The organism is Achromobacter mucicolens, from assembly GCF_029866465.1.
Lineage (GTDB): Bacteria > Pseudomonadota > Gammaproteobacteria > Burkholderiales > Burkholderiaceae_B > Achromobacter > Achromobacter mucicolens.
The window spans coordinates 451,275-565,911 of record NZ_CP123364.1 but is presented as its reverse complement, the minus strand read 5'-3'; the positions used below and the strand labels follow the sequence as shown (position 1 = coordinate 565,911).

General features: G+C 67.0%; 96 protein-coding genes and 4 pseudogenes (2 of these 100 only partly in view). 39 read left to right on the top strand and 61 right to left on the bottom strand.

Annotated features, from left to right (window positions below):
- The 4 genes from QEP15_RS02565 to QEP15_RS02550 all read right to left on the bottom strand — a co-directional run.
- Window positions 1-285: the 5' end (the start) of an aspartate carbamoyltransferase gene (locus QEP15_RS02565; RefSeq protein WP_217619069.1), read on the bottom strand. It extends 636 nt beyond the left edge of the window; the window shows 285 of its 921 coding nt (coding positions 1-285); it begins with the start codon at window positions 283-285; the stop codon falls past the left edge of the window.
- A 21-nt stretch (window positions 286-306) separates the two neighbouring features.
- Window positions 307-708 carry a Holliday junction resolvase RuvX gene (gene ruvX / locus QEP15_RS02560; protein WP_076518713.1) on the bottom strand — a complete coding sequence of 134 codons (402 nt, stop codon included), beginning with the start codon at window positions 706-708 and terminating at the stop codon, window positions 307-309.
- Window positions 701-1,288 carry a YqgE/AlgH family protein gene (locus tag QEP15_RS02555; protein WP_056327419.1) on the bottom strand — a complete coding sequence of 196 codons (588 nt, stop codon included), beginning with the start codon at window positions 1,286-1,288 and terminating at the stop codon, window positions 701-703. The genes ruvX and QEP15_RS02555 overlap by 8 nt, the downstream gene beginning before the upstream one ends.
- Before the next feature lie 146 nt (window positions 1,289-1,434).
- Window positions 1,435-1,599, bottom strand: coding sequence for a rubredoxin (locus tag QEP15_RS02550; protein WP_003814980.1), 165 nt, complete (start codon window positions 1,597-1,599; stop codon window positions 1,435-1,437).
- 155 nt (window positions 1,600-1,754) lie between these two features.
- On the opposite strand from QEP15_RS02550, the gene QEP15_RS02545 reads away from it, so the two are divergent.
- The 3 genes from QEP15_RS02545 to hemL are packed head-to-tail and all read left to right on the top strand — an operon-like array spanning window position 1,755 to window position 4,509.
- On the top strand, window positions 1,755-2,564 hold the full coding sequence (locus QEP15_RS02545; RefSeq protein WP_174245394.1) for a hydroxymethylpyrimidine/phosphomethylpyrimidine kinase: 810 nt from the start codon (window positions 1,755-1,757) through the stop codon (window positions 2,562-2,564).
- The gene (gene thiE / locus QEP15_RS02540) at window positions 2,561-3,226 is read left to right on the top strand and encodes a thiamine phosphate synthase (protein ID WP_217619068.1); all 666 of its coding nucleotides are present in this window, start codon (window positions 2,561-2,563) and stop codon (window positions 3,224-3,226) included. Before QEP15_RS02545 ends, thiE begins: the two co-directional genes overlap by 4 nt.
- A 5-nt stretch (window positions 3,227-3,231) precedes the next feature.
- Window positions 3,232-4,509: a glutamate-1-semialdehyde 2,1-aminomutase gene (hemL, locus tag QEP15_RS02535; RefSeq protein WP_056327425.1), complete on the top strand. Its 1,278-nt coding sequence runs from the start codon at window positions 3,232-3,234 to the stop codon at window positions 4,507-4,509.
- A 33-nt stretch (window positions 4,510-4,542) separates the two neighbouring features.
- Here the strand turns inward: hemL and QEP15_RS02530 are convergent, their stop codons facing one another.
- A complete protein-coding gene (locus QEP15_RS02530) occupies window positions 4,543-5,286 on the bottom strand; it encodes a lytic transglycosylase domain-containing protein (protein ID WP_152383315.1) in 744 nt (247 codons plus the stop codon).
- A gap of 272 nt (window positions 5,287-5,558) precedes the next feature.
- Here QEP15_RS02530 and QEP15_RS02525 point away from each other — a divergent pair, with 272 nt between their 5' ends.
- Window positions 5,559-7,307 carry a flagellar assembly protein A gene (locus tag QEP15_RS02525; protein ID WP_217619067.1) on the top strand — a complete coding sequence of 583 codons (1,749 nt, stop codon included), beginning with the start codon at window positions 5,559-5,561 and terminating at the stop codon, window positions 7,305-7,307.
- On the opposite strand, the gene QEP15_RS02520 is transcribed toward QEP15_RS02525, so the two are convergent.
- Genes QEP15_RS02520 through QEP15_RS02495 form a run of 6 tightly spaced genes read right to left on the bottom strand, consistent with a single transcriptional unit; the run spans window position 7,304 to window position 13,092 of the window.
- The gene (locus QEP15_RS02520) at window positions 7,304-8,122 is read right to left on the bottom strand and encodes an SDR family oxidoreductase (RefSeq protein WP_152383314.1); all 819 of its coding nucleotides are present in this window, start codon (window positions 8,120-8,122) and stop codon (window positions 7,304-7,306) included. The genes QEP15_RS02525 and QEP15_RS02520 overlap by 4 nt on opposite strands.
- A 12-nt stretch (window positions 8,123-8,134) precedes the next feature.
- A complete protein-coding gene (locus QEP15_RS02515) occupies window positions 8,135-8,743 on the bottom strand; it encodes a cysteine hydrolase family protein (RefSeq protein WP_217619066.1) in 609 nt (202 codons plus the stop codon).
- Window positions 8,743-9,276: an aromatic-ring-hydroxylating dioxygenase subunit beta gene (locus QEP15_RS02510; protein WP_128829871.1), complete on the bottom strand. Its 534-nt coding sequence runs from the start codon at window positions 9,274-9,276 to the stop codon at window positions 8,743-8,745. The genes QEP15_RS02515 and QEP15_RS02510 overlap by 1 nt, the downstream gene beginning before the upstream one ends.
- Window positions 9,267-10,616 (bottom strand): aromatic ring-hydroxylating dioxygenase subunit alpha, encoded by a 1,350-nt coding sequence (locus tag QEP15_RS02505; RefSeq protein ID WP_217619065.1) that lies wholly within the window; start codon window positions 10,614-10,616, stop codon window positions 9,267-9,269. The genes QEP15_RS02510 and QEP15_RS02505 overlap by 10 nt, the downstream gene beginning before the upstream one ends.
- Before the next feature lie 9 nt (window positions 10,617-10,625).
- A complete protein-coding gene (locus tag QEP15_RS02500; protein WP_056327439.1) occupies window positions 10,626-11,870 on the bottom strand; it encodes a dienelactone hydrolase family protein in 1,245 nt (414 codons plus the stop codon).
- Window positions 11,871-11,901: 31 nt separating this feature from the next.
- On the bottom strand, window positions 11,902-13,092 hold the full coding sequence (locus QEP15_RS02495; protein WP_152383311.1) for an ABC transporter substrate-binding protein: 1,191 nt from the start codon (window positions 13,090-13,092) through the stop codon (window positions 11,902-11,904).
- 291 nt (window positions 13,093-13,383) lie between these two features.
- Here QEP15_RS02495 and QEP15_RS02490 point away from each other — a divergent pair, with 291 nt between their 5' ends.
- Window positions 13,384-14,370, top strand: a complete 987-nt coding sequence (locus QEP15_RS02490; RefSeq protein WP_152383310.1) for an AraC family transcriptional regulator — start codon at window positions 13,384-13,386, stop codon at window positions 14,368-14,370.
- Between the two features lie 542 nt (window positions 14,371-14,912).
- Here the strand turns inward: QEP15_RS02490 and QEP15_RS02485 are convergent.
- The 7 genes from QEP15_RS02485 to QEP15_RS02455 form a co-directional block, all read right to left on the bottom strand.
- Window positions 14,913-15,320 (bottom strand): RidA family protein, encoded by a 408-nt coding sequence (locus QEP15_RS02485; RefSeq protein ID WP_175236276.1) that lies wholly within the window; start codon window positions 15,318-15,320, stop codon window positions 14,913-14,915.
- Window positions 15,321-15,369: 49 nt separating this feature from the next.
- The gene (locus tag QEP15_RS02480) at window positions 15,370-15,795 is read right to left on the bottom strand and encodes an acyl-CoA thioesterase (RefSeq protein ID WP_062841615.1); all 426 of its coding nucleotides are present in this window, start codon (window positions 15,793-15,795) and stop codon (window positions 15,370-15,372) included.
- Between the two features lie 27 nt (window positions 15,796-15,822).
- The gene (locus QEP15_RS02475; RefSeq protein ID WP_280148402.1) at window positions 15,823-17,463 is read right to left on the bottom strand and encodes an AMP-binding protein; all 1,641 of its coding nucleotides are present in this window, start codon (window positions 17,461-17,463) and stop codon (window positions 15,823-15,825) included.
- A gap of 64 nt (window positions 17,464-17,527) precedes the next feature.
- Entirely contained in the window at window positions 17,528-18,697 is a 1,170-nt protein-coding gene (locus QEP15_RS02470; RefSeq protein WP_056327452.1) for an acyl-CoA dehydrogenase family protein, read from the bottom strand.
- A 2-nt stretch (window positions 18,698-18,699) separates the two neighbouring features.
- The gene (locus QEP15_RS02465) at window positions 18,700-19,557 is read right to left on the bottom strand and encodes an enoyl-CoA hydratase family protein (RefSeq protein ID WP_062841618.1); all 858 of its coding nucleotides are present in this window, start codon (window positions 19,555-19,557) and stop codon (window positions 18,700-18,702) included.
- Between the two features lie 42 nt (window positions 19,558-19,599).
- Complete coding sequence (locus QEP15_RS02460; RefSeq protein WP_062841619.1) at window positions 19,600-20,391, bottom strand: SDR family NAD(P)-dependent oxidoreductase; 792 nt, start codon at window positions 20,389-20,391, stop codon at window positions 19,600-19,602.
- Window positions 20,388-22,739 carry a bifunctional salicylyl-CoA 5-hydroxylase/oxidoreductase gene (locus QEP15_RS02455; RefSeq protein ID WP_152383306.1) on the bottom strand — a complete coding sequence of 784 codons (2,352 nt, stop codon included), beginning with the start codon at window positions 22,737-22,739 and terminating at the stop codon, window positions 20,388-20,390. Before QEP15_RS02455 ends, QEP15_RS02460 begins: the two co-directional genes overlap by 4 nt.
- 449 nt (window positions 22,740-23,188) lie before the next feature.
- On the opposite strand from QEP15_RS02455, the gene QEP15_RS02450 reads away from it, so the two are divergent.
- On the top strand, window positions 23,189-24,163 hold the full coding sequence (locus tag QEP15_RS02450; RefSeq protein WP_142051405.1) for an IS110 family RNA-guided transposase: 975 nt from the start codon (window positions 23,189-23,191) through the stop codon (window positions 24,161-24,163).
- Window positions 24,164-24,572: 409 nt separating this feature from the next.
- On the opposite strand, the gene QEP15_RS02445 is transcribed toward QEP15_RS02450, so the two are convergent.
- From QEP15_RS02445 to QEP15_RS02400, 10 genes are all read right to left on the bottom strand, one after another.
- The gene (locus QEP15_RS02445; protein ID WP_254607284.1) at window positions 24,573-27,149 is read right to left on the bottom strand and encodes a sensor domain-containing protein; all 2,577 of its coding nucleotides are present in this window, start codon (window positions 27,147-27,149) and stop codon (window positions 24,573-24,575) included.
- Window positions 27,150-27,188: 39 nt separating this feature from the next.
- The gene (gene siaD, locus QEP15_RS02440; RefSeq protein ID WP_062840217.1) at window positions 27,189-27,986 is read right to left on the bottom strand and encodes a biofilm regulation diguanylate cyclase SiaD; all 798 of its coding nucleotides are present in this window, start codon (window positions 27,984-27,986) and stop codon (window positions 27,189-27,191) included.
- Window positions 27,983-28,360, bottom strand: coding sequence for a biofilm regulation phosphoprotein SiaC (siaC, locus tag QEP15_RS02435; RefSeq protein WP_152383305.1), 378 nt, complete (start codon window positions 28,358-28,360; stop codon window positions 27,983-27,985). Before siaC ends, siaD begins: the two co-directional genes overlap by 4 nt.
- 36 nt (window positions 28,361-28,396) lie before the next feature.
- The gene (siaB, locus tag QEP15_RS02430) at window positions 28,397-28,936 is read right to left on the bottom strand and encodes a biofilm regulation protein kinase SiaB (protein ID WP_056327466.1); all 540 of its coding nucleotides are present in this window, start codon (window positions 28,934-28,936) and stop codon (window positions 28,397-28,399) included.
- Between the two features lie 22 nt (window positions 28,937-28,958).
- Window positions 28,959-30,944: a biofilm regulation protein phosphatase SiaA gene (gene siaA / locus QEP15_RS02425; RefSeq protein WP_280148401.1), complete on the bottom strand. Its 1,986-nt coding sequence runs from the start codon at window positions 30,942-30,944 to the stop codon at window positions 28,959-28,961.
- A 322-nt stretch (window positions 30,945-31,266) separates the two neighbouring features.
- Entirely contained in the window at window positions 31,267-31,971 is a 705-nt protein-coding gene (locus QEP15_RS02420) for an ABC transporter ATP-binding protein (protein ID WP_152383302.1), read from the bottom strand.
- Window positions 31,971-32,762 carry an ABC transporter ATP-binding protein gene (locus QEP15_RS02415; protein WP_369818591.1) on the bottom strand — a complete coding sequence of 264 codons (792 nt, stop codon included), beginning with the start codon at window positions 32,760-32,762 and terminating at the stop codon, window positions 31,971-31,973. Before QEP15_RS02415 ends, QEP15_RS02420 begins: the two co-directional genes overlap by 1 nt.
- Complete coding sequence (locus QEP15_RS02410; RefSeq protein WP_056327473.1) at window positions 32,759-33,721, bottom strand: branched-chain amino acid ABC transporter permease; 963 nt, start codon at window positions 33,719-33,721, stop codon at window positions 32,759-32,761. The genes QEP15_RS02415 and QEP15_RS02410 overlap by 4 nt, the downstream gene beginning before the upstream one ends.
- A gap of 2 nt (window positions 33,722-33,723) precedes the next feature.
- Entirely contained in the window at window positions 33,724-34,644 is a 921-nt protein-coding gene (locus tag QEP15_RS02405; RefSeq protein ID WP_056327617.1) for a branched-chain amino acid ABC transporter permease, read from the bottom strand.
- Window positions 34,645-34,842: 198 nt separating this feature from the next.
- On the bottom strand, window positions 34,843-36,009 hold the full coding sequence (locus tag QEP15_RS02400) for an ABC transporter substrate-binding protein (RefSeq protein WP_217619012.1): 1,167 nt from the start codon (window positions 36,007-36,009) through the stop codon (window positions 34,843-34,845).
- Window positions 36,010-36,245: 236 nt separating this feature from the next.
- Between QEP15_RS02400 and QEP15_RS02395 the strand changes: the two genes are divergently transcribed.
- The 7 genes from QEP15_RS02395 (at window position 36,246) to QEP15_RS02365 (ending at window position 43,552) form a co-directional block, all read left to right on the top strand.
- Window positions 36,246-37,148, top strand: coding sequence for an alpha/beta hydrolase (locus QEP15_RS02395; RefSeq protein ID WP_142051414.1), 903 nt, complete (start codon window positions 36,246-36,248; stop codon window positions 37,146-37,148).
- An 11-nt stretch (window positions 37,149-37,159) separates the two neighbouring features.
- Entirely contained in the window at window positions 37,160-37,654 is a 495-nt protein-coding gene (locus QEP15_RS02390; protein ID WP_280148400.1) for a MarR family winged helix-turn-helix transcriptional regulator, read from the top strand.
- A 50-nt stretch (window positions 37,655-37,704) separates the two neighbouring features.
- Entirely contained in the window at window positions 37,705-38,745 is a 1,041-nt protein-coding gene (locus QEP15_RS02385) for a hypothetical protein (RefSeq protein ID WP_152383301.1), read from the top strand.
- Window positions 38,746-38,879: 134 nt separating this feature from the next.
- Window positions 38,880-40,106 (top strand): bifunctional glutamate N-acetyltransferase/amino-acid acetyltransferase ArgJ, encoded by a 1,227-nt coding sequence (gene argJ / locus QEP15_RS02380; protein ID WP_280148399.1) that lies wholly within the window; start codon window positions 38,880-38,882, stop codon window positions 40,104-40,106.
- A gap of 6 nt (window positions 40,107-40,112) precedes the next feature.
- Window positions 40,113-40,979 (top strand): ATP-binding protein, encoded by an 867-nt coding sequence (locus tag QEP15_RS02375; RefSeq protein ID WP_175157446.1) that lies wholly within the window; start codon window positions 40,113-40,115, stop codon window positions 40,977-40,979.
- Entirely contained in the window at window positions 40,972-41,934 is a 963-nt protein-coding gene (locus QEP15_RS02370) for a Nudix family hydrolase (protein WP_063953926.1), read from the top strand. Before QEP15_RS02375 ends, QEP15_RS02370 begins: the two co-directional genes overlap by 8 nt.
- Window positions 41,935-42,133: 199 nt before the next feature.
- Window positions 42,134-43,552, top strand: a complete 1,419-nt coding sequence (locus tag QEP15_RS02365; protein ID WP_280148398.1) for an amidase — start codon at window positions 42,134-42,136, stop codon at window positions 43,550-43,552.
- 11 nt (window positions 43,553-43,563) lie between these two features.
- On the opposite strand, the gene QEP15_RS02360 is transcribed toward QEP15_RS02365, so the two are convergent.
- From QEP15_RS02360 to QEP15_RS02330, 7 genes and pseudogenes are all read right to left on the bottom strand, one after another.
- Entirely contained in the window at window positions 43,564-45,150 is a 1,587-nt protein-coding gene (locus tag QEP15_RS02360) for an efflux transporter outer membrane subunit (protein ID WP_217619015.1), read from the bottom strand.
- Entirely contained in the window at window positions 45,147-48,260 is a 3,114-nt protein-coding gene (locus QEP15_RS02355) for a multidrug efflux RND transporter permease subunit (protein ID WP_217619016.1), read from the bottom strand. The genes QEP15_RS02360 and QEP15_RS02355 overlap by 4 nt, the downstream gene beginning before the upstream one ends.
- Entirely contained in the window at window positions 48,257-51,355 is a 3,099-nt protein-coding gene (locus QEP15_RS02350; RefSeq protein WP_217619017.1) for an MdtB/MuxB family multidrug efflux RND transporter permease subunit, read from the bottom strand. The genes QEP15_RS02355 and QEP15_RS02350 overlap by 4 nt, the downstream gene beginning before the upstream one ends.
- Window positions 51,356-51,367: 12 nt before the next feature.
- Complete coding sequence (locus QEP15_RS02345; RefSeq protein WP_280148397.1) at window positions 51,368-52,633, bottom strand: MdtA/MuxA family multidrug efflux RND transporter periplasmic adaptor subunit; 1,266 nt, start codon at window positions 52,631-52,633, stop codon at window positions 51,368-51,370.
- 133 nt (window positions 52,634-52,766) lie between these two features.
- Window positions 52,767-53,519 carry a cell division protein ZapD gene (gene zapD, locus QEP15_RS02340; protein WP_128829849.1) on the bottom strand — a complete coding sequence of 251 codons (753 nt, stop codon included), beginning with the start codon at window positions 53,517-53,519 and terminating at the stop codon, window positions 52,767-52,769.
- A 46-nt stretch (window positions 53,520-53,565) separates the two neighbouring features.
- A pseudogene (gene coaE / locus QEP15_RS02335) lies at window positions 53,566-54,208 on the bottom strand (dephospho-CoA kinase); the annotation flags it as partial.
- A 10-nt stretch (window positions 54,209-54,218) separates the two neighbouring features.
- Complete coding sequence (locus QEP15_RS02330) at window positions 54,219-55,070, bottom strand: prepilin peptidase (RefSeq protein WP_152383296.1); 852 nt, start codon at window positions 55,068-55,070, stop codon at window positions 54,219-54,221.
- Between the two features lie 203 nt (window positions 55,071-55,273).
- On the opposite strand from QEP15_RS02330, the gene QEP15_RS02325 reads away from it, so the two are divergent.
- Window positions 55,274-56,056 carry a copper resistance protein NlpE N-terminal domain-containing protein gene (locus tag QEP15_RS02325; RefSeq protein WP_280148396.1) on the top strand — a complete coding sequence of 261 codons (783 nt, stop codon included), beginning with the start codon at window positions 55,274-55,276 and terminating at the stop codon, window positions 56,054-56,056.
- Between the two features lie 206 nt (window positions 56,057-56,262).
- Here the strand turns inward: QEP15_RS02325 and QEP15_RS02320 are convergent, their stop codons facing one another.
- From QEP15_RS02320 to QEP15_RS02305, 4 genes are all read right to left on the bottom strand, one after another.
- Entirely contained in the window at window positions 56,263-56,625 is a 363-nt protein-coding gene (locus QEP15_RS02320; RefSeq protein WP_152383294.1) for a response regulator transcription factor, read from the bottom strand.
- A gap of 136 nt (window positions 56,626-56,761) precedes the next feature.
- A complete protein-coding gene (gene panC / locus QEP15_RS02315; RefSeq protein ID WP_056327503.1) occupies window positions 56,762-57,616 on the bottom strand; it encodes a pantoate--beta-alanine ligase in 855 nt (284 codons plus the stop codon).
- Between the two features lie 34 nt (window positions 57,617-57,650).
- On the bottom strand, window positions 57,651-58,541 hold the full coding sequence (locus tag QEP15_RS02310; protein ID WP_056327505.1) for a segregation and condensation protein A: 891 nt from the start codon (window positions 58,539-58,541) through the stop codon (window positions 57,651-57,653).
- A 16-nt stretch (window positions 58,542-58,557) separates the two neighbouring features.
- On the bottom strand, window positions 58,558-58,746 hold the full coding sequence (locus QEP15_RS02305; RefSeq protein WP_056327507.1) for a DUF3460 family protein: 189 nt from the start codon (window positions 58,744-58,746) through the stop codon (window positions 58,558-58,560).
- Between the two features lie 98 nt (window positions 58,747-58,844).
- Between QEP15_RS02305 and QEP15_RS02300 the strand changes: the two genes are divergently transcribed.
- Together QEP15_RS02300 and glpK are read left to right on the top strand one after the other, a co-directional pair.
- Window positions 58,845-60,299 carry a DHA2 family efflux MFS transporter permease subunit gene (locus tag QEP15_RS02300; RefSeq protein ID WP_175157453.1) on the top strand — a complete coding sequence of 485 codons (1,455 nt, stop codon included), beginning with the start codon at window positions 58,845-58,847 and terminating at the stop codon, window positions 60,297-60,299.
- The gene (glpK, locus tag QEP15_RS02295; protein WP_063956901.1) at window positions 60,286-61,812 is read left to right on the top strand and encodes a glycerol kinase GlpK; all 1,527 of its coding nucleotides are present in this window, start codon (window positions 60,286-60,288) and stop codon (window positions 61,810-61,812) included. Before QEP15_RS02300 ends, glpK begins: the two co-directional genes overlap by 14 nt.
- Before the next feature lie 99 nt (window positions 61,813-61,911).
- Here glpK and QEP15_RS02290 read toward each other — a convergent pair.
- The 5 genes and pseudogenes from QEP15_RS02290 to QEP15_RS02270 form a co-directional block, all read right to left on the bottom strand.
- Window positions 61,912-62,130: pseudogene (locus tag QEP15_RS02290) on the bottom strand (transposase); the annotation flags it as partial.
- 75 nt (window positions 62,131-62,205) lie between these two features.
- Window positions 62,206-63,456 carry an IS256 family transposase gene (locus tag QEP15_RS02285; RefSeq protein ID WP_280148210.1) on the bottom strand — a complete coding sequence of 417 codons (1,251 nt, stop codon included), beginning with the start codon at window positions 63,454-63,456 and terminating at the stop codon, window positions 62,206-62,208.
- Between the two features lie 55 nt (window positions 63,457-63,511).
- A pseudogene (locus tag QEP15_RS02280) lies at window positions 63,512-64,549 on the bottom strand (IS256 family transposase); the annotation flags it as partial.
- A 55-nt stretch (window positions 64,550-64,604) separates the two neighbouring features.
- A pseudogene (locus tag QEP15_RS02275) lies at window positions 64,605-65,642 on the bottom strand (IS256 family transposase); the annotation flags it as partial.
- A 579-nt stretch (window positions 65,643-66,221) separates the two neighbouring features.
- On the bottom strand, window positions 66,222-69,836 hold the full coding sequence (locus tag QEP15_RS02270; protein WP_280148395.1) for an indolepyruvate ferredoxin oxidoreductase family protein: 3,615 nt from the start codon (window positions 69,834-69,836) through the stop codon (window positions 66,222-66,224).
- 226 nt (window positions 69,837-70,062) lie between these two features.
- Here QEP15_RS02270 and mutY point away from each other — a divergent pair, with 226 nt between their 5' ends.
- Window positions 70,063-71,145 carry an A/G-specific adenine glycosylase gene (mutY, locus tag QEP15_RS02265; protein WP_280148394.1) on the top strand — a complete coding sequence of 361 codons (1,083 nt, stop codon included), beginning with the start codon at window positions 70,063-70,065 and terminating at the stop codon, window positions 71,143-71,145.
- A 37-nt stretch (window positions 71,146-71,182) separates the two neighbouring features.
- Here the strand turns inward: mutY and QEP15_RS02260 are convergent, their stop codons facing one another.
- Window positions 71,183-72,007, bottom strand: a complete 825-nt coding sequence (locus QEP15_RS02260) for a helix-turn-helix transcriptional regulator (RefSeq protein WP_062840236.1) — start codon at window positions 72,005-72,007, stop codon at window positions 71,183-71,185.
- A gap of 125 nt (window positions 72,008-72,132) precedes the next feature.
- Here QEP15_RS02260 and QEP15_RS02255 point away from each other — a divergent pair, with 125 nt between their 5' ends.
- Window positions 72,133-72,903: a class I SAM-dependent methyltransferase gene (locus QEP15_RS02255; RefSeq protein WP_280020762.1), complete on the top strand. Its 771-nt coding sequence runs from the start codon at window positions 72,133-72,135 to the stop codon at window positions 72,901-72,903.
- Window positions 72,904-72,939: 36 nt separating this feature from the next.
- On the opposite strand, the gene QEP15_RS02250 is transcribed toward QEP15_RS02255, so the two are convergent.
- From QEP15_RS02250 to QEP15_RS02235, 4 genes are read right to left on the bottom strand one after another with little or no spacing between them, the layout of a single operon-like run.
- On the bottom strand, window positions 72,940-74,490 hold the full coding sequence (locus QEP15_RS02250) for a mannitol dehydrogenase family protein (protein WP_280148393.1): 1,551 nt from the start codon (window positions 74,488-74,490) through the stop codon (window positions 72,940-72,942).
- A complete protein-coding gene (gene manD, locus QEP15_RS02245; RefSeq protein WP_062840238.1) occupies window positions 74,478-75,689 on the bottom strand; it encodes a D-mannonate dehydratase ManD in 1,212 nt (403 codons plus the stop codon). Before manD ends, QEP15_RS02250 begins: the two co-directional genes overlap by 13 nt.
- 52 nt (window positions 75,690-75,741) lie before the next feature.
- Window positions 75,742-76,779: an L-idonate 5-dehydrogenase gene (locus tag QEP15_RS02240; RefSeq protein ID WP_280148392.1), complete on the bottom strand. Its 1,038-nt coding sequence runs from the start codon at window positions 76,777-76,779 to the stop codon at window positions 75,742-75,744.
- Window positions 76,779-77,501, bottom strand: a complete 723-nt coding sequence (locus QEP15_RS02235; RefSeq protein ID WP_280148391.1) for a FadR/GntR family transcriptional regulator — start codon at window positions 77,499-77,501, stop codon at window positions 76,779-76,781. Before QEP15_RS02235 ends, QEP15_RS02240 begins: the two co-directional genes overlap by 1 nt.
- A gap of 151 nt (window positions 77,502-77,652) precedes the next feature.
- On the opposite strand from QEP15_RS02235, the gene iaaH reads away from it, so the two are divergent.
- Entirely contained in the window at window positions 77,653-79,107 is a 1,455-nt protein-coding gene (gene iaaH / locus QEP15_RS02230; RefSeq protein ID WP_280148390.1) for an indoleacetamide hydrolase, read from the top strand.
- Window positions 79,108-79,150: 43 nt separating this feature from the next.
- Here iaaH and metH read toward each other — a convergent pair whose 3' ends face one another.
- Window positions 79,151-82,924, bottom strand: coding sequence for a methionine synthase (gene metH, locus QEP15_RS02225; protein ID WP_280148389.1), 3,774 nt, complete (start codon window positions 82,922-82,924; stop codon window positions 79,151-79,153).
- Window positions 82,925-83,377: 453 nt separating this feature from the next.
- On the opposite strand from metH, the gene QEP15_RS02220 reads away from it, so the two are divergent.
- From QEP15_RS02220 to QEP15_RS02195, 6 genes are all read left to right on the top strand, one after another.
- The gene (locus tag QEP15_RS02220; protein ID WP_280148388.1) at window positions 83,378-85,423 is read left to right on the top strand and encodes a TonB-dependent receptor; all 2,046 of its coding nucleotides are present in this window, start codon (window positions 83,378-83,380) and stop codon (window positions 85,421-85,423) included.
- Between the two features lie 202 nt (window positions 85,424-85,625).
- On the top strand, window positions 85,626-86,489 hold the full coding sequence (locus tag QEP15_RS02215) for a cobalamin-binding protein (RefSeq protein ID WP_280148882.1): 864 nt from the start codon (window positions 85,626-85,628) through the stop codon (window positions 86,487-86,489).
- 139 nt (window positions 86,490-86,628) lie between these two features.
- The gene (locus QEP15_RS02210) at window positions 86,629-87,432 is read left to right on the top strand and encodes a thiazole synthase (protein WP_152383278.1); all 804 of its coding nucleotides are present in this window, start codon (window positions 86,629-86,631) and stop codon (window positions 87,430-87,432) included.
- Window positions 87,429-88,271 carry a bifunctional hydroxymethylpyrimidine kinase/phosphomethylpyrimidine kinase gene (gene thiD / locus QEP15_RS02205; RefSeq protein ID WP_152383277.1) on the top strand — a complete coding sequence of 281 codons (843 nt, stop codon included), beginning with the start codon at window positions 87,429-87,431 and terminating at the stop codon, window positions 88,269-88,271. The genes QEP15_RS02210 and thiD overlap by 4 nt, the downstream gene beginning before the upstream one ends.
- 157 nt (window positions 88,272-88,428) lie before the next feature.
- Window positions 88,429-89,109: a protein-L-isoaspartate O-methyltransferase family protein gene (locus tag QEP15_RS02200; protein ID WP_056327622.1), complete on the top strand. Its 681-nt coding sequence runs from the start codon at window positions 88,429-88,431 to the stop codon at window positions 89,107-89,109.
- 80 nt (window positions 89,110-89,189) lie between these two features.
- Window positions 89,190-90,521 (top strand): TolC family outer membrane protein, encoded by a 1,332-nt coding sequence (locus QEP15_RS02195; RefSeq protein WP_056327531.1) that lies wholly within the window; start codon window positions 89,190-89,192, stop codon window positions 90,519-90,521.
- Between the two features lie 660 nt (window positions 90,522-91,181).
- Here QEP15_RS02195 and QEP15_RS02190 read toward each other — a convergent pair.
- From QEP15_RS02190 to ubiE, 6 genes are all read right to left on the bottom strand, one after another.
- A complete protein-coding gene (locus tag QEP15_RS02190) occupies window positions 91,182-91,670 on the bottom strand; it encodes an adenylyltransferase/cytidyltransferase family protein (RefSeq protein WP_280148387.1) in 489 nt (162 codons plus the stop codon).
- 19 nt (window positions 91,671-91,689) lie between these two features.
- Window positions 91,690-92,568, bottom strand: a complete 879-nt coding sequence (locus tag QEP15_RS02185) for a ferritin-like domain-containing protein (RefSeq protein WP_056327535.1) — start codon at window positions 92,566-92,568, stop codon at window positions 91,690-91,692.
- A 182-nt stretch (window positions 92,569-92,750) separates the two neighbouring features.
- Window positions 92,751-94,304 carry a ubiquinone biosynthesis regulatory protein kinase UbiB gene (ubiB, locus tag QEP15_RS02180; protein WP_056327537.1) on the bottom strand — a complete coding sequence of 518 codons (1,554 nt, stop codon included), beginning with the start codon at window positions 94,302-94,304 and terminating at the stop codon, window positions 92,751-92,753.
- 3 nt (window positions 94,305-94,307) lie between these two features.
- On the bottom strand, window positions 94,308-94,946 hold the full coding sequence (locus QEP15_RS02175) for a ubiquinone biosynthesis accessory factor UbiJ (protein WP_056327539.1): 639 nt from the start codon (window positions 94,944-94,946) through the stop codon (window positions 94,308-94,310).
- A gap of 181 nt (window positions 94,947-95,127) precedes the next feature.
- Window positions 95,128-96,129, bottom strand: coding sequence for a Tim44 domain-containing protein (locus QEP15_RS02170; RefSeq protein WP_280148386.1), 1,002 nt, complete (start codon window positions 96,127-96,129; stop codon window positions 95,128-95,130).
- A gap of 177 nt (window positions 96,130-96,306) precedes the next feature.
- Window positions 96,307-97,083, bottom strand: coding sequence for a bifunctional demethylmenaquinone methyltransferase/2-methoxy-6-polyprenyl-1,4-benzoquinol methylase UbiE (gene ubiE / locus QEP15_RS02165; RefSeq protein WP_056327543.1), 777 nt, complete (start codon window positions 97,081-97,083; stop codon window positions 96,307-96,309).
- Window positions 97,084-97,244: 161 nt separating this feature from the next.
- Here ubiE and phoB point away from each other — a divergent pair, with 161 nt between their 5' ends.
- The 9 genes from phoB (at window position 97,245) to serA (ending at window position 106,477) form a co-directional block, all read left to right on the top strand.
- On the top strand, window positions 97,245-97,943 hold the full coding sequence (phoB, locus tag QEP15_RS02160; RefSeq protein WP_006227196.1) for a phosphate regulon transcriptional regulator PhoB: 699 nt from the start codon (window positions 97,245-97,247) through the stop codon (window positions 97,941-97,943).
- A 12-nt stretch (window positions 97,944-97,955) separates the two neighbouring features.
- Entirely contained in the window at window positions 97,956-99,263 is a 1,308-nt protein-coding gene (gene phoR, locus QEP15_RS02155) for a phosphate regulon sensor histidine kinase PhoR (RefSeq protein WP_180100457.1), read from the top strand.
- Between the two features lie 52 nt (window positions 99,264-99,315).
- Window positions 99,316-100,050: a heavy metal response regulator transcription factor gene (locus tag QEP15_RS02150; protein ID WP_280148385.1), complete on the top strand. Its 735-nt coding sequence runs from the start codon at window positions 99,316-99,318 to the stop codon at window positions 100,048-100,050.
- Entirely contained in the window at window positions 100,047-101,438 is a 1,392-nt protein-coding gene (locus QEP15_RS02145) for a heavy metal sensor histidine kinase (protein ID WP_280148384.1), read from the top strand. The genes QEP15_RS02150 and QEP15_RS02145 overlap by 4 nt, the downstream gene beginning before the upstream one ends.
- 73 nt (window positions 101,439-101,511) lie before the next feature.
- The gene (locus tag QEP15_RS02140; protein WP_425285974.1) at window positions 101,512-101,997 is read left to right on the top strand and encodes a cupredoxin family protein; all 486 of its coding nucleotides are present in this window, start codon (window positions 101,512-101,514) and stop codon (window positions 101,995-101,997) included.
- A gap of 1 nt (window position 101,998) precedes the next feature.
- Window positions 101,999-103,720: a copper resistance system multicopper oxidase gene (locus QEP15_RS02135; RefSeq protein ID WP_280148383.1), complete on the top strand. Its 1,722-nt coding sequence runs from the start codon at window positions 101,999-102,001 to the stop codon at window positions 103,718-103,720.
- A 12-nt stretch (window positions 103,721-103,732) separates the two neighbouring features.
- The gene (locus QEP15_RS02130; RefSeq protein WP_280148880.1) at window positions 103,733-104,668 is read left to right on the top strand and encodes a copper resistance protein B; all 936 of its coding nucleotides are present in this window, start codon (window positions 103,733-103,735) and stop codon (window positions 104,666-104,668) included.
- Between the two features lie 42 nt (window positions 104,669-104,710).
- Window positions 104,711-105,169 carry a DUF411 domain-containing protein gene (locus QEP15_RS02125; RefSeq protein WP_142051494.1) on the top strand — a complete coding sequence of 153 codons (459 nt, stop codon included), beginning with the start codon at window positions 104,711-104,713 and terminating at the stop codon, window positions 105,167-105,169.
- Between the two features lie 108 nt (window positions 105,170-105,277).
- Window positions 105,278-106,477: a phosphoglycerate dehydrogenase gene (gene serA, locus QEP15_RS02120; protein WP_062840253.1), complete on the top strand. Its 1,200-nt coding sequence runs from the start codon at window positions 105,278-105,280 to the stop codon at window positions 106,475-106,477.
- A 97-nt stretch (window positions 106,478-106,574) separates the two neighbouring features.
- Here serA and QEP15_RS02115 read toward each other — a convergent pair whose 3' ends face one another.
- On the bottom strand, window positions 106,575-107,450 hold the full coding sequence (locus tag QEP15_RS02115; protein WP_128827135.1) for a LysR family transcriptional regulator: 876 nt from the start codon (window positions 107,448-107,450) through the stop codon (window positions 106,575-106,577).
- A gap of 145 nt (window positions 107,451-107,595) precedes the next feature.
- Between QEP15_RS02115 and QEP15_RS02110 the strand changes: the two genes are divergently transcribed.
- Genes QEP15_RS02110 through QEP15_RS02095 form a run of 4 tightly spaced genes read left to right on the top strand, consistent with a single transcriptional unit; the run spans window position 107,596 to window position 110,556 of the window.
- On the top strand, window positions 107,596-108,027 hold the full coding sequence (locus tag QEP15_RS02110) for a VOC family protein (RefSeq protein ID WP_056327555.1): 432 nt from the start codon (window positions 107,596-107,598) through the stop codon (window positions 108,025-108,027).
- 24 nt (window positions 108,028-108,051) lie between these two features.
- Window positions 108,052-108,786 (top strand): 5-oxoprolinase subunit PxpB, encoded by a 735-nt coding sequence (gene pxpB, locus QEP15_RS02105; protein ID WP_152383270.1) that lies wholly within the window; start codon window positions 108,052-108,054, stop codon window positions 108,784-108,786.
- Complete coding sequence (locus QEP15_RS02100; RefSeq protein WP_152383269.1) at window positions 108,783-109,775, top strand: 5-oxoprolinase subunit C family protein; 993 nt, start codon at window positions 108,783-108,785, stop codon at window positions 109,773-109,775. Before pxpB ends, QEP15_RS02100 begins: the two co-directional genes overlap by 4 nt.
- A gap of 13 nt (window positions 109,776-109,788) precedes the next feature.
- A complete protein-coding gene (locus QEP15_RS02095; RefSeq protein ID WP_280148382.1) occupies window positions 109,789-110,556 on the top strand; it encodes a LamB/YcsF family protein in 768 nt (255 codons plus the stop codon).
- A gap of 22 nt (window positions 110,557-110,578) precedes the next feature.
- Here the strand turns inward: QEP15_RS02095 and QEP15_RS02090 are convergent, their stop codons facing one another.
- Both QEP15_RS02090 and QEP15_RS02085 read right to left on the bottom strand, forming a co-directional pair.
- The gene (locus tag QEP15_RS02090) at window positions 110,579-111,250 is read right to left on the bottom strand and encodes a GntR family transcriptional regulator (protein WP_056327559.1); all 672 of its coding nucleotides are present in this window, start codon (window positions 111,248-111,250) and stop codon (window positions 110,579-110,581) included.
- Between the two features lie 150 nt (window positions 111,251-111,400).
- A complete protein-coding gene (locus QEP15_RS02085) occupies window positions 111,401-112,039 on the bottom strand; it encodes a trimeric intracellular cation channel family protein (RefSeq protein WP_056327560.1) in 639 nt (212 codons plus the stop codon).
- A gap of 223 nt (window positions 112,040-112,262) precedes the next feature.
- Here QEP15_RS02085 and QEP15_RS02080 point away from each other — a divergent pair, with 223 nt between their 5' ends.
- Complete coding sequence (locus tag QEP15_RS02080) at window positions 112,263-113,126, top strand: universal stress protein (protein ID WP_152383267.1); 864 nt, start codon at window positions 112,263-112,265, stop codon at window positions 113,124-113,126.
- Window positions 113,127-113,190: 64 nt separating this feature from the next.
- On the opposite strand, the gene QEP15_RS02075 is transcribed toward QEP15_RS02080, so the two are convergent.
- Window positions 113,191-114,393, bottom strand: a complete 1,203-nt coding sequence (locus QEP15_RS02075) for a muropeptide transporter (protein WP_254636832.1) — start codon at window positions 114,391-114,393, stop codon at window positions 113,191-113,193.
- Window positions 114,394-114,545: 152 nt separating this feature from the next.
- A protein-coding gene (metW, locus tag QEP15_RS02070) for a methionine biosynthesis protein MetW (RefSeq protein WP_056327562.1) crosses the window boundary here: on the bottom strand, window positions 114,546-114,637 show its final stretch. The gene runs 523 nt beyond the window's last position; only the last 92 of its 615 coding nucleotides appear in the window; the start codon falls outside the window, past its right edge; it ends in the stop codon at window positions 114,546-114,548.

The following is a 114,637-nucleotide window of genomic DNA, read 5'->3' as shown; positions in this document are numbered from 1 at the left end:
GCCCGCCACGGTTTCGGCCAGCGCCTGCCCGGCTTGCGCGTCCAGCGGCACCGGCAGCATGGACAGGCTGGCCGCGGCCACGGCGTAGGCTTCGCGGTCGGCGGCATCCGTGTCGGGCAGGCAAAGAAACACCGGCATTTCCGGCGCGGCCGATGGCGGCGCATCGCCGGCGGCCGCGTGTCCGCGCGCCATCTCGAGCAGCCGCACGACGTGACGGCGGGGCAACCCTTCCGTGGTCAGCAGATGCGCGAGTTCGCCGCGGCGATCGAGTTGCGGATTGAGCATGGGCAAGACAAGCCGCGGCCGTCAGGCCGCGGGCAAGGCATCAAGGTAGCGTTGCAGGATAACAGCCGCGGCCATTGCGTCGTCCGCGGCATGCGTGCCGAGCAGGCGCTGAGCCTCCATGCTGGAACCGCGTTCGTCGACCAGTTCGACGGCGACGCCGAAGCGGCCGTGCAACTGGTTGGCAAAGCGGCGGCAGCGCGCCGTGGCAGGTTGCTCGCCGCCCTCGGCGTCCAGCGCCAGTCCGACGACAACGCGGTGCGGCTGCCATTCCTGCAAAAGCGCCGCGATGCGGCCAAAGCGCGCGTCGCGGACCTCGCTGAAAATGATTTCAAGCGGACGCGCCTGGCGCGTCAACGTATTGCCGATGGCAATGCCGATCTTCTTTTCGCCGAAATCGAAGGCAAGCAGGGTTTCTTCAGGCATGTCCAGCGTCGCCGGCCAGCATCACGGGATCGATGCCCAGCAGCTTGAGCGCGGCGGGATAGCGTTCCTCGGGCGGCACGTCGAAGATGATGTGCGCGTCCGCGCCCACGCTCAACCAGGCATTCTGGCCCATCTCGCTTTCCAGCTGGCCCGCGCCCCAACCGGCGTAGCCCAGCGTCACAAGCATGCGCGCGGGGCCGTTGCCGTCGGCCACGGCCTGCAGCACGTCGCGCGACGTAGTCAGCGCCATGTCGCCCAGCTTGATGCTGGAACTGTAATCGCCGGCCGGCGCGTGCAGCACGAAGCCGCGATCGGTCTGGACCGGTCCGCCAAAAAAGACGAACGTGTCCTTGACCGGTCCGATCTCGAGCGTCAGGTCGATGCGCTCGAACAGCGTGCCCAGCGTCAGGTCGGTGGGGCGGTTGATGACCAGCCCCAGCGCGCCGCGGTCCGTGTGTTCGCACACGTAGATGACGGAACCCGCCAAGCTGCCCTCGACCATGCCCGGCATGGCGATCAGGAACTGGTTGGCGAAATTGGCCGCCTGCGCCGCAGCGCTTTCGGTATGTTTTTCCGTCATGGCAACCCCTTCATGGGTAGTCTGTGAAAACCGTTCGGAGTGACTGCGCAGACGCAAACATCATGCCTGGCGGCCCTGCGGCGGTTACTAGGGATGGGGTATGCCCCATCTTACGAGCCTTGGCGGAATATGTGGGCGTGACGGCTTCAGATTTCCATCAGTTCGAAGTCTTCTTTGCGGGCGCCGCATTCGGGACAGACCCAGTTGGGCGGCACGTCTTCCCAGCGGGTGCCGGGAGCGATGCCTTCGTCGGGCAGGCCGGCCTCTTCGTCATAGACCCAGCCGCAAATCAAACACATCCAAGTACGCATAGTTCTCTCTTACATCAATTCCCCACCCGGCATCCCCGCGGTGGGGCAAAGGTGAGGGGCTTCCATTAGAATGGGGACAATCTTACCGAAACCCAATAGGGGTTCCCCTGATTCATGCCAAATGAGCCGGGGCGCCCTCAATCAAGCGTTGTCACGTGGCCTCCGTAACTCCCCCTCTCGTTTTGGTCTTCGGCCCGTTCGATCCCTCCGGCTCGGACGGGTTGCCCGCGGACGCCGTCACCTGCGCCCGCCTGGGCTGTCATGGCCTGGCGGCCGTGACCGCGCTGACCGTGCAGGACACCGCCGGCATCGAAGAAATCCACCCCGTTTCGCCCGACCTGCTGGACGACCAGGCGCGTTGCCTGCTCGAAGACATGCCGGTGCAGGCCATCAAGGTGGGCGGACTATACACCGCGGAAACGGCCAGCGTGGCGGCGCAGGTTGCCGCCGACTATAGCCAGGTGCCGCTCGTTCTGCACCTGGGCCAGCGCGCGCAGGTGCCCGCAAGCGCCGCCGACGAGGACGAAGCCGACGACCTCCTGGCCGCGACGCTGGAACTGGTGCTGCCGCAGACGGACCTGCTGGTCATTGAACACCTGCGCCTTGCGCAGTGGCACGCCGACGGCGATATCGATATCGGGGACGCACCCACGCCCATGCACGCCCTGGTGGCGGCCGGCGCGGCGTGGGTCCTGGTGCTGGGCAGCCCCCAGCGTCCCGGTCACTTCGCCAACGTGCTGCTCGGCCCCGGCGGCCAGACGCACACCTGGCCCTGGCAGGCGCCGCCCGACCGCAACGGCGACGCCGGCGGCGTGGCTGCCACCGCCATCACCGCCATGCTGGCGCAGGGCCTGGAAATGCCCGAGGCCGTGCGCCAGGGTCTGGTCCACGCGGACGCGGCCGTGGCCGCCAGCTTCCTGCCGGGCATGGGCCGGCGCATTCCCAACCGGATCCTGCCCCAATGAAATCCTTGCGCTTCCCCACCGGCCTGTATGGCGTGACGCCTGAATGGGACGACACCGACCGCCTGTTGCAGGCCGTGCGCGATGCGGCCGCAGGCGGCATGCGCTCGCTGCAGTTGCGCCGCAAGAACGTGCCGGACGCGGTGCGCGCGGCGCAGGCCCGCGCCCTGGCGCCGCTGTGCCGTGAACTGGGCGTGGTGTTCCTCATCAATGACGACTGGCGGCTTGCGCTGGATGTCGGCGCCGACGGCGCCCACGTGGGCCGCGACGACGAAAGCCTGGTGCACATCCGCCGCGAGGCCGGCCCCGACCTGATCCTGGGTGGCTCCAGCTACGATGACCTGACGCGGGCACGTGAATTGCTCGACGCCGGCGCCGACTACATCGCCTTCGGCGCCATGTTCGCCTCCATGGTCAAACCCGACACGGTGCGCGCGCCGCTGTCCGTCCTGACCGAGGCCCGCCGCCTGGCCGATGAGCGCGATGCGCCCCGTCCCGCGGTGGTGGCCATCGGCGGCATCACCCCCGCCAACGCCCCGCTCGTGGCGCAGGCCGGCGCTGACACCATCGCCGTCATCACGAGCCTGTTCGAGGCGCCCAGCATCCGGGCCGCGGCCGTGGCCTGCTCGGCGCCCTATTCCGCCAACTTCAACCGCAAGTCTTGATACCCATGTCCAGTAACGCTCAGCTTTTCGACCGCGCCTGCCGCAGCATCCCCGGCGGCGTCAATTCGCCGGTGCGCGCCTTCCGCTCCGTGGGCGGCACGCCGCGCTTCATCAAGCGCGCGCAGGGTCCGTACGTGTGGGACGCGGAAGACAAGCAGTACATCGATTACGTGGGCTCCTGGGGCCCGGCCATCCTGGGCCACTCGCACCCGGAAGTGGTGCGCGCTGTACAGGAAGCCGCCGTCAACGGCCTGTCGTTCGGCGCGCCGACCGAAGCGGAAATCGAACTGGCCGAAGTGCTGATCTCGCGCCTGCCGTCGCTGGAACAGGTGCGCCTGGTCAGCTCGGGCACCGAAGCCACCATGACGGCCATCCGTCTGGCACGGGGCGCCACCGGCCGCGCCAAGATCGTCAAGTTCGAAGGCTGCTATCACGGCCATTCGGACAGCCTGCTGGTCAAGGCAGGATCGGGGCTGCTGACCTTCGGCAATCCCAGCTCGGCCGGCGTGCCGCCTGAGTTCGTCTCGCACACGCTGACCCTGGAATACAACAACCTGGATGCCGTGCGCGAAGCCTTCGCGCAGCACGGCGCCGACATCGCCTGCATCATCGTGGAGCCGGTCGCCGGAAACATGAACCTCATCAAGCCGGCGCCCGGCTTCCTGGAAGGTCTGCGCGAAGTCTGCTCGCAGCACGGCGCGCTGTTGATCTTCGACGAAGTCATGACGGGCTTTCGCGTCGGACCGCAAGGAGTGCAGGGCCTGACCGGCGTCAAGCCCGACATCACCACGCTGGCCAAGGTGATCGGCGGCGGCATGCCGGTGGGGGCCTTTGGCGGCAGCGCCGAAGTCATGAAGCACATCGCGCCGCTGGGCGGCGTCTACCAGGCCGGCACGCTGTCGGGCAACCCGGTGGCCGTGGCCGCGGGTCTGGCCACGCTGCGCCTGATCGGCGCCCCGGGCTTCTACGAAAACCTGTCGGCCCAGACCGCCAAGCTGGCGCAGGGCCTGCAAGAACGCGCGCGCAAGGCCGGCCTGCCGTTCTCGGCGGATTCGGTGGGCGGCATGTTCGGCATCTATTTCAGCGACAGCATCCCGGCCTCGTTCGCGCAGGTCTCCGCATGCGACACGGCGGCATTCAACCGCTTCTTCCATGCCATGCTGGACCACGGCGTGCATTTTGCGCCGTCCGCCTTCGAAGCGGGCTTCGTGTCGGCCACCCACGACGACGCCGTGATCCAGGCCACGCTGGATATCGCGGAAAAGGTTTTCGCGGGGCTGTAAACGTCTTCGGAGCGGGCCTGGCGCCCGCTCCCTTCAAGGCGCCTTGTACTGCTCGTACAAGGCCGTCACATTCTTCACATAAGCCTGGGTTTCGGCGTAGGGCGGCACGGCGTCGTACTTGCGCACGGCGCCCTCGCCCGCGTTGTACGCGGCCAGCGCCAGATCCAGACGGCCCGGATACCGGTCGATCAGCCGGCGCAAATGGCGCGATCCGGCCTGCACGTTGGTCGCTGGATCCACCAGCGCGCGTTCCACGTCGTCCACCGACAGCAACGGCGCGGCCGTCGCCGGCATCAACTGCATCAGTCCCAGCGCGCCCTTGGGCGAGCGGGCATCGCTGCGAAACCCCGATTCGATGGCAATGACCGCAGTCAGCAACGCCTGGTCGACGCCGGAATCCAGCGCGGCGCGGGCGATCAGGTTGTCGTGCTTGGTCGTGGGCTTGACCGTGCTCCAGCGCAAGGGCGGTTCGGCCGCGGCCCGGGTCACCCGGCGCGCGCCGTCGCCCGCCTCGGGCTCACAGGTCAGGCACAGGGCTTCGACGCTGGCGCGTCCCGCCGTCCGTGCCTGCGCCCGCTTGTAGTATTTACCGGTGCCGGTGGGCACTTTCATCGTGCGCCATACCCCGAACGGGTCCTTGTAGCGGTAGGTATCGGCGGCCTGGACCGGCGCTGCGGCCGCCAGCGCCAGAGCACCCGTCGCCAGCGCCGCCATCCCGCCGGCGCGCGCCAGGATGGCGCGCGTGGCCGAAAGAATGGAAGTGGGCGGTTGGGACATGGGACGGGGCTCCGGCGGCGTCCTGAGACGCGTTGGCGAGCCCTAATGCTGCTTGCACCATCCCGGTCCTGTCTTTCCTGCCGATGATCTACATCGCGGCAAGCCGCTGGTTTCCCAGGGAAAATCGGGGACATGACTAGGCCATGCGGACGATAAATTTTGCGTGTTTCAGGCCGGTAAAGATCGTCCTTGCAATGAATATGACGTAATATTTCGTTCAATTACCAAATGATTGAACCGGCCGTTCGTGCCGGAACCGGAGAGAGGGTGAAATGGGCGCAGAAAACATGCTCCAGCTGGTGCTGGATGCCGACACCAACGTCCTGACGGCGGTCTACACGCCGCCACCCCGTCCGGAACCCTCCGAGGCCGCGCCCGCGCCTGCCGCGGCGCCCACCTCTCAAGAGGGCGGCGAACAGCCGGACGACCAGGACACCAGCGTCGCCCTCGCCGATGACGCCGACGCCCCGCTCATCAACCCGGACCTGCCGACCTGGGACGCCCTGGTCGCCGCCGCTGCCGCGCAGGGTTGGGGCGCCGAGGCGCTCGACAACCACGCCATCCTCGCCTTCATCGACCTGTGCCGCACGGCCGCCGAACCCGTGCAGAGCCCCGTCGGCCAAGTGGTTGACGGCAGCTTCGACATCGAACTGAACGCGACCCGCATGGCGGCAACCCTGACGCTGCACCCGCCCAAGGGCGGCAAGCCCGTCACGCTGGAAGCGGTCCGCCAGGCGCTCGCCGACCAGGGCATCGTGCACGGCGTGCTGGACAGCGCGCTGGCCGAGGCCGTGGCGCTTGGGCGTGCCGAGACCATCCTGGCCGCGCAAGGCACGCCGCCTACGCGCGGCACACCCACCCGCTTCGAGAGCCTGCTCGACCGCCTGAAGCCGCGCGCCGAAGACATCGACGAACTGGCCCAGGTGGATTACCGGGACCTGGGCAGCCTCTTGCTCGTGTCGCCGGGCACGCCGCTCATGCGCCGCATTCCGCCGCTGCCCGGCGTGGACGGCACCAACGTGCTCGGCGAGCCGGTGATGCCCGAAGAGCTGCCCGACACGCCGTTCTCCAAGGAGTTGTCCGGCGTCGAAGTCGATCCCGAGAATCCTCTGCTGCTGCGCGCGGCCATCGCCGGCACGCCGACAATCATCACCCATGGCGTGCAGGTCAATCCGATGGTGGAGGTGGACGCCGTCAACCTGTCCACCGGCAACATCAACTTCGAAGGCTCCCTGCAAGTGCGCGGCGACATTGCCGCCACGATGGAAGTGCGCGTCACCGGCGACGTGGTCGTCAACGGCACCATCGAGGCCGCGCTGGTCGAGGCCGGCGGCAGCGTCACCGTCAAGGGCGGCATCATCGGCATGGCCGAAACCGTGCACGACGCCACGGCCGCGGCGCGCACCGCGCACATCGTCTGCGGCGGCACACTGCGCGCCAAATTCATCGAGAACGCCGTCATCAGCGCGGGCCAGGACATCGACGTCGAGCGCGAGATCCGTCAATGCAGCATTGCCGCCGGCGGCAGCGTGAATGTCGGGCCGCCCAACACGCAGCAAAGCGCCATCACGGGCGGCGAAACCCGCGCCCTGCTGGCGGTGCGCGCCGGCACCATCGGCTCGCCGGCAGGCATTCCGACGCTGGTGCAGGCAGGCCTGGATCCGCACGCGGACATCAAGCGTTCGGCGCTGACCCGCAAGCGCCTGAAGATGAACGAGGAAAAGGCCAAGCTGGAGCAGCTGCTGATGTTCCTGCAGGCCAATCCGCAACGGGCCACGGGCGACGTGGTCGAGCGCGCGCGCAACACGCACACCAAGCTCATCGGCGATCTGGCCGGCCTGGAAACCGAAGAGGCCCAGCTGGCGCGCGACCTGCTGCCCCAACAGAACGCCACCATCGCCGCCACGCGCCGCTTCTGTAGCGGCACGAAGATCCAGCTGGGCAACAAGATGCAGGAGTTCCTGGAAGACCAGGTGGGCGGCAAGGCCGGGCTGGAAGAAGGCGAGATCGTTATTCGCTAGGCGCCGTCGTCCGGCATCAGTTCCTTGAACCACACGCGCGGCGAGATGCCGCGGTCCGGGCCCAGGACCGAGAAGCCGCCGTCCACCGGAATGTCGACGCCGGTCATCCACGATGCCGCGTCCGAACACGCAAAACACACCGCCGCGGCGATCTCTTCGCCGGAGCCCACGCGGCCCAGCGGGTGAAAATGCGCGCCCACGGCATCGGCCGCCTGGCGGGATCCGCCTGACAACTGTTCCACCGACGGGGACCACGTCCAGGCCGGCGACACCGCCAGCACGCGCACGCCCGACGGCGCCAGTTCCACCGCGAAATTCTTGGTGATCTGCAGCAGCGCGGCTTTGGAGGCCGGGTACAGCGCCCGCCCGGCCGCACCGAATTTTCCGCCCGTGCTGCCCAGGTTCACCACCACGCCGCCGCGCGGCAGATGCGCCGCCGCCATCTGCGTGAAGATGGCCGCCGACACCAGATTCGTATCCAGCGTGCGATGCCACTCCTCGCGGGTCGACGCCAGCCCGCGGTCCGCATACTGGCAGGCATTGTTGACCAGGAAATCGAGCCGGCCAAAGCGCGCCAGCGCGGCATCGATGCAAGCCTGGATCTGCGCATCCTGGCCGATATCGGTTTCGCAGAACAGCGCGCGTTCGCCCAGCGCCCGCGCCAGCGCCTCGCCGGCCTCGGCATTGCGGCCGACCAGCACGACGTTGGCGCCCGCCGCGGCAAAGCCGCGCGCGATGTCCGCGCCCAGCCCCTGGGTGCTGCCGGTGACGATGGCGGTCTTGCCCGCCAGGCCCGGGAAACCTGAAAAGTCCATGTGTGTTCCTTGTCAGTTGGGCGCGGCGGCCCAGCGCACCGCGTCGGCCACCGGCGCCGTCTGCGCGATCAGCCGCATGCTGGCCAGCGACGCCGCGTGCACCGCCGGGTCGGCTGACGCGCAAGCATCTTCGGCCACCATGACCGAAAAGCCGATATCGGCGGCATGACGCACCGTGCCTTCCACCACCGAATGCGTCGCCACGCCGGCCACCACCAGCCGGCGCGTGCCCAGCAGCCGCAGGGTTTCCTCCAGCGGCGTGCCATAGAACGCGCTGATGCGCGTGTGCTTGACCACGAACTCGCGCGTGCTGCCCGCCAGCGGCTGCAGCCCGTCATAGAACGCGCTGCCCCACTGCCCTTCCGGCACCGCCCCGATCCTGGCCACGTTGCGGAAGATATCGCAGTTGGGCAGCAGGTCCGCGTAGTCCGGCCGGAACGCGATGCGCACGTGCACGATGGGCAGCGCATGCGAGCGCGCGCCTTCCAGCAAGGCGGCGGCGTTGTCCAGCAGGCGCTGGCGCGCCCCGCTGTCGGCATCCAGCCCGACGCGGATCTTGCCATCCGGATGCAGCACATCGTTCTGATAGTGCAGCGCCAGCACCGCCACGTCCGCGCTCATCACACGAACACCTCGAACGCATCATGCGCATCGTCGCAATTGACGAGGTCCACGCGCTTCATGCGGATGCGCCAGCCATCGCCCTCGGCGGCCAGCTTGTGGGTGTAGCGGCCTGCCAGCTGCCGCGGCTGGCGCTTGCGCCATTCGGTCATCTGAAAAACGGAATGCACGACCAGGTTGCCGCCGGCATCCACCCCCTCGACCTGCACGCCGCCCACCAGCCGCACAGTGCGCGTGGGCGGCTGCTGGGACCAGTTGCGCGGATGTTCCAGGCGCCGGATGCGCACATCGCGCAGCATGCGGTCCTCCCAGAACAACGAGATGTAGTCGTACGGGCTTTCCTGGCCCGGCTTGCGCGGCATCCAGTACATGCCGTCTTCGGTCCACAGCGCCTGCCAGTCGTCATAGCGCCGTTCGTCCAGCAGCCGCGCCTCGCGGTACAGGAACTGGGCGATGCGGTGATAGGCATCGGCGGGCACGTCGGCGGGCGCAAGGTTCGCGGTGCCGACATCGAAATCCAGATCTAGCAGCATGCGCCGTCTCCCTTGGCCGCGGCAGCGGCGCCATTGCCTGCGCCAGCCTCCATGTAGGCTTTCCATGCGCGGAACTGGTTGCGCATGGGCAATTCGCTGGTGCCGTTCACGGACACCATGCCGTCGGCGTCGACGCGGTCGGTGCCGTGATAGCGGTGCATGCTGACCCAGTCGCCGCCCCGCGTCGCGTTGCCTTCCTGGCAGCGGTTGTAGAGCTCGATGTCGTCCGGCATGACGTTGGACGACGGCGAATTGATCACGTTGGCATACAGCATCGCGCGCTTGAACACGCCGTCCGGCGCGCCCTTGCAGCGGAACGTCTGGATCTCGATCAGCGTGCGGTCCACGGCCACTGGCCGGATCACGCGGAACTGCTGGAACACCGTGTGAGGCGAGCCGCTGCCGTAGATCACCGTGTTGTGGCGGTTCATGCCCAGGATCTCGCGGGCGCGCTGTTCGCCATAGGCGGCGGTCAGCGACTCGAAGTGCGCGCGCGACACGGGATCGCGCTCGGCCGCGCCCGGATTGAAGATGCCCTCCATGTAGCCGTGGCCGTTGTCGTAGGCGCGCAGCTCCAGCTTTTCCCAGAACTCGTAGGGCTCGCCGTTGCCGTCCATGATGTGCAGTTCCAGCGGCATCTCGCCGATTTCCTTGGCCTCGTCGCGCGCCGCCGCATACGACGACTCATGCGTGACCCGCGCGTGCATCGTGTCGTGCAGGTTCTCGTAGAAGACCTTCCAGTTCGACCGCTGCATCACGCGGAAGACGCCGCCTGCCACTTCCACTTCGCCCACGGGCGAACGGTCGCACAGGTTGTCGATCGACGAGCGCACGCCCCCCAGGAAGTCCACCAGCGCCTGCCCGTCGGCCGCCTGGCTGGCGAACACGAAGCCGCGGTAGCTCTCCACCCGCGGCAGGCGGCGCATCGAGAACGACGGATCCGCCGGGTCGTACGAGGTGCCTTCCAGGCCCTGCTTGAGCGGCACGCCCAGATGGCTGCCGTCCAGCTTAAACGTCCAGGCGTGATACGGACAGCGGAAGAACTTGCCGGCACAGCCTTCGCCGTCGGCCACCACCTTCGCGCCCTTGTGCGGGCAGCGGTTGTACAGCACATGCACGCGGCCGTCGGCGGCGCGCACCATCAGCACGTCCTGATCGCCCAGCCGCGTGGTGTGATAGTCGCCCGTCTTGGGCACCTGGCTTTCGTGGCCCACGTAGATCCAGGCACGGCCGTAGATGCGCTGCATCTCCAGATCGAAGATGGCCGGATCCGTGTACAGGTCCCGATGCACGCTGTCGCCGCGCACCAGGGCCGCAAGTTGTTCGTCGGTATAAGGCATGTCGTCTCCCTACTTGTTCTCGCTGTCCTTCCAGCGCGCCATCAGCGTGTTGGAAGGCAGCGTCTCGTCCAGCAGCTTGGCCGCCGTCTCGCGCCCGGCCGTCGGCAGGCCCTTGGGGTCCAGAAGGCCCACCTGAACCAGCACGCTGGCCTGATCCCAATAGATGTGCTCGTGATAGAGCTTGTCGCCGCGGAACTTCACGATGGCCACCAGCGGGATCTCCACGTACTTGCCCGTGGGTGCGACGCCCGGCAGCATCCAGTCGATCTCGGTCGTGTGGGTAAAGCAGAACAGCAGTTCATCCACGATCTGCGTGGCGCCCACCGTGCGCGACAGCGGCACCAGCCGCGTGTCCGGCGGGTTGCTGTTCACGAAATGATGCTGGTAGAAGCGCGACAGCTCCTTGTGGCCCACGCCGCCTGTCATCGTCGGAATGTGGTTCACGTAGGGTTCGGCCACCATCGTCGCCATCGTTGCGGCCACGTCGCGCGTGCCGAATTCATATTCGCAATGCTTGTCCCACAGATACGAATAATCAAATTCCGGCCCGATCGTGCGCTGCAGCGCCGCCATGCTGCGCTGGTGCGCCATCAACGCCGACGGCTTGTCGTAGTGATCGCCGCCCGTGCGCGCAAACGCGTGGTCCACGCCCGGGTACACGTACAGCTCCACGCCCGGCTTGCCGCCCAGTGCTTCCAGGATGCGCGCGCGCGCCTCGGGCGGACAGAAGCCGTCCTGCTCCGCAATGTGCAGCACCAGACGGCCACGCAGATTGGCGGCCTCTTCCAGGCTGTCCTCGATGCCCACGCCGTAGTACCCCACCGCCACATCCGCGTCCGTGCGGCAGGCGGCAAGATAGGCCAGCTTGCCGCCCAGGCAATAGCCCAGCACGCCCGCCCCGCCCTCCTGCTCGGGCAAATCGCGCAGCGCCGCGAGCGTCGACGCGATGTCCTTGATGCCCTCATCCACGTCAAAGCCCTTGTACAGCTCGAACGCGCGCGGCATGTCGGCCGGGCCGTCCGTCAACTGGATGCCGGGCTGCTGCCGCCAGAACAGATCCGGCACCAGCACCACATACCCTTCCTCGGCCAGCAGCTGCGCGCTGCGCCGCATGAAATCGTTGACCCCGAAAATCTCCTGGCACAACACCAGGCCCGGCCCGCGGCCCGAAGCCGGCACCGCCAGATAGGCGCCAAAGGACTTGCCATCGTGCGAGGCGATCGTCACCTCGCGCGTCGAAATGCGTTCTGTCATGCGTATCTCCTGTGTTGCGATGCCCGGCGGCCTACTTCATCTGGCACGCGGCGGCAAAGGGATCCTGGTATTGGGTCAGCACCGTGCCCGACAGCTTGTTCGACAGCTTGCCGCTGGCGTCCGCCTCGACCACGCGCAGGTAATAGTTCTGCACCGGATACTGGTTGCGGTTGAACTTGAAATCGCCCCGCACCGACTTGAAGTCCGCGCGGCGCAGCGCCGGCCGCAGCGACTCGGCATCCAGCTTGCCGCCCGTCTGGCGCACCGCGCTGTCCAGCAGCATTGCCGCGTCATAGCCCTGCGATGCATACAGCGACGGGCTGCGGTTGTATGTCTTCTTGAAATCCTCGACGAACTTGCGGTTGGCGGGGTTGTCGAGTTCTGCCGCCCATTGCGCCGTGTTGCGCAGGCCCTTGATCGGCGCGCCCACCGCCGCGATCGTGTCCTCGTCACCCGAAAAGCCCGGCGCCAGCAACGCGATGTCCTTGGACAGACCCGCCCCATTGAACTGCTTGATGAAATTCACGCCCATGCCGCCCGGCAAAAAGAAGAACACCGCATCGGGCTTGCTGGCGCGCAGCTGCGTGATCTCCACGCCATAGTCCAGCTGACCGAGCTGCGTATAGATTTCCTCTGCCACGCCGCCCTTGTACAGCCGCTTGAACCCGTTCAGCGACTCGCGTCCGCCCGGATAGTCCGGCGCGATCAGCGCCACGCGCTTGTAGCCCTGGTCGGCCGCGTACTTGCCCATCGCCGCCGGGATGTCCTCGTTCTGCCAGGCCACCGCGAAGAAATTCGGATTACAGCCCGCGCCCGCGTAATTCTCGGGCCCCGTGTTCGTGCTCAGATAGATCGTGTCCGACTGCAGGATCGCCGGCATCACCGGCAGCAGCACATTCGAGAACACGATGCCCGTCATCACGTTCACCCGGTCGCGCTTGAGCAGCCGTTCCACCGCCTGACGCCCCGTATCCGCCTTCTGCTGGTCATCGGCCACCACCACTTCCGCCGTCAGCCCGCCCAGCTTGCCGCCCGTATGCTGCAGCGCCAGATTGAAGCCGTCCCGGATCTCGTTGCCCAACGCCGCGCCCGGCCCCGACAGCGTGGTCAGCAGCCCCACCTTCACCTTGTCCGCTGCCGACGCCGCACCCGCCGCGCCCGCCACCGCCCCCACGCAAACCAGCGCCGCCAGCGCGCGCCGGCTCCATCGATTTCGATTCATGTGCCACCCCGTATTCGCCGCCAGCCGCGCTGGCGGAAAGCTGACAGAACCCGTCTGCCGTCGGTACACGCATGCCGCCGATCCAAGTCGCCCAGCTTACGCGCCGCGGCGTCTGCATTCCAACAGGCGCCAACCACCCTGCACGGCGCCTCCCGGCAAGATTAGGGCCGCGTCCACCCCAGCTCTATCCGAATACCGCCACCCTTATCCGGGATTCACTTAATTCCCAATGCGGCCCGATTACATTACGCTGCCTCCAGATACGGGATCGGTCCCGTCCCGGAGGCTTCCATGCACGGCTGGTCCCGAATCGAGCTGGCGCCCTTGTTGCAACGGCGCGTCTTCAGCTCCACGCAACAGGATGAGACCCGCGCGCGCGTGTCCGAAGCCCTGAAGGACCACCGCCTCACCTGGAAAGGCGGACGCGTCGATGCGGAGCTGAACCGGGGCCGATTCGGCTCGCTGACCGTCTGTACGTTGCGCTACGGCGCCGAAGTCCACATCGAACCCGACCGCCTGCAGGACTTCATGCTGGTCCAGGTGCCGCTGCGCGGCCGCGCCCGCATCGAATGCGGCGACGAAGGCGTCAACGCCGACCCCGACTGCGCCGCCGTCATCGCCCCCAACCGCCGCCTGCGCCTGCACTGGGAGGCCGGCTGCGAACAACTGCTGCTCAAGATCCCAAGAGGCAAACTGGAAGCCATGGGCCAACGCGCCTTCGGCGACGCCGCCGCAGGCCCCCTGGACTTCACCCCCGCTCTGCGCCTGGACACCCCCATCGGCGCCGCCTGGCGCAGCATGATGACCAGCCTCATCCACCTGCTTCCCACCCTGGACGACGGCGCCCGCCGCCCACCCGCCGCGTGGCTGGAGCACCTGGAAGACACCCTGGTCCTGCACCTGCTCTACAACCAGCCCAACACCTGGCAAACCCACGCAGGCCAGCCCAACACCGTCCCGCGCCGCCTCAGCATCGCCGAGACCTACATGCGCGAACGCCTGGGCGCCCCCCTGACCCTGAACGCCATCGCCCGCCACGCCGGCGCCAGCGCCACCGCGCTCACGCGGCTGTTCCAGGAACACCGGAACACCACGCCGATGAATGCGCTGCGCGCCTTCCGGCTGGACGCGGCGAGAACACGGCTGAAGACCCAGCCGGACGCGAGCGTCACGGAGGTGGCGCTAAGCGTGGGGTTTGGGCACTTGGGCAGGTTTTCGGAGTATTACCGGGAGCGATTTGGAGAACTGCCGAGAGAAACGCGGCGCGCGGCGGGATGAGGTGGACCGCTGAAGCAACGCAAGCCGCGAGCGCGCAGCGCACCCGCCAGCCGCAAGACACCGCGTAAGCCCCACCAGGCCGCCCGCGCGGCCGCAGTGGGGCGGGCAACGCAAGATGCTTCATACCGAAGCCACCGCAGGCAATAACCTCAAGAACGCCGCCCTCCCCAGCGCCCGCCAAGCTGAATTCACCCGAGCCCGGCGTGGCGGCGGCCTGGGGTGCGCGGGGCGTGTAGATGCGCCCGAGGGAATCTGAAGGGAAGGCCGAAGGCCTGGACGAAGATGACGAAGGGGGAGTCCGGAGCGAAGGCTCCGGACCGCAATCGTAGCCCCGCGCGCCCCAGGCCGACGACGCGCCGGGCGTCTTAAGAACGGCACCGAGGCATCATGAAGGTGTCAGACACCGGCCCCAGCAAAACCCCGCCAAAAGACCAAATAAAACCGCAGCCAAAAGCACCAAAGGCCCGCCGCTCCAGCCCCCCGGTGCCGGCCGGGCAGCAAAAGCGGCGAACCTTCGGTACACCGTCAAGCCGATTAACGAGTTACTGCGCAGGCACCACCGCAGTCACTTCAATCTCGACCTTCGCGCGATCCTCCACCAGATCGGCAACCTCCACCGCCGTCATCGCCGGGAAATGCCGGCCGATCAACTCCCGGTAGTGCTTGCCGATGCCCGGATAAGCCGCCACGTATTCCTTCTTGTCGGTCACATACCACGTCATCCGCACGATATGTTCCGGCTTCGCCCCGCCCTCGGCCAGGATCTGCACGATGTTCAGCAGCGCCTGACGCACCTGGTCCGCGAAGTCATCGGACTCGAACTGCTGCTGCCCGTTCCAGCCCACCTGTCCGCCTACGAACACCAGCTTGCTGCCCACCTGCATCTCGGTCAGCACACCATTCGAATAGCCCCGGGGCGCCATCCAATCCGGCGGTTGCAGAATCTTCATAACGTCTCATCCTATTGATCAAATAAACAAACCACAGGGTGGCGCCCGCTTATGCCGCGGTTGCCAGATAATCCTGCATGCGTTCCCGCAGATCCGCGGGCAGCGGCATCGACTTCATCGTCCGCAGATCCACCGTCACGATCGTCAGCGTCGCCGACAACCGCAACTGCCCGTCAGGCCCTTCAAAACGCACCAGCGCCTTGAACGACGCCCCGCCGATACGTTGCACCGAAAGCGTCTGACGAAGCTTTTCGTGCCAGCGGCTTGGCGCGCTGAAATCGCACGTCACCGACGCCATCGGCGTGCCGATGTGCCGCTCCACGTGCAGCGCATGAAATGGCAGCCCCATTCCCTTGTCGAACCACTCCTCGACGAAATCATTGATCATCTCGAAATAGCGCGGATAGAACACGATGCCCGCCGGGTCGCAATGCCGGAAGCGGACTTCTACCTGACTCACGAAGGGTGCTGCCATGATGTTTCCTTGTTGCCGATTGCCTGCTTATGCCATCTTGCGCAGCGCAAAGCGCTGCAGCTTGCCGGTTTCCGTGCGCGGCAACGCATCCACGAACTCGATCGCGCGCGGGTACTTGTAGGGTGCAATGTTCGCCTTCACGAACGTCTGCATCGCCGTCACCAGTTCCGCGCTGGGCGCAAAGCCCGGCTTGAGCACCACGAACGCCTTCACCACCTGCCCGCGCTCGTCATCCATCGCGCCCACCACCCCGCATTCCGCCACCGCCTCATGGCGCAGCAGCGCGTCCTCGACTTCCGGGCCCGCGATGTTGTAGCCCGCCGACACGATCATGTCGTCGTTGCGCGCCTGATAGAACAGATAGCCGTCGTCGTCCTGCACGAACGTATCGCCCGGCAGATTCCAGCCGTTCTGCACAAAGCGGCGCTGGCGATCATCCGCCAGATAACGGCAGCCTGTCGGCCCCTTGATCGCCAGGCGGCCCACCGTGCCATTGGGCACCGGCTTCATCTCGTCGTCCACGATCTGCGCCACATAGCCCGGCACCACGCGGCCGATTGCGCCGCGGCGCACCGACTCCGGCGGGCTCGACACGAACACGTGGATCATCTCCGTGCCCCCGATGCCGTCGATCATCTCGATCCCCGTCGCATCCTTCCAGAGCTGGCGCGTCGCATCCGGCAGCGCCTCGCCCGCCGACACGCTCTTCTTCAGCGAAGACAGATCGAATTTTCCCACCAGCGCCGCCATCTGCCGGTAGAAGGTCGGCGCCGTGAACACGATCGTCGCGCGGAATTCCTGGATCAGTTCCAGAAGGCTTTCCGGCGACAGCTTTTCGGCCAGCACCGTGCTGGCGCCCACCCGCAGCGGAAAGCACAGCAGCCCGCCCAGGCCGAACGTGAACGCCAGCGGCGGCGTGCCGCAGAAAATGTCGTCCGGCCCCGGCTTGATCACATGCTTGGGGAACAGATCGCACATCGCCAGCACGTCGCGATGAAAATGCATGCAGCCCTTGGGCGCGCCCGTCGTGCCGCTGGTGAACGCAATCAGGCACACATCGTCCGCCGCCGTATCGCAGGCCTCGAACGCATCCGGTTTGCCGGCGGCCAGCGAATCCAGCGCATCGGCTGCCGTGTCATTGAAATACATGACCTGCGCCAGGCCCGGGCAATGGTTCTCGTGGTCCGGCTGCGCGCAGAACTGCGCCTCGTCCTTCAGGCGCACGTCGCACAGCACTGCCTGGATCTGCGCCTTCTCGATGATCTGCTTCAGTTCCTTGGAACGCAGCAGCGGCATCGTCGGCACCGTCACCAGGCCCGCCTTGATCGCGGCCAGCCACGACGCCGCCATCATCGGATTGTTCGGCCCGCGCAACAGCAGGCGATTGCCCGGCACCAGCTTCATGTCCTCGGTCAGCACATGCGCGATGCGGTTGGTCAGCGCCGCCAGTTCGCGATAGGTCATCGACGCCGGCTTGCCGTCCTGGCGCCAGCGCAAGGCCACGCGGTCGGCGTGGCCGCGCCCGACCATGGCGTCCACCAATTCCACCGCGCAATTGAAACGCTTCGGATAGGCCACGTCGGGGCCGTCCAGCAGGAACTCAGGCCATTGTTCGCCCGGGGGCAGGTTGTCCCGGGCGAAGGTGTCGATGTGGGCGGATACTTCCATGAAAATTCCCCTTGGCTAGTGCGATGCGGTTTACGTTGCAAAAGGCAGGCGCTCGATGGCCCCTTTACGCCTTCAGCAGTTCACGGGCGATGATCAACTTTTGAACTTCCGTGGCGCCTTCGTAGATACGCAGCGCTCTGATTTCCCTGTAAAGCTTCTCCACCGGCATCCCCGACACCACGCCCGCGCCGCCGAACATCTGCAAGGCCCGGTCGATCACGGTCTGCGCCGACTCGGTGGCCGTCATCTTGGCCATCGCGGCTTCGCGCGTGGTGCGCAGCTTCTGCACGTCGCGCATCCACGCGGCGCGGTACGTCAGCAGCGCCGAGGCATCGATGGCGGTCGCCATGTCGCCCAGCGCGGCTTGCGTCAGTTGCAGGTCGGCCAGCGTCTGGCCGAACATGCGGCGCGTCTTGGCGCGCGCCAATCCTTCATCCAGCGCCCGGCGCGCAAACCCCAGCGCCGCCGCCGCCACCGATGCGCGGAAGATATCCAGCGTCATCATGGCCAGCTTGAATCCCTGCCCCGCGTCGCCCAGCCGGTGCGTGGCCGGCACGCGGCAGTTGTCGAACGTGATCGTCGCCAGCGGGTGCGGCGCAATCAGGTCGATGCGCTCCGACACCTCGAACCCCGGCGTATCCGCATCCACCACGAACGCGCTGATGCCGCGCGCCCCCGGCGCTTCGCCCGTGCGCGCAAAAACGCAGTAGAAATCCGCAATGCCGCCGTTGGAGATCCACGTCTTGGCGCCGTTCAGCACGTAATGGTCGCCGTCCAGCTTGGCCTCGCACGCCAGCGCCGCCACGTCCGAGCCCGCGTCGGGTTCGGACAGCGCGAAGGCCGCAATCGCCTCGCCGCGCGCCACGCGCGGCAAATAATGCTGACGCAGCGCATCCGAACCCATCAGCGAAATCGCGCCGCTGCCCAGCCCCTGCATCGCAAACGCAAAGTCCGCCAGCCCTTCATGGCGGGCAAAGGTCTCGCGCAGGATGCACACCGCGCGCGAATCGACCTCGGGCAGCGCGCCGCCCCAGGCCCCGCCCGGGCCGCCCGCCACCGCATACCGCAGCCAGCCGGCCTGGCCCATGGCCTTGACCAGCTTCCGGCACGCTGCGTCCGCATCGTGATGGTCCACGTCGCCCAACGATTGCTCGCACCAGGCGTCGACCTCATGCGCCAGCTTGCGATGCGCGTCGTCGAAAAAGGGCCAGTCCAGCCAGCTTGCGTCGCGCATCGTCAATTCCCCTCGAAGACAGGCTTTTGCTTGGCCACGAAGGCCTCGTAGGCGCGATGGAAATCGCGCGTCTGCATGCAGATGGCCTGCGCCTCTGCTTCGGCCTCGATGGCTTCGTCCACGCCCATGTTCCATTCCTGATGCAGCAGCTTCTTGGTCACGCCGTGCGCGAAGGTCGGACCCGCGGCCAGCTGCGCGGCCAGCGTCTGCGCCGCTTCCAGCAGCTTGCCGGACTCGTGCAGCGCATTGAAAAAGCCCCAGCTTGCGCCCTCGTCCGCCGTCATCGCGCGGCCCGTGTAAAGGAGCTCGGAAGCGCGGCCCTGGCCGATCATGCGCGGCAGCAGCGTGCACGCGCCCATGTCGGCGCCCGCCAGACCCACACGGGTGAAGAGGAACGCGGTGCGCGCCGCCGGCGTGCCCAACCGCATGTCCGAGGCCAGCGCCACCATCGCGCCCGCGCCGGCGCACACGCCGTCCACCGCCGCCACGATCGGCTGCGGGCACGCCCGCATCGCCTTGACCAGATCACCCGTCATGCGCGTGAAGTCCAGGAGTTCCGGCATGCTCATCTTCGTGAGCGGGCCGATGATCTCGTGCACGTCGCCGCCCGAGCAGAAATTGCCGCCCGCGCCCGTCACCACCACCACCTTGACGTCGGTGGCATACACCAGAGACCGGAAGAAATCGCGCAGTTCCGCGTACGAATCGAACGTCAGCGGGTTCTTGCGCTCGGGACGGTTCAGCGTGATGGTGCCGACCTTGCCGTCGTCCGACACCTGCCACAGGAACGTCTTCGCCTGGTAACCGGCGATGGGACGCTTGTGATGCTTCATGGTGTGTTCTTCGGGCTGGGTGCTCATGGTGTCTCCGTTCGTGAATGCTGGATGGTTGGGGCGCCGGACTCAGCCGGTCATCACTTCGCCGCCGTCGACGGCGATCGCCTGGCCGTTGATGGAGGCGGAGGCCGGCAGGGCCAGCCACGCGACCGTTTCGGCCACTTCCTCGGGCTGCACCAGGCGGCCCTGCGGGTTGCGCTCGGCCAGCTTCAGGCGAGCGGCGTCCGGCGTCATGCCGGTCTTTTCAACGATGTTGGCGACCGCACCGCGCACGATGTCGGTCTCGGTGTAGCCGGGGCACACAGCATTGACCGTCACGCCCTTTTGCGCCGTTTCCAGCGCCAGCGACCGGGTCAGCCCGATCACACCGTGCTTGGCGGCGCAGTAGGCACTTACATACCCATAGCCGATCAGGCCTGCCGTGCTGGCCACGTTAATGACGCGGCCCCACTTTTCCTGCAGCATGCCCGGCAGCGCGGCCTGGATGCAGTGGAACGTGCCGGTCAGGTTGACAGCCAGCATCTGGTTCCACAGCGCCGCGTCCGTGCGGTCAAACCGCTGGCTGACCGCCTGGCCCGCGTTGTTCACCAGCACCAGCACCGGCCCGAACTCGGTCTCGGCCTGCGCGAAGGCCGCGCGCACCGACGCCTCGTCGGCGATGTCGGCGCTGACCGCCTGCACCTGACCCAGCCGGGCCAGTTCGTCGGTCGCGGCATCCAGCGCGCCGCCGTCGCGGCCCAGCAGCGTGACGCGCGCGCCGCGCTGCAGCAGCGACCGTGCGCTGGCCAGGCCGATACCGCGCGCGCCGCCCGTCACCAGGGCGTGACGCCCGGCAAGCGGTAACGGTTGTGCGTTCATTTGATGTCCAGTTGCGCCATGGCGGCGGCGCGTTCGAAGTTGGTTTCCAGCTGGCGCTTGCCCGCGAAATACTGGCTTGGCCACGCCACATCAACATAGCCCACCCGCGCCGCTTCGCGCAGCGTCCAGGAGGCGTCAGCCAAATGGGGACGTGCCAGCGCGCACAGGTCCGCGCGGCCCGAGGCGATGATGCCGTTGGCGTGGTCGGCCTCGAAGATGGCGCCCACGGCAATCGTGGGGATGCCCGCTTCGTTGCGGACGCGGTCGGCAAACGGCGTCTGGAACATGCGGCCGTACACCGGCTTTTCTTCCTTGCTGACCTGACCGGACGAGCAATCTATCATGTCGGCGCCCGCCGCCTTGAAGTGACGCGCGATCTCGACCGCGTCGTCCGCGGTAATGCCGCCTTCCACCCAGTCGCTGGCCGAGATCCGCACCGACATCGGCTTATCTTCCGGCCACACCGCGCGCACCGCATGGAAAACCTCCAGCGGGAAGCGCAGGCGGTTTTCCAGGCTGCCGCCGTATTCGTCTTCGCGCTGGTTCGTCAGCGGCGAAATGAAGCTGGACAACAGGTAACCGTGCGCGCAGTGCAGCTCCAGCCAGTCGAACCCGGCCGCCGCCGCGCGGCGCGCGGCCGCCACGAAGTTGTCGCGCACCTGATCCATGTCCTCGCGCGTCATGGCGCGCGGCGTCTGCGACACGCCTTCGATGTACGGCAGCGCCGACGCCGAGACCAGCGGCCAGTTGCCTTCGGCCAGCGGATGATCGATCTTCTGCCAGCCCAGCTGCGTCGACCCCTTGCGGCCCGCGTGACCCAGCTGCATGCCGATACGCGCATCGCTGTTGCTGTGCACGAAATTCACGATGCGGGCAAACGCCTGCTGCTGCTCGTCGTTCCACAGGCCCGGGCACCCCGGGGTGATGCGGCCGTCCGGCGACACGCAGGTCATCTCCACCATCACCAGCCCCGCCCCGCCCATGGCGCGCGCGCCCAGGTGAACCAGGTGGAAATCGCCCGGCACCCCGTCCGTGCACGAGTACATGGCCATCGGCGACACCAGGATCCGGTTCTTCAGCCGCACGCCGCGCACCTGATACGGCGTCAACATCGGAATGGCCGGACGCCGGCCCTCGGGCGTGGCGGCGCCGGCGCGTTCGGCGATCCAGCGTTCAAATCCTTCCAGCCAGGCCGGGTCGCGCAGACGCAGGTTCTCGTGCGAGATGCGCTGCGAACGGGTCAGCAGCGAATAGGCGAATTGCTCCGGTTCCAGTTCGGCGTAACGCTCGACGTTTTCAAACCATTCAGTGGAATTGCGCGCCGCGTTCTGGATCTTCAACACCTCGACGCTGCGCACTTCCTCGTAGTGATGCAGGCCCGCCTCCACGCTGCCTTCCGCGCCGCTCAGGCAGCGCGCCAGCTCAATCGCGTCTTCCAGCGCCAGCTTGGTGCCCGAGCCGATGGAAAAATGCGCGGTGTGCGCCGCATCGCCCATCAGCACAACCGGCACCCGGCGCGTGCCGCGCGCGGTTTCCAGATCGTTCCAATGGACCCACGTATTGCAGATGACCCGCGGGAAGCGGATCCAGATCGCCGAGCCGCGCAGGTGCGAGGCGTTGCTGATGAGCTTGTTGCCATCCAGCCAGGGCGCGAACAACTTTTCGCAATACGCAATGCCCTCTTCCTGGCTCATCTGCTCGATGCCGGCGGCTTGCCAGGTTTCCTCGGGCGTTTCCACGATGAACGTGGACATGCCATCTTCGTAGCGGTAAGCGTGCGCCTGGAACCAGCCGTGCTCGGTCTGCACGAAGGCAAAGGTGAACGCGTCGAACACCTTTTTCGTGCCCAGCCACACGAAGCGGCAGCGGCGCTGATCGATATCGGGATGGAACGTGTCCGCGTAGCGGGTGCGGATCTGACTGTTGATGCCGTCCGAGGCAATGACGAGGTCGGCATCGTACTCGCGGGCGATGGCCTGATCATCCTGAACGAAGTTCTCGAACACAAGCTTGACGCCAACATCCTCGCAACGCGCCTGCAGGATGTTCAGAAGCTTCTTGCGGCCAATGCCGATGAAGCCGTGACCGCTGGTGCGGATGCTGCGTCCCTTGAAATGGATGTCGATGTCATCCCAATGGTTGAATGCATCGCCAATGGTTTGCGCCGAGACCGGGTCGGCCTCACGCAGGTTCTGCATGGTGGCGTCGGAGAACACCACGCCCCAGCCAAAAGTGTCATACGGACGGTTGCGTTCGATGACGGTGACTTCGTTGGCGGGATTCTGCAGTTTCATGAGCAGACCGAAATACAGGCCGGCGGGACCGCCGCCGATGCAGACTATCTTCATTGCCGTATACGCTCCAAGTACGCGACAGTCGCTCTTGGTGCCGGAGCGGAAGCCGCAGATATTTAGGTCTGGATAGTTTAGGCTTGAAATATATATCGGAAGTGGTGGGTGTGCAAATGAGGGAAAGTATTTAGGGATGCTGGATGGGGAGGGAAATGGGGACGGCTGGAGGGGGTGTGGCGATGGGGAGTTGAGCTGGGTTTGACGTTGGCTCTGGTTTGACGGTAGGCCTTGTATCTTGGCCACTGTAGTGATTAGCTATCGCTACAAGCGGACCGATGAGCGTGTTCAGACACCTAGAGCCTGGACTTTGTGGTTCAGATTACGCCTCGGTTCCGCACCTCTGAGCCGGCTGGACACTGGACGGTAGCCTAGGGCATTGGACCCTGTATGTACAAGGCAAGTGGGCGCAGCGGGCTTCTTTGGTATTGGCAAGGGAGCTTAGGTTTATGTTTTTTCTCGGAATTGACGTTTCTAAGGCGAAGCTGGATTGCGCGCTGCTTGGCAGCGATGCCAACAAACGCAAGACCAAGGTCGTACCCAACTCGATAGCGGGCGTGCAGACGCTGCTGCAGTGGTGCGCCAAGCAGGGAGCCGAGCCGGCGCAGTTGCATGCCGTGCTCGAGCCCACAGGGCAATATCACGAGCAGGCCGCCACGGCCCTGCATGACGCTTCAGTCAGTGTCTCGTTGGTCAACCCTGCCCAGGTGCGCGACTTCGCCGGGGCGCTGGCGGTGCGCTCCAAAACCGATGGGATCGATAGCTACGTGCTGGCCCGCTACGGTCAGGCGCTCAAGCCTGGGCTGTGGCGCCCCGCGCCGCTGCATGCCCGTCAACTACGGGCCTTGTTGGCTCGGCGCGACGCGCTGGCCAAGGATCTGCAGCGCGAACTCAATCGCCAGGAGAAGACGCAGTTCAGTGATCCACCCGTGCTGGTCGAGGGATCCATCGCCAAAACGATCGCGTTCCTGCGCGAAGAGATCAAACGCCTGGATCATGCGATCAATGACCACATCGACCGCCACCCGGACCTGAAGGAGGATCGGGAACTGCTGACCAGCATCCCCGGCATCGGGGATCGAGCGGGGAACTCGATCCTGTCGATCATGCATAACCGGCCCATCGAGTCAGCCGAGGGCTTGGCCTCCTACTTGGGGGTGGTGCCGGTGCAACGCCAGTCCGGCACCAGTCTGAACAGCCGGCCGCGGCTATCTAAAACGGGTCCCAGCACAGTACGTGCCACCCTCTACATGGCCGCTATCGTCAGCAAGCGCTTCAACCCACACGTTGGTGCGCTTTACGCGCGACTCTTAGCAGCTGGAAAGAGCAAAATGGCCGCGCTAGGCGCGGCCATGAGAAAGCTGGTACATCTATGCTTCGGCGTGCTTAAAACTCGGACACCGTATCGGCCCGACTACGCCTGAGCGCTTGACGGTCAAGACGGTATCTGGTGAGACGCGCACACCTACGCGCGAAGCGTCATCATCCAAACGCACGACACTGTGTAAGTCTCCGGAGGCCGCCCGCGCGGCCGAACGGAGACGGGCACCGCAAGATGCTTCTAGCCCGGCAAAGACGGCAACAGAATGCCAAGCACACCGACCGCCCCGCCGCCCATCAGATTTCTATTGCCAGAGTCCGGTGCGGTGGCGGCCCGGGGTGCGCGGGGCGTCGATAAGCCCGAGGGAATCTGAAGGGAGCCGAAGGCGGACGAAGATGACGACGGGGCAGTCCGGAGCGAAGGCTCCGGACCGCAATCGTGGCCCCGCGCGCCCCGGGTCGCCGCCGTGCCGGACGCCTCAAGAACTCAACCCGACAACCAAAGCAAACTGATCACCCCCGAGCCCGCAACCACTCCTCAAGATCCCCCGCAGGCAACGGCGGTGAAAACAGAAACCCCTGCCCCGCCGCACACCCCTGCTCGATCAGGAAGCGCCGCTGTTCCTCGTTTTCAACGCCCTCGGCCACCACCGGCAGGCTCAGGCTCTCCCCGATCCGGATCACCGCGCTGGTCAGCGCCCGCGCTGCATCGTCGCTCTCCAGACCCTGAACGAAACTGCGGTCCAGCTTCAGTTCGTCGACGATCAGCCGGCGCAAGTGGCCCAAGCTGGAATACCCCGTCCCGAAGTCGTCCATCGAAAGCCGCACGCCCAGGCGATGCAGTTCGGCGATCGTGCGCAGCGTGCCTGCCGTCGCGTCCAGCACCACGCCTTCCGTGATCTCCAGCATCAGATCCGCCGGCGCCAGCCCGAATTCGGCCAACGTCGCCGCGATCATGCGCGGCAGGTTCAGGTTGTGGAAATTGGTTGCCGACAGGTTCACCGACACCGACGGCACGCGCAGGCCGTTGTGGCGCCAGATCGACAGTTGTGAGCAGGCTTCTCGGAGCGCCCAGTCGCCCAGGTCACCGATCAGCCCGCACTCCTCGGCCAGCGGCACAAAGCGTGCCGGAGAGATGTCGCCCAGCGTCGGGTGACGCCAGCGGGCCAGCGCCTCCACCCCGTACAGGCTGCCGTTCTTCAAGCCCACCTGCGGCTGGTAATGCAAGCGCAATGCCTTGGCTTCCAGCGCGTCTCGCAACGCCGCCTCCAGCGCCAGCCTTTCCTGCGCCTGGCGGTTCATTTCCGCGCTGAAGAATGAAATGCGGTTGCGGCCCGCCGTCTTGGCCTGGTACATCGCCATGTCCGCATGGCGCAGCAGCGTATCCATGTCGCGGCCGTTTTCCGGGAACACGCTGATGCCGATGCTCACCGACGGGTTCAGCGTGATGCCGCCCACCGAGAACGGCTGCGCCAGCGCCACCAGGATGTGCTCCGCGGCGGCGGTCAGGCGGCCGTGTTCGAACTCCGGCATCAGCATCACGAACTCGTCGCCCGACAGCCGGCCCACGATGTCCGTCGCGCGCGCCAGGCGGCGCAGGCGCTGCGCCACGTCGCGCAGCAGCGCGTCGCCGATCGGATGGCCCAGCGTATCGTTCACCTGCTTGAAGCGGTCCAGGTCCAAGAACAGCACCGCCACCCGCTTGCGTTCCGGTTCGGCGCGCGCGATCGCCTGTTCGGCCTGGGCCAGCAGCAGATTGCGGTTCGGCAGGCCCGTCAGCTCGTCGTAGAACGCCAGTTGGCGGATGCGCGCGCGGGCTTCCTCGCGTTCCAGCGCCAGCGCGCACAGGTACACGCACACGTCCACCAGACGATGATGGAAATCGTCCGGCAGGCGGCGTTCGCGGAAATAGAAGCCGAACGTGCCAATCACCCGGCCGTCACTCGACTTGATCGGCGACGACCAGCAGGCCTTGTATTCCTCGGGCAGCGGCAGATGGCGGTAATCGTCCCACAGCGGGTCCGTTGCGATGTCCGGCACGATGACCGGCCGGCCCAGAAACGCCGCCGTGCCGCAGGCGCCCACCTGGGGACCTATCGGCACGCCTTCCAGCGCGTCCGAATAGCCCTGCGGCAGGCTCGGCGCGGCCAGCGGGCGCAACAGGCCCGCATCGTCCACCCGCAACACCGAGGCCGCCACTTCCGGCGCCAGGCGCTCGACCTCGCGGCACACCATGTTCATGACCTCGACCACCGAGGCCTCGTTCACCATCGCCTGCAGCACCCGACGCTGTAGCACCTCGTGCACCTTCGTCGGCGTGATGTCCGTCAGCACGTCCACGATGTTGACCAGCGTCCCGCGCTCGTCGAACACCGAATTGGCCATCACCGACACCCACAACGGCTTGCCGCCGCGGTCATACACCAGCACGTCCTTGTGATAGCCCTCGCGGCAGGCGATGCGGCGATGCAGTTCCTCGCGCGTGCCGCCGTCGGCACGGCCGCCGGACAGCAGTTCGCCCAGGTCCTGGTTGACCGCGTCGCCGCGCGAGAAGCCCAGCATGCGCTGAAAGCCGTCGTTCACGTAGACGATGCGCCCATCACAGCCCGACACCGCCACCGCATTGCCGGTCTCGTTGATGCCCAGCATCAGGAGGCGGATTTCCTCCTGGCGTTCGGCGTCCGCGATCGACTTGCGCGAAATGACCGACACGCGGCCGACCTCCCCCGCTTCGTTCAGCTGCGGCAGGTAGGTCGCTTCGATCCACAGCGACGCGCCTGCCTTGGTGCGATAGCGGCAGGTGCCCGAAAAGTGCTGACCGCGGCGCAGCCGGGCCCACACCTGCTCACCGCTGCCGGTGCCCTTGCCTTCGTCCATGCTGTCGCACAGCACGTCGTGGCGCAGCGTCAGGGCCTCTTCGCGGGTGTAACCCACCGCGGCCAGGAAATTGGGATTGCCGTTCAACAAGGAGCCGCTGGCGTCGAAATCGAACAGCAGCAAAGCGCGGTCCATCGACGTCAGATAAGTGCCCACATGCCAAGCGGCGCCTTGGGGGTTCGTCTCCGAACCGCCAAGATGAGAATCAAGCATAAGGGGCTCCAACCCGGATAACAGCTGTTCCGGTTTCATTCAGCGCCTCGGAAAACCAAGGGCGACGCGATCGCGTCCGTCCTGCTTGGCCAGATACAACGCCTGATCCGCCCGGCTGAGCGTCTCTGAGAACGTTTCGCCCAACTGGTGATGCGCCATGCCGATACTGACCGTCAGCCGCAGGACTTCGTCCCCGGCCGGCATCGCCATCGCCCGCACGTCGCTCACCAGGCGGTCCATGACCACCTGCGCGGCTTCCGGCTGCGTCTGCGGCAGCAGCACGAGGAATTCTTCCCCGCCCCAGCGGCCGCAGAGATCGTATTCGCGCAGGCTTTCGCCCAGCACGGCGGCCAGCTCCACCAGGGCGCGGTCGCCGGTTTCGTGGCCGAAACGGTCGTTCACGGCCTTGAAGTGATCCACGTCCAGCATCGCCACGACGAAGCTGTCGCCCGTGCGCGCGGCGCGCTGGACTTCCTGCTTGATCGTCTCCATCAGCGCGCGGCGGTTCAAGAGGCCGGTCAGGGGATCGCGGCTGGACGTTTCCTCGAGCGCGCGGTTCAGGTCGCGCATCATGTTCTGGTAGTGATCCGAGATCCGCGCAATGCGGGTCAACCGGCGCAACTGCCGATCGAACTGGTCGCACAGGCCCAGTTCACGTTCGTGCGCCATGCTTTGGTAGGCGTCCGAAAGCTGGGTCACGCGCTGGATGCGCGTCATCTGTTCCTCGGTGTGCCGCCAAAGCGCTTCCAGCGCGTCGCGCAGCGGATGGCCGGCATGGGCCGGATCCGCCAGCAGAGCGGCGATGCGCTTGTCCAGTTCGGCGGCGCCCGGCTTCATTGGCGGCCGACCACCGAGAACGGGAACGTGCAGTCTTCCTTGAACTCTTCGGCCAGTTCGCCCACGCGCTCGTTGCGCATGTCGTAGAACCAGGTCACGCCGACCTCGCGGCCCTTGCGGTGCGCGGCCTCGAGCACATCGAAGATGTCCATCACGGACTTGATGCTGCTGGTGTTCAGGTACAGCAGTTCCAGCTCAAGCTTGAGCGGCGTGTCGCGGTCCTGCAGGTACGTCTCGACCCACTCAATGACCGGGCCGAACAGTTCGAAGGAATTCTCGGGATAGGAGTCGCCGCGCATCGCCAGCACGCCGGCGGCAGCGTCGGCGGCGATGGCGGGCGTGGACTGGGTCCCGGGAATGTTCAGGTCTTTCATCAAATACTCCGAAAATAATCCTTTGAACGCGCGTTCTCAGACCACCACGCTCAGGCTGAAGAAGGCCTTGCCCGGCTGTGCGGCGGGGGTCAGACTGGCTTCCAGCGGAGCGCCGGCGCGGCGCGCGATGTCGATGAGGCCCAGGCCTGCGCCCGACGCCACGCCCTGCGTGCGCGGCTTGTGCAGTTGTGCCTTGTATTCGGCCTTCAGGGCCGCCTTGTCCAGCGCGGCCAGTTCCTGGATGCGGGCGACCAGGCTGTGGCCGTCCTCTGCGTTGACCAGATTGCCCGCCGACACCACGTAGCGGCTTTCGTCGCGGCGGCCGATGACCACCGTGGCCGAGGCGTCCGCGTCGCCGTTCTGCGCGGCGTACTGGCGGATGTTCTGGATCATTTCGATGTAGACCGAGAACACATCCATCGCTTCGGCGGGGCGGACGTGCTCGGCGTTCAGGTAGTTCTTCAGCGCATTGCCGATTTCCTCGATCAGGCTGCGCGAGATCGGCCCGTTAAAGCACAGCAGCGTGCGGTTCTGGTCGAAGCGCGCGCCCAACGCGTATAGATCGGAGGCATTCATGAGGGTACCGCCTTGATAACGATTATTCGAAACGGAAAGACAGCAAGGTAATGTCGTCGCGCTGGGGCCGGCCACCTTGGTATTCGGCAAGCGCCTGGCTGAAAGCCGCCGCCTGTTCGGTTAACGGCCTGCGGGCGTGCGTCTTGAGCATTTCTGCGAACCGCGTGTTGCCAAAGCCGAAACCATGCTCGCCGCCCGCCTGGTCCAGGAACCCGTCGGTAGCCAGGTAGTACGTCAAGCCCGGCTCCATCTGCAGCACGATGTTCTCGTAAACCCCCATACGCTTGTCACCCAGTGCGCGCCGGGCGCCGGGCACTTCGCGCAGGGTTTCACCATCGCTTGCGTACAGGCTGATCTTGGCGCCTGCGTACAGCAACCTGCCGGATTGCCGGTCAATATATACCAGCCCCGCATCGGTGTTGGTGGCCAGGGCCCGCGGCAATTGCGCGTCGGCCAGCATCGCCCGGATGGCGTTGTCGGTGCGCGTCAGAATGCCGGCGGGATCGCCCGGGCCGACTTCGGTGATCGCCAGATCGATGGCGGCGCGCGCCAGCATCGTCATCAGCGCGCCGGGCACGCCGTGGCCCGCGCAGTCCATGATGCCCAGCAGGCAGTTGGCGCCGTCCGAGCGGAACACGTAGAAATCGCCGCCGACCACGTCGCGCGGCTTCCACAGCACGAAATGGTGCGCGCCGAGCGACTGGGTCAGCTGGCGGTCCGGCAGGATCGCGCGCTGGATCAGGCTGGCGTAATCGATCGAGTCGCCGATCTTCTTGTGCGCCGCGGCCATGGCGCGGTTGGCGTCTTCCAGTTCCGAGGTGCGTTCGCGCACCTTGGTTTCCAGTTCGGCCGTGTGCTTGCGCACCTTGTCGGCCATCACGCCGAAGGCCCGGCTCAGGTCGCCGATCTCGTCCTGGCCGCCCGGCGGCAGGCGCACGTCGTAGCTGCCGTCGGCGATTGCCCGGGCGGACTGCTGCAGGCGGCGCAAGGGGCGCAGCATCAGGCGTTCGATGGCATAGCCAAAGCACAGCAGCATCGCCGCAAACAGCACCACCAGGCCGATCGCGGCCGGCCACAGCCAGCCCGTGTCCAGCACCCGGGCGGCGCCCAGGTCGACCACGGTCAGCACGTGCCAGTGCAGCTCCGGCATGTACGCCACCGACACCAGCTGGCGCACGCCGTCCATCTTGACCCAGGCCGATTGCACCGACTGCGGGTCCGCCTGGGCCGCGTGCATGGCGGACAGCAGCTCGGCGCGGCCCTCGCCGTCGTCCAGCAGGCTGAAAACCATGCCTTCGCCGCTGGCCCCGCCCGCGCCCGAGTTGTAGGCGATCAGCGCGGGGTTCATGTGCGCCTGGATCGCGCCTTCCTCGTCCACGATGATGGGCGTGACGCCCGGCTGGCCGCTGTTCACGAATTCCTTCAGGAACCCGCCCACATCCAGCCCGGCGCCCGTCAGGCCCATGACCTTCTCGCCGTCGCGGATCTGCACGTTGATCCAGACCTTGGTCGTCTGCAGCTTCAGGTCCGGATTGACGTTGATGTTGTAGCGGGCGGAAGACTTGATCGTGGCGTAGAACCAGCCGTCGTCGGCCGCGCTGGGGCTGAGCGTGTAGCGCGGCGTCTCGGACAGCGGCTTGTCGTCGTTGAAGTAGTAATTGCCCGAGGCGGCGCTGGCGATGAAATAGGCGCCGCCCAGCAGGTCGCGGCGGTAGCCGTCGGCCTCGCGGAAGAACAGCTCGCGCGCGGCGGGATCGTTTTCATTGCGAAGCCAGCGGCGCGTGACCTCGCTGTCGGCCAGGCGCTGCGACAGCGCGAGTTCGCGCGACACCGGGGCCAGGATCCGCTGGCGATTCAATTGCGTGAAATTGTCGGCAAAGGCGCGGCCGAAGTGCTCGCGCACGCCGTCCAGCACCTGCCAGCCGATCAGCGCGGCCGGCGCTAACGCGACCAGACACGCCAACAGCAGCGCCATTAGTGATTTCCTGCGCAATCCCCATTTCGCCATGCGAAGTCTTCCTGACAGCCTGATGCGATGTCACGCGCGAAAACGGGGGATGCAGGTCGGGTGCTTAGGCCGTACGAGGCGCCCTGCCATGCTGATGCCCCGCCTTTTGAGCCATGAGCCTGAACGCCGGCGCCCCATGCGGGCGATCCGGCGCGGCTAGTGTAGATGGCGGTGGGGTTTATTGATACAGGTGCAAACGTCTGGATGCGTTCGAGACACCCTAAGTTTCACGCGAGCAATATATATCTTGATTTATTGCGTTTTATATCAGTGGTTGTTACCACTCGCCGTCCCGATTTGCAGCTTTATTGCGACACGCCGGCTACACGCCGAGGTAGCGTTCCCAGAGGCTGCGGTCCGAATCCAGGGCTTGGGAATCGCCCGTCCAGACCACTTTGCCGCGTTCCAGGATGACATGCCGGTCGGCAAGGCTAAGTAACCTTTCGACATACTTGTCGATCACCAGAATGGTCTGCCCGGCTTGCCGCAGGCGCGCCAGGCAGTTCCAGATTTCTTCCCGGATCTTTGGCGCCAGCCCCTCGGTGGCTTCGTCCAGGATCAGGAGCCGCGGGTTCGTGACCAGTGCGCGGCCGATGGCCAGCATCTGCTGCTCGCCGCCCGACAGCTGGTTGCCCATGTTGCGGGCACGCTCGGCCAGCCGGGGAAACAGTTCGAACACGCGATCGGGCGTCCAGGGCTCGCCGATGTCCGGGTTGCGGCCCGCGACGAATGCCGTCAGATGCTCGCGCACGGTCAGGTTGGGAAAGCACTGGCGGCCTTCCGGGACAATTGCCACGCCGGCCCGCGCGATGCGGTCCGGACTCCAGCCGCTGATGTCCTGCCCCGCGAAATGGATCTTGCCGCCGCGCAGCGGCAGCTGCCCGAACAGGGTGCGCAGCAGCGTGGTCTTGCCCATGCCGTTGCGGCCCAGCAGGGTCACGACCTGACCCGCGCCGATTTCCAGGTCCACGCCGAACAGCACCTGGCTGGCGCCGTAGCCGCTCTTTACCGATTCGATGGCCAGCATCACACGGTCTCCTCGTCGCCCAGGTAGGCCTGGCGCACTTCCGGGTTGGCGCGGATCTCGTCCGGCGTGCCCGAGGCGATGACCCGGCCGTAGACCAGCACGGACAGGCGGTCGGCAAGACGGAAGACCGCCTGCATGTCATGTTCAACCAGCAGCATCGCGGCGCGTCCCCGCATGGATTCGATCAGTTCGGTCAGCCGGACGGTCTCGTCCGGCCCCATGCCCGCCATGGGCTCGTCCAGCAGCAGCACCTTGGGCCGGGCGGCCAGCGCCAGCGCAAATTCCACCTTGCGCTGTTCGCCGTGCGGCAGCGTGCCCGCGGCGCGGCCAAGCAGGCTGGCGTCGATGGCGCACTCGCGCGCCAGTTCCCGCGCCTGTTCATACAGCGCCGACTCCGCGGCGCGCGGCTTCCAGAAGCGGAAGCTGCTGCCCGCGTGGGCCTGCACGGCCAGCACCAGGTTATCCAGCACGCTGGACTGCTTGAAGATGTTGGTGATCTGGTAGGACCGCGACAGCCCCGCCGCCACGCGCTGGTGCGCGTTCATCGCGGTGACGTCGCGGCCGTCCACCTCCAGCGTGCCGGCATCGGCGGACAGCGTGCCCGACAGCAAGTGGATCAGCGTGGACTTGCCGGCGCCGTTGGGGCCGATCAGGGCGTGGATCTCGCCCGGCTCCAGCGACAGCGACACGTTGTCGGTGGCCACCAGGGCGCCAAAGCGGCGGACCAGTCCGCGCGCCTGCAAGGCGTGCGTGCCGGTCGCGCGGGTCGTGGGATTCATCGGAGTGCTCATGAGCCCACCTTGCCGGATTGCGGGGCAGCGCGCCCGCTGAACAGCGGCCCGAACAGGCCGACCAGGCCGCGCGGCGCACCAAACACCACGCAGAGCAGCAGCACGCCCAGGGGCAGGTGCCAGTATTCGGTCCACAGACGCAGCACTTCTTCCAGCGTCAGCATCACGACCGCGCCGGCCACGCCGCCGTAGCGCAGGCCGATGCCGCCCACCAGGACCATGATCAGCAGGTTGGCCGATTGGGTCCAGTGCATGAGGCTGGGCGAAATGAACAGGTTGTGGTTGGCGAGCAGCGCGCCCGCCAGCCCGGCGGCCGCGCCGCTCAGCGTGAAGGCCACGAGCTTGATGCGGTAGACGGGGTAACCCATGGATTCCATGCGCGATTCGTTCTCGCGGATGCCCTGCAGCGCCATGCCGAAGCGCGAGGCGACCACGCGGCCGAAGGCCCACATCAGCAGCGCGAACAGCACCAGCACCAGGTAATAGAAACTGACGTCGTGGGCGAGATCGATGCCCGGCAAGGTGGAATAGCCCGGCAGGTTCAACCCGTCTTCACCGCCGTACTGGCGCAGCGAGATGAAGATATAGAACAGCATCTGCGCGAACGCGAGCGTGATCATGATGAAGTACACGCCGCGCGTGCGCAGCGAGATCGCGCCCGTGATGCAGGCCAGCACGCCCGCCAGCAGCATCGCCACCGGCCAGGACACCAGCGCGGACGTGACGCCCGACATCGCCAGGATGCCCACCGCGTAGGCGCCCGCGCCAAAGAACGCCGCGTGGCCCAGCGCCACCATCCCGCCGTACCCCAGGATGAGGTTCAGGCTGGTTGCCGCCAACGCGTAGATCAGCACGCGCCGCACGAACGAAATGTAGAAGTCCAGGCCCAGCATGGGCGCCACCAGCGGAAACACCGCCAGCGCAGCCAGAAGGACCACGGTCCAGATCTTGGTTTTCATGGTCAGCCCCGCGCCGGAAAGAGGCCAGAGGGCCGGAACACCAGCACTGCCGCCATCAATACATAAATGGCGATGGCCGCGAGCGTCGGACCGACACTGGAGGCCACGGCCGGAGAAAACACCTGGCGCAACAGCATCGGCAGAAACGCCCGGCCGGCGGTGTCGACCATGCCGACCAGCAGCGCGCCCACGAAGGCGCCCCGGATCGAGCCAATGCCGCCGATGACGATGCACACCAGCACCAGGATCAGGATCTCTTCACCCATGCCCACCTGCACCGAGGTGATCGGGCCCAGCAGCGCGCCGGCCACCGCGGCCAGCATGGCGCCCAGCACAAACACGCCCAGGAACAGCAGCGGCACGCGCACGCCCATCAGGGTGGCCATCTGGCGGTTGGAGGCGCCGGCCCGGACCAGCACGCCGGCGCGGGTCCGCGTCACGAACCAGTACAGCCCGGCAGCCGCCGCCACGCCGAAGACGATGATCATCAGGCGGTAGGCGGGGTACAGCAGGTCAGGCAAGAGGCGCACGGGACCGGACAGCATCGCGGGCATGTTCAGCATGACCGGCGCCGGGCCCCAGATCATCTTGACCAGGTCATTGGCGATGAGGATGACGGCGTAGGTGCCCAGCACCTGCGCAAGGTGGTCGCGCAGCGCCAGGCGGCGGATGAGCGACAGTTCCAGCACGATGCCGACGATGCCCGTGGCGACCGCCGCCACGAGAACCGCGGCGGTGAACGAGCCGGTGCGTTGCATGGTTTCGGCGGCGACATAGGCGCCAGCCATGTAGAGCGAGCCGTGAGCCAGATTCATGATGTCCATGATCCCGAACACCAGGGTCAGCCCGGCCGCAATCAGAAACAACATCAACCCAAACTGCAGACCGTTCAGCAATTGCTCGACGATCAGCGTAAACGTCATGAAAACTTCCCCCTTGCCGCGCGCCGCCGAAGGGCCTCGCGATCAATTCATCAAAGCTATCCCACCTGCATCCCGCAACGAATATCGCAGCGCTTGAATCATGACTCGACCGCCCCCAAGCGGGGTCGCGCGGAGCCGGCTTTGCCGGTCCGCTGCGACGCCCCCTGGGGGGGAAGCGCGCAGCGCTTCGGGGGGGGGTCACATCTTTTTGCAGTCGCCGACGTAGACGTCCTGGTACTTGTCGAACACCTTGCCCACCAGCTTGTTGGTGATGCGGCCGCTGCCGTCCTTGTCGACGACGCGCAGGTAGTACGCCTGGATCGGGTAGTGGTTCTTGCCGTAGGTGAAGCTGCCGCGCACCGAGGGGTAGTCGGCCTTTTCCAGCGCCTTCACGATGGCTTCCCGGTCGGTGGCCTTGCCGCCGGCCTGCTTGACGGCGGCGTCCATGGCCATGATGACGTCATACGCCTGGGCGGCGTAGACCGAGGGGTAGCGGCCGTTGTATTCCTTGCGGAAGGCGTCGACGAAGGCCTTGTTCTGCGGCACGTCCAGGTCATGCGCCCATTGCGCCGTGTTGTACATGCCCAGCATGGGGTCGCCCACCGCCTGGATCACGTCCTCGTCGGCCGAAAAGCCGGGGCCGATCAGCTTGACGTTCTGGGACAGGCCGGCCGAGACGAACTGCTTGACGAAGTTGATGCCCATGCCGCCCGGCAGAAAGATGTAGACGGCGTCCGGCTTGGCGGCGCGGATCTGCGCGATCTCGGCGGCGTAGTCGATCTGGCCGAGCTTGGTGTAGACCTCGTCGCCCGGAGCGGTCTTGTAGCCGCGCTTGAAGCCGGTCAGCGCATCCTTGCCGGCCGGGTAGTCCGGGGCCATGATGAACATCTTCTTGAAGCCGCGGTCCGCCGCGACCTTGCCGGCCGCCTCGTGGAACGCGTCGTTCTGGTACGACGTGCCGAACCAGTAGTTGTTGCACTGCGCGCCGGCGAACTGGCTGGGGCCGGGGTTGTTGGACAGGTAGGGGATCTTGGCGGCGAACAGCGCGGGGCCGACGGCCAGCGCCACGTTCGAGCCGATGGGACCAGTGAAGAAGTCGACCTTTTCGCGCTGGATGTAGCGCGTGACGAGCTGGCGGGCCTGGTCCGGATTGCCGCCCATGTCGGTTTGCAGGAATTCCGCGGGCTGTCCGCCCAACTTGCCGCCCAGTTGCTTGATGGCCAGATTGAAGCCATCGCGGGCCTCGGCGCCCAGCGCCGAGAACGGGCCCGAGATGTCGTTGGCAATGCCGACCTTGACGGTGTCGGCGTAGGCCATGGCGGGGACCAGGGCGGCGGCAGCCAGGAAGGAAGTGATCAAACGCATGGTGGTGTGCTCCGTGCGCGAGCCCGCGCAGAGGGTGTTCTTTTTGAAGGTGCGATGCGAAAGACTTCTGTGCCCGGCCCGCCGGCGCGATGGTCGCCGCCGTCAGGCCGTGCCGGCAGGCGGTATGCCTGCCACGCCGCAATCCCCTCAAGCAGCACAGGGAAAACTGGCGTGGTTCATAGTTTAGGTTTAAAGTATTCGGCAAAACAAGTCTAGGGTTTTTACCACCTGCCGCCATGGACACCCTCTACCGCAACTACGATCGCGCTCAGCTGGACGTCCAGTACAACGCTCGCGCGACAGTACCCGACATCCAGCCGATACTCAAGAAATACGCCGAGGACAGCGCCACTGCCCGGCGCACGCTGGATTGCGCGCTGGACGTGCCTTTTGGCGATCATCCCGACGAATTGCTGGACATATTTCCAGCCGCCGGCGCCGCGCCCGGCAAACCCGGCGCGCCCGTCTTCGTGTTCATCCACGGCGGCTACTGGCGCCTGTTGTCCAAGAACGAGTCCAGCAACATGGCGCCCGCGTTCACCCGGGCGGGCGCGGTGGTCGTGGCCGTGAACTATTCGCTGGCCCCGGCCGTGACGCTGGACCGCATCGTCGACCAGAACCGGCGCGCGCTGGCCTGGATCCATCGCCATATCGCCCAATACGGCGGCGACCCGGCGCGCATTCACATCTGCGGCAGCTCGGCCGGCGGCCACCTGGTCGGCGCGTTGCTGGCCAGCGGCTGGCACGCCAGTTACGACGTGCCGCCCAGTGTGGTCCGGGGCGCTGCGCCGCTGTCGGGCCTGTTCGACCTGCGCCCGCTGGTGCACACGCACATCAACGAATGGATGCGCATGAGCGAGGCCGACGCCATCCGCAACAGCCCCGCGCTGCAACTGCCGCAGACGGGCTGCCCGCTGGTGGTCAGCTACGGCGAATCCGAAACCGACGAATTCAAGCGCCAGAGCAATGATTACCTGGCCGCCTGGCGCGAACGCGGGTTTCCCGGCAGGTATGTCCCGATGCCGGGCACCAATCACTTTGATATCGTCCTGACGCTCAACGATCCGAACAGCCCGCTGACCCAAGCCATCTTCGAACAGATGGGTCTGGCGCCCTCATCACCACCGCATTCCCGGTAATCTTCCGAGCCATGACCGACACTCCCGACCTGGAATCCCGCGCCGCGCCCGACGACCATCACGCGCTGCGCCTGTGGCTGCGCATGCTGACCTGCGCCAATCTCATCGAAGGAGAGATCCGCAGCCGCCTGCGCAACGAATTCGACACCACCCTGCCCCGCTTCGACCTGATGGCGCAATTGCAGCGCGCGCCCAAGGGCATGAAGATGGGCGAGCTCTCGCGTCACATGATGGTGACCAACGGCAATATCACGGGCATCACCGACCAGCTCGAAAAGGAAGGCCTGGTGGTGCGGACCAAGGTTGAATCGGACCGCCGCAGCTCGCTCATCAAGCTGACCCCGCAAGGCAAGAAAAGCTTCTCGCGCATGGCGCGGGCCCACGAAAACTGGGTCAAATCCATGTTCGCCGACCTGCCCGAATCCAGCCGCAACGCGTTGTTCCAGGCGCTGGGCGAACTGAAGCTGCAGGTGGTGGCCACCCGCTCGGCGGCCCACCGCGATTAAGCGTTCTTGCGCGCCGGATCCGGGGGCCGGATTGGCGCATAATTGCCGCCATGATTCCGGTATCTCTTCCTGGCGGTAATTTCTACGTGTTGATGGCGGCCTCGCTGGCCTGCCTGTCCACGTTGCTGACCTGGCTCGCCGTCCTGGCCACCTCGCGCGGCGCGCGCGAATGGCTGGCCGTCCACCGGCGCGCCGGCACCGTGCTCATGACCTTGCTGGCGGTCGTCGGCGCCATCTTTCCGTACCAGCAGTTCAGCCAGTGGTTCGTGGCCCAGCGCGATGCGCAGGCCGACGACGCGCGCAAGACCGTGCTGGCCCAGCCCACGCAGCTGGCCGGGGTGCAGATGCCCGCCGGCACCACCCTGCGGCTGGCCACGCCGGGCGATCTGGCCTCGTTTGACCGCGCCACCTTTCCCGAAGCCCATCCCGCCGAGATCCTGGGCGTCGCGGCGACCCAGCTGTTCCGCTACCCCGCGACCAGCAAGCAACCCGAAACGCTGTCCGCCGAAATCGCGCGCGACCAGGCGCTGGAAGGCTGGCTGTGCGCCCACGGCCACCGCATCGAATTCGTCGTGCATGGCGGGCATCCGCAGTTCTCCAGCTGCCACCTGGCCATCGGCAATACGCTGGACCAGCAGCCCGTGCCTGCGGGCGCCTGGCTCAAGGTCGACCCCGCCCTGCGCGGCACGCCGCTGGACAAGAGCGGGTCCGGCCCGCGCTGGCTGCTGCGCACCGAGGGCAGCGATTCCCTGACCGTGGCCAGGATTCCCTTGCTGAAGGTGGATCTGCAACTGGACGCGCAGCGCCGGATGCTGGGCTTCGAAGGCCTGGCGGCGCGCGACACCGTGCTGGGCGACATGACTTACCCGCCCGGCACGCGCGTGCTGGCCGCCAACCCGCGCCTGCAGGGCGCGCAGCCGGGCGACCTGCTGTTCTCGCCCTCGCGCGGGCGCTCGGCGCGCCGGGCCGGCGGCGAAGACGTCCCCGCGGGCAAGTCGGTGCTGCAGGCGCCCGACGGCACCGTGCGCAGCGTGCTGAGCAACCGCGAGGCCGGCGTGCTGGACGTGGCCGCCATGCGCATCGGTCCCTGACGCGGACGCCCCGCCCTTCGGGTTGCCGAGGGGGCCGGACACCGCCCCCGGATCCGGTGGGATAATACGAAGCTTTCCCGCACGCCGCCGTGCCTGGCGGCGGTTCCGTCCCGCTCACTCCAAGAGACGAAGTCATGGCCGTTAATCTGCAGATCCCCTCCGAGTCCGAAATTTTCCCTGTTGCCGGCGTAGAAATCGGCGTCACCGAGGCCGGCATCCGCAAGGCCAACCGGCGCGACCTGACGGTGTTCCGCCTGGCCGAAGGCACCAGCGTGGCGGGCGTCTTCACCCGCAACCGCTTTTGCGCCGCCCCGGTGCAGGTCTGCCAGGCCCACCTGGCCGCCGGCGGCCCGATCAGCGCCCTGGTCATCAATACGGGCAACGCCAACGCCGGCACCGGCGAAGAAGGCCTGAAAAAAGCCAAGGACACCTGCGACGCGCTGGGCAAGCTGCTGGGCGTGCCCGCCTCGCAGATCCTGCCGTTCTCCACCGGCGTCATCCTGGAGCCCCTGCCCCTGGACCGCCTGGTCGCCGGTCTGCCCGCCGCCATCGCCGACCTGGCCGCCGACCACTGGTCCAGCGCCGCCCACGGCATCATGACCACGGACACCCTGCCCAAGATTTCATCCGCCAAGGTGCAGATCGACGGCAAGACGGTCACCTTCACCGGCATCAGCAAGGGCGCCGGCATGATCCGTCCCAACATGGCCACCATGCTCAGCTTCCTGGCCACCGACGCCGGCATCGCCCAGCCGCTCCTGCGCAAGCTGGCCGAGGAAATCGCCGACGCCTCGTTCAACCGCATCACGGTCGACGGCGACACCTCCACCAATGACTCCTTCATCATCGCCGCCACCGGCAAGTCGGGCGTCAACGTCAACAGCGAGTCCGACGCCGCCTACGCCGCCGTGCGCGAGGCCCTGACCGCCGCCGCCCTTGATCTGGCCACCAAGATCGTGCGCGACGCCGAAGGCGCCACCAAGTTCATGACGATCCGCGTCGAAGAAGCCGGCACCACCGAGGAAGCCCTGAAGGTCGCCTACGCCGTGGCGCATTCGCCGCTGGTCAAGACCGCGTTCTTCGCGTCGGACCCCAACCTGGGCCGCATCCTGGCCGCCGTCGGCTATGCCGGCATCGATGACCTGGATGTCTCCAACATCCGCCTGTGGCTGGACGACGTGCTGGTTGCCAAGAACGGCGGCCGCAATCCCGACTACCAGGAAGCCGACGGCCAGCGCGTCATGAAGCAGGCCGAAATCTCGGTGCGCATCGCGCTGGGCCGAGGCCAGGTCAGCGACACCGTCTACACCTGCGACTTCTCGCACGAGTACGTGTCGATCAACGCCGACTACCGCTCCTGATCGACCATGACGGCAAACGAGTTCACCACCCTGATCCAGCGCGCCGAACGCGTGCTGGCGCAGCTGGAGGCCTTCCTGCCTCCGGCCCCGCCCGAGATCGACTGGTCGGCCCACGCGTTCCGCTGGCGCAAGCGCGGCGCGCGCGGCTGGCTGGACGCCGTGCGCCACGTGGCGCGCATCGACCTGCAGGACCTGCAGCACATCGAGCGCCAGAAGGCCACCATCGACCGCAACACGCTGCAGTTCCTTGAAAAGAAGCCCGCCAACAACGTGCTCATGACCGGCGCGCGCGGCACCGGCAAGAGCTCGCTGGTCAAGGCCATGCTGGCCGCCTACGGCGACCGCGGCCTGCGGCTGATCGAAGTCGACAAGTCCGACCTCGGCGACCTGGCCGATATCGTCGAACTGGTGGCGGCGCGGCCCGAACGCTTCATCGTGTTCTGCGACGACCTGTCCTTCGAGGAAGGCGAAGCCGGCTACAAGGCGCTGAAATCGGTGCTGGACGGGTCGGTGTCGGCCTCGGGCGACAACGTCCTGATCTACGCCACGTCCAACCGGCGCCACCTGATGCCGGAATACATGAGCGAGAACCTGCAGGCCAAGCACCAGCCCGACGGCGAAATCCACCCCGGCGAAACCGTCGAGGAAAAGATTTCGCTGTCCGAGCGCTTCGGGCTGTGGCTGTCGTTCTACCCGTTCAAGCAGGACGACTACCTGGACATCGTGTACCACTGGCTGCGCGAACTGGGCTGCCCCGAACAGCACATCGAACCGTCGCGCACCGAGGCCCTGCAATGGACCATCGAGCGCGGCTCGCGTTCGGGCCGCGTGGCCTATCAGTTCGCGCGCGACTGGGCGGCCCGCCATGTCTGAAAAGATCGTCGACGTCGCCGCCGGCCTGATCCTGCGTCCGGACGGCAAGCTGCTTCTGGGCCAGCGCCCCGAGGGCAAGCCGTGGTCGGGCTGGTGGGAACTGCCTGGCGGCAAGCTCGAACCCGGCGAGACCGTGCTGCAGGCGCTGGCGCGCGAACTGCAAGAAGAAATCGGCATCCGTGTCACGCAGTCGCGCCCGTGGGTCACCTATGTGCACGCCTATCCCCACACCACGGTGCGCCTGGCGTTCTGCCACGTCACCGGCTGGGAAGGCGAACCGCAAAGCCTTGAAAACCAGCGCCTGGAATGGGTGGATCCGGCCAACGCGGCCGCGGTGGGCGACTTGCTGCCCGCCACCCTGCCGCCGCTGCGCTGGCTGCAGCTGCCCACCACCTATGGCATCAGCGGCATCGGCTCGCGCGCGGGCATCGCGCCGTTCCTCGGCCGGCTGGACGCGGCGCTGGCGCGCGGCGTGAAGCTGGTGCAGTTCCGTGAACCGCAATGGCCCGACGGCGTGGGCGCCAGTTCGCTGCACGAGGTGCTGCAACAGGTGGTCAAGCGTTGCCGCGCCGCCGGCGCGCGCGTGCTGGTCAACAGCATCCATCCCGTTGCCTGGTGGAAGGAAGCCGACGGCGTGCACCTGCGCACGGCGGATGCGCTGCGTCTGACCGCTCGTCCGGAATTGCCGCGCAACGCGCTGGTCGGCGTTTCCGCGCATGACAACGCGCAGGTGGTCCATGCCCGCGAACTGGGCGCGGACTTTGCCGTGCTGGGTCCCGTGCTGGACACGCCCAGCCATCCCGGCGCGCAGACGCTGGGCTGGGAAGGCTTCGTGCAAGGCAACCGCGACGCGGGCATTCCGGTGTTTGCGCTGGGGGGACAATCCACCCAGACGGTCTCGCAAGCCTTGCGGCACGGCGCGCATGGCATCGCCGGCATTCGCGGCATTCTCTGACCGCCTGAGTTGCTCGCGCTTCGCCCTGCCGCGCCGCGCGCGCAATCCAACGGCCCATGCCTTGCGCATGGGCCGTTTTGCATTCCGCCCGGGCGGGAAAGCGCGCATAGACCAAACGTGCGCGCCGTTGCACGCTACATCCCGAGGCCTGGCCGCCACGCGCGGCCCGGCAGGCAATCGGCATTCCATCGAGGAACGCATGTCTGAAATCGCATTTGCCACGATGAGCGATCTGGCGGACGGCCTGGCGAAGGGCCGCTACAGTTCGGTGGAAGTGACGCGCCACTTCCTGGACCGCATCGACCGGGCCAATCCGGCGCTGGGCGCCTTCGTCAGCGTGGACAGCGCAGGCGCGCTACGGCTTGCCGAGGCCTCCGACGCACGCAGGCGCGCCGGCTATGGGATGCTTAGCGCCCTGGACGGCATCCCCGTGGCGATCAAGGACCTGTGCGACATCCAGGGGCAGATCACCACGGCGGGCTCCGAGGCCTGGCGCGAACGGCGCGGCGGCGTCACCGCCACCGCGGTGACACGGCTGCTGAACGCGGGCATGGTGGTGCTGGGCAAGACGCACATGGTCGAATTTGCCTTTGGCGGCTGGGGCACCAACCCGGTGATGGGCACGCCCCGCAATCCTTGGGACCTGAAGCGCGCACGGGTGCCCGGCGGCTCGTCCAGCGGGTCCGGCGTCGCCGTCGCGGCCGGGCTGGCGCCCGCGGCGCTTGGGTCGGACACGGGCGGCTCGGTCCGGATTCCGGCGGCGCTCAATGGCATCACCGGCCTGAAGACCACGCGCGGACTGATCAGCCTGCACGGCGCGGTGGCGCTGTCGCCCACGCTGGACACCCTGGGCCCGCTGACCCGCGACACGCGCGACGCAATGCTGCTGACCGCGCTGATGGCCGGATCCGACACCCATGATCCCCTGACGTTCGGCATTCCCGCCTTCAACTACCACGAGCCCTACTCCGGGCCGCAACCGCTGCGCGGCAAGCGGATCGCGCTGATGCCGGTTGCACAGCACCCCATTGCCGTGGAAGCCGATGCGCTGTCAGCCCTGGACGACGCGCGCCGCGTGCTGGCCGCGCTGGGCGCCGACGTGCAGGAAACGCCCCTGCCCTTCGATTTTCACGAGATGATGCAACGCAACGGCCAGATCATCGCCGCGGAAGCGTATGCGCTGCACCGCGGCCACATCGAGGACACGGCGCAGCCCATCGGCCAGTACGTGCGCGCCCGCGTGCTGTCGGGCAAGGGAATCTCGGCGGCCGACTACATCGGCGCATTGCAGGCGCATGCGCAGGCGCGCCGCGACTGGCTGGACTGGATGCAGGAGTTCGACGCGGTGCTGACGCCTTGCGTGCCGTTCGGCGCGCGGCAGCTGGCCGACGTCGATGAAACTGCCACGCCGCTTGCGTCGTTTACTCGCGCCGGCAACTACGTCAACGCCGCAGGACTGGCGCTGCCCGCGGGCTTCACCAGCGACGGCCTGCCGCTGGGCGTGCAGTTGCTGGGAAAGCCGAACGCGGAGGCCGTGCTGGGCCGGATTGGCATCGCGTTCCAGGCGGTCACCGACTGGCATCGCCAGCGGCCGGATCTGAAGGCCGTGGGTTTGTAGGGCAGCCGCGGCTAGCGCGACGGCGCCGCCGGCGTTTGCTGCGTTGGGGCTTGCGGCGCAGCTGTTTGCGACGCAGGCGCCGATGCAGGCCCCGATGCAGGCGCCACCGCAGGCGAGGTCGCGGCGTCCGCCCGCGCCGTTTCCACGGGCGGCAGACCTTCCCAGCCGCCGCCCAACGCGACGATCAGGTTGACGCTGGCCACGAGCCGGTTGCCCAGCAGGCTCAGGGCGTTGCGCTCGCTGTTGAGCGCGGTGGCGTCGACCACGGCCACGCTCAGGTAGTCGACCAGGCCCGCCTTGTACTGGTTCTGGATCAGGCGCAGCGATTCCCGCGCGGATTCCAGCGCGCGCCGCTGCACGATCTGCTCCTGCTCCATTACCCGCAGCTGGATCAGGTAATCCTCGACCTCGCGCAGCCCGGTCAACGCCGCCTGCCGGTAGGCCGCGGCCTGCGAGTCGTACGACGCACGGGCCTGCTCGACCTGGGCCTCGCGCGCGCCGCCGTCGAAGATCGTCAGGGCCAGCGCCGGTCCCAGCGACCAGAAGCGCGCGGGCGCCGTCAGCAGCTCGGCAAACTCGCCATTGCGGAAACCGCCGTCGGCCGACAGGGTCAGGCTGGGGAACCACGCGGCCTGCGCCACGCCGATCTGCGCGTTGGCGGCGGCGGCGCGGCGTTCGGCGGCCGCCACGTCGGGCCGGCGTTCGAGCAGTTCGGACGGCAGGCCCACGGGAATCTGCGGCAACCGCAACGCGAAGACGGCGGGCGGCAGACTGAACTGGGACGGCGCCAGACCCATCAGGACGGCGATCGCGTGCTCATACTGGCCGCGCTGCCAGTCCAGGTCGATGGACTGCGCGCGCGTGCTTTCCAGCTGCGTGCGCGCCACCGCCACGTCGGCTTGGCCGGCCACGCCGACCTCATAGCGGTTCTGCGTGAGCTGCAGGGATTTTTCATAGGCGGCCACGGTGGCGTCGAGCAGACGCTTCTGCTCGTCCAGCACGCGCAATTGCAGATAGGTCTGCACCAACGCGGCCTGCGCACTCAGCCGGGTCGCGCCCAGGTCCGCCAGGCTGGCGGCGGCGCTGGCTTCCGAGGACTCGACACTGCGGCGCACGCGCCCCCACACGTCCAGCTCCCAACTGACGCTGCCGGTCAGCGAATACTGGTTGGATACGTTGCCGCCGGAACCAGTGGACGAACCGCTTTGCCCGCCGTTGCCGCTGCGGCTCATGCCTGCCCCCGCGCCCACGGTCGGAAAAAAGCCCGAGCGCGCGCCGCGCACCAGGCCAAGCGCCTGGCGGTAGTTCGCCTCGGCCTGCGCAATGGTCTGGTTCGAGGTGTTCAGACGGTCCACCAGGCCGTTCAGCGTGCTGTCGTCGTAAACCGTCCACCACGCGCCGCGATCGGCCTCGTCGCGCGGTTGCGCGGGCTTCCAGCCGGGCACCTCGACCTCGCCTTCCTTGTAGGCGGCGCCCACGTCGAGCGCCGGACGCTGGTAGTCGGGCCCGACCGCGCAAGCGCCCAGCAGCGCGCACAGCGCAAGCGTGATCGCGGCGCGGGGAAATGAGGCGAAAGCAGACGGCGTGGTACGGATCATGTGTGTTTGATGGAAGCGGAATCGCCGGCCCGCCCGGAGCGCCGGCGTGCGGCCCACAGGCGGAAGCGATCCAGATAAAGATAGACCACCGGGGTGGTGTACAGCGTGAGGATCTGGCTCAGCACCAGGCCGCCCACGATGGTGATGCCCAGCGGCTGGCGCATCTCGACGCCGGCGCCCGTGGCCAGCACCAGCGGCAGCGCGCCGAAGATGGCCGCCATCGTGGTCATCATGATGGGCCTAAAGCGCGTCAGGCAGGCCTGGAAGATGGCGTCGCGCGGCGACATGCCGTGGTGGCGCTCGGCGTCCAGCGCAAAGTCCACCATCATGATGGCGTTCTTCTTGACGATGCCGATGAGCAGGAACACCCCGATCAACGCGATCAAGGTGAAGTCATGGCGCACCAGCAGCAGCGCAAGCAGCGCGCCCAGGCCCGCCGACGGCAGCGTGGACAGGATGGTGAGCGGGTGGACGAAGCTTTCGTACAGGATGCCCAGCACGATGTACATGGTGACCAGCGCAGCCAGGATCAGCCAGGGCTGTTGCGACAGCGTCTGCTGCAACGCGGCGGCGGTGCCCTGAAAGCCGGCCTGGATCTGGTCGGACGGCAGGCCGATGCGGGCCACCGCGTTGTCGATCGCGGTGGTCGCCTGCCCCAGCGACACGCCGGGCGCAAGGCTGAACGAGATGGTGTCCGCCACGAACAGCCCCTGGTGACTCACGCTGAGCGGTGCATTGGCGTTTTCAAGCTTGGTGAACGCCGACAGCGGCACACGTGCGCCGTCCGCGGTGATGACTTCGACCTGGCGCAGCGACTCGATGTCCTGCGCGAACTTCGGGTCCACGCCCAGCACCACGTGATACTGGTTGAGCGGCCCGTACATGACCGACACCTGGCGCTGGCTGAACGAATTGTTCAGCACCGTGGAGATGGTGGCCATGCTGATGCCCAGCCGCGTCGCGGCTTCCCGGTCGATGACCAGGTTGATCTCGCGGCCCCGGTCCTCGACGTCGGCGTCCACGTCGGTAATCTCCGGAATCTTGGCCATCGCCTGCTGCACCTTGGGCATCCACGTGCGCAGCAGCTGCAGGTCGCCAGACATCAGGGTGTAGTCGTACGAACCCTGGCTTTGGCGCCCGCCAATGCGGATGTCCTGCTGCGACACCAGGAACATGCGCGCCCCGGGCATGTTCTGCAGCTTGGCGCGCAAGCGGTTGATGACCACGTCCGCAGAGACCTTGCGCTCGTCCAGCGGCTTTAACTGGATCTGCATGAAGCTGCTGTTGCTGCCGCCGCGCCCGCCGGCGTAGCCGGTCATGCTTTGCACGGCCGGATCGGCCAGCACCACCTTGCGCAGCGCCTCGAGCTTGGGCAGCGTGGCCTGGAACGACGTGCCCTGGTCCACCCGGAAAAAGCCCAGCAGCTGGCCCGTGTCCTGCTGCGGGAAAAATCCCTTGGGCACCACCGTATACAGGTACACGTTCAGGCCCACGGCGATCGCCAGCGTCAGCATCATCAGCCGCCCGTGCGCCAGCGCCCAGCCGAGCGACACGCGATAGCCGTTCTGCATCGATTCGAAGGCGCGTTCGGACCAGCGGGCCAGCCGGCCCGGCGGCTTCTGTTCCTTGGGTTCGGGCCGCAGCAGGCGCGCGCACATCATGGGCGTGAGCGTCAGCGACACCACCAGCGACACCAGGATCGACGCCGACAAGGTGACCGCGAACTCGCGGAACAGGCGCCCGACCACGCCGCCCATCAGCAGGATGGGGATGAACACCGCCACCAGCGACAGGCTCATCGACAGCACCGTGAATCCGACTTCGCGCGAGCCGCGTAGCGCGGCGCGCATCGGCGACATGCCGCGTTCGACATGACGCATGATGTTCTCGAGCACCACGATCGCGTCATCCACGACAAAGCCGGTCGCGACGATCAACGCCATCAGCGAAATGGTGTTCAGCGTGTAGCCGCACAGGTACATGATGCAGAACGTACCGATCAGCGACACCGGCACCGCCACGCTGGGAATGATCGCCGCCCGCCAGCGCCGCAGGAACAGCAGCACCACCAGCACCACCAGGCCCACGGCGATGATGAGCGTCAGCTCGGCCTCGTGCAGCGACGCCCGGATGCTGGGCGTGCGGTCCTGCGCGACCCGCATGTTGACGTCGGCGGGCATCAGCGCCTGCAACACGGGAAGCTGGGCGCGCACGGCGTCCACGGCTTCGATGATGTTGGCGTCGGCCTGCCGCCGCACGATCATCAGGATGGCGTTGCGATCGTTGTAGAAGCCGGTCTGGTAAAGGTCTTCGACCGAATCCTCGACGCGGGCCACGTCGGACACGCGCACCGGCCGGCCATCGCGCCAGGCCACGATCAGCGGCCGGTATTCCTCGGCGCGGCTGAGCTGGTCGCTGACCATGATCTGCCAGTGGTAGCGGTCGTTTTCCAGCACGCCCTTGGGCCGGTTGGCGTTGGCGTTGGCCAGCGTGGCGCGCAATTCGTCCAGCGACACGCCCTGATTGGCCAGGGCGCCGGGCAGCACGGTCACGCGCACGGCCGGCAGCGAGCTGCCGCCCACCGTGACCTCGCCCACCCCGTCCACCTGGGCCAGTTTCTGCGCCACGATGGTGGACGCCAGATCGTAGAGCTGGCCCTGGCTGAGCGTGTCGGAAGTCAGCGCCAGCGTCAGGATGGGCGCGTCCGACGGATTGGACTTGTGATACGTGGGATTGCTGCGCAGCCCCGTGGGCAGCAGCGAGCGCGCCGCGTTGATGGCGGCCTGCACGTCGCGCGCGGCGCCGTTGATGTCGCGCGACAGGTCGAACTGCAACGTGATGCGGGTAGAGCCCTGCGAGCTGCGCGAGGTCATTTCGGTGACCCCCGCGATGCTGCCCAGCGACCGCTCCAGCGGCGTGGCAACGCTGGAGGCCATGGTCTCGGGACTGGCGCCGGGCAGGCTGGCCGACACCGAAATGGTCGGAATGTCCACCTGCGGCAGGGGCGCGACCGGCAAGAGGAAGAACGCAAGCATGCCGGCCAGCACGACCGCCAGGCTCAGCAGCGTGGTCGCCACCGGCCGGACGATGAAGGGCGCCGACAGGATCATCGGGCGGCTCCGGCCGATTGCGCGCCCGCTCCGCGCCAGCGGCGCGACATGCGATCGAACATCAGATAGATGACGGGCGTGGTGAACAGCGTCAGCACCTGCGACAGCAGCAGGCCGCCGACCATGACCAAACCGAGCGGCTGGCGCAATTCAGCGCCCGTGCCCGTCGACAGCATCAGCGGCAAGGCGCCGAACAGCGCCGCCAGCGTGGTCATCAGGATGGGACGAAAGCGCAGCAGCGCGGCCTCGTGGATGGCCTCGCGCGGCGACAGTCCGCGCTTGCGTTCGGCATCCAGCGCGAAGTCGATCATCATGATCGCGTTTTTCTTGACGATGCCGATCAGCAGGATGATCCCGATGATGCCGATCATGTCCAGCTCGGTGCCGCTGATGAGCAGCGCCAGCAGCGCCCCCACGCCCGCCGACGGCAGCGTGGACAGGATGGTGATGGGATGGATGTAGCTTTCGTACAGGACGCCAAGCACGATGTACATCGTGACCACGGCCGCCAGGATCAGCCACAGCGTGCTGGACAGCGAATTCTGGAACGCCAGCGCCGCGCCCTGGAAGCGGGTCTCGACACCGGCCGGCATGCCGATCTCGGCTTCGGCCGCCTTGATGTTCTCGACCGCGTCGGACAGCGAGGCGCCCGGCGCCAGGTTGAACGACACCGTCACCATCGGAAACTGGTCGAGCCGGTTCACGGCCAGCACCGTCCTGCCTTCGCTGATGTGCGCGACCGACGACAGCGGCACCTGCGCACCCGAGGACGTGGGCACGTGAATCTGCCCGAGCGCGCTGGGCGACATCTGGAACTGAGGCAGCACCTCGAGCACCACGCGGTACTGGTTGGACTGCGTGAAGATCGTGGAGATCAGCCGCTGGCCAAAGGCGTTGTACAGCGCCTCGTCGATGATGGCGGCGGTGATGCCCAGGCGCGAGGCGGCGTCGCGGTCGATTTCCACCCAGGTCTGCAAGCCGTCGTCCTGCAGGTCGTCGGCCACATCCATCAGGCCGGGCACGGCGCGCAGGCGGTCGACCAGCTTGGGCGTCCACTCGCTCAGCACCTTCAGGTCGGGATTGGACAGCGTCATCTGATACTGCGTGCGGCTGACGCGGTCTTCGATGGTCAGGTCCTGCACCGGCTGCATGTAGACGGTCAGGCCGTCCTGCTTGTTCAGGTTTTCCTGCAGGCGCGCCATCACCGCGCGCAGATCGCCGGTGCGCTCGGCCTGGGGCTTGAGCGAAATCTGCATGCGGCCGGCGCTGAGCGTGGCATTGCTGCCGTCCACGCCGATGAAGGACGACACGGCGGCCACGTCGGGATCCTGCAGCACCAGGCGGGCGGCGGCCTGCTGGCGCTCGGACATGGCGGCAAACGAAATGGACTGCGGCGCCTGCGTGATGGCCTGGATGAGGCCGGTGTCCTGCTGCGGAAAGAACCCCTTGGGCACCACCATGTACAGCAGCACGGTCAGCGCAAAGGTGGCCACCGCCACCACCAGCGTCAGCGTCTGGTGGCGCAGCACCACCTGCAGCATGCGGTCGTATGCGGCGATGACGCGGTCGATGAACGCGCCCGTGGCCCGATGAAAGCGCCCATGCTTCGTTTCGGATTCCGAGCGCAAGAGGCGCGCGCACATCATGGGCGTGAGCGTCAGCGACACCAACAGCGAAATCAGGATGGCCACCGCCAGCGTGATCGCGAATTCCCGGAACAGCCGGCCCACGACTTCGGTCATGAAGAGTAGCGGGATCAGCACGGCGATCAGCGACAGGGTCAGCGAGATCAGCGTGAAGCCGATCTGCGACGCGCCTTTCAGCGCGGCCTGCATCGGCTTTTCGCCTTCCTCGATGTGCCGGGCGATGTTCTCGATCATCACGATCGCGTCGTCCACCACGAAGCCCGTGGCGATGGTCAGCGCCATCAGCGTCAGGTTGTTGATGGAGAACCCGGACAGATACATGATGCCGAACGTGCCCACCAGCGACAGCGGCACGACGACGCTGGGAATCAGCGTGGCCGTCAGGCTGCGCAGGAACACGAACGTGACCATGACCACCAGCCCCACGGCCAGCAGCATTTCAAACTGCACGTCGGCGACCGAGTCGCGGATGGTCTGCGTGCGGTCCGACACCACCGTCACGTCCAGCGTGGCGGGCAGCGCGGCGCGCAGCTGCGGCATCAGCGCCTGAATGCGGTCGACCACGTCGATCACGTTGGCGCCGGGCTGGCGCTGGATGTTCAGCAGGATGGCGGGCTTGTCGCCGGCCCACGCGGCCTGGCGCGTGTCCTCGGCCCCCTCGACCGCGCGCGCCACGTCGGCCAGCCGCAGCGGCGCGCCGTTCTTGTACGCGATGATCAGGCTGTTGTAGTCGGTGGGCGACTTGAGCTGGTCGTTGGCGTTGATGGTGGTGGAGCGCTGCGGGCCGTCCAGGTTGCCCTTGGGCTGATTGACGTTGGCGCCGACGATCGCGGTGCGCAGGTCGGTCAGCGACAGGCCGTTGGCCGCCAGCGCCTGCGGGTTCACCTGGACCCGCACCGCGGGCCGCTGCCCGCCCGCCACGCTGACCAGGCCCACGCCGGGGATCTGCGACAGCTTCTGCGCCACGCGCGTATCGACCAGGTCGCGCACCTGCGGCAGCGGCATGGTGGGAGACGTGATTGCCAGCGTCAGCACGGCCGCGTCCGCGGGATTGACCTTGTTGTAGGTGGGCGGCACCGGCAGGTCGGACGGCAGCAGGTTCGAGGCGGCATTGATGGCCGCCTGCACCTGCTGCTCGGCGACGTCCAGCGGCAGCGTCAGATTGAATTGCAATGTGATGACCGAGGCGCCGCCCGAACTGGTGGACGACATCTGGTTCAGGCCGGGCATCTGGCCGAACTGCCGCTCCAGGGGCGAGGTGACCAGCGAGGTCATGACGTCGGGGCTGGCCCCGGGGTACAGCGTCACGACCTGGATCGTGGGGTAGTCGACCTCGGGCAGCGCCGAGACGGGCAGGAAGCGGTAGGCGATGAGGCCCGCGATCAGGATGGCCACCATCGACAGGGTGGTGGCCACGGGGCGCAGGATGAATAGGCGCGACGGGCTCACGGCGTTCTCTGCTTACTTGGCCGCGGGCGTGGTGCCGGCCGGCGCGCCCGCGCCGAGCGACTTGTCGCGGGCCGCGGGAATGACTTCGGCGCCGCCCACGATTTCCACCTTGGCGCCGGCGCGCAGGCGGTCCGTGCCTTCGGTGACGACCCGATCCCCGGGCTTGAGACCTTCATTGACGGCGACCATGCCGGCGTTGATGGCGCCCAGCTTCACCGGGCGCACCGCGATCGTGTTGTCGTCCTGCACCAGGAAGACAAACGCGCCGGCCGAGCCCTGCTGGACCGCGGCCGTCGGAATGGCCGTCACGTCCTTGCGGGTCAGCACGTGCAGCCGCACGTTGACGAACTGGTTGGGGAAAAGCGCATCGTCGGTGTTGTCGAAGCGGGCCTTGAGCTTGAGCGTGCCGGTCGCCACGTCGATCTGGTTGTCCAGCGTCTCGAGCGTGCCCGAGGCGATGCGGCGGGTGTCGGCGCGGTCATAGGCGTCGACGGTCAGCGTCTTGCCGGCCGCCAACTCGGCGCGCACTTCGGGCAACTGCGTTTCGGGCAGGGTGAAGACGACGGAGATGGGCTGGGTCTGGGTGATGACGACCAGCCCGTTGGTGTCGGAGCTGGACACCAGATTGCCGCGGTCGACCTGACGCAGGCCCAGGCGGCCGCTGATCGGCGCGGTGATGCGGGCGTAATCCAGTTGCAGCTTGGCATTGTCGACATTGGCCTGGTCGCTCTTGACCGTGCCTTCGTACTGGCGCACCAGCGCGGCCTGCGTGTCGACCTGCTGGCGGGCGATGGAGTTTTGCTTGAAAAGGGCCTGGTAGCGTTGCAGGTCGCGGCGGGCGTTTTCCAGCTGCGCGAGGTTCTGCATCTGCGTGCCGCGCGCCTGGTCAAGCGCCACCTGGAAGGCGCGCGGGTCCACCTGGGCGAGCAGGTCGCCGGCCTTGACCTGCTGGCCTTCCTGGAAGGCGACGTCCACGAGTTCGCCACTGACGCGACTTCGGACGGTAACGGTGTTGTAGGCGGTAACGGTGCCCAGCGACCGCAGGAAGATGTCGATGTCCTGCTGCGCGGCGGTGGCGATACGGACCGGGACGGGCATGTTGGCCATGGCGGCCGCGGGCGGCCTGCCGCCTGTCCGCCCCCCCGGGCCTGCCTGCTTGGCCGACGGCCGCAGCACCACCCAGGCAATCGCCGCGACGGCAAGCAGCAGCAAGACCAGACCGACGACGCGGCGGCGGCTCCAGCGGGAGGGTGGGGATACGGGACGGCTATCGGACATGGACTCGGTTCCGGCACACTCGGAAGGAAAGCCGTATTGTCTACTAGACCGTCCCGGTTTCGGCCCTGGTCGCCGTCAGCCTGAAACTACCCGCAACAGGAATCCGGGCCACGAAACCGTACGTAACTTGCGCCTAGGAACTGCACAAGGTCATCTGGAATGCCACGTCGCGGGCCACCTGCTGAGGTTTAAATTCCCCGTCCTGCGTGGAAAAACGTATCCAGATCATGTACTTATTGGCGCTGATCTCGGGAAAGACGCCCTGGGCGGGATCCACCCAGACGCGCAGAAGCTGGAACTGCTTGCCGCCCAGCATCTGCTGATAGGCGCCCTGCTCGGCCACGATGTCGGTCTTGCGGCCGGACTCGCGCAACAGGCGCAGCGCCAGCGTCAGACCGTCGTAGAGGGGAATGAAGGGCGACACCCAGGCCTGCAGGTCTGCGCAGCGGGCGGCTTCGGGCTTGTTCTGCCAGGCATAGTAGGACGGCATGTCGACCTGCGTGGCGCTGCCGGGCATCGACAAGCGGCCGCGCAGGCTGGTCAGCCATTCGTTCTCGCGCAGCGACTGGCCGGTCTTGCCGGGTGCAGCCAGCGCGCTGGCCACCTTTTCCATTTCGCGCAGCATGCTTTCCAGCGCGTCCTGCGCAACGCCAGGATGGTCGCGCAGTCCGACCAGCGCCAGGCGCTGGCGTTCAAGGTCCTGGAGGATCGCCCCCTTCACGTCGGTGCGTTCGCAAGCATCGAGCAGATCGAACAATGACGTGACGGCAACCTGATGCTGGCGTGAGTCGCCCTCGCGAGCAAAGAAGAAGAGCCTGTCGAACAGGTATTCCAGCCGCAGATAAGCACGGATGCGCTCATTGAAGGGGTATTCGTAAACGATCACGCTTTTTTACAGGCCCTATCAGTGGTTGGCCGGCGGGCCAAGAATTTTCAGGGGTGCCGGCAGCCGCTGGCTTACCGGCCCGTGGTGGTCGCCAGCGCCAGCCAGCGGTCATGCAGGGTCAACGCCCGCGCGCGCAATTGATCCGGCGTGGTCGTTGCGTCGTTGAGTATGACGTCGTCCGCGACCTCCAACCGGCGTGCCCGCGCAGCCTGTGCCGCCATGATACGCCGGATGTCCTGCTCCGTCAGCCCGCTGCGCTGCTGCACGCGGGCCACCTGCGTCTCGGGGTCGCAGTCCACCACGCAGATACGATCCACGCGATCGCGCCAACGGTCCAGGGACTCGACCAATAGCGGCACCACAAAGACCAGATACGATCCTTTAGCGGTCGCCGCCTGACGTTCCGTTTCGCGGCCGATGACCGGATGCAGCACGGCCTCAAGCCGCAGGCGGACCTGCGGATCGGCGAATGCCTGCGCGCGCATCCATGCGCGGTCCAGCGCGCCGTCGGGCGTCACGGCCTCGCGGCCGAATTCGCGTTCGATCGCCGGCATGGCGGCGCCGCCCGCGGCGGTCAGCGCGCGCGCGATCTCGTCGGTGTCGACGAGGGCCGCGCCCCACTCGGCCAGCATGTCCGCCACGCGGGACTTGCCCGAACCGATGCCGCCCGTCAGACCAATCTTGAACATGCGCCTTTCCTCATGTGCTCATGAATTGCAATACGCCATGCTCGCCGCCCAACAGCAGCATGACCAGCCCGGCCAGCGCCAGATAGGGTCCGAAGGGCAAGGGCTGGCCGCGCCGGGCGCGGCCGGTCAGCGTCAATGCGCCGCCAATCAGCACGCCCACCAGCGATGCGCTCAAAAGCAGCATCGGCAGGGCTTCGATGCCGAACCACGCGCCCAGCGCGGCCAGCAGCTTGAAGTCGCCCTGCCCCATGCCTTCGCGCCCGGTCAGCAAGCGGAACACATGAAAGATAACCCACAGGAACAGATATCCCGCCACGGCGCCGACCACTGCCATCTGCACGCTGGCGAACGCATCGAAGAGGTTCACCAGCAGACCCGCCCACACCAGCGGCTGGGTCAGCACATCGGGCAGCAGCGTCGTTTCGAAATCGATCCAGGCCAGCGCCACCAGCGTGGCCGACAGGCCCATGGCGGCAAGCGCGATCGGCGTCGCGCCAAAGCGCAGCGCGCAACCGGCAAAGAGCGCGCAGGTCAGCAGTTCGATGACGGGATAGCGCCAGCCGATGGGCGCATGGCAGGCAGCGCACCGGCCGCGCAGCAATAGCCAGCCGAGCAAGGGAATCCGCGCCATGCGGTCCAGGGGCGCGTCGCAGGCGGGGCAATGCGAAGCCGGCGACCACAGGCCATAGTGGCCGGGCGGGCGCGGCTTGCCGGCCGCGTCCATGCACTGCGCCTGCCACTCGCGCTCCATCATGCGCGGCAGCCGATGGGTCAGCACCGTCAGCCAGTTGCCCACGAACAAGCCGGCCAGCGCCGCCGCGCCAATGAAGACGCCCAGGGGCAGATCAAGAATTTGCCACATCGCCGTCACCGCCCCGCGTGGCCCGGACACGGCTGCCCATCCGATAGGCCGGCGATGGCGCAAGGGATGAGGGGCCGCGCGCGGCCATGTCGTAATTTGTGCATAAAGTGCGGCAGATGCCCGGGAACGGCTAAGGGGAACGTATCGAATCTTCGCATAAGTGCGTAAAATCGGAGACAGACTCAATTCACGGATAAGCTGCCATGGCCGCGCGCGTCGATATCGTTTCCCGCTCCCCCAAACTCGGCGTCATGGGGCTGCTGTTAGCGGGCGCCGTGATAGGCGCTACCGGCTGCGCCAAGCAGAAGGCCGAAGGCTACTACGACCTGCCGGCGGAAAGCACCGTGACCGACGCGCAGTACCAGGGCTCGGGCGCGGGCTACCGCAACATCATCCGCGCGCCGTCGCAAGTGCAGATCGAGCTCAAGCCCGACGCGCGCCGCCAGCAGAACCAGAACCAGCAGGCCGTTGCCGCGGGCCAGACCACCGAAGACGGCCAGCCCGTGCCCGAAGGCGCCGAAGGCGGCTCGGGCGAATCGGGCAAATCGGCGCCTGCCCCCGCCGCGGCGCCAGCCGCCGCGTCCAGCGGCATCACCCACAGCCTGGTGCCGCAGCCTCAGACCTACATGGGCACGCTGCCGTGTTTCTCGCCCGCCATGCAATGCACGGCCCAGCGCGTGACGCTGACGCTGGCCCCCAATGGCCGCTGGCGCGGCCGCACCGCCTACCTGGACAACGATCCCAAGAAGGGTCCGCCCGTGTCCGAACAAGGTTGCTGGGACGCCACCGACGAACGTCCGCCGCGTGTCATCCTGATGGACGGCCAGGGCAACGTCCGGGTGGAATTCCTGGTCGCGGCCAACAACGTGCTGCGCGTGCGCTCGATTGGCGGCCAGACGCCCAACCTGAACTACAACCTGACCCGCCAGCCGGATCTGGACCCCATCGACGAGCTGGCAAACGCCGCCGCCCCCAAGTGCCCCTGATCGCAAGGCTGTCCGCCCGCGGCGACTGAACGTCGCCGGAGACTAGGCCGCCGCACCCCTTCCCGGGCCTGACGAACACCCTGTTCGTCAGGCCCGAATTCATTGGGCGACGGCATTGGGGCGGCGCGGCAAGCACGCCGACCACGACAGGCGCGACGGGCGCGACAGCGACAGGCCCGACAGGCGCGGCAAGCGTGGCGGTAACGTCAGGGAGGCACGGGTTTTGATGGGCAAGCGCCGTAGGCGCCGGCGGGTTCGTGCAGCACCTGGGTCGGCGCGCTGGCACCGCCCGGAGGCGGCATCGGGCTGGGGCGCCACTGCGCGCCCGGGACGGGCGAGGCGCCTGACTGCCCGTGCGCACACAACCGGCACGCAAGCTGCATGGCGTTGCGGGCGCCGAGTTTGGCGAAGATGCGGGCGCGATGGGCCTCGACCGTGCGCAGGGAGATGCCCAGGTCGATGGCGATGACCTTGTTGGCCCGCCCGGCCGCCACGTAATCGACGATCTGGCGTTCGCGGGCGGTCAGGGAGGACAGGACGGCGTCGAGTTCGGGGTGAGGAAAAGACATGGGGCAGCTCGCTTGCAATGTAGGATTGCAAACAGTCTGCCCCGGTGTCACAGCCGGCGTAAGCTGACAATTCTGATAGGGGGTGACCAAAACACCCCGCATCATGCGCCCGCGGCGAGCCCGCCTTCCGCCTGCCTCAGGCGGTGTAATCCAGTTCCAGGTTGTCGATCAGCCGCGTGGCGCCCAGCTTGGCGGCAGCCAGCACCACAACGGGTTCGCCGGCCTGCAGGTCCGCAGCCTCGGGGCGCTTCAGATCGCGCTGGCGGCGCAGGGCCACGTAATCGACCTTCCAGCCGCGCTGCGTCAGACGCTGGACGGCGTCGTTTTCCAGGGCGGCGGCGTCGCGCTCACCCCGGGCCAGGCGACGGCCGATCTCTTGCAGTTCGGCGTACAGCGCCGGCGCTTCGGCACGTTCGGCCTCGCTCAGGTAGCGGTTGCGCGAGGACAACGCCAGCCCGTCGTCCGCGCGCACGGTTTCATGCGCCAGCACCTCGACGGGCAACTGGAACTGGCGGCACATGTTGCGCACCACCATCAGCTGCTGGTAGTCCTTCTTGCCGAACACGGCCACACGCGGCTGCACGCACGAGAACAGCTTGAGCACGACCGTGCTGACGCCGGCGAAAAAGCCCGGACGGAACTCGCCTTCCAGGATGTCGCCCAGGTCGTCGGGCGGCTGGATGCGGAAATTCTGGGGTTCAGGGTACATCTCGCGCTCGTTCGGTGCGAACAGCACGTAGACGTCGCGCGCCGCTTCAAGCTTTTCGATGTCGGCGGCCAGGGTGCGCGGATACTGATCGAAGTCCTCGTTCGGGCCGAATTGCAGGCGGTTCACGAAGATGCTGGCCACGACGGGATCACCGTGCTGGCGCGCCAGCTTCATGAGCGCGAGGTGGCCTTCGTGCAGGTTGCCCATGGTGGGCACGAACGACACGCGGTTCTGTCCGCGCAGGTGATCGCGCAATTCCTGGATGGTGTGTACGACTTTCAAGGGAAATCTCCGGGGGAGTGGCGCCCGGTCAGGATCAGGCCGCGACCGCTGCCACGCTGGTGTACGCCAGGCGCACGTAGATGGGAGCATAAGGCTCCGCCTGCGTGATCTCCAGCAGCGATTCGCGCGCCAGCTCGAGCATGGCGATGAAATGCACGACAACGACCGCGGCGGGCGCCCCCTCGCGGACGCGCTCCATGAACAGGTCGCCGAATTCCATGAAACGCACGTCGTTCAGGCGGCGCAGGATGTGCGTCATGTGATCGCGCACCGACAGCTGCTCGCGCGTGATGTGGTGGTGCTGGTTCAGCTTGGCCCGCTTCATGATGTCGGCCCACGCCGCGCGCAGGTCGTCCACACTGACATCCGGCAGCGCGCGCTCGACGCTCAGGTCGGCCACGGCCTGGCTGCTGACGAAATCGCGGCCCAGTTGCGGCAGCTTGTCCAGCTTCTGGGCGGCCAGCTTCATCTGCTCGTATTCGAGCAGGCGGCGCACCAGTTCGGCGCGCGGATCCTCGGGCTCTTCGCCGGTGTCGGTCTTTTTGACCGGCAGCAGCATGCGCGACTTGATCTCGATGAGCATGGCCGCCATCAAGAGATATTCGGCGGCCAGTTCGAGGTTGGTGATGCGGATCTGATCCACGTACGACAGGTACTGCCGCGTGACATCCGCCATGGGGATGTCCAGAACGTTGAAGTTCTGCTTGCGGATCAGGTAAAGCAACAGGTCCAGCGGCCCTTCGAAGGCTTCGAGAAAGACTTCCAGCGCATCGGGCGGAATGTACAGATCCGTCGGCATCTGGAACAGCGGCTCGCCGTACAGACGCGCAAACGCCACGCTATCGATGGTGTCGGGCGTGCTGTCGACGGACGGTTCCACTAGCTTGGCCAGGGCGTCGCCCGGCACCGAGGGGTTCTGGACCATGTGTGCCGCAAAGGTATCAGTCGGCCTGATACACGTACGGCTTTTGCGCCACGCGGGCCGCGCGGAAGCCTTCGAGCAGTTCCTGGTCCTGCTGCTTGTCCCAGAGACGGGCGCGTCCCTCGCGCTGGCGCTCTTCTGTGCCAGGGTGGGATTTCTTGTAGTCCTTCAGGAACTGGGTGATCTCGGATTCGTAGTTGGTCGCCATGGCACCAATTTCATTAGGTTGCAGATGTCGCGAGTTTACTTCACGGCGGCCGGATCCCCGGCGTTACAATCGTCAGGCTCTCATTGCAGCCTTCCGACATGTCCGCAGAATCCGCAGCCGCAGCCAATCCCGCTCCGCCCTCAACCCCGGACGCGGTGCGCGCGGCGCGCATGATCCCCTTCATCGTGGGGTGCGCGCTCTTCATGCAGATGCTGGACGCCACGGTCGTGGCGACCGCCCTGCCCGCCATGGCCCGGGCCCTGGGATCCACCCCCGTGCGGCTCAACGTGGCCATCACGTCCTACCTGCTGGCCGTCGCCGTCTTCGTGCCCATCAGCGGCTGGGCGGCCGACCGCTACGGCGCCCGGCGCGTCTTCATCACCGCGATCGGCCTGTTCACGCTCAGTTCCGTCGCCTGCGCCCTGTCGCAGGATCTGCAACAGCTCGTGCTGGCGCGGATCGTGCAGGGCATGGCGGGCGCCATGATGGTGCCCGTGGGGCGGATCATCCTTTTGCGCACCGTGCCCAAGCAGGATCTGCTCAAGGCCATGTCCTTCCTGTCCATTCCGGCCCTGCTGGGACCGGTGATCGGACCGCCGCTGGGCGGCTTCATGGTCACGTACATGTCGTGGCACTGGATCTTCCTGATCAACATCCCGATCGGCATCCTGGGCATCTTCCTGGTCCTGCGCTTTGTCGCGGAAATCCGCGAAACCGGCACGCCCCGCCTGGACTGGATCGGCTTCCTGCTCAGCTCGGTGTGCCTGGCCACCCTGGTCACCGGCTTCGAGGCCATCGGCCGCGACGTCATGCCGCTGCCCATCCTGCTCAGCCTCATCGGCGTGGGCATCGTCTGCGGGCTGCTGTACGGCGTGCACGCGCGGCGCACCGAACATCCCATCATCGACCTGTCCCTGATGCGGATTCCCACCTTTGCCATCTCCACGCTGGGCGGCAACCTGTGCCGGTTCGCCGTCGGCGCCACGCCCTTCCTCCTGGCCATGCTGCTGCAGGTGGGCTTTGGGCTGTCACCGTTCTCGGCCGGCCTCATCACCTTCGCCAGCGCCGCCGGCGCGCTGCTGATGAAATTTGTCGCCACGCCCATCGTGCAGCGCTTCGGCTTTCGCCGCGTGCTGACCCTGAACGCCATCCTGACCGGCGGCTTCATCATCGTCTGCGGCGCCTTCAACCCGGCCACGCCCGTCTGGCTGATGATCGCCATCCTGCTGGTGGGCGGCTTCTTCCGGTCGCTGCAGTTCACCGGGGTAAATACGCTAACCTATGCCGACATCCCGCCCTCCAAGATGAGCCGCGCCAGCAGCTTCTCGGCCATGGCGCAGCAACTGGGCATCACGCTGGGCGTCGGGGTGGCCGCGGTCACGCTGAACATCAGCATGTCGCTGCGCGGCGCCGAAACGCTGGCCATCAGCGACGTGGTCGCCGGCTTCGTCGTCATCGGCCTGCTGTGCATGGCATCGACCTTCTCCTTTAGACGCCTCGACCCGCTGGCCGGGGCACACCTGAACGGCGCGAAAAACAGTGACGACGAATGAATTTGTCCTAGCCCTGGACCAGGGCACGACCAGCTCCCGAGCCATCGTCTTTGACCGCGAAGGCGTCGTGCGCGGCGTTGGCCAACGCGAATTCCGCCAGCACTATCCGCGTCCGGGCTGGGTCGAGCACGATGCCAACGAGATCTGGCACAGCCAGCTCGACGTCGCCCGCGAAGCCCTGCGCAACGCCGGCGCGGCCGCCGCCGACATCGCCGCCATCGGCATCACCAACCAGCGCGAAACCACCCTCATCTGGGAACGCGCCACCGGCCGTCCGCTTGCCCGCGCCATCGTCTGGCAAGACCGCCGCACCGCGCCCCTGTGCGACAAGCTCCGCCAGGACGGCCATGGCGACTTCCTGCAGGCGCGCACCGGCCTGGTCGTCGACGCCTACTTCTCCGGCACCAAGCTCGCCTGGCTACTGGACCACGTGCCCGGCGCGCGCAGCATGGCCGAACGCGGCGAACTGGCCTTCGGCACCGTCGACACCTGGCTCATCTGGCAACTGACCGGCGGCGCCGTCCACAGCACAGACCCCAGCAACGCCTCGCGCACCATGCTGTTCGACCTGCACACGCAGGACTGGAACGATGACATCCTGGCGCTGCTCAACATCCCGCGCAGCGTGCTGCCCCAGATCGCGCCCAGCAGCGCCATCGTCGGCGACGCCCTGCCCGAATGGCTGGGCGGCTCCGTGCCCATCGCCGGCGTCGCCGGCGACCAGCAGGCCGCCACCTTCGGCCAGGCCTGCTTCACGCCCGGCATGGCCAAGAACACCTACGGCACCGGCTGCTTCATGCTCATGAACGTCGGCGACAAACCCGTCGAATCGCGCAACAACCTCTTGTCCACCGTCGGCTGGGGCCTGCCCCAACCCGGCCACGACAAATGGAAGCCCGCCTACATGCTAGAAGGCGGCGTCTTCGTCGCCGGCGCAGCCGTCCAATGGCTGCGCGACGGCCTGGGCATCATCCAGCGCTCCGAAGACATCGAATCCCTGGCCGCCAGCGTCTCCGACACCGACGACGTCTTCATGGTCCCCGCCTTCGCCGGCCTGGGCGCCCCCCACTGGGACCCCTACGCCCGCGGCACCCTCGTCGGCCTGACCCGCGGCACCACCCGCGCCCACATCGCCCGCGCCACGCTGGAATCCATCGCCCTGCAAAGCGCCGAACTACTCACCTGCATGAACGCCGACAGCGGCATCGCCTTAACGGAACTGCGCGTCGACGGCGGCGCTGCCCGCAATGACTTGCTGATGCAGATGCAGGCCGACATTCTGGGCGTTCCGGTCGTGCGTCCGCGCGTTCCGGAGTCCACTGCGTTGGGCGCGGCAGGCCTGGCTGGTTTGGCTGTTGGTTTCTGGTCGAGCCAGGATGAATTTGCATCGAAGTGGCAGGCCGAACGCACGTTCAGCCCGGCGTGGCCGGAATCTGTCCGGGAAGCGCGGATGAAGCGGTGGCGGCAGGCGGTGGAGTTGTCGAAAGGCTGGTCGGCTGGGGCGGGCAAGTAAGGGCGCATTGGAGGCCCGGTGTCAGGGGAGTGTCAGTATTTTTGTGTTTGAGGCGTTAGAAGCCTGATAGTTGTTTCTATCAGGCTTATGGATGCTATCTCAGCGATACGGGTCAGTGAAGCGTTCTGCATAAATCACGGCGAACTGGTTCATAGCGGCCTTCCAGTCGTGCGTGGCGCTGCCCCAGGCCCCGGTGATGTTGCGCAAGACCAGCCACAGTAGCTTGGTGGCCGCTTCGTCGCTCGGGAAGTGACCTCGCGTTTTCACCGCGCGGCGCAGTTGGGCATTAATGCTCTCGATCGCATTGGTGGTGTAAATCGGGAGTGTCAGTATTTTTGTGTTTGAGGCGTTAGAAGCCTGATAGTTGTTTCTATCAGGCTTATGGATGCTATCTCAGCGATACGGGTCAGTGAAGCGTTCTGCATAAATCACGGCGAACTGGTTCATAGCGGCCTTCCAGTCGTGCGTGGCGCTGCCCCAGGCCCCGGTGATGTTGCGCAAGACCAGCCACAGTAGCTTGGTGGCCGCTTCGTCGCTCGGGAAGTGACCTCGCGTTTTCACCGCGCGGCGCAGTTGGGCATTAATGCTCTCGATCGCATTGGTGGTGTAAATCACCTTGCGGATCGCCGGTGGGAACGTAAAGAACGGGATCACACGGTCCCAGGCCCGGCGCCATGCGTCAGCGATCGGGGCGTAGCGCTGGCCCCAAGGGCCTTGCTCGAACTGCACGAGCGCGGCCAGCGCTGCCTCCACGGTCGCTGCCGTGTAGATCGGCCTTAGCGCCGCAGCCACCGTGCGGCGCTCCTTCCAACTGGCGTATTCCAGGCTGGAGCGGATCAGGTGCACGATGCAAGTCTGCAGCGTCGTGGCCGGGAACACCGCATTCAGCGCCTGCTCCATGCCCTTTAGACCGTCAGTGACAGCGATCAGGATGTCCTGCGTGCCACGGGTCTTGAGCTCGTTGAACACCTTCATCCAGAACTTGGCGCCCTCAGTCTGCTCGATCCACAGGCCCAGGATGTCGCGCGTGCCGTCTGGCAACACCGCCAGCGCCAAGTACACGGCCTTGTTGCGCACCACGCCGTCCTCGCGGATCTTGACCCGCAGCGCGTCGAAGAACACCACCGGATACATCGTCTCCAGAGGCCGCGTCTGCCAGGCCGTGACCTCCTCCATCACCGCGTCGGTCACCGAGCTGACGAACTCCGGCGAGACTTCCGTGCCGTACTGCTCGAGCAGAAACCCTTGGATCTCGCGCACCGTCATGCCGCGGGCGTACATGGCGATGATCTTGTCGTCGAACCCGGTAAAGCGGCGCTCGTGCTTGGGGATCAGGATCGGAGCGAAGCTGCCATCGCGGTCGCGTGGGATCTCCACCCGCAGCGGCCCGTCATCGGTCAGGACTGTCTTGGAACTCTTGCCGTTGCGTTGATTGGTGGCCTGCTCGGGGCGCTCGCCGCCCGCCGGATAGCCCAGGTGGTGGCCCAATTCTGCTCCCAGGGCCCGTTCGATCAGCGCCTTCTTGAACGCCATCGACAGGTCCTGCACCGCCTCGGCGGTCATAGGGCCTTTGACGAATTGATCAACCAACTCTGCTGGAATCGCCGGCAGTTCCCTCAGCGGCGTTTTTTTCTTGGTAGCCATACATGCTCCTTGAGCAACATGTTAGGCCCCAAACACAAAATTTATGACACTCCCTGTAAATCACCTTGCGGATCGCCGGTGGGAACGTAAAGAACGGGATCACACGGTCCCAGGCCCGGCGCCATGCGTCAGCGATCGGGGCGTAGCGCTGGCCCCAAGGGCCTTGCTCGAACTGCACGAGCGCGGCCAGCGCTGCCTCCACGGTCGCTGCCGTGTAGATCGGCCTTAGCGCCGCAGCCACCGTGCGGCGCTCCTTCCAACTGGCGTATTCCAGGCTGGAGCGGATCAGGTGCACGATGCAAGTCTGCAGCGTCGTGGCCGGGAACACCGCATTCAGCGCCTGCTCCATGCCCTTTAGACCGTCAGTGACAGCGATCAGGATGTCCTGCGTGCCACGGGTCTTGAGCTCGTTGAACACCTTCATCCAGAACTTGGCGCCCTCAGTCTGCTCGATCCACAGGCCCAGGATGTCGCGCGTGCCGTCTGGCAACACCGCCAGCGCCAAGTACACGGCCTTGTTGCGCACCACGCCGTCCTCGCGGATCTTGACCCGCAGCGCGTCGAAGAACACCACCGGATACATCGTCTCCAGAGGCCGCGTCTGCCAGGCCGTGACCTCCTCCATCACCGCGTCGGTCACCGAGCTGACGAACTCCGGCGAGACTTCCGTGCCGTACTGCTCGAGCAGAAACCCTTGGATCTCGCGCACCGTCATGCCGCGGGCGTACATGGCGATGATCTTGTCGTCGAACCCGGTAAAGCGGCGCTCGTGCTTGGGGATCAGGATCGGAGCGAAGCTGCCATCGCGGTCGCGTGGGATCTCCACCCGCAGCGGCCCGTCATCGGTCAGGACTGTCTTGGAACTCTTGCCGTTGCGTTGATTGGTGGCCTGCTCGGGGCGCTCGCCGCCCGCCGGATAGCCCAGGTGGTGGCCCAATTCTGCTCCCAGGGCCCGTTCGATCAGCGCCTTCTTGAACGCCATCGACAGGTCCTGCACCGCCTCGGCGGTCATAGGGCCTTTGACGAATTGATCAACCAACTCTGCTGGAATCGCCGGCAGTTCCCTCAGCGGCGTTTTTTTCTTGGTAGCCATACATGCTCCTTGAGCAACATGTTAGGCCCCAAACACAAAATTTATGACACTCCCTGTAAATCACCTTGCGGATCGCCGGTGGGAACGTAAAGAACGGGATCACACGGTCCCAGGCCCGGCGCCATGCGTCAGCGATCGGGGCGTAGCGCTGGCCCCAAGGGCCTTGCTCGAACTGCACGAGCGCGGCCAGCGCTGCCTCCACGGTCGCTGCCGTGTAGATCGGCCTTAGCGCCGCAGCCACCGTGCGGCGCTCCTTCCAACTGGCGTATTCCAGGCTGGAGCGGATCAGGTGCACGATGCAAGTCTGCAGCGTCGTGGCCGGGAACACCGCATTCAGCGCCTGCTCCATGCCCTTTAGACCGTCAGTGACAGCGATCAGGATGTCCTGCGTGCCACGGGTCTTGAGCTCGTTGAACACCTTCATCCAGAACTTGGCGCCCTCAGTCTGCTCGATCCACAGGCCCAGGATGTCGCGCGTGCCGTCTGGCAACACCGCCAGCGCCAAGTACACGGCCTTGTTGCGCACCACGCCGTCCTCGCGGATCTTGACCCGCAGCGCGTCGAAGAACACCACCGGATACATCGTCTCCAGAGGCCGCGTCTGCCAGGCCGTGACCTCCTCCATCACCGCGTCGGTCACCGAGCTGACGAACTCCGGCGAGACTTCCGTGCCGTACTGCTCGAGCAGAAACCCTTGGATCTCGCGCACCGTCATGCCGCGGGCGTACATGGCGATGATCTTGTCGTCGAACCCGGTAAAGCGGCGCTCGTGCTTGGGGATCAGGATCGGAGCGAAGCTGCCATCGCGGTCGCGTGGGATCTCCACCCGCAGCGGCCCGTCATCGGTCAGGACTGTCTTGGAACTCTTGCCGTTGCGTTGATTGGTGGCCTGCTCGGGGCGCTCGCCGCCCGCCGGATAGCCCAGGTGGTGGCCCAATTCTGCTCCCAGGGCCCGTTCGATCAGCGCCTTCTTGAACGCCATCGACAGGTCCTGCACCGCCTCGGCGGTCATAGGGCCTTTGACGAATTGATCAACCAACTCTGCTGGAATCGCCGGCAGTTCCCTCAGCGGCGTTTTTTTCTTGGTAGCCATACATGCTCCTTGAGCAACATGTTAGGCCCCAAACACAAAATTTATGACACTCCCGGTGTCAGACACCTACGCAGACACCTACGGCTGCGGCAAGAACTCAAAAACCAAGCCGCCACACGCGAAGCGTCATCGCCACGACGCAAGACACCGCGTAAGTCACCGGAGGCCGCCCGCGCGGCCGAACGGTGACGGGCAGCGCAAACTGCTTCAAAACCACGCTGCCGTCGAAAAGCACCTCAAAAACTCCACCCGACCCAGCGCCCGCCAAGCTCAGGCCACTCGAGCCCGGTGCGGCGTCGGCCTGGGGTGCGCGGGGCGTGTAGATGCGCCCGAGGGAATCGGAAGGCAGTCGCCGCAGGCGACAACGACGATGACGACGGGGCAGTCCGGAGCGAAGGCTCCGGACCGCAATCGTAGCCCCGCGCGCCCCAGGCCGACGACGCGCCGGGCGTCTAAAGAACCCCGCCCACCGCCAGCAGCCAGCAGCCAGCAGCCAGCAGCCATCACCATTCAAGCGCAAATCCCATTCACAAACACGCGAGCCGTAGAAGCCAGTCAAGGGAAACAGAGGTCAGCCACTCAAGCAGCCCGAACCCCAATCGCCACCACCCTCGCAGTGAACCCCTTCAACAACTCCTCCCGCATCGCCTCAGCCCGCGCCATCGACGCCTCCTTCACATGCCCGTACCCGCGAATCTCCTCGGGCACGCTAGCCAGCGCCACGGCCTTATCCAGATTCCCGCGATTCAACTTCCCCAAGATCGCCGTCATCGTCTCCCGATACTCCTGGATCAACGCCCGCTCCGCCCGCCGCTCCGTCGTATACCCGAACGGATCAAAGCGAGACCCCCGCAAGAATCGCATCCTTGCCAGCACCCGGAACACCTTCAGCATTCCCGGCCCGTAAGCCCGCTTCACCAGATGCCCGTCCTTGTCCCGCCGCGCAAACACCGGCGGCGCCAAGTGAAAGCGCAGCTTCCAATCCCCCTCGAACTGCTCACTCACCCGCTTCACAAACTCCCCGTCCGAATACAGCCGCGCGACTTCGTACTCGTCCTTGTAGGCCATCAGCTTGAAGTAATAGCGCGCCACTGCCAGTGCCAATCGGTTCGTCCCCGTCGCCTCCCGCTCCGCCAGCGTCACCTTGTTCACCAGGTCCGTGTACTGCTTTGCATACGCCGCGTCCTGGTACTGCGTCAGGAACGCCTCGCGCACCGCCACCATTCGCGCCAGTTCGCCCGCCGGCTGCTTCAACTCCGCCACGGGAGTCGGCGCCCGCGGCCGCGTGATCTCGATGATGTCGTCCGGCTGCGCGGGCGACACGCCGCCGTTGGCCATCAGACGCGCCACCGCCGCCGGCTCGTGCGCCGCGCGGCGTCCCCATGCGAATGCCGCAAGATTGTTCGCCACCTGCTGGCCGTTCAGTTCGATCGCCCGCAACAGCGCCTCGCGCGACAGCGGTATCCAGCCCTTCTGGAATGCGTAGCCCATCATCAGCGGATTTGAGTAGATCGCATCGCCCAGCAGCACCACCGCCATCGCGGCTGCGTCCACAGCGGCCAGGTTGTCCTTGCCGCACGCGCTTTGCAGATCCGACGTCAGGTTCGCGCCCGGCAGCGTCCACGATGGGTTCGACACGAACGCCGCCGTCGGCGCCGTATCGCTATTGAGCAACACATGCGTGCGTCCTGGCGTCACCCGGGCCATCGCCTCAGGACTCGTCGCCACCACCAGATCGCCCGCCAGCAGCAGGTCTGCCTCGCCCATCGCCACCCGCGTATTCAGCAGATGGTCCGGCGAACCCGCCAGCACCACGTGGGAAAACACCGCGCCACCCTTCTGCGCCAGCCCCGCCATGTCCAGCACCGAACAGCCCTTGCCCTCCAGGTGCGCCGCCATGCCCAGCAACTGGCCAATCGTCACCACGCCCGTGCCGCCGACCCCCGCGATAAAGACGCCATAAGGCACATCCAGACTATGCAAACGAGGCGCCGGCACATCCTCGTCCGGCGCACCGCCCGATTGCGCCAACGCGGGCGGCTTCTTCAACTTGCCGCCTTCCACCGTCACCAGGCTTGGGCAAAAGCCCTTCAGACAGGAAAAGTCCTTGTTGCAGCTTGACTGGTTGATCTTGCGCTTGCGTCCGAACTCGGTCTCCAGCGGCTCCACCGACAGGCAGTTCGACTTCGCCGAGCAGTCGCCACACCCCTCGCACACCCGTTCATTGATGACCACGCGGCGCGCCGGATCCGGATAGGCATTGCGCTTGCGGCGGCGGCGCTTTTCCGTGGCGCAGGTCTGGTCGTAGATCAGCACCGACACGCCCGGATGCTCGCGCAGCTCGCGCATCACCGCGTCCAGCTCGTCGCGATGACGCACCGGCACCCCCGGCGCCAAGTCCGACACCTCCACGTACTTGCGCGGATCGTCCGTCACCACCACGATCTTCTCGATGCCCTCGGCTGCCACTTGGCGCGTAATCATCGGCACGCTGATCGGCCCGTCCACCGGCTGCCCGCCCGTCATCGCGACCGCGTCGTTGAACAGAATCTTGTACGTGATCGGCGCCTTGGCCGCCACCGCTGCCCGAATCGCCAGCAGCCCCGAATGAAAGTAGGTGCCGTCGCCCAGGTTCGCAAACACGTGCTTTTCCTCGGTGAACGGCGCCTGCCCCAGCCACGGCACGCCCTCGCCGCCCATCTGCGTGAAAACGTCCGTGCCGCGGTCCATCCATCGCACCATGTAGTGGCAACCGATGCCCGCCATGCCGCGAGACCCCTCCGGCAGGCGCGTCGACGTGTTGTGCGGACAGCCCGAACAGAACCAGGGCTTGCGCTCCTCGACCACGCGCGGTCGCGCCAGCGCCGCTTCGCGCGCACGGATGAATTCCATCCGCGCCTCGATGCCCGCGCGCACGTCGTCCGGCAACGCGAAACGCAACAGGCGCGCCGCGATCGACTTGGCAACCATCGCGGGCGAAAACTCGTAATGCGCCGGCAGCAGCCAGTTTCCCTGCGGCACCGACCATTCGCCGCCGTCCTTGTCGTCGAACTTGCCCACCACCCGAGGAATCTTCTTGCCGCTGCCGATCCAGCTGAAGAGTTCCTCCTTCAGCTGGTACTCCAGCACCTGGCGCTTTTCCTCCACGACCAGGATCTCGTCCAGCCCTTCCGCGAAACGCTGCGTGCCCGTGGACTCCAGCGGCCACACCATGCCCACCTTGAACAGCCGCACCCCGATGCGCCGGCACACCTCTTCGGACAGCCCCAGGTCCGACAGCGCCTGGCGCGTGTCCAGATAGGCCTTGCCCGAGGTCATGATGCCAAAGCGCGCCGCCTGCTGCGGCACCTCCCAGAGCTCCCGGTTCAATCCGTTGGCGCGCGCATAGGCCAGCGCCGCGTACAGCTTGTAGTCCAAGAGCCGCGCTTCCTGCTGCAACGGCGTGTCAGGCAACCGGATGTTCAGGCCGTCCGGAGGCAGCTGGAAATCCTCGGGCAGCACGATGCGCACCCGGTGCGGATCCACGTCCACCGACGCCGATACCTCCACGATGTCGGTGATGCACTTCATGCCGACCCACACCCCCGCGTACCGGCTCATCGCCCAGCCGTGCAGGCCGTAGTCCAGCACCTCCTGCACGCTGGACGGGAACAGCACCGGGATCATGCAGGCCTTCAGGATGTGGTCGCTCTGATGCGGCAGGGTCGACGACTTGGCGGGGTGGTCATCGCCCGCCACCACCAGCACGCCGCCGTGGCGCGCCGTGCCCGCCGCGTTGGCATGCTTGAAGACGTCGCCGCAGCGGTCCACCCCCGGCCCCTTGCCGTACCACATGCCGAACACGCCGTCGTACTTGGCGCCGGGAAAGAGGTTCACCTGCTGCGTGCCCCACACCGCCGTCGCGGCCAGGTCTTCATTGATGCCCGGCTGGAACTCGACGTGGTGCGCCTTCAGATGCGCGGCGGCCTTCCACATGTTCTGGTCGACGCCGCCCAGCGGCGAGCCCCGGTACCCCGACACGAATCCCGCCGTGTTCAACCCTGCCTGCGCATCGCGAACGCGCTGCATCATGGGCAGCCGCACCAGCGCGTGGATGCCGCTCATCCAGGCGCGGCCGGATTGCAGGGTGTATTTGTCGTCGAGCTGAACGGATTCGAGCGCCGCGCGGACGGCGGGCGTTAGGGGGGCATTCATGTCTACTCCAACATCGGATGCCCCAACAAGCGGCGCGCAGCTCCACAGAACGCACGCGGGCCAGCAAGGGCCGTGAAAGTGAAGTCCTGATGCGTTCACGCCTTCTGCGGGCCGAATCGCGCTTGCCGCGCCGGCTGGCCAAAAAATAGGGCCAGCTGACGCTAGTCCTTTCGGTTGTACCCCCTGGCCCACGGGCGGGCAATAGGGCGATGCGATAATTGCCGCCATGGACTTCGCCCCTCGCATCGTCGCCTGGCAGCGCCAGCACGGCCGCCACGATCTCCCCTGGCAGAACACCCGGGATCCCTACCGGATCTGGCTATCCGAAATCATGCTGCAGCAGACACAGGTAGCCACCGTCATCCCCTACTACGAGCGCTTTCTGCAACGCTTTCCGGACGTCGCGGCGCTGGCCGCCGCGTCGCAGGAAGACGTGATGCCGTACTGGGCAGGCCTCGGCTATTACGCCCGCGCCCGCAACCTGCACCGCTGCGCCCAGGAAATCGTGCGCGACTGGGACGGCCGCTTTCCGCCCACCGCCGAGGCCATCGCCACCCTGCCCGGCATCGGCCGGTCCACGGCCGCGGCCATTGCCGCGTTTTCGAACAGCGAACGTTCGCCCATCATGGACGGCAACGTCAAGCGCGTGTTCACCCGTCACTTCGGCATAGCGGGCGACCCGGCCAAGCGCGAGGTCGAGCAGCGTCTCTGGGCGCTGGCGCATGCGCAGGTGGACGCCGCGCCGGGACTCGACATGGCAGCGTACACGCAGGGGCTGATGGACTTGGGCGCCACGCTCTGCACGCGCGGCAAGCCCGCCTGCGACAGATGCCCCGTGGCAGAGACCTGCGTCGCCCGCCGCGAGGGACGTCAGGCAGAGCTGCCCACGCCCAAGGTGCGCAAGGCGATTCCCGAGCGCGAGACCGGTATGTTGGTGCTGCGGCACAAGGGCGCTTTCCTGCTGCAGCAACGCCCCGAACCGGGTATCTGGGGCGGGCTGTGGAGCCTGCCCGAATTCGACGCGGCAGGCGACCCCGACAGCGCATCACGCGCATTGGGGCTGGAGCCGGAGAAGCGCTTCGAACTTGCCGCCTTCGCCCACACGTTCACGCACTACCGGCTGCACATCCGGCCGTGGCTCGTGCCGGTGCGCGCGGTCGCGCTGCGCGAACCGGCGCTACCCGAGCGCTGGGTGCCGGCGGACAAGCTGGGGACGATGGCGCTGCCCGCGCCGGTCAAGAAGCTGCTGCAAGGGCTGGTGGATGCGGGGATGCAGGACAGCCTGTTTGGCGAGGAAAACGCGGCGTAGCGATCGGGCGGGTTGGCCGGTGTGGGCTTGAGCGGTGTCAGACCCCCGCCCCGCTCAGCAGCATCACCAGTTTCAGATCCGGATGCGTCGCCAGGCGGAAGGTGATCTGCTGATACGCCAGTTTGCCGCGGCGCGGGTGCTGGAATTCGCGCAGGCCGCCTTCGCGTTCGACCACCGCGTGGCGGGTCCACCAGTGCGAGAAGACGACGCTCTGGCGGCTCAGGCTGTCCAGCAGCGCCAGCACGGCCGGTTCGTCCAGGTGTGCGCCCGCATCGGCGCGGAACTCGGCCACCACGCGGCGGGCGCGCTGGTCCCAGTCGACCACCAGCTCGCGCGCGGCGGGGTCCAGGAAGATGTATCGCAGCAGGTTCGGGGCGGGGTCGCGTTCGGGCCAGTGGTCGAACAGGTCGACCAGCGGCGCGTTACAGGCGAGCACGTTCCAGGCGCGGTCCAGCACATACGCCGGCGCATTGATCGCGTTCACGCATTCCTGCAACGGGCCCGGCGCGCCGCCGGCGTCGTCGCGGGCGTGCTGCGGGTCGGCGCAATCGGCAAGGTCGAAGAGATAGGCGCGTTCCGCCCGCGCCAGTTGCAGCACGCCGGCGATGCGTGACCACACCGACGGCGACACCGACACCTCGCGCCCCTGCTCGATCCACGTGTACCAGGTGACGCTGATGCCGCAAAGCTGCGCCACCTCTTCGCGCCGCAGGCCGGGCGTGCGGCGGCGCGATCCCTCGGGCAGGCCCGCCATCTGCGGCGTGATGCGCGACCGCGCGCTGCGCACAAACTCGCCCAGCGCGTGGCGCCGCAGATGAGAGCCTTCGTGGCCGGGCGTGACGGGCTGGGGGGAAGTATTCATACCAGGATGAGCAATGGGCTTGTACGTGTATACGGGCCCGCCTATCTTAGCGCCTGCACCCTTTCGCAATCCCGAATGGATTCCCGGCAACAACCCGCGCCGCGTTCCCGACACAAGGACCCCTCATGACCGCCAGCACCCACGACGCCGCCGTCGACCGCCAATTCAGCCCCCGCGCCGCCGCCTACCTGACCAGTGCCGTGCACGCGCAAGGCGAAGACCTGGTTCAGATGGCCGCCATTGCCGGCCAGCACCCCGCCGCGCGCATCTTGGATCTGGGCTGTGGCGGCGGCCACGTGAGCTTTCACGTGGCCCCGCAAGTCGCGCAGGTGACCGCCTACGACCTGTCGCAGCAGATGCTGGACGTCGTCGCCGCCGAAGCCGCCAAGCGTGGCCTGGCCAATCTGGTCACCCGGCAAGGCAAGGCCGAGTACCTGCCCTTTGGCGACGGCGAATTCGACCTGGTGATGTCGCGCTATTCCACCCACCACTGGCAGGACGCCGGGCGCGGGCTGCGCGAGGCCTTCCGCGTGCTCAAGCCGGGCGGCATTGCCGTGTTCGCCGACGTGGTGTCGCCGGGCGAACCGCTGCTGGACACCTGGCTGCAAACCATTGAGGTGCTGCGCGACACCTCGCACGTGCGCGACTACTCGGTGGCCGAATGGACCCGCATGCTTACCGAGGCCGGCTTCACGCTGCAGGAACTGGCCCCGCGCCGCCTGCCGCTGGAATTCCAGTCGTGGGTCACGCGCATGCGCACGCCCGATACGCTGGTGGCCGCGCTGCGCCACATGTTCGGCATCGCGCCGGACGTCGTCCGCGCGCACTTCGACGTGCGCGACGATGCCTCGTTCACCAGCGACACGGCGACCATCGTCGTGCGCAAGCCGGGCTGAACGGCAAGCCTGAGTCGGCCCGCAGGCGCCGCCGCGTCAGCCCGCCGACGCGCGATGCATCGCGGACAAGGCGCCCGCGACACCCTGGCCGCGCAGCAACTGCGCAGCCGCGCCTACCGCCCGCACGAATCGCGGTTCCTGTCCCAGGCCTCCGAACACCGGTTCAAAGCCCGTCATCACGCCCGCCCAGGCCAACATCGCCGCCGGTCCCTCGCCCGCCTGCCGCGCCGCCTGCTCGGCCAGCTCACGCCGATGCGCCAGCGCTTGGGCCATCGGATCCTGGATCTCGTAGACGCGCCCCGCCTCATCCGCCCCGCGCAGGAAATGCAACCATCCCGCCACCGCCAGCGCCAACGCGGGGATCGGCGCATCCACCGCCAGCCGGTCGCGCACGGTGCCGAGCAGCCGCTGCGGCAATTTCTGCGAACCGTCCATCGCGATCTGCCGCGTCTGGTGCCGGAGCGCCGGATTGGCAAACCGATGCAGCAGCCCTTCCCCGTACGCAGCCAGATCCAGCCCCGGCAGCGGCGGCAGCGTCGGCGTTATCTCCTGGCCCATCAGCGCGCGTAGATACCGCCGCATGCCCGGCTGCGCCATCGCCTCGTCCACGGTGGCCCACCCCGCCATTACCGACAGATAGGCCAGCGCCGAATGCGCACCGTTGACCATGCGCAGCTTCAGCGTTTCGAACGGCGCCGCGTCCGCTACGAAGCGCGCGCCGCCCGCGGTCCAGTCCGGCCGGCCCGCCGCAAACCGGTCTTCGACGACCCATTCCAGATAGGGCTCGGCCACCACCGGCCAAGCGTCTCGCACGCCCAGCGCCGCAGCGATCTCCTGCCGGTCCGCGTCCGTCGTGCGGGGCACGATGCGGTCGACCATCGAGCACGGAAACGTGCACGCCGACGCGATCCATTCGGCCAATCCGGCGTCCAGGCTGGCCGCGAACGTGAGCACCAGCGCGCGCAGCAGGTGGCCATTGGCGGGCAGGTTGTCCAGCGACATCACCGTGATCGGGGCCAGGCCCGCCGCGCGGCGCAACTGCAGACCGTGCGCGAGAAACCCGATCACGCCCCGTGGCTTCGCGGGGTGCGCCAGGTCGTGCACGATGTCGGGATGGTCCGGATTCAGGCGGCCGCTGGCCGGATCGTGACAATAGCCCTTCTCGGTGACCGTGATGCTGACGATGCGCGTGCCGGGCGCCGCAATGCGGTCCAGCACGGCTTGCGGATCCTCGGGCGCGACCAGCGCCTCGCGCAGGCAGCCGATCACGCCAAGACGTTGCCGGGGCGCGCCACTGGCGTCGGCATCGCGCAGCGCCAGCGCGTAAAGGCCGTCCTGCGGCGCCAACGCGTCGCGCGTATCGGTCTGGCGCAACGACACGCCGCAGATGCCCCAATCCGCACTCGCCCCCGCGCGCAGCGCGGCGTCGTTCACTGCGGCCAGATGCGCCCGCGCGAAGGCGCCCAGGCCCAGATGCACGATGCCGATGCCCAGCGCGGCCCGGTCAAAACCAGGACGCGCCACGTGCGCGGGCAAGGCGTCCAGCGCCCCCGCGCTCAGCCGGCCGCCCTCGCCTACCAGTTCCATAGCGTGCCGTCGTGCTGCAACCGGTTCACGGGCAGGTACGCGCGCTGGTAGGGGTACCGCGCCGCCAGCTTCTCGTCGATGTCGACGCCGTGGCCCGGGGCCTCGCCCGGATACAGCATGCCCTGCTCGAACGTGTAGGCGTGCGGGAAGACGGCATCCGTTTCGTCGGTATGGCGCATGTACTCCTGGATGCCGAAATTCGGCACCCACAGGTCAAAGTGCAGCGCCGCGCCCATGCACACCGGCGACAGGTCCGTGGCGCCGTGGCAGCCGGTGCGCACCTGGTAGAGCGAGGCCATGTCGGCAATACGGCGCAGATGCGTGATGCCGCCCGCGTGGACGACCGTGGTGCGGATGTAGTCGATAAGCTGGTTCTGCACCAGATCCTTGCAGTCCCAGATCGTGTTGAAGACTTCGCCCACCGCCAGCGGCGTGGTGGTGTGCTGACGGATCAGCCGGAACGCCTCCTGGTTCTCGGCGGGCGTGGCGTCCTCCATCCAGAAGAGGTTGTAGGGTTCCAGCGACTTGCCCAGGCGCGCGGCCTCGATGGGGGTCAGCCGGTGATGCACGTCGTGCAGCAGATGGTGCTCGAAACCCAGCTTCTCGCGGACGCGTTCGAACAGCTGCGGCGCGTGGCGCAGATACTTTTCGGTGGACCAGTCATGCTCGCTGGGCAGGTCCGCGTCGGCGGGCTCGTAGAACAACGTGCCCCGGCCCACGCCGTACACCTTCTCCAACCCCGGCACGCCGCTTTGCGCGCGGATGGCGCGATAACCCATGTCGGCGTAGCGCAGCACTTCGTCCACGGTGTGCTCGATGTCCGACCCGTTGGCGTGGCCGTAGACCATCACGCCGCTGCGGCTCTTGCCGCCCAGAAGCTGATACAGCGGCATGCCGGCAGCCTTGGCCTTCAGGTCCCACAGCGCCGTGTCCACGCCCGCGATGGCGGTCATGGTGACCGGCCCGCGCCGCCAATATGCGCCCTTGTACAGGTACTGCCAGATGTCCTCGATCTGATGCGCGTCGCGCCCGATCAGGCACGGGATGACATGCTCGGTCAGGTAGGCCGCCACCGCCAGCTCGCGCCCGTTCAGCGTCGCGTCGCCGATGCCGGTCAGGCCCTGGTCGGTTTCGATCTTCAGGGTCACGAAGTTGCGGCCCGGACAACAGACAATCACGCGTGCATTCGTAATCTTCATCTTGGCTTCCGGCTACAGGAGAGAGGGACGGCCGCGCGAGGCGGCCGCGGGGTCAGAACGTCACCATCACTTTCATCGCCTGGTTGCGATCGCCCGCCAGCGCGAAGGCGTCGTGCACGCGCGCAACCGGCACGGCCGCCGTCAGCAGCGGCGACACATCGATCAGGCCGCGCGCCAGGCAATCCACGGCCATCGCGTATTCGTCCACAAAACGGAAGCTGCCGACGCACGTCAGGCTCTTGACCATGATCTGGTTGAAGGGGCACGCCTCGCTGCTGCCGGACAGCGTGCCCACCGTGACGACAACGCCGCGCGGACGCGCGGCGCGCAGGCAGCTTGCCAGCCCCGCATAGCTACCCGACGCCTCGAAGCACACGTCCACCGATCCCTTGCCTGCCGCCAGCGCGTCCAGCGCGTCCGGGTCCGTGGCCGCGTTGATGGTTTGCGACGCGCCCACGCGCGCGCACGCCGCCAGCGTCTGGTCCACGATGTCCACCACGATGACCCGGCTGGCGCCTGCCAGCCGCGCCGCCATCAGAATCAGCGCGCCGATGGGGCCCGCGCCCACCACCATCGCCGTCTTGCCCAGCAGCGATCCCGCGCTGCGCACCGCGTGCAACGCCACCGCCAGCGGCTCGCCAAAAGCGGCCAGTTCGAAGGACAGCGAATCCGGCACCGGCACGCATTGCCCCTCTTGCACCACCACCTCTTCGCGCATCGCGCCCTGCATGTGCGGATAGCGGCTGGCGCTGCCGAAGAAATGCACGGCCTCGCAATGATTGGAATCGCCCTGCCGGCAATAGCGGCACACGCCGCACGTGCGCGCCGGATCCAGGGCGACGCGGTCGCCGGGCTTGACGGCCGTCACGTCCGCACCCACCTCCAGCACCTGCCCGGACGCCTCGTGCCCCGGCGTCAGCGGTTCGCGGATGACAAAATCCCCCACCCGGCCGTGCCGGAAGTAATGCAGGTCCGACCCGCAGATGCCGACGGCCTTGACGCCGACACGCACCTGCGACGGCTCCAAGGGCTGCGGGTCCGAGGTGTCCAGGCGCAGGTCTTGCGCCCCGTGGATCGTGCAATTGAGCATCAGCGCCACCCTTGTGCAAATTCGCCGATCACCCGTTCCAGGTGATCGTGCATCGCCTCGCGCGCCTGCCGTGCGTCGCGGGCCACCAGCACGCCGAAGATGCGCTGGTGATCGGCCTGCGACGCCTGGCGCAACGCCTGCGTATGGAAATGCTGTTCCATCTTTTCCCAGACCGGGCCCCGAGCCTGGTCCCACATCGACGTCACCGTCGCCAGCAGCACGCTATTGCCGGTGGATTGGGCGATGCACAGGTGAAAGCGGCGGTCGGCCTCGGCGTTGGCGTCCTTGTCCGTCATCCGGTCGCGCATGGCCGTCAGCGCCTCGAAGATGCGGTCCAGGTCCCCGTCGGTGCGGGTGGTGGCCGCCAGCGCGGCGATCTCGGATTCGATCAGGCAGCGCGCGCGCAGCAGCTCGAAGGGGCCGGCGCCCGCCTCCGGCATCGTGGGCGTCCGGCTCGCATCCGGCTCGCAGACGTAGATGCCCGAACCGCCCCGCACCTCCACCACGCCCTGCAGTTCCAACGCAATGATGGCCTCGCGCACGGACGTGCGGCTGACGTCAAAGCGCTCGGCCAGCGCGCGTTCGGCCGGCAGCCGCTGGCCGGCGGCAAATTCGCCCTGCGCCACCAGCGCATGGATCTGCGCGGCCAGCCGCAGGTAACCGCGGTCGGGCGCGGGGCGGCTGGAGGAAACCTCGGGTTTGGCTAGCGAGTGCAACGTCATGGCGTCCTGAATTGGTCTGACCAAATCGTATTTGGTCCACCAATTTTCGCCATCGTGGTTTTCCACTACGCGCGGCGCGGCAGACCTCTCGACAGCCCCCGCGTCACCCCTGTATAGATACGGATCGACCGACAGCCAAGGAATAAGCGCCATGCCCAGCCCGACCGACCAGCCCTTGCCCGCCGACCTGGCGGACCTGACCGTCATCGAGGCGGCAACCCGCATCCGCGAGGGCCGCCTCACCAGCGTTGCGCTGACCGAGGCCTGCCTGGACCGCATCGACGCCCGCCAGGACCTGAACGCATTCATCACCGTCGACCGCGACGGCGCCCTGGCGCAGGCGCGCGCCTACGATGCGGCGCCCGGCAACGGCCCGCTGGGCGGCGTGCCCATCGCCATCAAGGACAACATCCACGTCGCCGGGCTGCCGAACACGGCCGGCACGCCCGCGCTCAAGGACTTCCGTCCCGCCGAGGACGCGCCCATCGTGCAGCGGCTGCGCGAAGCCGGCGCCGTCATCCTGGGCAAGACCAACATGCATGAACTGGCGTTCGGGGTGTCCGGCTACAACACCGCCTTTCCGGGACCGGACGGCGATGGCACGCGCAACGCCTATGACCTGCGCCTGATCGCCGGCGGCTCGTCGTCGGGCAGCGGCGCGGCGGTGGGCGCGCGGCTGGCGCCCGCCGCGCTGGGCACCGATACCGGCGCCTCGGTGCGCCTGCCCGCCTCAGTGAATGGATCGGTAGGCTTTCGCCCGACGGTGGGCCGCTACGACGGCGCGGGCATCACACCGATCTCGCATACGCGCGACACGGCAGGCCCCATCGCCAACAGCATGGCAGACATCGTGCTGCTGGATTCGATCCTGACGGGCCAGACCGAGCCGCTGGCGCCATTGCCGCCGGCCAGCATCCGCCTGGGCGTGGCCGCCTATTTCTGGGCCGAGCTTGATCCCGAGGTGCAGGCGGTTTCCGAAGCCGCCTTGAACACGCTGCGCGCGGCCGGTGTAACGCTTGTGGACCTGGACATGCCCGATCTACCGGCCGCCAACGCGGCAGTCGGCATGCCCCTATGCCTGTTCGAACAGAAGCCCGACCTGACGGCCTATCTGGCGCGGTATCACGTGGGCGTGAGCTTTGACGAGGTGGTCGCGCAGATTTCCAGCCCGGACGTGAAAGGCATCTTCGACAACCTGATCGTGCCGGGCGTGCTGCCCACGCCGGACGGCCAGGTCCTGCCGCTGCAACCGCTGTACGAACATGCCATCGCAAGCGGCCGCCGAGAACTCATCGACGTCTACCGCCGCGCGTTCAAGGAACACGCGCTGGACGGCCTGCTGTTTCCGACCGTTCCCGTTCCGCCGCCCGCGGCTACGCCCGAGGCCAGCAGCTTCGAGACCTTCGCGCGCCTGGCGCGCAACGTGGACCCGGGCAGCAACGCGGGACTGCCGGGCCTGAGCGTGCCGGCCGGACTGTCGGCGCAGGGTCTGCCGGTGGGATTGGAGATCGATGGCCTGCCGGGCGAGGACCGCAAAGTGCTCGCGATCGGCGTGGCCGTCGAAAAGATTCTGGGGCGCATCGCGGCGCCCCAGTTCCAGCCTTAGCCCCAGCCAGCTCCCGCCTCGGCCGCAGCGGTAGAGCGGCGCGTCAGCCCAGGTTGGGCGCCAGCGTGCGCTTCAGGTCTTCGAGGCTGCGGCCGCTGCGGCGGGCGTAGTCCAGAAGCTGGTCTTCACCGATGACGCCCACGTTGAAGTACTGCGACTGCGGGTGGCTGAAGTAAAAGCCCGACACGCTGGAGGCCGGGTACATCGCATAGCTGTCCGTCAGCATCATGCCGATGTCCTCGCCGTCCAGCACGCGGAACATATCCGTCTTGACCACGTGTTCCGGGCAGGCCGGATAGCCTGGCGCGGGACGGATGCCCACGTACTTCTCGGCAATCATGTCCTCGTTGGACAGGGCCTCGTCGGGCGCGTAGCCCCACAGGTCCTGGCGCACGCGCGCGTGCAGGCATTCGGCAAAGGCCTCGGCCAGGCGGTCCGCCAACGACTTGAGCATGATGCTGGAATAGTCGTCCAGCGTTTTTTCGAATTCCGCTTCCTTCTTTTCGATGCCCAGACCGGCCGTGACGGCGAACATGCCGATGTAGTCGAGCTTGCCGCTGGACTTGGGCGCAATGAAGTCCGACAGCGACTTGTTGCTGACCCCTTCGCGCTTGGCGCCCTGCTGGCGCAGGTTGCGGTACGTGAACAGCACCTCGCTGCGGGTCTCGTCCTTGTAGACCTCGATGTCCTCGTCGTTGACGCTATTGGCCGGATAGAAGCCCACGACGCCATTGGCGGTCAGCCAGCGGCCCTCGACGATGCGCTTCATCATGGCCTGGCCGTCGGCAAAGACCTTGCGCGCCTGCTCGCCCACCACTTTGTCCTGCAGGATGGCCGGGTACGGGCCGAACAGGCTCCAGGTCTGAAAGAACGGGCCCCAGTCCACGTACTTCGCGATTTCCGCCAGGTCATAGCTCTTGAAGGTGCGCCGGCCGATGAACTTGGGGCGCGGCGGCGTGTAGCTGTCCCAGTCGATCGCCGGCCGCGAGGCGCGCGCCTCGGCCAGCGGCAGGATGGGCGTCGCCTTGCGGTTGGCATGGCGGCGGCGCACGTCTTCGTATTCCTCGGCCAGTTCCGCCAGATAGGCTTCCGACTGCTCGGACATCAGATTGGTGGCCACGCCCACGGAACGGCTGGCGTCGGGCACGTAAATGACCGGGCCTTCGTAGTTGGGCGCGATCTTGACGGCGGTGTGCACGCGGCTGGTGGTCGCCCCGCCGATCATCAGCGGGACCTTGCGGCTGCGGAAGTACTCGTCGCGCTGCATCTCCGAGGCCACGTACGCCATCTCTTCGAGGCTGGGCGTGATCAGGCCGGACAGGCCGACGATGTCGGCGTTCTCTTCCTTGGCTTTTTCAAGGATCTGCGCGCAGGGCACCATCACGCCCATGTTCACGACCTCGAAGTTGTTGCACTGCAGGACCACCGACACAATGTTCTTGCCGATGTCGTGCACGTCGCCCTTCACGGTGGCGATGACGATCTTGCCCTTGGCGCGCACGTCGCCGCCCGCGGCGGCGATCTGGCGCTTTTCTTCCTCGATGAACGGAATCAGGTGCGCCACGGCCTGCTTCATCACGCGCGCGGATTTCACGACCTGCGGCAGAAACATCTTGCCTTCGCCGAACAGGTCGCCGACGACGTTCATGCCGTCCATCAGCGGGCCTTCGATCACTTCGATGGGGCGGCCGCCGCGCGCGGCGATCTTCTGGCGCACCTCTTCGGTGTCTTCCACGATGAAGGCGGTGATGCCGTGCACCAGCGCGTGCGACAGGCGCTGCTCGACCTCGGCATTGCGCCAGGCCAGGTCTTCTTCCTTCTTGGCGCCCGACCCCTTCACGGTGTCGGCAAACTGCACCAGGCGCTCGGTGGGCGTGCGCTCGTCGGCGGGATCCGTCTTGCCGACCGGCTCGGCGCGGTCCAACACCACGTCTTCGACCAGATCGCGCAGCGTGGCGTCCAGATCGGCGTACACGCCCAGCTGGCCGGCGTTGACGATGCCCATCGTCATGCCTTCCTTGACCGCGTAGTACAGGAAAACGGTGTGGATGGCCTCGCGCATCGGCTCGTTGCCGCGGAACGAGAAGCTGACGTTGGACACGCCGCCCGAGATGCGGGCATGCGGCAGGTTCTCGCGGATCCAGCGCGTGCCTTCGATGAAGTCCACGGCGTAGTGGTTGTGCTCGTCGATGCCGGTGGCGACCGCGAAAACGTTCGGGTCAAAGATGATGTCTTCCGGCGGAAAGCCTTCTTCCTCAACCAGGATCTTGTAGGCGCGCCCGCAGATTTCCTTGCGGCGCTCCAGCGTGTCGGCCTGGCCAAGTTCATCGAACGCCATCACCACCACCGCGGCGCCGTAGCGGCGGCACAGTCGCGCGTGGTGGCGGAAGGGCTCCAGCCCTTCCTTCATGGAGATCGAGTTCACCACGGCCTTGCCCTGCACGCACTTCAGGCCGGTCTCGATGACTTCCCACTTCGAGCTGTCGATCATGACCGGCACGCGCGCGATGTCGGGCTCGGAGGCGATCAGGTTCAGGAAGCGGTGCATGCAGGCCACCGAATCCAGCATGGCCTCGTCCATGTTGATGTCGATGATCTGCGCGCCGTTCTCGACCTGCTGGCGGGCCACGGCCAGCGCCTCGTCGTATTTTTCTTCGCGGATCAGGCGGGCGAACATCTTGCTGCCCGTCACGTTGGTGCGTTCGCCCACGTTGACGAACAGCGTGTCCTCGTCGATGTTCAGGGGTTCCAGGCCCGACAGGCGGGTCTTGACCGCAATCTCGGGCACGACGCGCGGCGTCAGCGTCGTGACCTTGTCGGCGATCGCGCGGATGTGATCCGGCGTGGTGCCGCAGCAGCCGCCCGACATGTTCACCAGCCCCGCGCGCGCAAATTCCTCAAGCAGCGCCGAGGTGTCGGCCGGGGTCTCGTCAAAGCCGGTCTCGGCCATGGGGTTGGGCAGGCCGGCGTTGGGATACACGCAGACGTAGGTGTCGCAGATCTTGGACAGTTCGGCCACGTAGGGGCGCATCAGCGCCGCGCCCAGCGCGCAGTTCAGGCCGATGGTGACGGGGCGCGCGTGGCGCACCGAGTTCCAGAAGGCCTCGACCGTCTGGCCCGACAGGATGCGGCCGGACGCATCGGTCACCGTGCCGGAGATCATCACCGGCAGGCGGATGCCGCGTTCCTCGAAGACTTCCTCGGTGGCGAAGATGGCCGCCTTGGCGTTCAGCGTGTCGAAAATGGTTTCGATCAGGACGATGTCGATGCCGCCGTCGAGCAGGCCATTGAGCTGCTCGATGTACGCGACGCGCAGCTCGTCGAACGTGACGTTACGCGCGCCCGGGTCGTTCACGTCCGGCGAGATGGATGCCGTCTTGGGCTGCGGGCCCAGCGCGCCGGCCACGAAGCGCGGCTTGTCGGGCGTGCTGTACGCGTCACAGGCCTCGCGCGCCAGCTGCGCCGACACCAGGTTCAGCTCGTAAGCCAGTTCCGGCAGGTCGTAATCGCCTTGCGCGATCGTGGTGGCGCCGAAGGTGTTGGTCTCGATGACGTCGGCGCCCGCTTCCAGGTACTGGCGGTGGATTTCCGAGATGACGTCGGGCCGCACCAGCGACAACAGCTCGTTGTTGCCCTTGACGTCCTTGCCGTGATCGGCAAAGCGCTCGCCGCGAAAATCCGCTTCGCCCAGCTTGTAGCGCTGGATCATGGTGCCCATGGCGCCGTCCAGGATCAGGATGCGCTTGCCCAGCAGGCGGGCAAAGTCGCCGCCGCGGGTATAGGCTTCGGGAGGGTACGGCAGGCGGGGATACGACACGATCAGGTCCAAATTGAGTTGGCCACGGCAGCGCGGTTGTGGCTAAAAAGCGAAAAACGCTGAAAAAACAAGCCCTGATCGTAACAAAATGGGCCTTCTCGCGCCTCGCGGTGATACAGTTTCGGCCCCGAACCGGTGCTTTCGGCGCAACAGGGTGGGCAAGGACGCAACACTTGCCCGCCGCGTGCGAAAGGTAAACGGGAAACAGGAAGACGCCGCCAACGGGCGCCGCGCCGCCCACAAGGCCGCCGCAGCTGCCCAGCAAGTCCAGCCTGTGCTGCCCCCGCAACGGTCCCCATGCGCGCAACCGCGCCCATGGCAGCCCGATACCGGCCTGTTCGCTCGCCAGGATGCCTGTTCCCCGCCCCGCGGCCTTTCGGCCCGCCCGGCGCGCGGGCATTCTCCCCATCGTGAATGGCCTGCGGGGTCGCGGGTCGCTTCGAGGTTATGTAGATGAAAGCCCGCTCCATCCGGCGCTACGCCGGCGCCTTGCTCTGTACCGCTCCGGCCATTGCCGCCGCCCAGCAGACCGTTCCCCCCGCCCCCGAACTGGACAGCATCACCGTCACCGCGCAACGCGTGCCCACCGACGGCCGCACGCTGCCGGTGTCGATCTCGGTCATCACCGCCGAGGACATCGCAGCCAGCAGCGCGCGCACCATGCAGGACCTGCTGTCCACGCAGTCCGGCATCAACCTGATCAACACCACCAGCTCCAGCGACAACGCCATCGTGGACCTGCGCGGCTTCGGCATCACCGGCGCAAGCAACACGCTGATCCTGATCGACGGCGTCAAGCAGAACACCAACGACCTGTCGGCGCCCAGCCTGGGCGTGGTGCCGCTGGACCAGGTCGAACGCATCGAAATCGTGCGCGGCAGCGGCTCCGTGCAATACGGCGGCGGCACCACCGGCGGCGTGATCAACATCATCACCAAGTCCGATTTCAAGAAGGAACCGGTGAGCGCCCGCGCCACCGCCACCTTCGGCAGCTACGGCCTGCGCCAGTACGACGCCGCCGTCTCGATGAACAACGAGAAGGTGGCCGTGGACGCCTACATGCAGTCGCTGCACAGCGACGGCTACCGCGACCACAGCGGCGAGCGCCGCGAGGGCGGCGGCGGCGGCATCACGTTCCGCCACGACGACGGCTCGATCCGCCTGTACGGCCGCACCACCACGCAGAAGCTGGAACTGCCCGGCCCGCGCACGATCAACCCGTTCACTGGCGTGAACGAATTCCAGGACGATCCGCGCGGCGCCAAGAACGACGTCGACTACGTCAAGACCACCACCACCACGTTCGGCCTGCAGCTTGAACAGGCCATCGGCGCCGGCGTGCTGTACTCGGACCTGTCGACCCGCGAAAAGAAGCTCAGCGGCGTGACCTATGACGGTTTCGGCGACACGCTGCGCGACCAGAAGCTCGAAGAGAACATCGCCAGCGTGCGCTACCGCCTGCCGATCAACGGCGGCCACAGCGTCGTCTTCGGCGCGGACGCGCAGGAAGCCAAGACCACCGCCGACCAGAACGCCTACTACGACTTCGAACCCTCGAAGTGGCAATCGCGCCAGCACCAGTACGGCCTCTTTGCCGAAGGCCAGATCCGCGCCACCGACAGCACCTACATCACGGCGGGCGTGCGCCGCCAGTACGCGTCCGACGACCTGGAAGTGATTTCGGGTTCTGGCACGGCGTCCGACCGCAGCAACCACCTGACCGCGTGGCAGCTGGGCGTGCGCCAGGACCTGGCCAGCGGCTTCGGCGTGTACGGCAAGATCGGCCGCAGCTTCCGCCTGCCGAACGCCGACGAACTGCTGTCGGTCCAGTCGCCGCTGGCGCCGCAGACTTCCACCGACAAGGAAATCGGCGTCACGTGGCAGTCGGCATCCAGCAGCGCGCGCCTGTCGTACTTCCGTTATGACCTGACCAACGAGATCCAGTACAACCCGCTGGCCGATGGTCTGTGGGGTCCGGGCACCGGCGCCAACACCAACCTGGATCCGACCCGCCGCCAAGGCGTCGAACTGGAAGGCCACACCGCCCTGTCCAGCAGCGTGAGCCTGGACGCCAACGTGACGTGGATGCAGGCGCAGTTCCGCTCCGGCACCTACGCGGGCGTGGACCTGGCCGGCAAGACCGTGCCGCTCGCCCCGAAGTGGCTGGCCAACGCCGCCGTCACCTGGCGCCCCACCGACGCATTCCTGTGGAACGTGTCGGCGCAATACGTGGGCAAGTCGCGCATGGACAACGACCAGGCCAACCAGTTCGACAAGCAGCTGGATGCGTACGTGCTCTTTAACACCAAGCTCGCGTACAAGTTCACCCGCAACATCGAGGGCGCCGTGGGCGTGAACAACATCTTCGACCGCCAGTACGCCACGTACGGCATCCGCGGCGGCAACGCCTCGTTCGAAATGCTGGGTCCCGTCGCCAACTACAGCCTGTACCCCGCTCCCGGCCGCAACTTCTACGCGTCGCTCACGCTACGCTACTGATTGCCGCCTGACGGCCCGGGCCTGCCGGCATTGCGCCTTTCTTGAGGCGCAGATTCCGCGCAGGCCCTGCCCCGCGTTTATGCCCATCCGACGGAGCCGCCGCATGACTTCCCATCGCGTCCTGACGACCGCCGGACTGCCGCGGCACCGGGTGCTGAAACTTGCGCCGAAACGGATCGCGAAGCCGGCCTGGATACTGGCGATGGTGTGGGCGCCAACGTTGGCGCTGTCTGCCCTGCCGGCCCACGGCGCGCCTGCCATCCAGGTGCAGGACGACCGCGGCCGCGCCGTCGCGCTGCAGGCGCCCGCCCGGCGCGCCGTCACGCTGGCGCCCCATGCCACCGAACTCGTCTACGCCGCGGGCGCGGGCGGTTTCATCGTGGGCACGGTGCTGGGCAGCGACTACCCGCCCGCCGCCCGCGCGCTGCCCATCATCGGCGACGGCACGCAGCCCGATGCCGAACGCGTGGCCGCCGCCCGGCCGGACCTCCTGATCGCCTGGCAACCGTCTGCCGCCGAACCGCTGGCGCGCGTGATGGACAAGCTGGGCGTGCCCGTGTTCTACAGCGATCCGCTGACGCTGGACGCCATCCCCGGCGCGGTCGAGCGCATGGGCAAGCTGTTCGGCACCGAACCCGTGGCGAACGCCGCCGCCGCGGACATGCGCGCGCGGCTGGCGGCCCTGCAGGCCCGCTATGCCGGCCGGCGCCCGGTGCGGGTCTTCGTGCAGGCCGGCCTGGACCCGATCTACACCCTGAACAACGCCAGCATCGTCAGCGATGCGCTGCGGCTGTGCGGCGGTGTCAACGTCTTCGGCCAGGCGCCCATCGTGGCGCCGCAGGTCACGCTGGAAGGCGTGCTGGCGGCCCGGCCCGAGGCCGTGCTGGCCGGCGTCTCGCGCCGCGAGGACACGCAGGCAAACCTGGCCGCCTGGCAGGCGATGGGCCTGCCGGCCGCGCGCCAGGGCCACGTCTACGGCGTCGACGCCGACGCGCTGTACCGGCCCGGCCCGCGGCTGATCGACGCGGCCGAGACCCTCTGCGCCGACCTGGACCGGGTGCGCTGATGCGCGCATTCCGCAATTAGTGGAACGCGCCGGCCAGCGTCCCCGCCCTGCCATCCGGCGTCCTGCTTTATCATTCGGCATCAGTCAGCCAGTCCCCGCGGGCCTCGCATCGTGCGCGCCCGCCCTTTGAAGCACCGCCATGACCACACAAGACACGCTCACCATCGCCGGCCGCGCCTATTCGTCGCGCCTGCTCGTCGGAACCGGCAAGTACAAGGACTTCGAACAGACCCGCGCGGCCCTGGACGCCAGCGGCACGGAAATCGTCACCGTCGCCATCCGCCGCACCAACATCGGCCAGAACGCCGGTGAACCGAACCTGCTGGACTACGTTCCCACCTCCAAGTTCATGCTGCTGCCCAACACCGCCGGCTGCTACACCGCCGACGACGCCGTGCGCACGCTGCGCCTGGCCCGCGAACTGCTGGACGGCCACGACCTCGTGAAGCTCGAAGTGCTGGGCGACCCGCACACCCTGTTCCCCAACATGCCCGAAACGCTCAAGGCCACCAAGACGCTGGTCGATGAGGGCTTCAAGGTCATGGTCTATTGCACGGACGATCCCATCCAGTGCCGCATGCTGGAAGACATGGGCGCCGTGGCCGTCATGCCGCTCGCCTCGCTGATCGGCTCGGGCATGGGCATCCTGAACCCCTGGAACCTGCGCCTCATCATCGACCAGGCCCGCGTGCCGGTCGTGGTCGATGCCGGCGTGGGCACCGCGTCCGACGCCGCCATCGCCATGGAACTGGGCTGCGACGCCGTGCTGATGAACACCGCCATCGCCGCCGCGCGCGACCCCGTCCTGATGGCCAGCGCCATGAAAAAGGGCGTGGAAAGCGGCCGCGAAGCCTTCCTGGCCGGCCGCATGCCCAAGAAGCTGTACAGCGGCGCGCCCAGCTCGCCCACCGAAGGCCTGATCACCGGCGGTCCCGCCAAATGAACGCGCGCCAGCCGGCCGCCAGCGGCCGTCCCATCCCCAATGCGCTGACCATCGCGGGCGTCGACCCGTCCGGCGGCGCCGGCATCCTGGCCGACGTCAAGGCCATGAGCGCATTGGGCGCGTATGGCTGCGCCATCATCGCCGCGCTCACCGCGCAGAACACGCAGGGCGTCACGGGCATCTCGCCGGTGCCGCCCGCCTTCGTCGGCCTGCAGATCGACACCCTGTTCACCGACGTGCGCATCGACGCGGTCAAGATCGGCATGCTGGGCCAGCGCCCGGTCATCGAGGTCGTGGCGGAAAAGCTCGCCAAATGGACGCCGGCGCACATCGTGCTGGATCCGGTCATGGTCGCCAAGAGCGGCGACCTGCTGCTGGAGAACGACGCTGTCGGCGCCATGCGCGAAGCCATGCTCCCCCTGACCACCCTGCTCACGCCCAACCTGCCCGAGGCCGGCGTGCTGCTCGAAGAGCGCCCCGTCGAGACCGTCAAGGAAATGCGGCGCGTGGCCGAGCGCCTGCGCAACAAGCTGGCGCATTCGGGCGAGCGCTGGGTACTGGTCAAGGGCGGCCACCTGCCCGGCAGCGAAACCATCGACCTGCTGCACGACGGCGACCGCATGATCGAACTGCCCGGTCACCGCATCGACACCGCCAACACCCACGGCACCGGCTGCACGCTGTCGGCCGCGCTGGCGGCGCTGCTGCCCCAAATCGGGGACGTACCCGAGTCGGCCAAACGCGCCAAGGCTTATCTGACTGAGGCCATCCGCCACGCCGAGCGCCTGACGGTCGGCTCGGGCCACGGGCCGGTCCACCACTTCCACGGCTGGTGGTAGGCACGCCTGCCCCACGCAAAGACGGCGCCCCGCAGGGCGCCGTCTGCTTTTCCGAGGTTTAGGCCGCGCCTGAAACATCTGCCGCCCGGGCACGCCGTCACAGGACGCTACGAATCGGTACAATGGCCCGTTGATTCCTCTGTTTTTTCTGACCGTCATGAACGCTTCGACCCTGCCCGACGTAGAACAAGCCCGCTTCAACATGGTGGAACAGCAGATCCGCCCGTGGGACGTCCTGGACGCCAACGTGCTGCAAGCGCTGTTCGATGTGCGCCGCGAACAATTCGTTCCGCCGGCCCTGCGCGGCCTGGCGTTTTCCGACCTGGAGCTGCCGCTCGAGATCAACGCGGTCAACACCCGCGAGAACATGCTCGCCCCCAAGGTCGAAGCACGCCTCGCCCAAGAACTGCTGCTGACCAAGTCCGACTGCGTGCTGGAAATCGGCACCGGCTCCGGCTACCAGGCCGCCCTCTTGGGCTACCTGGCGCAACAAGTCACCTCCGTCGAAATCGACAGCCGCCTGGTGACCTTCGCGCAGCAGAACCTGCAGATGAACAACGTCACCAACGTCAAGGTCGAAACCGGCGACGCCCGCAATGGCTGGGGCTCCACCGAATACGACGCCATCCTGGTCACCGGTTCCGTGCCGGTCGTGCCGGACGCGCTGAAGTACCAGCTGCGCGTGGGCGGCCGCCTTGTCGTGGTCGTGGGCCAGGCGCCCATCATGACTGCCTGTCGCATCACCCGCACCACTGCCGCCAGCTTCGAAACCGTCAAACTCTTCGAAACGGTCATCAAGCCGTTGCGCGGCGTCACGGTGTCGCAGTTCAAGTTCTAACTCCGCAAACCTGCCGCCTGCCGCCCGGCCCCCATGGGGCCGGCGTCGCGTCCGGCGGCCCGGCGTATCGTTGAAAAATCATGCGCGTCCGATCACTGACGGCTTTACTGGTTTTCACCTGCGCCGCAAGTGCCGGCCCGCTGACTGCGTCCGCCCAGAACCTGGTCCAGGTCTGGCAGGCCGCGCTGGGCAACGACCCCACCTATGCCGCAGCCCGCGCCAACTACCGCGCCGGCCTCGAAAAAGAACCCCAGGCCCGCGCCCTGCTGCTGCCCCTGATCACCGCCGAAGCCGGCGGCGCCTACCAGGAAACGCGCAGCACCCGCGGCCTGTCCTACGCCTACAGCGGCGGTCGCGGCGTCTGGGACCTGGCGCTCACCCAGCCCCTCTTTGACTGGGGCCGCTGGCAGAATTTCGAACAGTCCAAGCTCATCGTCGCCGACGTCGAAGTCCAGCTGCAGCAGGCCTACCAGGACCTCCTGCTACGCGTCGCCGACGCCTACTTCAACGTCCTGTACGCCCAGGACACCCTGACCGCCACCGAAGCCGAAAAAGCCGCCGTCGCCGGCCAACTGGAATCGGCCAAGCGCAACTTCGAACTCGGCAACGCCACCATCACCGACACGTACGAAGCGCAATCGCGCTACGACCTCGTCGTTGCCCAGGAGCTGCGCCTGCAGAACGACCTGGAAGTGCGCCGCGACGAACTGGCCAAGATCATCGGCACGCAGCCCGGCGCGCTGTCCGAACTGCCCTACGGCGTACAACTGCCCGCCCCCCAGCCCGCCCGCATCGCCGACTGGAGCAACCAGGCCGAAACCTCCAGCCTCGAAGTCCTGCGCGCGCAACTCCTGACCCGCATCGCCGGCCGCGAAATCCAGATCGCCAAGAGCGGCCACTACCCCACCCTGAACTTGCGCGCCACCAGCGGCAGCGCCAGCGACGCCGTCATGCGCAACGCCGCCCCCGGCAAACCCATCGACAACACCATCGGCGTGGTCCTGTCCATCCCCCTGTACTCCGGCGGCGGCGTGTCCTCGCAAGTCACGGAAAAGGTCGAACTGGAACAAAAAGCCCGCTACGACTACGAAACCGCCCGCCGCCAGGCCGTCCAAGCCACCCGCCAGTACTACACCGGCGTCACCAGCGGCCTGGCCCGCATCCAGGCCCTGGAAGCCGGCGAAAAATCCAGCCGCGCCGCCGTCGAAGCCAACCGCACCGGCTACGAGGTCGGCGTCCGCATCAACCTGGACGTCCTGAACGCCCAGCAACAGCTCTACGCCACCCAACGCGACCTGGCCCTCGCCCGCTACAGCACGGTGCTCTCCGGCCTGCGCCTGAAGGCCACCAGCGGCATCCTGGCGGAATCAGACCTGGAAGCCATCAACCGCCTGCTGCGCACGCCGCGCTGAGCGAGCAAGTGGCAACGGGTGAACACCCGAGCCCCGGTGTCGCGCCAAGGTCGCGCCACCGCTGTCTGACACCCATGAAGCACTGTCTCCAACCCAAGATCCTCTCCGCGGGTGTGAGACACCTAACCACCAGCCCCCATCAGCGCGCAAGCGCACACCGCCACGACGCCCCACCGCCCCGATGCCGATTGCCGCCGCCCGGGCGGCAGCAATTCGGCGGCCCCGCAGATCTCCTACCCTGACCACAGGTCTTACAGCGCCACATACCAAAGACCCTGACAGCACGGCGTCGCGGTCACCGTGGGTGCGAGCGCCGTCGATGCGCCCGAGGGAATCTGAAGGGAGCCGAAGGCGGACGAAGATGACAACGGGGAAGTCCGGAGCGAAGGCTCCGGACCGCAATCGTGGGCGATCGTGCCCACGGTGACCGCGGCGCCGGGCGACCTACGAAGATCTGCAACACCGAGCTACGAAGATCTGCAACACCGACCTACGAAGCCGTGCAGCACCGACCTACAAAGCCCGGCATCACCGGCCTACGAAGCCCTGCAGCACCAACCTACGAAGCCCAAGGCACCAACCTGCAAAGCCCAAAGCACAAAAGAAAAGGCGGCCACCCAGGCCGCCTCACATTCATCCAGCACATCAAATTCAAAGCCTTCAACCGCCCTGAATCTTCTTCACCAACGCCGTCGTAGACCGCTGGAACTCAAAAGGAATCGCAACCGCACGCCCCCCCCAAGTCTTCACCAACGCCGTCTCCGGCAACGTCTCCATGTCGTAATCGCCACCCTTGACGATCAGATCCGGCCTCAGCTCCCCGATCAACGCCTCAGGCGTATCCTCGGAAAACGACGTCACCGCCGACACAAACCCCAACGCCGCCAGCAACGCCGCCCGATCTTCCATGCGATTGAGCGGGCGCTCCGCCCCCTTGCCAAGCCGCCGCACCGATTCATCGGTATTCACGGCGACAATCAGCGTCGCCCCCAACTGCGCCGCCTGGTCCAGATACGTCGCGTGCCCCCGATGCAGGATGTCGAACACCCCGTTCGTGAACACCAGCGGCCGCGGAAAGCGGCCAGCGGCGACGGCGGCGACGAGTTCGTCGCGGGACAGGACCTTGGATTCGAAACGGGCGGCAGACATGCGGCGATTATAGGAGGGATCAGCTGCCCGCCAGGATGATCTCTTTGTCCTTCGGAACGATCAGCGCCGTCATTTCCTTGCGGTAGCGGTTCAGATCCTTCACCGTCTCGAAGCTGCGATCCATCAGCTTGGACAGGATGTGCAGGATGCGGCTGGCCACCTTCTGTTCCCACACGCCGTCAAAGCGAATCTGCGTGTCCAGCCAGTGTTCCAGCCAGCCTGGCTCCGGCAGGCGCGACTGCACCGTGTCGTTCGGGAACAGATCCTTGTTCACGTGCAGATTCGTCGGATGCAGCGCCTGCTGCGTGCGTCCCGCCGAAGCCATCAGCACCCCGATCTTCGAGAACGCCAGACGGGCTTGCTCGCTCGTTTCCTGCCCGCGGTCGTGCAGCGCACGGCGCATGTATTGCAGGTAGGCGCCCGCGTGACGGGCCTCGTCCTGCGCCACCGTCTTGTAGATCGCCTTGATGACCGGCTCCGTGTGCCAGTCGGCCGCGCGGCGGTACCAGTGGTTCAGGCGGATCTCGCCGCAGAAATGCAGCATCAGCGTTTCAAGTTCCGGGGCCTGATCGAATTCAAAGCGCACGTTGTGCAGCTCTTCTTCGGTGGGCACCAGATCCGGCCGGAAGCGGCGCAGATACTCGATCAGCACCAGGGAATGCTTTTGTTCTTCAAAGAACCAGACCGACATGAACGCGCAGAAATCACTGTCGCCGCGGTTGTCGCGCAGGAACATCTCGGTGGCCGGCAGCGCCGCCCACTCCGTGATGGCGTTCATCTTGATCGTGTGGGCCTGCTCGTCCGAGAGCTTGCTGCGGTCGAAATCGCCCCAGGGAATATCGTGCGCCATGTTCCAGCGCACGGCTTCCATGGTCTTGAAGAGTTCAGGATAAAGCATGTTCTGCCCTTGTATTCGTCCCGCTAGTGGGGCTATGAAAATTGATGAATGGCGCGCGCGTTCTTATAGGCGTCGGCGCTGCATGCCACCTCTCGCAGCGCTATTTTTCGCCGTCTCCCGCGAAGCTATGATGACCGTTTCATGAATGAAACATGACAGTAAGGTCTAGATCATCGCGCCGCCTATCGGGTCAGCGCCCATATCGCGACCCCCACCGCCAGCGCCAGCACGCCAACCAGCGCTGCAACCAGCCGGTTGTTCTGCTCTTGTGCGCGACGTAGCTGCATCATCTCGGCCAGCATCGCCGGCGAGACATTGGGGCGGCTCAGATGGTCATGGACCAGCCTGGGCAGGGCGGGCAGCATCTGCGACCACTGCGCTGCCTCTTTTTCCAGGCTTTGCCGCAGGCCCTTGAATCCGACACGCTGGCGCATCCAGCGTTCCAGATAGGGCTTGGCGGTCTTCCAGAGATCGAGGTTGGGGTCGAGCTGACGCCCCAGTCCCTCGACGTTCAGCAGGGTCTTCTGCAACAGGACCAGCTGCGGCTGGATCTCGACGTTGAAACGGCGCGAGGTCTGGAAGAGCCGCAGCAGCACCTGCCCCAGCGAGATCTCCGACAACGGCCGGTCAAAATAGGGTTCGCAGACGGCGCGCACCGCGCCTTCCAGTTCTTCCTCGCGCGTATCCGGCGGCACCCAGCCCGATTCGATATGCAGTTGCGCCACCCGGCGATAGTCGCGGTGAAAGAACGCCAGGAAATTCTGCGCCAGGTAATTCTTGTCGAACTCGGACAGCGAGCCCACGATGCCGAAGTCCAGCGCGATGTAGCTGCCCAGCGTGTCCGGGCGGTCCGACACGTAGATGTTGCCCGGGTGCATGTCGGCGTGGAAAAAGCCGTCGGTAAAGACTTGCGTGAAGAAGATCTCGACGCCCGTGCGCGCCAGCGTCGGAATGTCGATGCCGGCCTCGCGCATGCGCTCGACCTGGCCCACCGGCATGCCGTACATGCGCTGCATCGTGAACACGGTGGAAGCCGTGTATTCCCAGATCACCTCGGGCACGATCAGCATGTCGCCACGCCCCGATTCCGGACCGAAGTTGCGCCGCAGCTGGCTGCAATTGGAGGCCTCGCGCACCAGGTCCAGCTCGTCGTGCAGGTACTTGTCGAATTCGGCCACGACCTCGCGCGGCTTCAGGCGGCGGCCGTCCGGGCCCAGGCGCTCGATGATGCGCGCCACCACCTTCAGCAGCGACATGTCTTTTTCGATGATGCTGAGCATGCCCGGACGCAGCACCTTCACGGCGACTTCACGGCCGTCGTGCAGCACCGCGAAGTGCACCTGCGCGATCGACGCCGACGCCACCGGGTCCACATCGAACTGCGCGAACAGCTTTTCGGGCGGCGCGCCCAGCGCCGCCTCGATGCAGGCCGCTGCCTGCGCCGACGGGAACGGCGGCACGCGGTCCTGCAGCAGCGCCAGTTCGTTGGCGATGTCGGCGGGGATCAGGTCTCGGCGGGTGGACAGCACCTGCCCGAACTTCACGAAGATCGGGCCCAGCGATTCCAGGGCAAGTCGCAGCCGTTGCCCGCGCGGCGAACGCGGGCGCGTGCCCAGGCGCATGACGCGCAGCAGGCAGGTGGCCAGCGGATGATTCAGGCTGGACAGCACCAGCTCATCCAGGCCGTAGCGCAGGGAGACAACGATGATGCGAAACAGGCGCAGCAAGGGGAACATGGATCAGGCGCCCCGCTTTGCGCCGGCCGTGGCCAGGCGGGTTTGCAGCGCAGCCGCGGAACGCGCCAGCGCGTCGGCGCGGGTATTCAGGTCGGCCAGGTCCAGGCGCCATTGCTCCAGGGCCGGACGGCCCGCCAGCACACCGCTTTCCTCGGACAGGTATTCGGATACGTTTTCGGCCAGGCGCTTGCCCGCCGTGCGCGCGCCATCCGACACGGCGCGCGCGCCGCCCACGATGCGCAGCGCGGCGATGTCGCCCACCACGCGGGCCAACGCGTCCTCCGGATCCCAGCGCAACTGCTTGGACAAATCGGCAACCACCTGGGCCAGCGCCGCGTCGCCTGAAATATGCGTGGCCTCGGCAAAATCCGGCTTCTCGTGCCCGGCGCCCAGGCGCGGCAGCGGCAGCTTCTCGGGCGACACCGTCAGCGTCACGTCGGGCACCACGGCCGGATCAGCCTGATCGGCCAGCCCTTCGCTATCGATGGACAGGCCCAGCGTGAAGCCGCCCATGGCAAACCGGACGGTCTTGCCGGCATGCCGAGCCAGGCGTTCGCGCGCCCAGTCCTCGCGCCGCAGCAAGGCATTGAGGGCGCTGATGGCCAGACGCTTCGGTGTGGGCAGGAACGAAAAAGGCAGCATGGCGGTTGCAAGAACCCTGAGAGGGCTTGCCGAAGTTGATGGGTAAATCGGGAGTGTAACGGGTTAGATGGGAGCCTGTTTTGCGTAGGCACATTGAAAAACCGGCCCTCTGGGGGCCGGTTCGGGCGGACGCCTTGCGGCGCCCGCGGCAGATGGCCGGTTGCGAGCCGGACCGCCAGGTTTAGCTGGCGTGTTCCACCGGGATCTGCTGGATGCCGGCCAGCAACCAGCCGCCATTGGCCGGCTTGAACAGGTTCCAGACTTCTTCGAAGCGGAACGCTTCGGTGCCCGGCGCCTCGCGCAGCATGCCCGAGAAGCGCACGCTGGCCAGGTGGCCGTCGGAGACGGTCTCGATGCCCAGCATCTCGGCGTTCAGCAGGACCACTTCGGTCTTGTTGGGCGCCGCGCCGCGCTCGGCCAGCTGGGGCTTGAGCTCGGTGATCAGGTCATCGGTCAGGAATTCGCGCAGACCGTCGGTGCTGCCGCTGTCCCAGACCGCCTGGATGCGAACGAACTGTTCCTTGGCTTGCTTCAGGAAGTTCGGCGTGTCGAAATCGCCCGGCACGAACCAGTTGTTGTCGTCGCCCGCCTTGGGCAGGACAGCCGGCGGCTCGACCGGCGCGGCGGCCACCGGAGCGGCAGGCGCGGCGGCGCCCGGCTTCAGCGATTCACGCCACATGGGCTGCTGTTGCTGGCCCGAGGCGTTGTTGGCCCCGCCGAACGCACCTTGCGTGGCAGTGCGCGGAACGGCGCCGCGCAGACGGCGGATGATGAACATGACGGCGAAGACCACGGCGGCGATCAACAGCGCGGACGACAGGAACTCCAGGAAAGCGCCGGACAGGCCCATGCTGGAGAGCAGCGCGGCGATACCGAGGCCGGCGGCGATGCCGGCGATGGGACCCAGCCAACGCGAGGCGCCGCTCTTGGCGGCGGCGCCTGCCGCGCCAGCCGTGGCCGCGCCGGCAGCTGCCGGTGCGGCGGTGGCGCCCGCGGTGTTGTTGGTGGCAGCCGGCGGCGTGGTGGCCTGGCGCTGCGTCGTGACGTTGGAAGACTGGCGGCCGACACTGGCGCCGCCGCCTGCACGGCGAGCTTCGGCGTCAAACGACGCCGTCACCAGCGCCGCGCCCGAAACGGCGATGAGCGCCGCGGCGACAAAGCGCGAAAGACTGAATTTAGACATGAGTTTGCTCCCTCGTACTCGCGCCCCCGCTGCCCCGAGCAACGGGAGGGCCCCGCAATGCGCGGGGCCATCTGCGCGACTTTTCTTACAGTAATCTGAATGGCGTAAGAATAACGGACAAGCTGCCGCCCCACAAGTTCCCCGCGGGGTGGCGAAATCCGCCGTGGTCGCCGGGCGTCAGCCCAGGCGCACGCCTTCGTGCAACGCGGCGATGCCCGCCGTCAGGTTGAAGTACTGCACCCGCTCCAGGCCGGCGGTGCGCAGCATGTCGGCCAGGGTTTCCTGGTCCGGGTGCATGCGGATCGATTCGGCCAGGTAACGATAGCTGGCCTCGTCCTTGGCGATCTTCTTGCCCAGCCACGGCAGCACGTTGAAGGAATACCAGTCGTAGGCCGGGGACAGGGGCTTGGCGATGCGCGAGAACTCCAGCACGAGCAGCTTGCCGCCCGGCTTGAGCACGCGGGTCATTTCGGCCAGCGCGCGGTCCTTGTGGGTCATGTTGCGCAGGCCGAAGGCCACGCTGACGCGGTCGAAGTAACCGGTGGGGAACGGCAGGCGCTCGGCGTCGCACACGGCGGCGGGCACCAGCAGGCCGGCGTCGGTCAGCCGGTCGCGGCCCACGCGCAGCATGGAATCATTGATGTCGGTCAGCCAGACCTCGCCCGTGGGGCCGGCGCGCTTGGCGAACGCGCGCGCCAGGTCGCCCGTGCCTCCGGCAATGTCCAGCACCTTCATGCCGGGGCGGATGGCCGCGCGGCCGATCGTGAACGCCTTCCAGACGCGGTGCAGGCCCGCCGACATGAAATCGTTCATGACGTCGTAGCGCTGGGCGACCGAATGGAACACTTCGGCCACCTTGCGGGCCTTTTCGCTTTCGGGGACCGACTGGAAGCCGAAGTGCGTGGAGGTCGAGCCGGCGCCGGCGGATTGTTGCGATTCGGAGGGGTTTTGCATGGTGTATTCCCGATATATCGTTCAATGGTAGCCTATCGGGCGCGCGCCTGCGGCTGGCGAGCCCGCCAGATGGCGCGCCGCGGTCACATACCTGAAATATTGCGGCCATACTATCGCAATGTTCGCGCCGCGCCGGCGCTCCGAAGTGTGCCCAATTCGATATGTCCAGCACCATCCTCGTCGTCGAAGACGAACCCGCCATCCAGGAATTGATCGCCGTCAACCTGTCCTTCGCCGGCCACAAGGTGCTGCGCGCCTTCGACGCCGACCAGGCCCAGACGCTGATCCGTGCCGAGCTTCCCGACCTGATCCTGCTGGACTGGATGCTGCCCGGCACCTCTGGCCTGGCCATGGCCCGCAAGCTGCGCAACGACGAGCGCACCCGCGCCGTCCCGGTCATCATGCTGACAGCCAAGGGCTCCGAGCAGGACAAGGTCGACGGCCTGGAAGCCGGTGCCGACGACTACATCACCAAGCCCTTCTCGCCCAAGGAGCTGATGGCCCGCATCAAGGCCGTGCTGCGCCGCCGCGCCCCCCAGCTCACGGACGACGTCATCGACGTCGGCGGCCTGAAGCTGGATCCGGTGACGCATCGCCTGTCGGGCAACAGCCAGTCCCTGCAGATCGGCCCCACCGAATTCCGCCTGCTCCACTTCTTCATGACGCACCCCGAGCGCGTGTTCTCGCGCTCGCAGCTCCTGGACCAGGTGTGGGGCGACCACGTCTTCGTCGAAGAGCGCACGGTCGACGTGCACATCCGCCGCCTGCGCAAGGCCCTGGAACCCAGCGGCCATGACGCGCACGTCGAAACGGTCCGCGGCAGCGGCTATCGGTTTACGGCACAGCTCCCGACGCGGTAAAACGTGCGCACGATGATTTGGCTGCGCACCCTTATTCTGGTCGTCCTGTGGGCGGCATTTGCCTTGTTGGCGCAATGGCTCATTGGAGACCCCGCGGGCTGGATCGTGTTTTCGGTGGCGCTGTGTGCCATGCTGCTCTGGCGCAGCTGGCGCCTGTCGCTGGTGTCCAAATGGGCCAATCACCCGGATTCCGCCCCGCCGGCCTCCGTGGGCCCATGGGATGACATTCTTGCCCCGCTCTATCGTTACACCCGCGCCCGCGCGCGCGAGCTGGCTGAAACCCGCGACACCATGCAAGGGATGCTGGCGGCTGCCCAGGCCCTGCCCGACGGCGCCGTCACGCTGAACGAGGATTTCCAGATCGACTGGTGCAACCGCATGGCGCGCCAGCATCTGGGCCTGCGCCTGCCGGCCGACCGCGGCCACAATCTGCTGAACCTGCTGCGGGCCCCGGAATTCGTGGAATATGCGCATCGTCCGTCCTGGCCCGAGCCCATTCTGGTGCGGCTGGGCCAGCAAGGCCAGGAACGGCTGATGATGATGCAGCTCACTGCATACGCGAGCAACCAGCGCCTGCTCATCACCCGCGACGTCACGCAGATCGAACGCCTGGAAACGACGCGCCGCGACTTCGTCGCCAACGTGTCGCACGAATTGCGCACGCCGCTGACGGTGCTGGCGGGTTTTCTGGAAACGCTGCGCGACATGCCCGACGAGGCGCTGCCCAAAGAGCAGCGCGAACAATACATCGACATGATGTACGAGCAGGCCCACCGCATGCAGGCCATCGTGGAAGACCTGCTGACGCTGTCCACGCTGGAATCGTCGCCAGGCAGCGATCCGCGCGCCGTCAACATGGGCGCGCTGCTGCAAAAGGCGCGCCAGCAGATCGAGGCGTTGTCGGGCGGCCGGCACCATTTGGTCTGGCACATCGATGAAACCCTGGACGTGCTGGGCGCCGAAAACGAACTGACGTCGGCGCTTTCCAACCTGCTGACCAACGCCGTGCGCTACACGCCGGACGGCGGCACCATCACCGTCCGCTGGGAACGCGACCCCGAAGGCGGCGCATGCTACAGCGTGCAGGACACCGGCATCGGCATTCCAGCGCGCCACCTGCCGCGCCTGACCGAACGCTTTTACCGCGTGGACCGGGGCCGCTCGCGCGCCGTCGGCGGCACTGGGCTGGGGCTGGCGATCACCAAGCACATCGCCATGCGGCACGACGCCGAACTGCTCATCACCAGCGAACCCGGCAAGGGCAGCGTCTTCTCGCTGCGCTTTCCCGCCGACCGCATCGCCATCGCCGAAACGGCGTGATTCCGCCCGCCTGCCCGCCTGACGGCGGCGCGCGGGTGGTAAATTTTTGGCCATGCGCATCCTGGTCATCGAAGACGAACCCAAACTGGCCGACTACCTGAAGAAGGGGCTGTCGGAGCAAAGCCACGTCGTGGACGTGGCGCGCGACGGCGTGGACGGCCGCCACCTCGCGCTTGAAGGCGCGTACGACCTCATCGTGCTGGACGTGATGCTGCCCGGCGTGGACGGCTTCGAGATCCTGGCCTCGGTGCGCGCGCAAAAAGACACGCCCATCCTGATGCTGACGGCCCGAGACGCGGTGGAAGACCGGGTCCGCGGCCTGGAAGGCGGCGCCGACGACTACCTGGTCAAACCCTTCGCGTTCTCGGAGCTCTTGGCGCGGGTGCACGCGCTGCTGCGCCGCGGCCGCTCGCAGGAGCCCACGCTGCTGCGGCTGGCGGACCTGGAGCTGGATCTGGCGCGCCGGCGCGCCCAGCGCGGCGGCCAGAGGCTGGACCTGACCGCCAAGGAATTCAGCCTGCTGGCGCTTCTGCTGCGCCGCCAGGGGCAGGTGCTGTCGCGCACCACCCTGGCCGAACAGGTCTGGGACATGAACTTCGACAGCGACACCAACGTCATCGACGTCGCGGTGCGGCGCCTGCGCGGCAAGCTGGACGATCCCTACGCCACGAAACTGCTGCACACCGTGCGCGGCATGGGATACGTGCTGGAATCGCGCCCGGCGGATGGCCGCCCCGCGGATGGCCGCCCCGCGGATGGCCGCCCCGCTGACGGCCACCCCGGATGAGCCGCCCCCGCGTGCGCTCCATGCAGGCGCGGCTGACGCTGTTGCTGGGCGCCATCGCGCTGTTTGTTTCCAGCGTGGCGGGCGCCACCCTTTTCTGGGCGCTCAAGCGCGAAGTCGAGCGCCAGGAGATCACCGAAGTCAGCGGCAAGCTCGAGCTCATCGACCACCTGATCGACATGCAGAACAGCGCGAGCGGCCTGCACGACCTGGCGGCCACCTTCGATCAGATGCGCGCGGGCCAGGGGCAGCTTGGCATCTGGATCGTGGACGCGCAGGGCCAGGCCGTCTATGGCGGCGCCGCGCCCGAAACGCTGGAAACCACGGATGGCCGGCAGGTTCTCTTGCAGACGCCGGATGGCGGGCGCATGCGGGGCCTGCGCGTTGCCATGAACGATCGCATTCTGCCCGGCGCGCAGCTGACCGTGGCGGTCAGCACGCGCACCAGCGCGCAATTCCTCTATGCCTACGGCACGGCGCTGGCGCTGATCTGCGCGTTGTGGGTGGGCGCGACGGTCGTCCTGGCCGCGTGGGCCGTGCGGCGCAGCATGGCGCCCGCGCGGCGGCTGTCCGAGCAGGCCGCGGCCATCCAGCCCGACAATCTGGCGCGCCGCCTGCCGCTGCAAGACACCGACCGCGAGCTGCATGAACTGGTGCGGTCCTTCAACCGCACACTGGACCGGCTGCAGGCCGCCTACCAGCAGATGGAAGGCTTCAATGCGGATGTGGCGCACGAACTGCGCACGCCGCTGGCGACCCTCATCAATGGCACGCAGGTCATGCTGTCGTCGCCGCGCGATGCGGCCGAGCTGCGCGACGCGCTGGAATCCAACCTGGAAGAACTGGAAGACCTGAAGACGCTGGTCAACGACATGCTGTTCCTGGCGCGGGCCGACCGCGGCGAGCGCGCCGCCGACCTGGCGCCGGTGTCGCTGGCCGCCGAAGCCCGGCGGGTGGCCGAATACTACGAGGCCACGCTGGAAGAACACGCCGTGCGCCTGCGCTGCGTGGGCGACGCCACCGTGGCCGCCAACCGGGGGCTGGCGCGCCGCGCGCTGGCCAACCTGATCTCCAACGCCATCAAGGCAACGCCCCCGGGCGGCGAGATCGTGCTGACGTGCACCCCCACCGCGCACGGGGCGCGGGTCACGGTCCACAACCCCGGCACGCCTATCCCGACCGCGGACCTGCCCCGGATCTTCGACCGCTTTTTCCGCTCCGGCCAGACGCGCGCGCCACGCAGCGAAGGTCACGGCCTGGGCCTGGCCATCGTTCGCGCCATTGCCCGCATGCACGGCGGCGACGTGGATGCGGCGTCCGGCGCCGCCGGCACCGTGGTCGGCATCACCTTCAACAACCCGGCGCCGGCCGCGAACATTACAAAAACGTAATCTGCGCGACAGGATCGGGTCACCCCGGTCTTCCTACAGTGTCATCACGCCCATTCCCATTGCAAGGATTCCCGTGAAAGGCACCCAGTTACGCACTTGCGCCGCCGCATTGGCGCTGATGATGTCCGCCGCCGCGTTCGCCGCAGGCGACCATGCGCACGGCGGCCACGCGCCGTCCGCGGCGGCCGCGCCCATCGGCGCGCCAGGCGATCCCGCCCGCGTCACGCGCACCATTGACGTCGACATGACCGACGCCATGCGCTTCACGCCCGCCAGCATCGACGTCAAGGCCGGCGAGACCGTGCGGCTGAACGTGCGCAATGCCGGGAAGATCCGGCACGAACTCGTGCTGGGCACCGACGCCGACCTGAAGGCGCATTACGCCATGATGATGAAGGACCCCGGCATGCGTCACGATGAACCCAACGCGGTGTCGCTGGACGCCGGCAAAAGCGGCCAGATCGTCTGGCGCTTCAGCAAGGCCGGCACGGTGTCCTTCGGCTGCCTGGAGCCAGGCCATTATGGCGCCGGCATGAAGGGCGCCGTCTCGGTGCTGTGACATGACGGCGCACACGCTCACGACCCGCCGCCGCTTCGTGCAGGGCCTGGCCGCCGGCGGCGCGCTCGCCGCCCTGGGCGGCTGGCGCCAGGCATCGGCCCAGTCCGGCGCAGCCGCGGCCGCCGAACTGCGCGGCACCGAGTTTCACCTGGAGATCGGCGAGACGCCCGTCAACTTCACGGGCGCCGCGCGCGTGGCCACCACGGTCAACGGCCGCCTGCCCGCGCCGCTGCTGCGCTGGCGCGAGGGCGATACGGTGACGCTGCACGTCACCAACCGGCTGCGCGAGCAGACCTCCCTCCATTGGCACGGCATCCTGCTGCCCACCGGCATGGATGGCGTGCCCGGCCTGAGCTTTGCCGGCATCGACCCCGGCCAGACGTTCACTTACCGTTTCGACGTGCGCCAAAGCGGCACCTACTGGTATCACAGCCACTCGGGATTCCAGGAACAGACGGGCCTGTACGGCGCCATCGTCATCGACCCGCGCCACCGCGATCCCATCGCTTCCGACCGCGACTACACGGTGCTGCTGTCGGACTGGACGGACGAAGACCCGATGCGCGTGTTCGACAAGCTGAAGGTGATGCCGGATTACTACAACCGCATCCAGCCCAGCATGCAGAGCCTGGCGGACAATGCCGGGGACCAGGGATGGCGCGCGGCGCTTGCCGATCGGCTGATGTGGGAACGCATGCGCATGAATCCGACGGATCTGGCCGACGTGTCCGGCGCAACCTACACCTACCTCACCAACGGCGCCACGCCCGCGGCCAACTGGACGGGCCTTTTCAAGCCGGGCGAGCGGGTGCGGCTGCGGTTCATCAACGGCTCGGCCATGACGTACTTCGACGTCCGGATCCCGGGCCTGACGATGACCGTCGTGGCGGCCGACGGCCAGGATGTCCGGCCCGTGGATGTCGAGGAATTTCGCATTGGCGTCGCTGAAACGTATGACGTGATCGTCACGCCCGCGCAGGACCGCGCCTACACGATCTTCTCGCAAGCCATGGATAGATCGGGCTATGCGCGCGCCACGCTGGCGCCCCGCGCCGGCATGCAGGCCAGCGTGCCCGAGATGGACCGTGTGCAGGTGCTGGGCATGATGGACATGGGCATGGCCCACGACATGAGCGGGTCGCAGCCGATGCCGGCCGGACACGCCGGGCACGGCGCGGACGCGGGCCAGGGCGGCATGGTCGAGGTCAGGCACCCCTATCCCGCCGAGCGCGGCGTGGGCAATTCCATGCTGCCTGACGTGGTGTCGACGCGCCTGGACGATCCCGGCCCCGGACTGCGCGGCAACGGCCGCCGCGTGCTGACGTATGCGGACTTGCGATCGGTGCGGGAACCCGACGACAACCGCGCGCCCTCGCGCGAGATCGAGCTGCACCTGACGGGCAACATGGAGCGCTACATGTGGTCGTTCAACGGCGTGAAGTTCTCGGACGCGCGGCCCATCGTGCTGCGCCACGGCGAGCGCGTGCGCTTCGTGCTGGTCAACGACACGATGATGACGCATCCCATCCATCTGCACGGCCTGTGGAGCGACCTGGAATCCCCGGACGGCGCGTTCCAGGTCCGCAAGCACACGATCTCGTTGAACCCGGCGCAGCGCATCAGCTATCGCGTCAGCGCCGACACACGTGGGAACTGGGCCTACCACTGCCATCTGCTGTATCACATGGAGGCCGGCATGTTCAGGGCGGTCGTGGTGGAGTAACCGATGAAGCCGATGAGTTTCCAGAAACACGCGCCGGCCCTTTGCGCCATCGCCCTCGCGCTGGCGCCCCCCCTGGCCGCGGCGCAAGCAGCGCAAATGGATCATGCCGGCATGACCGGGATGGACCACGGCTCGATGGACCACGGCCAGGCGCCGTCACCGGACAGCCCGGAAAGCCACCAGGGAATGGACCATGCAGAGGCAAACCATGACGCGCCCGCCGCTGACGCCCCGCCCGTCGGCAGCCTGCCCGCAAGCGATGGCGAAGGCCCGCGCGGCTACGACAGCTACGGCATCCATCCGCACATGATGGACAACGCGCCCACGTGGCAGGTGCTGTTCGACAAATTCGGCGCATCGCGCAATCGCGACGGGCAAAACGCGCTCGAATGGGATGGCCGCTTCTGGCTCGGCACCGCCACGGACCGCCTGCTCGTCAAGAGCGAGGGCGAGCGCGAAAGCGGCGGCGGGTCGGACGGCAAGGTCGAGGCCTTCTGGAGCCACGCCATCTCGCCCTTCTGGGATCTGCAACTGGGTGCGCGCCGGGACATCGGCGCAGGCCCCAAGCGCAACTGGGCCGCAGTCGGCGTCGAGGGCTTGCTGCCCTACAACATCGAACTGACGGCCACCGCCTATGCAGGCCCGTCAGGCCGCAGCGCCCTGGCGCTGAAGGCCGAGTACGATCTGCTGCTGACCCAGCGCCTGGTATTCACGCCTGAACTGCAAGCCAGCGTCTACGGCAAGAACGACCCGCAACGCGGCATCGGCTCCGGTCTGTCGCAAGGATCCCTGTCCCTGCGCCTGCGTTACGAGGTCACGCGCGAATTCGCCCCCTACGTTGGCGTATCCTTTGAACGGAAGTTCGGCCAGACGGCGAGCTATGCCTCGGACGCCGGCGAGAGCCGGTCGCAGGCAGCCGTCATCGCGGGCGTGCGGTTCTGGTTCTGACCGGCCCGCGCCTGAACACCCCCCTTTATCCCCCGGAGCATCATGAACGTTTCCCGTCTTACGCGCCGCCTCGTCCTTGCCGCGGCCCTCAGCATTCCCGCGATTGCCGCCGCGCAGGCGCCTGTGAAAGTCGAGGTCTGGAAGACGCCCACCTGCGGCTGCTGCGAGGATTGGGTCAAGCACATGCGCGACAACGGCTTTGCCGTGACCACGCATGACGTCGAGGACACCGGTCCCATCCGCCGCAACGCCGGCATGTCCAACTACGGTTCCTGCCACACCGCGATGGTCGATGGCTATGCGGTCGAAGGCCACGTGCCCGCCAGCGACGTGCGCCGCCTGTTGCTGGAAAAGCCCGACGCCGCGGGTCTGGCCGCCCCCGGCATGCCGCTGGGATCGCCCGGCATGGACGGGCCGGAGTACGGCGGACGCAAGACGCCGCACGACGTGGTGCTGGTCGACAAACGTGGCGGCGCCCAGGTTTTTCAGGCCTATCGCTAAGGCTGGCCTGAAACAATTCATCCACACCGCTTCAATGGCTACTCCTTGCACCGCAGCAAAAATGGTCCACAATAAATAAAAGCGTTTCTCACCCACCCCTTGGCAGTCATGGCACAAATCGTCCTGTTCGAGAACATCCACCCGAGCGCCCGCGCCGTCTTCGAGGCCGCCGGCTACACCGATATCGTCACGCATGCCGCGGCTCTGCCGCCGGCGCAATTGCACGACGCCCTGCGCGGCGTGCAAGTGGCGGGGATCCGTTCTCGCACGCACCTGGATGCCGCCCTGCTGTCCGGCAACCCCGACCTGCGCGTGGTGGGATGCTTTTGCATCGGCACCAACCAGGTCGACCTGGACACCGCCATGCAGCGCGGCATTCCGGTCTTCAACGCGCCGTTCTCGAATACGCGCTCGGTGGCCGAACTGGTGTTGGGCGAGGCCATCCTGCTGCTGCGCCGGATTCCCGAAAAGAATGCCCGCGTCCATCTGGGCCACTGGGATAAAAGCGCTGCGGGCGCTTTTGAGACCCGCGGCAAGACGCTGGGCATCGTCGGCTACGGCAACATCGGCTCGCAGATCAGCACGCTGGCCGAAAGCCTGGGCATGCGCGTCATCTATCACGACGTGGAAGCCAAGCTGCCGCTGGGCAACGCCCGGCCCGCCGGCACGCTGAACGAACTGCTGGAGCAGGCCGACGTGGTGACGTTGCACGTGCCCGGCGGCAAGTCCACCGAAAACATCATGAACGCCGAGACCATCGGCCGCATGCGCCGTGGCGCGATCCTGATCAACGCTTCGCGCGGCACCGTGGTGGATATCGCCGCGCTGCACGCGGCGCTGAAATCCGGTCATCTGGCCGGCGCCGCGCTGGACGTGTTCCCCACCGAGCCCAAGAGCGCCGATGAACCGCTGGCCAGCCCGCTGATCGGCATGCCCAACGTCATCCTGACCCCGCACATCGGCGGCAGCACGCAAGAGTCCCAGGAGAACATCGGCCGCGAAGTGGCCGAAAAACTCGTGCGCTTCCTGCAGGCCGGCACCACCAAGGGCGCCGTCAACTTCCCCGAACTGCCTTTCCTGGAGCAGGCCGGCGGCACGCGCATCCTGCACGTGCACCGCAACGCGCCGGGCGCGCTGGGCACGCTGGACAACCTGATGGCGCAGCACGGCCTGAACATCGTCAGCCAGACCTTGCAGACACGCGGGCAGATCGGCTACGTGATCACCGACGTGGAAGGCCAAGTCGACGATATCGTCATGACCGCCTTGCGCGATCACCCGATCACGGTCCGCTGCGACCGGCTGTAAAGCAGCAAGCGCCAGGCAGCAAGGGCCCCTTCGGGGGCCTTTTTATTGCCCCGCAGTTGCCTGGAATGGTGTCAGACACCGTCCCAATGCATGCCCGTCACGCCCCATCCGGCTCAGCCGCCGCCCGGTGCAGGCACTGCGCGATCTTCTCGCGCACGCTGCCCGCGTCGAACGGCAGCCGGCCGATGATGCCGATCTCGCGATGAAACGCGTGTTCGCCCAGCGGCAGCAGCCGCAGACCCGTCATGTCCAGCCGCCGCAGGCGCGGCAGCAGCGCCACGCCAAGGCCATGCCGCACCATGCCCGCGATCGCCTCGATCTCGTCGAGCTCCACGGCCTCGTTCACGGTGATGCGGTGCTTTTTCAGGAACACGTCGACCACGCGGCCGCCGAATGAGGCGCGGTCGTAGCGGATGAAGGGCTGGGTCGCCAGCAGCTCCCGCCACGGGGCGACCGGCATGGATTCGGGCATCGCCAGCATGACGGGCTCGGTCATCAGCGGCTGCCAGCCCAGTTCGGGCGGCAGGGCGAAGGGCGGGCGGATCAGCACGGCCAGGTCCACTTCGCCTGCGTCCACCTGGCCCAGCAGCGACAGCGACACGCCCGGCACGATGCGCACGCGCACATCGGGATAGACCGCGCGGAACTCGCCCACGGCATGGACCAGCAGATCCTGCTGCACGGAGGCGATGGCCCCGATGCGGAGCAGCCCGCTGACGTGCGCGGCGCCAGCCGAAGCCGCCATGCGTTCGGCCATGGCGACCAGCTCCTCGGCCTGCGGCAGCATGTCCCGCCCGTGGGCGTTGAGCGCCGCCGCGCGCGGACCTCGGTCGAACAGCTCGACGCCCAGGTATTCCTCCAGCCGCCGGATCTGGGCGCTGACCGCGGATTGCGTCAGGCCAAGCTGGACCCCGGCCCCGGTAAAGGTTCCGTCCCGCGCCACGGCAATGAAGGTCTTGAATTCCTTGAGCACAATCAATTTTTTCGATGCTAAGACTCGAAAAATATCGTTTTGCTATAAAAAAAACAATACCTAAACTATGCCCTGGTGATAACGCCGACACATTGCGGCGTTCGCTGAACTGAATAACCCTCTTTTGCCTGACCCGGAGCCTTGCATGTCCGCTCAAACCAACCTGCCGCCGTTCCACCTGGCCTTCCCCGTGCGGGACCTGGCCGAAGCCCGCGCCTTCTATGGCGAAAAGCTGGGCTGTCCGGAGGGCCGCAGCTCGTCCGAATGGATCGACTTCAATTTCTACGGCCACCAGATCGTGGCGCACCTGGCGCCCAGCGAATGCGGCCACAAGGCAACCAGCGCGGTGGATTCGCACAATGTGCCCGTGCGCCATTTCGGCGCCGTGCTTTCCATGGAACAATGGGAAGCCATGGCCAAGCGACTGACCGACGCCGGCACCGAGTTCGTCATCGAGCCCTACATCCGTTTCAAGGGCGAGGTCGGCGAGCAGGCCACCATGTTCTTCCTGGATCCGTCGGGCAATGCGCTTGAATTCAAGGCGTTCAAGAACATGGATTCGTTGTTCGCCAAGTAACCCGTCACTACAGGTTTCGTGCCGTTGAACGTCAATTCCAATTCGCTTTCTCCGGCCGAAACCCGCTGGCGCATCCTGCCCCAGGGTGACCGCTGCCTGATCGTCTCCTTCGGCGAGCGCATCGATGCCGCCATTGGCCGGACCTGTCTGGCGGCGGCCCGCAAGCTGCGCGACGCGCGGCTGCCGGGCGTCACCGACGTGGTGCCCTCCTTCGTCGCCGTGGCCGTGCACTACCGGCCGGGCGGACATGGCGAAGGGCCCACGTACGCGGCGCTCTCCGAGCACATCCAGGCCCTGCTTGCCGAGGGCATCCCGACCGCCGACGCGGGGGGACGCGAGGTCGACATCCCCGTCTGCTATGGCGGCGAACACGGCCCCGACCTGGAAGAGGTCGCGCGCACGGCCCGCATCAAGCCCGAAGACGTCATCCGGTTGCACAGCGAACCGCGCAGCATGGTGTTCATGCTGGGGTTTGCGCCCGGCCACGCCTATCTCGGCGTGCACGACGAAAAACTGAACATTCCCCGCCGTCCGTCGCCGCGCACCGCCGTGCCCGCCGGCGCGGTGGCCATCGCCAACCGGCAAACCGTGATCTACCCGAACCGGCTGCCCGGTGGCTGGAACATCATCGGCGCCACGCCGCTCGTCATGTTCGACCCCGCGCGGGAACCCGCCGCGCTCCTGCAGCCCGGCGACACGGTGCGGTTCGTGCCGATTACGCCCGACGAATTCGACCGCATCCGGGGGAGCCGGCCATGAGCGTGACGGTGATCAAGCCCGGCATGCTGTCCAGCTTCCAGGACCACGGGCGCGAAGGCTACCAGCATCAGGGCATTCCGGCAGCCGGCGCCATGGACGAGCGCGCCCACCGGCTGGCCAATGCCCTGGCGGGCAACGAAGGCGATCCGGCCACGCTGGAGATCACGCTGACCGGCCCCACGTTGCGCTTTGACGCGCCGGCCTGCTTTGCGCTGGCCGGCGCCGACCTGGGCGCCACGCTGAACGGCCAGGACATTCCCCTGTTGCGCCCGCTTATCGCGCGGCCCGGCGACGTGCTGGCCTTCGGGGCGCGGCCCGCAACGGGCGTGCGCGCGTATCTGGCCGTGCATGGCGGTTTTGCGCTGACGCCCGTGATGGGCAGCGAGACCACGTATCTGCGCAGCGGTTTCGGCGGTTTTCAGGGGCGCGCACTGGCAAAGGGCGACGTCGTTCCGCTGCGCAGTCCACTGGCGCCGGACTGCAATACCGCCGCCTTGCAAAAGGCGCTGTGGCAGGTGCGCGTGTACCTGCCCGCGGCGCTGGGCAACAAGCAGCGCGAATGCATCCGCTTCCTGCCCGGCGTGCACTGGCCCGAATTCTCGCAATCCAGCCGCCGCGCCTTTTTGGAATCCGAGTTTCGCATCAGTCCGCAGTCCGACCGCATGGGCTACCGCCTGCTTGGCCGGCCGCTGACCATGAATCAGCCGCGGCAGATGCTGTCCGAGGCCGCCTGCTTTGGCACCGTGCAGGTGCCCTCGGGCGGCGAAGCCATCATTCTCATGGCCGACCGGCAAACCACCGGCGGCTATCCCAAGATCGCGCAGATCGCCACCGTGGACCTGCCCGCGCTGGCGCAGTCCGCACCCGGCCAGGTGCTGCGTTTCCAGCGGATCGAGCTGGACGAGGCGCAGCGCCTGGACGGCGAGCGCGAACGCGCGTTCGCGCAATTGCACGACGCGCTTGCGCCGCTGCGCGCGCTGCTGAACTAGAAAGGAAACCGCCATGACCACCCGCATCGACTTGAACTGCGACATGGGCGAAAGCTATGGCGCCTGGACCATGGGCAACGACGCGGCCGTGCTGCAGTACGTCAGCTCGGCCAACATTGCCTGTGGTTTCCATGGCGGCGACCCGGCCACCATGCGCAAGACGGTGGCCGCCGCGCTGGCCCGGGGCGTTGCGCTGGGGGCCCATCCCAGCCTGCAGGACCTGGCCGGTTTCGGCCGCCGCGTCATCCAGATCAGCCCCGACGAAGCCTACGACATCGTCGTCTATCAGATCGGCGCGCTGGCGGGTGTCGCGGCCTCGCAAGGCGCCCGCCTGCATCACGTGAAGGCGCACGGCGCGCTCTACAACATGGCGGCCAAGGATGAGCCGCTGGCAAAGGCGATCTGCCAGGCGGTCAAGGATGTGGATGCGTCGCTGATCCTGTACGGACTGGCCGGCAGCAAGCTGATCGACGCGGCCCGCGCCATCGGCCTGGCGTGCGCCAGCGAAGTCTTCGCGGACCGCTCCTATCAGGACGATGGCTCGCTGACGCCGCGCACGCGCGCGGGCGCCATGATCGAGGACGTGGACGTCGCGGTCGCACAGGTCGTGCGCATGGCGCGCGAAGGCCTGGTACGGTCGGTTGACGGCAAGGATGTGCCGGTGCAGGCCGACACCCTGTGCATCCACGGAGACCAGCCCAATGCGCTGGTCTTTGTCGATGGCATCCGGCGCGCCTTGACGCAGGCCGGCATCGAGGTGCGCACGCCGCCTCGCGCCTGAAGGCGCGCGCGCAGGCCTCTTCCTAAGCGGCGTCCAGCGACGCCTCGCGGTAAGCGCCCAGGATCTCCGGCAGCACTTCCACCACGTACTTGCGGGTCAGTCCGGCGGCGCGGTCGAAATCCCGGCTGCCGAGCGCCTGGATGATGCCTTCCGTGTAGGACGGGATCGTATTGGCTTCGAGCGATTGCCGGGCCAGCATGTAGCCCAGCGGTTCGATCTGTTCGTACAGTTTGCTGAGCATGCTGGTCAACGGCGCGTTGCCGGTGTAGCGCGCCGCGGCCAGATAGAAGTCGCGCGAGGCCGAGATGAAACCGCGCGCGTCCTGACGGCCCATCGCGGCGACGATGGCCTCGTGCAACGTGCCAAGTTCAGCCACCAGCGGCCCGACGTCGGGCATCTCGGCGACCTGCCGGATGCAATACGCCTCCAGTTCCGCACGCAGCATGTACAGATGGCGGATCTGGGTTTCGGTATAGAGCGTGACCCGGAAGCCCTTGCGCTGGATGTGCGTGACCAGGCCGCTCAGCTCCAGCAGGCGCAGCGCCTCCCGGATGGGGCTGCGGCTGGTGCCGAAGCGCTGCTCCAGTTCCTGTTCCCGTAACGGCTGTCCGGGCCGGATAGTGCCGTTCACTATCAACTCACGAATCTGTTCCTGTAGGAAATACGGAATCGTGGCGGGCGCTTTGACGTCCAATCGGCTCCCCTTTTACTGCGACTACGCATGACATGAGACCGTGACAAGATACTCGAAATCTCTTGAAACACAAGTAGAAATAATGTTTCATACTCAAAAGACGGCCGTGTGCCTGCCCGCGAGGGACGGCGTTGTCTGACGATGCGGGGATCAGTGCCAGTCGTCGCGGTAGACGAACTTGGGCATTTGCCAGTTGAAGCGCAGGGCCATGAGGCGCATGGTGAGGCCCGCCGCCAGCGCGATGGGCACCGACGCATTGGCCGACAGCCCGAGCGCCATCGAGCCCAGATACAGCGCGCCGGTCACCAGCGACACGCTGGCGTACAGCTCCTTGCGGAACAGCAGCGGGACCTCGTTGCAGAGCACATCGCGCAGCACCCCGCCGGCGCACCCGGTGATCATGCCGCTGATCAGCACTACGGTGATCGGCAGCTGCATCATCTGCGCCACCTGGCAGCCAATCACCGTGAAAGCCACCAGCCCCAGCGCATCGGCCAAGAGGAACACGCTGCGCAGCCGGCGCATGACCGGCGCGATCAGCGCGGTCAGGATCGCCGCGCCGCCCGTCATCCACAGGTATTCGGGATGCACGACCCAAGTCAGCGGATAGTGCCCCAGCAGCACGTCGCGCAACGAACCGCCGCCCAGCGCCGTCACGCACGCGATGATGCAGACGCCCATCCAGTCCATGTCGCGCCGCCCCGCCGAAAGAGCAGCCGTCATGGCTTCGGCGACGATGGCGACCAGGTACAGCGTGTGCAGCAGGGCGGGCGAAAGATCGGTGAACATGGGTTGGGCGGTAGCGTTGGCAGGCCTCATTGTATTGAGCCTTGCCGGCGCGCGCGCCATTGCCTGCGCGCGCATCATCCCGTACCCTCGGAGCTGTGTTGATTGCGATCAAGCCCCATCTCGTTTCGCGGCGAGACAATGGAGACGTGCCCGACCGGGCGCTATTGGGCCAGGCAGCGCGGACGCGGGAGCCGCCTCTCTGGCCGTAACCGGGAGATTAGGTATGACACAGCAAGTTGGCCCCATACTTCTGGCCACCGACCTCAGTGCGCGCGGCGACCGAGCCCTCGACCGCGCCTTGCAGTTGACCAAGGAACTGAACACCAAGCTGATCATGCTGCATGTCATGGAATCCCATGCCACGCCGCTCACCACGCCGGTATGGCGCCGCCTGTCGCCCGACCACAAGGCCCTTGTCGAACGTGAATTGGCCGAAGACGTGGCCGCCGCCAACGTGCCCGCCGAAGTCGTCGTCACCAAGGGCGAGCCCGTCGCCAGCATCATGGAAACCGCCGACACCTTCGGCTGCTCGCTGATCGTGGCCGGCATTGCCCGCCAGGAAACGCTGGGCCGGCTGCTGCTGGGCACCACGGTCGAAAAACTGGCCCGCCAGGCGCGCCAACCCGTGCTGGTCGTCAAGAACCGTCCGCGCCGCCCCTACCGCGACGTGCTGGTCGCCACCGATTTCTCGGACGGCTCGCGCCAGGCGCTGCGCGCCGCGCTGCAACTGGTGCCCAATGCCGACATCACCTTGTTCAATGCCTACGAAGTGCCGTTCCAGGGCGTGACCAAGCCTGACGACGCGGTCGTGGACAACCTCTACCGAACCGCCGAACAGTGCGCCGAGCGCTTCATCGCCGAAACGCCCGAACTGCCCAAGGGCCGCCCGACCAAGGTGGTGCTGGAAGCCGGCCAGCCCGAAACCGTGCTGGCCGATTACTCCTTCAACCATCGCTCCGATCTGGTCGTCACGGGCACCCATGGCCGCACCGGCATCTTGCGCACCGCCATCGGCAGCGTGGCCGAGCGGCTGCTGGAATCCCTGCCCAGCGATGTGCTGATCGTGCGGCTGAGCGGCGAAGAGTAATCCTGGCCAAGCAAAAGGCGGCGCCCACGCGCCGCCTTTTTTTGGTCTGCCTTCAACTTACGCGCTACGCGTCGCCCTGCTTTTCCATGGTGTCGATCGTGCCGCGCAGGATCTTCAGCAGCACCAGCCCCGGGATGGCGATCACCACCGTCAGCAGGAAGAACCCCGGCCACCCCAGGTGATTGACCAGCGGCGGCGTCAGCGGCCCGGCCAGGTAGGTGCGCCCCACGGCTGACAACGCCGACAGCAGCGCGAATTGCGTGGCCGAGAACCGCTGGCGGCACAGGGCCATCAACAGGCCCACGAAAGACGCCGTGCCCAGCCCGCCGCACAGGTTTTCAATGCCCACGCCGGTGGCCATCAGCCACAGATTCTTCGGACTGACCGCGATCAGCCAGTACGCCAGGTTCGACACCGCCTGCAAGAGGCCAAAGGCCATCAGCGACCGGTACAGCCCCCACCGCGCCATCAGGGATCCGCCCGCCAGCGCGCCGATGATCGTCGCCGCCAGCCCCAGCACCTTGTTCACCGTACCCACTTCGGTGGGCGTGAAGCCCGCGCCGCGGATGAGGAAGGTGGTGGACAACGCGCCGGCGAACGCGTCGCCCAGCTTGTACAGCACGATCAACAGCAACACTGCCAGCGCGCCGCGGCGTGTGAAGAACTCATGCAGGGGTTCGGCGACCGCCTCGCGCAGGCTGCGGGGCGCGCGCGCGACGTGTTCGGGTTCGGGCGCCCACAGCGTGGCAAGCGCGCACAGCAGCATCAGCCCGCCCATCACCATGTAGGTGTTGCCCCACCCGATCCATTGGTCCGCCATGATGAGCGCCAGGCCGCCCGACACGATCATGGCCAGCCGGTAGCCCATGACCTTGATGGCCGCGCCCGCCCCGCGTTCCTCCTTGCGCAGCACGTCCGTGCAATAGGCATCGAAGGCGATGTCCTGCGTGGCGGAAAGAAAGGCGACCAGCACGGCCAAGAGCGCCAGCGGCATCAGCGCCGACGACGGCGACAGCGCGCCCATCGCCAGGATCGCCGCCGCCAGCAGCACCTGCGTGACCAGCATCCAGCCGCGTCGCCGGCCCAGCAGCGGCGGCGCAAAACGGTCCACCAGCGGCGCCCAGAGAAATTTGATGGTGTAGGCCGTGCCTACCAGGGTGAGGAAACCGATTTCCTGCAGCGGCACGCCTTCGACGGTGGCCCAGGCCTGCAATGTGCCGCTGGTCAGGGCCAGCGGCAGCCCGCTGGCAAAGCCCAGGACCAGCAAGGGGGCAACGCGCGGGCTGGTGTAGACGTTGGATACAGCGGTGATGACGGTCTCCTGAGACTAGGCCGGCGGCGTTGCAGATGCTGGCCGCGGGCGTGCCGGCATTTTAGGGCCTGTTGCCCCGTGCCGTCAGGAGGATGCGTGTCGGAATGTCAGGGGGATGCGAAGCGGTACACCGCAAGCGTGCTGCGCCAGCTTGGGAACGCCTTCACTTCCTTGCCTTCGTTGAACGTGGCGCGCTCCA

Bases quoted from the DNA above. Each gene is read 5' to 3' on its own strand.
- QEP15_RS02190 (WP_280148387.1), bottom strand. From the start codon at position 91,670: ATGTCTGCCGCCCGTTTCGAATCCAAGGTCCTGTCCCGCGACGAACTC.
- QEP15_RS02530 (WP_152383315.1), bottom strand. From the start codon at position 5,286: ATGTCCCAACCGCCCACTTCCATTCTTTCGGCCACGCGCGCCATCCTG.
- QEP15_RS02150 (WP_280148385.1), top strand. From the start codon at position 99,316: ATGCGCATCCTGGTCATCGAAGACGAACCCAAACTGGCCGACTACCTG.
- QEP15_RS02310 (WP_056327505.1), bottom strand. From the start codon at position 58,541: ATGGTCCAGAACCCCTCGGTGCCGGGCGACGCCCTGGCCAAGCTAGTG.
- QEP15_RS02460 (WP_062841619.1), bottom strand. From the start codon at position 20,391: ATGAACGCACAACCGTTACCGCTTGCCGGGCGTCACGCCCTGGTGACG.
- QEP15_RS02515 (WP_217619066.1), bottom strand. From the start codon at position 8,743: ATGAGCGCGGACGTGGCGGTGCTGGCGCTGCACTATCAGAACGATGTG.
- phoB (WP_006227196.1), top strand. From the start codon at position 97,245: ATGTCCAGCACCATCCTCGTCGTCGAAGACGAACCCGCCATCCAGGAA.
- QEP15_RS02500 (WP_056327439.1), bottom strand. From the start codon at position 11,870: ATGACAGAACGCATTTCGACGCGCGAGGTGACGATCGCCTCGCACGAT.
- QEP15_RS02185 (WP_056327535.1), bottom strand. From the start codon at position 92,568: ATGCTTTATCCTGAACTCTTCAAGACCATGGAAGCCGTGCGCTGGAAC.
- siaB (WP_056327466.1), bottom strand. From the start codon at position 28,936: ATGAATGCCTCCGATCTATACGCGTTGGGCGCGCGCTTCGACCAGAAC.
- QEP15_RS02405 (WP_056327617.1), bottom strand. From the start codon at position 34,644: ATGACGTTTACGCTGATCGTCGAGCAATTGCTGAACGGTCTGCAGTTT.
- QEP15_RS02495 (WP_152383311.1), bottom strand. From the start codon at position 13,092: ATGAATCGAAATCGATGGAGCCGGCGCGCGCTGGCGGCGCTGGTTTGC.
- QEP15_RS02085 (WP_056327560.1), bottom strand. From the start codon at position 112,039: ATGTTCACCGATCTTTCGCCCGCCCTGCTGCACACGCTGTACCTGGTC.
- QEP15_RS02490 (WP_152383310.1), top strand. From the start codon at position 13,384: ATGCACGGCTGGTCCCGAATCGAGCTGGCGCCCTTGTTGCAACGGCGC.
- hemL (WP_056327425.1), top strand. From the start codon at position 3,232: ATGTCCAGTAACGCTCAGCTTTTCGACCGCGCCTGCCGCAGCATCCCC.
- QEP15_RS02080 (WP_152383267.1), top strand. From the start codon at position 112,263: ATGACACAGCAAGTTGGCCCCATACTTCTGGCCACCGACCTCAGTGCG.
- QEP15_RS02505 (WP_217619065.1), bottom strand. From the start codon at position 10,616: ATGCCTTATACCGACGAACAACTTGCGGCCCTGGTGCGCGGCGACAGC.
- QEP15_RS02255 (WP_280020762.1), top strand. From the start codon at position 72,133: ATGACCGCCAGCACCCACGACGCCGCCGTCGACCGCCAATTCAGCCCC.
- QEP15_RS02175 (WP_056327539.1), bottom strand. From the start codon at position 94,946: ATGCTGCCTTTTTCGTTCCTGCCCACACCGAAGCGTCTGGCCATCAGC.
- QEP15_RS02480 (WP_062841615.1), bottom strand. From the start codon at position 15,795: ATGGCAGCACCCTTCGTGAGTCAGGTAGAAGTCCGCTTCCGGCATTGC.
- mutY (WP_280148394.1), top strand. From the start codon at position 70,063: ATGGACTTCGCCCCTCGCATCGTCGCCTGGCAGCGCCAGCACGGCCGC.
- QEP15_RS02450 (WP_142051405.1), top strand. From the start codon at position 23,189: ATGTTTTTTCTCGGAATTGACGTTTCTAAGGCGAAGCTGGATTGCGCG.
- QEP15_RS02470 (WP_056327452.1), bottom strand. From the start codon at position 18,697: ATGCGCGACGCAAGCTGGCTGGACTGGCCCTTTTTCGACGACGCGCAT.
- QEP15_RS02260 (WP_062840236.1), bottom strand. From the start codon at position 72,007: ATGAATACTTCCCCCCAGCCCGTCACGCCCGGCCACGAAGGCTCTCAT.
- QEP15_RS02210 (WP_152383278.1), top strand. From the start codon at position 86,629: ATGACCACACAAGACACGCTCACCATCGCCGGCCGCGCCTATTCGTCG.
- QEP15_RS02345 (WP_280148397.1), bottom strand. From the start codon at position 52,633: ATGTCCGATAGCCGTCCCGTATCCCCACCCTCCCGCTGGAGCCGCCGC.
- QEP15_RS02525 (WP_217619067.1), top strand. From the start codon at position 5,559: ATGGGCGCAGAAAACATGCTCCAGCTGGTGCTGGATGCCGACACCAAC.
- QEP15_RS02355 (WP_217619016.1), bottom strand. From the start codon at position 48,260: ATGATCCTGTCGGCGCCCTTCATCGTCCGGCCGGTGGCGACCACGCTG.
- QEP15_RS02365 (WP_280148398.1), top strand. From the start codon at position 42,134: ATGTCTGAAATCGCATTTGCCACGATGAGCGATCTGGCGGACGGCCTG.
- QEP15_RS02320 (WP_152383294.1), bottom strand. From the start codon at position 56,625: ATGTCTTTTCCTCACCCCGAACTCGACGCCGTCCTGTCCTCCCTGACC.
- QEP15_RS02385 (WP_152383301.1), top strand. From the start codon at position 37,705: ATGATTCCGGTATCTCTTCCTGGCGGTAATTTCTACGTGTTGATGGCG.
- QEP15_RS02370 (WP_063953926.1), top strand. From the start codon at position 40,972: ATGTCTGAAAAGATCGTCGACGTCGCCGCCGGCCTGATCCTGCGTCCG.
- QEP15_RS02455 (WP_152383306.1), bottom strand. From the start codon at position 22,739: ATGAAGATAGTCTGCATCGGCGGCGGTCCCGCCGGCCTGTATTTCGGT.
- QEP15_RS02305 (WP_056327507.1), bottom strand. From the start codon at position 58,746: ATGGCGACCAACTACGAATCCGAGATCACCCAGTTCCTGAAGGACTAC.
- QEP15_RS02235 (WP_280148391.1), bottom strand. From the start codon at position 77,501: ATGACGTTGCACTCGCTAGCCAAACCCGAGGTTTCCTCCAGCCGCCCC.
- QEP15_RS02170 (WP_280148386.1), bottom strand. From the start codon at position 96,129: ATGTCTAAATTCAGTCTTTCGCGCTTTGTCGCCGCGGCGCTCATCGCC.
- QEP15_RS02195 (WP_056327531.1), top strand. From the start codon at position 89,190: ATGCGCGTCCGATCACTGACGGCTTTACTGGTTTTCACCTGCGCCGCA.
- QEP15_RS02145 (WP_280148384.1), top strand. From the start codon at position 100,047: ATGAGCCGCCCCCGCGTGCGCTCCATGCAGGCGCGGCTGACGCTGTTG.
- thiD (WP_152383277.1), top strand. From the start codon at position 87,429: ATGAACGCGCGCCAGCCGGCCGCCAGCGGCCGTCCCATCCCCAATGCG.
- QEP15_RS02215 (WP_280148882.1), top strand. From the start codon at position 85,626: ATGGTGTGGGCGCCAACGTTGGCGCTGTCTGCCCTGCCGGCCCACGGC.
- QEP15_RS02375 (WP_175157446.1), top strand. From the start codon at position 40,113: ATGACGGCAAACGAGTTCACCACCCTGATCCAGCGCGCCGAACGCGTG.
- manD (WP_062840238.1), bottom strand. From the start codon at position 75,689: ATGAAGATTACGAATGCACGCGTGATTGTCTGTTGTCCGGGCCGCAAC.
- QEP15_RS02135 (WP_280148383.1), top strand. From the start codon at position 101,999: ATGACGGCGCACACGCTCACGACCCGCCGCCGCTTCGTGCAGGGCCTG.
- QEP15_RS02100 (WP_152383269.1), top strand. From the start codon at position 108,783: ATGAGCGTGACGGTGATCAAGCCCGGCATGCTGTCCAGCTTCCAGGAC.
- QEP15_RS02250 (WP_280148393.1), bottom strand. From the start codon at position 74,490: ATGGAACTGGTAGGCGAGGGCGGCCGGCTGAGCGCGGGGGCGCTGGAC.
- QEP15_RS02420 (WP_152383302.1), bottom strand. From the start codon at position 31,971: ATGCTGGCCATCGAATCGGTAAAGAGCGGCTACGGCGCCAGCCAGGTG.
- argJ (WP_280148399.1), top strand. From the start codon at position 38,880: ATGGCCGTTAATCTGCAGATCCCCTCCGAGTCCGAAATTTTCCCTGTT.
- QEP15_RS02240 (WP_280148392.1), bottom strand. From the start codon at position 76,779: ATGCTCAATTGCACGATCCACGGGGCGCAAGACCTGCGCCTGGACACC.
- QEP15_RS02485 (WP_175236276.1), bottom strand. From the start codon at position 15,320: ATGAAGATTCTGCAACCGCCGGATTGGATGGCGCCCCGGGGCTATTCG.
- QEP15_RS02555 (WP_056327419.1), bottom strand. From the start codon at position 1,288: ATGACGGAAAAACATACCGAAAGCGCTGCGGCGCAGGCGGCCAATTTC.
- QEP15_RS02125 (WP_142051494.1), top strand. From the start codon at position 104,711: ATGAACGTTTCCCGTCTTACGCGCCGCCTCGTCCTTGCCGCGGCCCTC.
- QEP15_RS02200 (WP_056327622.1), top strand. From the start codon at position 88,429: ATGAACGCTTCGACCCTGCCCGACGTAGAACAAGCCCGCTTCAACATG.
- QEP15_RS02360 (WP_217619015.1), bottom strand. From the start codon at position 45,150: ATGATCCGTACCACGCCGTCTGCTTTCGCCTCATTTCCCCGCGCCGCG.
- QEP15_RS02390 (WP_280148400.1), top strand. From the start codon at position 37,160: ATGACCGACACTCCCGACCTGGAATCCCGCGCCGCGCCCGACGACCAT.
- QEP15_RS02400 (WP_217619012.1), bottom strand. From the start codon at position 36,009: ATGCGTTTGATCACTTCCTTCCTGGCTGCCGCCGCCCTGGTCCCCGCC.
- QEP15_RS02395 (WP_142051414.1), top strand. From the start codon at position 36,246: ATGGACACCCTCTACCGCAACTACGATCGCGCTCAGCTGGACGTCCAG.
- siaD (WP_062840217.1), bottom strand. From the start codon at position 27,986: ATGAAGCCGGGCGCCGCCGAACTGGACAAGCGCATCGCCGCTCTGCTG.
- QEP15_RS02095 (WP_280148382.1), top strand. From the start codon at position 109,789: ATGACCACCCGCATCGACTTGAACTGCGACATGGGCGAAAGCTATGGC.
- siaA (WP_280148401.1), bottom strand. From the start codon at position 30,944: ATGGCGAAATGGGGATTGCGCAGGAAATCACTAATGGCGCTGCTGTTG.
- ubiB (WP_056327537.1), bottom strand. From the start codon at position 94,304: ATGTTCCCCTTGCTGCGCCTGTTTCGCATCATCGTTGTCTCCCTGCGC.
- QEP15_RS02520 (WP_152383314.1), bottom strand. From the start codon at position 8,122: ATGGACTTTTCAGGTTTCCCGGGCCTGGCGGGCAAGACCGCCATCGTC.
- siaC (WP_152383305.1), bottom strand. From the start codon at position 28,360: ATGAAAGACCTGAACATTCCCGGGACCCAGTCCACGCCCGCCATCGCC.
- QEP15_RS02465 (WP_062841618.1), bottom strand. From the start codon at position 19,557: ATGAGCACCCAGCCCGAAGAACACACCATGAAGCATCACAAGCGTCCC.
- QEP15_RS02130 (WP_280148880.1), top strand. From the start codon at position 103,733: ATGAGTTTCCAGAAACACGCGCCGGCCCTTTGCGCCATCGCCCTCGCG.
- ruvX (WP_076518713.1), bottom strand. From the start codon at position 708: ATGCCTGAAGAAACCCTGCTTGCCTTCGATTTCGGCGAAAAGAAGATC.
- QEP15_RS02510 (WP_128829871.1), bottom strand. From the start codon at position 9,276: ATGCTGCTAGATCTGGATTTCGATGTCGGCACCGCGAACCTTGCGCCC.
- QEP15_RS02270 (WP_280148395.1), bottom strand. From the start codon at position 69,836: ATGAATGCCCCCCTAACGCCCGCCGTCCGCGCGGCGCTCGAATCCGTT.
- QEP15_RS02415 (WP_369818591.1), bottom strand. From the start codon at position 32,762: ATGAGCACTCCGATGAATCCCACGACCCGCGCGACCGGCACGCACGCC.
- QEP15_RS02410 (WP_056327473.1), bottom strand. From the start codon at position 33,721: ATGAAAACCAAGATCTGGACCGTGGTCCTTCTGGCTGCGCTGGCGGTG.
- QEP15_RS02110 (WP_056327555.1), top strand. From the start codon at position 107,596: ATGTCCGCTCAAACCAACCTGCCGCCGTTCCACCTGGCCTTCCCCGTG.
- QEP15_RS02330 (WP_152383296.1), bottom strand. From the start codon at position 55,070: ATGTGGCAAATTCTTGATCTGCCCCTGGGCGTCTTCATTGGCGCGGCG.
- QEP15_RS02475 (WP_280148402.1), bottom strand. From the start codon at position 17,463: ATGGAAGTATCCGCCCACATCGACACCTTCGCCCGGGACAACCTGCCC.
- QEP15_RS02550 (WP_003814980.1), bottom strand. From the start codon at position 1,599: ATGCGTACTTGGATGTGTTTGATTTGCGGCTGGGTCTATGACGAAGAG.
- QEP15_RS02325 (WP_280148396.1), top strand. From the start codon at position 55,274: ATGGCCGCGCGCGTCGATATCGTTTCCCGCTCCCCCAAACTCGGCGTC.
- serA (WP_062840253.1), top strand. From the start codon at position 105,278: ATGGCACAAATCGTCCTGTTCGAGAACATCCACCCGAGCGCCCGCGCC.
- ubiE (WP_056327543.1), bottom strand. From the start codon at position 97,083: ATGCAAAACCCCTCCGAATCGCAACAATCCGCCGGCGCCGGCTCGACC.
- QEP15_RS02220 (WP_280148388.1), top strand. From the start codon at position 83,378: ATGAAAGCCCGCTCCATCCGGCGCTACGCCGGCGCCTTGCTCTGTACC.
- thiE (WP_217619068.1), top strand. From the start codon at position 2,561: ATGAAATCCTTGCGCTTCCCCACCGGCCTGTATGGCGTGACGCCTGAA.
- QEP15_RS02300 (WP_175157453.1), top strand. From the start codon at position 58,845: ATGTCCGCAGAATCCGCAGCCGCAGCCAATCCCGCTCCGCCCTCAACC.
- QEP15_RS02285 (WP_280148210.1), bottom strand. From the start codon at position 63,456: ATGGCTACCAAGAAAAAAACGCCGCTGAGGGAACTGCCGGCGATTCCA.
- iaaH (WP_280148390.1), top strand. From the start codon at position 77,653: ATGCCCAGCCCGACCGACCAGCCCTTGCCCGCCGACCTGGCGGACCTG.
- QEP15_RS02445 (WP_254607284.1), bottom strand. From the start codon at position 27,149: ATGCTTGATTCTCATCTTGGCGGTTCGGAGACGAACCCCCAAGGCGCC.
- phoR (WP_180100457.1), top strand. From the start codon at position 97,956: ATGATTTGGCTGCGCACCCTTATTCTGGTCGTCCTGTGGGCGGCATTT.